Annotated in this window: 112 protein-coding genes, 2 pseudogenes and 4 CRISPR repeat arrays (1 of these 118 cut by a window edge); of the genes and pseudogenes, 52 read left to right on the forward strand and 62 right to left on the reverse strand. The window is 68.3% G+C overall.

The window, feature by feature from the left end; genetic code table 11:
• The first annotated feature begins 64 nt into the window (after positions 1-64).
• Positions 65-886, forward strand: coding sequence for a hypothetical protein (locus tag ACGFN2_RS26785; RefSeq protein WP_393364674.1), 822 nt, complete (start codon positions 65-67; stop codon positions 884-886).
• 62 nt (positions 887-948) lie between these two features.
• Here the strand turns inward: ACGFN2_RS26785 and ACGFN2_RS26790 are convergent, their stop codons facing one another.
• The 3 genes from ACGFN2_RS26790 to ACGFN2_RS26800 form a co-directional block, all read right to left on the reverse strand.
• Positions 949-1,173, reverse strand: a complete 225-nt coding sequence (locus ACGFN2_RS26790) for a hypothetical protein (RefSeq protein ID WP_393364677.1) — start codon at positions 1,171-1,173, stop codon at positions 949-951.
• 2 nt (positions 1,174-1,175) lie between these two features.
• Positions 1,176-1,526, reverse strand: coding sequence for a hypothetical protein (locus tag ACGFN2_RS26795; protein WP_393364680.1), 351 nt, complete (start codon positions 1,524-1,526; stop codon positions 1,176-1,178).
• 136 nt (positions 1,527-1,662) lie between these two features.
• A complete protein-coding gene (locus ACGFN2_RS26800) occupies positions 1,663-2,703 on the reverse strand; it encodes a YaaC family protein (protein WP_393364683.1) in 1,041 nt (346 codons plus the stop codon).
• Between the two features lie 538 nt (positions 2,704-3,241).
• On the opposite strand from ACGFN2_RS26800, the gene ACGFN2_RS26805 reads away from it, so the two are divergent.
• The gene (locus tag ACGFN2_RS26805; RefSeq protein WP_393364686.1) at positions 3,242-3,475 is read left to right on the forward strand and encodes a hypothetical protein; all 234 of its coding nucleotides are present in this window, start codon (positions 3,242-3,244) and stop codon (positions 3,473-3,475) included.
• 73 nt (positions 3,476-3,548) lie between these two features.
• On the opposite strand, the gene ACGFN2_RS26810 is transcribed toward ACGFN2_RS26805, so the two are convergent.
• The 4 genes from ACGFN2_RS26810 to ACGFN2_RS26825 all read right to left on the reverse strand — a co-directional run bounded on the left by ACGFN2_RS26810 (position 3,549) and on the right by ACGFN2_RS26825 (position 7,169).
• The gene (locus tag ACGFN2_RS26810; protein ID WP_393364689.1) at positions 3,549-3,758 is read right to left on the reverse strand and encodes a LexA family protein; all 210 of its coding nucleotides are present in this window, start codon (positions 3,756-3,758) and stop codon (positions 3,549-3,551) included.
• On the reverse strand, positions 3,755-4,000 hold the full coding sequence (locus tag ACGFN2_RS26815) for a hypothetical protein (protein ID WP_393364692.1): 246 nt from the start codon (positions 3,998-4,000) through the stop codon (positions 3,755-3,757). The genes ACGFN2_RS26810 and ACGFN2_RS26815 overlap by 4 nt, the downstream gene beginning before the upstream one ends.
• Positions 4,001-4,093: 93 nt before the next feature.
• Entirely contained in the window at positions 4,094-5,605 is a 1,512-nt protein-coding gene (locus tag ACGFN2_RS26820) for a hypothetical protein (RefSeq protein ID WP_393364695.1), read from the reverse strand.
• A gap of 94 nt (positions 5,606-5,699) precedes the next feature.
• Entirely contained in the window at positions 5,700-7,169 is a 1,470-nt protein-coding gene (locus ACGFN2_RS26825; protein WP_393364698.1) for a replication-relaxation family protein, read from the reverse strand.
• A 416-nt stretch (positions 7,170-7,585) separates the two neighbouring features.
• Between ACGFN2_RS26825 and ACGFN2_RS26830 the strand changes: the two genes are divergently transcribed.
• Entirely contained in the window at positions 7,586-8,020 is a 435-nt protein-coding gene (locus ACGFN2_RS26830; protein ID WP_393364701.1) for a hypothetical protein, read from the forward strand.
• A 193-nt stretch (positions 8,021-8,213) separates the two neighbouring features.
• On the opposite strand, the gene mobF is transcribed toward ACGFN2_RS26830, so the two are convergent.
• The gene (gene mobF / locus ACGFN2_RS26835) at positions 8,214-10,109 is read right to left on the reverse strand and encodes a MobF family relaxase (protein WP_393364704.1); all 1,896 of its coding nucleotides are present in this window, start codon (positions 10,107-10,109) and stop codon (positions 8,214-8,216) included.
• Between the two features lie 283 nt (positions 10,110-10,392).
• On the opposite strand from mobF, the gene ACGFN2_RS26840 reads away from it, so the two are divergent.
• A complete protein-coding gene (locus tag ACGFN2_RS26840; RefSeq protein ID WP_393364707.1) occupies positions 10,393-10,686 on the forward strand; it encodes a hypothetical protein in 294 nt (97 codons plus the stop codon).
• A gap of 97 nt (positions 10,687-10,783) precedes the next feature.
• On the opposite strand, the gene ACGFN2_RS26845 is transcribed toward ACGFN2_RS26840, so the two are convergent.
• From ACGFN2_RS26845 to ACGFN2_RS26860, 4 genes are all read right to left on the reverse strand, one after another.
• Positions 10,784-11,599 carry a hypothetical protein gene (locus tag ACGFN2_RS26845; RefSeq protein ID WP_393364710.1) on the reverse strand — a complete coding sequence of 272 codons (816 nt, stop codon included), beginning with the start codon at positions 11,597-11,599 and terminating at the stop codon, positions 10,784-10,786.
• The gene (locus tag ACGFN2_RS26850) at positions 11,596-12,495 is read right to left on the reverse strand and encodes a sigma-70 family RNA polymerase sigma factor (protein WP_393365085.1); all 900 of its coding nucleotides are present in this window, start codon (positions 12,493-12,495) and stop codon (positions 11,596-11,598) included. The genes ACGFN2_RS26845 and ACGFN2_RS26850 overlap by 4 nt, the downstream gene beginning before the upstream one ends.
• 2 nt (positions 12,496-12,497) lie before the next feature.
• The gene (locus ACGFN2_RS26855) at positions 12,498-12,722 is read right to left on the reverse strand and encodes a hypothetical protein (protein WP_393364713.1); all 225 of its coding nucleotides are present in this window, start codon (positions 12,720-12,722) and stop codon (positions 12,498-12,500) included.
• Positions 12,723-13,204: 482 nt separating this feature from the next.
• On the reverse strand, positions 13,205-13,570 hold the full coding sequence (locus ACGFN2_RS26860) for an HNH endonuclease family protein (protein ID WP_393364716.1): 366 nt from the start codon (positions 13,568-13,570) through the stop codon (positions 13,205-13,207).
• A 3-nt stretch (positions 13,571-13,573) separates the two neighbouring features.
• On the opposite strand from ACGFN2_RS26860, the gene ACGFN2_RS26865 reads away from it, so the two are divergent.
• Positions 13,574-13,933, forward strand: a complete 360-nt coding sequence (locus tag ACGFN2_RS26865; protein ID WP_393364719.1) for a hypothetical protein — start codon at positions 13,574-13,576, stop codon at positions 13,931-13,933.
• A 509-nt stretch (positions 13,934-14,442) separates the two neighbouring features.
• Here ACGFN2_RS26865 and ACGFN2_RS26870 read toward each other — a convergent pair.
• On the reverse strand, positions 14,443-14,850 hold the full coding sequence (locus ACGFN2_RS26870) for a DUF6924 domain-containing protein (protein ID WP_393364722.1): 408 nt from the start codon (positions 14,848-14,850) through the stop codon (positions 14,443-14,445).
• An 81-nt stretch (positions 14,851-14,931) separates the two neighbouring features.
• Positions 14,932-15,915, reverse strand: coding sequence for a NucA/NucB deoxyribonuclease domain-containing protein (locus ACGFN2_RS26875; RefSeq protein WP_393364725.1), 984 nt, complete (start codon positions 15,913-15,915; stop codon positions 14,932-14,934).
• A 493-nt stretch (positions 15,916-16,408) separates the two neighbouring features.
• Here ACGFN2_RS26875 and ACGFN2_RS26880 point away from each other — a divergent pair, with 493 nt between their 5' ends.
• On the forward strand, positions 16,409-16,786 hold the full coding sequence (locus ACGFN2_RS26880; RefSeq protein ID WP_393364728.1) for a hypothetical protein: 378 nt from the start codon (positions 16,409-16,411) through the stop codon (positions 16,784-16,786).
• Positions 16,787-17,388: 602 nt separating this feature from the next.
• On the opposite strand, the gene ACGFN2_RS26885 is transcribed toward ACGFN2_RS26880, so the two are convergent.
• From ACGFN2_RS26885 to ACGFN2_RS26895, 3 genes are all read right to left on the reverse strand, one after another.
• Complete coding sequence (locus ACGFN2_RS26885; protein WP_393364731.1) at positions 17,389-17,745, reverse strand: hypothetical protein; 357 nt, start codon at positions 17,743-17,745, stop codon at positions 17,389-17,391.
• Between the two features lie 74 nt (positions 17,746-17,819).
• On the reverse strand, positions 17,820-18,218 hold the full coding sequence (locus ACGFN2_RS26890; RefSeq protein WP_393364734.1) for a hypothetical protein: 399 nt from the start codon (positions 18,216-18,218) through the stop codon (positions 17,820-17,822).
• Positions 18,219-19,328: 1,110 nt separating this feature from the next.
• On the reverse strand, positions 19,329-20,039 hold the full coding sequence (locus tag ACGFN2_RS26895) for an HNH endonuclease family protein (protein WP_393364737.1): 711 nt from the start codon (positions 20,037-20,039) through the stop codon (positions 19,329-19,331).
• Positions 20,040-20,198: 159 nt separating this feature from the next.
• Here ACGFN2_RS26895 and ACGFN2_RS26900 point away from each other — a divergent pair, with 159 nt between their 5' ends.
• Positions 20,199-20,432 carry a DUF6207 family protein gene (locus ACGFN2_RS26900; protein WP_393364740.1) on the forward strand — a complete coding sequence of 78 codons (234 nt, stop codon included), beginning with the start codon at positions 20,199-20,201 and terminating at the stop codon, positions 20,430-20,432.
• A gap of 149 nt (positions 20,433-20,581) precedes the next feature.
• Here the strand turns inward: ACGFN2_RS26900 and ACGFN2_RS26905 are convergent, their stop codons facing one another.
• Together ACGFN2_RS26905 and ACGFN2_RS26910 are read right to left on the reverse strand one after the other, a co-directional pair.
• On the reverse strand, positions 20,582-21,082 hold the full coding sequence (locus ACGFN2_RS26905) for a hypothetical protein (RefSeq protein ID WP_208679257.1): 501 nt from the start codon (positions 21,080-21,082) through the stop codon (positions 20,582-20,584).
• Positions 21,083-21,087: 5 nt separating this feature from the next.
• Positions 21,088-25,860 (reverse strand): DUF6531 domain-containing protein, encoded by a 4,773-nt coding sequence (locus ACGFN2_RS26910; protein WP_393364744.1) that lies wholly within the window; start codon positions 25,858-25,860, stop codon positions 21,088-21,090.
• Between the two features lie 490 nt (positions 25,861-26,350).
• Between ACGFN2_RS26910 and ACGFN2_RS26915 the strand changes: the two genes are divergently transcribed.
• Positions 26,351-26,617 carry a DUF6207 family protein gene (locus tag ACGFN2_RS26915; RefSeq protein WP_393364747.1) on the forward strand — a complete coding sequence of 89 codons (267 nt, stop codon included), beginning with the start codon at positions 26,351-26,353 and terminating at the stop codon, positions 26,615-26,617.
• On the opposite strand, the gene ACGFN2_RS26920 is transcribed toward ACGFN2_RS26915, so the two are convergent.
• A complete protein-coding gene (locus ACGFN2_RS26920) occupies positions 26,604-27,023 on the reverse strand; it encodes a hypothetical protein (RefSeq protein ID WP_393364750.1) in 420 nt (139 codons plus the stop codon). The two genes, ACGFN2_RS26915 and ACGFN2_RS26920, sit on opposite strands and share 14 nt — an antisense overlap.
• Positions 27,024-27,221: 198 nt before the next feature.
• On the opposite strand from ACGFN2_RS26920, the gene ACGFN2_RS26925 reads away from it, so the two are divergent.
• The gene (locus tag ACGFN2_RS26925) at positions 27,222-27,968 is read left to right on the forward strand and encodes a DUF6461 domain-containing protein (protein ID WP_393364753.1); all 747 of its coding nucleotides are present in this window, start codon (positions 27,222-27,224) and stop codon (positions 27,966-27,968) included.
• 52 nt (positions 27,969-28,020) lie between these two features.
• Here ACGFN2_RS26925 and ACGFN2_RS26930 read toward each other — a convergent pair whose 3' ends face one another.
• Positions 28,021-29,241, reverse strand: a complete 1,221-nt coding sequence (locus tag ACGFN2_RS26930) for a hypothetical protein (protein ID WP_393364756.1) — start codon at positions 29,239-29,241, stop codon at positions 28,021-28,023.
• A gap of 378 nt (positions 29,242-29,619) precedes the next feature.
• On the opposite strand from ACGFN2_RS26930, the pseudogene ACGFN2_RS26935 reads away from it, so the two are divergent.
• From ACGFN2_RS26935 to ACGFN2_RS26945, 3 genes and pseudogenes are all read left to right on the forward strand, one after another.
• Positions 29,620-29,762, forward strand: a pseudogene (locus ACGFN2_RS26935) (HNH endonuclease); the annotation flags it as partial.
• Between the two features lie 407 nt (positions 29,763-30,169).
• The gene (locus ACGFN2_RS26940) at positions 30,170-30,760 is read left to right on the forward strand and encodes an RNA polymerase sigma factor (RefSeq protein ID WP_393364759.1); all 591 of its coding nucleotides are present in this window, start codon (positions 30,170-30,172) and stop codon (positions 30,758-30,760) included.
• The gene (locus tag ACGFN2_RS26945; protein WP_393364762.1) at positions 30,742-32,415 is read left to right on the forward strand and encodes an IclR family transcriptional regulator C-terminal domain-containing protein; all 1,674 of its coding nucleotides are present in this window, start codon (positions 30,742-30,744) and stop codon (positions 32,413-32,415) included. The genes ACGFN2_RS26940 and ACGFN2_RS26945 overlap by 19 nt, the downstream gene beginning before the upstream one ends.
• A gap of 354 nt (positions 32,416-32,769) precedes the next feature.
• Here the strand turns inward: ACGFN2_RS26945 and ACGFN2_RS26950 are convergent, their stop codons facing one another.
• The 3 genes from ACGFN2_RS26950 to ACGFN2_RS26960 all read right to left on the reverse strand — a co-directional run bounded on the left by ACGFN2_RS26950 (position 32,770) and on the right by ACGFN2_RS26960 (position 35,857).
• A complete protein-coding gene (locus ACGFN2_RS26950) occupies positions 32,770-33,387 on the reverse strand; it encodes a TOPRIM nucleotidyl transferase/hydrolase domain-containing protein (RefSeq protein ID WP_393364765.1) in 618 nt (205 codons plus the stop codon).
• A gap of 158 nt (positions 33,388-33,545) precedes the next feature.
• Positions 33,546-34,643, reverse strand: coding sequence for a ParB/RepB/Spo0J family partition protein (locus ACGFN2_RS26955; protein ID WP_393364768.1), 1,098 nt, complete (start codon positions 34,641-34,643; stop codon positions 33,546-33,548).
• Entirely contained in the window at positions 34,640-35,857 is a 1,218-nt protein-coding gene (locus tag ACGFN2_RS26960; protein ID WP_393364771.1) for a ParA family protein, read from the reverse strand. The genes ACGFN2_RS26955 and ACGFN2_RS26960 overlap by 4 nt, the downstream gene beginning before the upstream one ends.
• A 904-nt stretch (positions 35,858-36,761) precedes the next feature.
• Here ACGFN2_RS26960 and ACGFN2_RS26965 point away from each other — a divergent pair.
• The 3 genes from ACGFN2_RS26965 (at position 36,762) to ACGFN2_RS26975 (ending at position 39,334) form a co-directional block, all read left to right on the forward strand.
• Complete coding sequence (locus ACGFN2_RS26965) at positions 36,762-37,079, forward strand: hypothetical protein (RefSeq protein ID WP_393364774.1); 318 nt, start codon at positions 36,762-36,764, stop codon at positions 37,077-37,079.
• Positions 37,080-37,082: 3 nt separating this feature from the next.
• On the forward strand, positions 37,083-38,723 hold the full coding sequence (locus tag ACGFN2_RS26970; RefSeq protein ID WP_393364777.1) for an alpha/beta hydrolase: 1,641 nt from the start codon (positions 37,083-37,085) through the stop codon (positions 38,721-38,723).
• A 71-nt stretch (positions 38,724-38,794) separates the two neighbouring features.
• On the forward strand, positions 38,795-39,334 hold the full coding sequence (locus ACGFN2_RS26975; RefSeq protein WP_393364780.1) for a hypothetical protein: 540 nt from the start codon (positions 38,795-38,797) through the stop codon (positions 39,332-39,334).
• Positions 39,335-39,545: 211 nt separating this feature from the next.
• Here ACGFN2_RS26975 and ACGFN2_RS26980 read toward each other — a convergent pair whose 3' ends face one another.
• Both ACGFN2_RS26980 and ACGFN2_RS26985 read right to left on the reverse strand, forming a co-directional pair.
• Positions 39,546-39,770, reverse strand: coding sequence for a hypothetical protein (locus ACGFN2_RS26980; protein WP_393364783.1), 225 nt, complete (start codon positions 39,768-39,770; stop codon positions 39,546-39,548).
• A gap of 387 nt (positions 39,771-40,157) precedes the next feature.
• Positions 40,158-40,628 (reverse strand): hypothetical protein, encoded by a 471-nt coding sequence (locus tag ACGFN2_RS26985; RefSeq protein WP_393364786.1) that lies wholly within the window; start codon positions 40,626-40,628, stop codon positions 40,158-40,160.
• Between the two features lie 83 nt (positions 40,629-40,711).
• On the opposite strand from ACGFN2_RS26985, the gene ACGFN2_RS26990 reads away from it, so the two are divergent.
• Positions 40,712-40,957, forward strand: a complete 246-nt coding sequence (locus tag ACGFN2_RS26990; RefSeq protein WP_393364789.1) for a hypothetical protein — start codon at positions 40,712-40,714, stop codon at positions 40,955-40,957.
• Positions 40,958-41,303: 346 nt separating this feature from the next.
• Positions 41,304-41,840: a hypothetical protein gene (locus ACGFN2_RS26995; RefSeq protein WP_393364793.1), complete on the forward strand. Its 537-nt coding sequence runs from the start codon at positions 41,304-41,306 to the stop codon at positions 41,838-41,840.
• Between the two features lie 73 nt (positions 41,841-41,913).
• On the opposite strand, the gene ACGFN2_RS27000 is transcribed toward ACGFN2_RS26995, so the two are convergent.
• Positions 41,914-42,174 (reverse strand): hypothetical protein, encoded by a 261-nt coding sequence (locus tag ACGFN2_RS27000; protein ID WP_393364796.1) that lies wholly within the window; start codon positions 42,172-42,174, stop codon positions 41,914-41,916.
• A 128-nt stretch (positions 42,175-42,302) separates the two neighbouring features.
• Complete coding sequence (locus ACGFN2_RS27005; protein ID WP_393364799.1) at positions 42,303-42,650, reverse strand: hypothetical protein; 348 nt, start codon at positions 42,648-42,650, stop codon at positions 42,303-42,305.
• A 72-nt stretch (positions 42,651-42,722) separates the two neighbouring features.
• Between ACGFN2_RS27005 and ACGFN2_RS27010 the strand changes: the two genes are divergently transcribed.
• On the forward strand, positions 42,723-42,854 hold the full coding sequence (locus ACGFN2_RS27010; protein WP_393364802.1) for a hypothetical protein: 132 nt from the start codon (positions 42,723-42,725) through the stop codon (positions 42,852-42,854).
• Positions 42,855-42,960: 106 nt separating this feature from the next.
• Here the strand turns inward: ACGFN2_RS27010 and ACGFN2_RS27015 are convergent, their stop codons facing one another.
• A complete protein-coding gene (locus ACGFN2_RS27015) occupies positions 42,961-43,530 on the reverse strand; it encodes an AAA family ATPase (RefSeq protein WP_393364805.1) in 570 nt (189 codons plus the stop codon).
• 202 nt (positions 43,531-43,732) lie between these two features.
• On the reverse strand, positions 43,733-44,140 hold the full coding sequence (locus ACGFN2_RS27020; RefSeq protein ID WP_393364808.1) for a hypothetical protein: 408 nt from the start codon (positions 44,138-44,140) through the stop codon (positions 43,733-43,735).
• A gap of 310 nt (positions 44,141-44,450) precedes the next feature.
• On the opposite strand from ACGFN2_RS27020, the gene ACGFN2_RS27025 reads away from it, so the two are divergent.
• Positions 44,451-45,032 (forward strand): hypothetical protein, encoded by a 582-nt coding sequence (locus ACGFN2_RS27025; RefSeq protein WP_393364811.1) that lies wholly within the window; start codon positions 44,451-44,453, stop codon positions 45,030-45,032.
• 319 nt (positions 45,033-45,351) lie between these two features.
• Here ACGFN2_RS27025 and ACGFN2_RS27030 read toward each other — a convergent pair whose 3' ends face one another.
• From ACGFN2_RS27030 to ACGFN2_RS27105, 16 genes are all read right to left on the reverse strand, one after another.
• Positions 45,352-45,549 (reverse strand): hypothetical protein, encoded by a 198-nt coding sequence (locus ACGFN2_RS27030; protein WP_393365087.1) that lies wholly within the window; start codon positions 45,547-45,549, stop codon positions 45,352-45,354.
• A gap of 139 nt (positions 45,550-45,688) precedes the next feature.
• Positions 45,689-46,870 (reverse strand): hypothetical protein, encoded by a 1,182-nt coding sequence (locus ACGFN2_RS27035; protein ID WP_393364814.1) that lies wholly within the window; start codon positions 46,868-46,870, stop codon positions 45,689-45,691.
• Position 46,871: 1 nt separating this feature from the next.
• Positions 46,872-47,285 carry a hypothetical protein gene (locus ACGFN2_RS27040; RefSeq protein WP_393364817.1) on the reverse strand — a complete coding sequence of 138 codons (414 nt, stop codon included), beginning with the start codon at positions 47,283-47,285 and terminating at the stop codon, positions 46,872-46,874.
• A gap of 17 nt (positions 47,286-47,302) precedes the next feature.
• On the reverse strand, positions 47,303-48,388 hold the full coding sequence (locus ACGFN2_RS27045) for a hypothetical protein (protein ID WP_393364820.1): 1,086 nt from the start codon (positions 48,386-48,388) through the stop codon (positions 47,303-47,305).
• Complete coding sequence (locus ACGFN2_RS27050) at positions 48,385-48,615, reverse strand: hypothetical protein (RefSeq protein ID WP_393364823.1); 231 nt, start codon at positions 48,613-48,615, stop codon at positions 48,385-48,387. Before ACGFN2_RS27050 ends, ACGFN2_RS27045 begins: the two co-directional genes overlap by 4 nt.
• A 186-nt stretch (positions 48,616-48,801) precedes the next feature.
• Entirely contained in the window at positions 48,802-49,089 is a 288-nt protein-coding gene (locus ACGFN2_RS27055; RefSeq protein ID WP_393364826.1) for a hypothetical protein, read from the reverse strand.
• A 75-nt stretch (positions 49,090-49,164) separates the two neighbouring features.
• On the reverse strand, positions 49,165-49,422 hold the full coding sequence (locus tag ACGFN2_RS27060) for a hypothetical protein (protein ID WP_393364829.1): 258 nt from the start codon (positions 49,420-49,422) through the stop codon (positions 49,165-49,167).
• Positions 49,410-49,610 carry a hypothetical protein gene (locus ACGFN2_RS27065; protein WP_393364832.1) on the reverse strand — a complete coding sequence of 67 codons (201 nt, stop codon included), beginning with the start codon at positions 49,608-49,610 and terminating at the stop codon, positions 49,410-49,412. Before ACGFN2_RS27065 ends, ACGFN2_RS27060 begins: the two co-directional genes overlap by 13 nt.
• Positions 49,610-49,759, reverse strand: a complete 150-nt coding sequence (locus ACGFN2_RS27070) for a hypothetical protein (protein WP_393364835.1) — start codon at positions 49,757-49,759, stop codon at positions 49,610-49,612. Before ACGFN2_RS27070 ends, ACGFN2_RS27065 begins: the two co-directional genes overlap by 1 nt.
• 257 nt (positions 49,760-50,016) lie before the next feature.
• On the reverse strand, positions 50,017-52,773 hold the full coding sequence (locus tag ACGFN2_RS27075; RefSeq protein WP_393364838.1) for a hypothetical protein: 2,757 nt from the start codon (positions 52,771-52,773) through the stop codon (positions 50,017-50,019).
• 124 nt (positions 52,774-52,897) lie between these two features.
• Positions 52,898-53,275 carry a hypothetical protein gene (locus ACGFN2_RS27080; RefSeq protein WP_393364841.1) on the reverse strand — a complete coding sequence of 126 codons (378 nt, stop codon included), beginning with the start codon at positions 53,273-53,275 and terminating at the stop codon, positions 52,898-52,900.
• 110 nt (positions 53,276-53,385) lie between these two features.
• Entirely contained in the window at positions 53,386-53,940 is a 555-nt protein-coding gene (locus tag ACGFN2_RS27085; protein ID WP_393364844.1) for a hypothetical protein, read from the reverse strand.
• Between the two features lie 379 nt (positions 53,941-54,319).
• Entirely contained in the window at positions 54,320-54,451 is a 132-nt protein-coding gene (locus ACGFN2_RS27090) for a hypothetical protein (protein WP_393364847.1), read from the reverse strand.
• Positions 54,451-54,690, reverse strand: a complete 240-nt coding sequence (locus ACGFN2_RS27095; protein ID WP_393364850.1) for a hypothetical protein — start codon at positions 54,688-54,690, stop codon at positions 54,451-54,453. Before ACGFN2_RS27095 ends, ACGFN2_RS27090 begins: the two co-directional genes overlap by 1 nt.
• Positions 54,691-54,816: 126 nt before the next feature.
• Positions 54,817-55,506 (reverse strand): hypothetical protein, encoded by a 690-nt coding sequence (locus ACGFN2_RS27100; protein ID WP_393364853.1) that lies wholly within the window; start codon positions 55,504-55,506, stop codon positions 54,817-54,819.
• A gap of 271 nt (positions 55,507-55,777) precedes the next feature.
• On the reverse strand, positions 55,778-56,173 hold the full coding sequence (locus ACGFN2_RS27105) for a hypothetical protein (protein WP_393364856.1): 396 nt from the start codon (positions 56,171-56,173) through the stop codon (positions 55,778-55,780).
• A gap of 232 nt (positions 56,174-56,405) precedes the next feature.
• Between ACGFN2_RS27105 and ACGFN2_RS27110 the strand changes: the two genes are divergently transcribed.
• The 3 genes from ACGFN2_RS27110 (at position 56,406) to ACGFN2_RS27120 (ending at position 60,580) form a co-directional block, all read left to right on the forward strand.
• Positions 56,406-57,164: a GntR family transcriptional regulator gene (locus tag ACGFN2_RS27110; RefSeq protein ID WP_393364859.1), complete on the forward strand. Its 759-nt coding sequence runs from the start codon at positions 56,406-56,408 to the stop codon at positions 57,162-57,164.
• Positions 57,161-57,868, forward strand: coding sequence for an AAA family ATPase (locus tag ACGFN2_RS27115; RefSeq protein WP_393364862.1), 708 nt, complete (start codon positions 57,161-57,163; stop codon positions 57,866-57,868). The genes ACGFN2_RS27110 and ACGFN2_RS27115 overlap by 4 nt, the downstream gene beginning before the upstream one ends.
• A 984-nt stretch (positions 57,869-58,852) precedes the next feature.
• Complete coding sequence (locus tag ACGFN2_RS27120; RefSeq protein ID WP_393364865.1) at positions 58,853-60,580, forward strand: hypothetical protein; 1,728 nt, start codon at positions 58,853-58,855, stop codon at positions 60,578-60,580.
• Positions 60,581-60,993: 413 nt separating this feature from the next.
• A CRISPR array of direct repeats spans positions 60,994-61,754; the repeat unit is 29 nt; unit sequence CGGTTCACCTCCGCTCGCGCGGAGAGGAC.
• Positions 61,755-63,008: 1,254 nt separating this feature from the next.
• On the opposite strand, the gene ACGFN2_RS27125 is transcribed toward ACGFN2_RS27120, so the two are convergent.
• Together ACGFN2_RS27125 and ACGFN2_RS27130 are read right to left on the reverse strand one after the other, a co-directional pair.
• On the reverse strand, positions 63,009-63,365 hold the full coding sequence (locus tag ACGFN2_RS27125; RefSeq protein ID WP_393364868.1) for an ASCH domain-containing protein: 357 nt from the start codon (positions 63,363-63,365) through the stop codon (positions 63,009-63,011).
• A gap of 9 nt (positions 63,366-63,374) precedes the next feature.
• Positions 63,375-64,952, reverse strand: a complete 1,578-nt coding sequence (locus ACGFN2_RS27130; RefSeq protein WP_393364871.1) for a tetratricopeptide repeat protein — start codon at positions 64,950-64,952, stop codon at positions 63,375-63,377.
• A gap of 332 nt (positions 64,953-65,284) precedes the next feature.
• Here ACGFN2_RS27130 and ACGFN2_RS27135 point away from each other — a divergent pair, with 332 nt between their 5' ends.
• The 8 genes from ACGFN2_RS27135 to ACGFN2_RS27170 all read left to right on the forward strand — a co-directional run bounded on the left by ACGFN2_RS27135 (position 65,285) and on the right by ACGFN2_RS27170 (position 74,911).
• Positions 65,285-66,121 carry an aspartyl/asparaginyl beta-hydroxylase domain-containing protein gene (locus ACGFN2_RS27135; RefSeq protein ID WP_393364874.1) on the forward strand — a complete coding sequence of 279 codons (837 nt, stop codon included), beginning with the start codon at positions 65,285-65,287 and terminating at the stop codon, positions 66,119-66,121.
• Between the two features lie 46 nt (positions 66,122-66,167).
• Positions 66,168-67,064, forward strand: coding sequence for a hypothetical protein (locus ACGFN2_RS27140; protein ID WP_393364877.1), 897 nt, complete (start codon positions 66,168-66,170; stop codon positions 67,062-67,064).
• Between the two features lie 47 nt (positions 67,065-67,111).
• A complete protein-coding gene (locus tag ACGFN2_RS27145) occupies positions 67,112-67,660 on the forward strand; it encodes an LOG family protein (protein ID WP_393365089.1) in 549 nt (182 codons plus the stop codon).
• Positions 67,657-68,199, forward strand: coding sequence for an orotate phosphoribosyltransferase (locus tag ACGFN2_RS27150; RefSeq protein ID WP_393364880.1), 543 nt, complete (start codon positions 67,657-67,659; stop codon positions 68,197-68,199). The genes ACGFN2_RS27145 and ACGFN2_RS27150 overlap by 4 nt, the downstream gene beginning before the upstream one ends.
• Positions 68,196-68,873 (forward strand): HAD family hydrolase, encoded by a 678-nt coding sequence (locus ACGFN2_RS27155; protein WP_393364882.1) that lies wholly within the window; start codon positions 68,196-68,198, stop codon positions 68,871-68,873. Before ACGFN2_RS27150 ends, ACGFN2_RS27155 begins: the two co-directional genes overlap by 4 nt.
• Positions 68,874-69,108: 235 nt before the next feature.
• On the forward strand, positions 69,109-71,766 hold the full coding sequence (gene alaS / locus ACGFN2_RS27160; RefSeq protein WP_393364885.1) for an alanine--tRNA ligase: 2,658 nt from the start codon (positions 69,109-69,111) through the stop codon (positions 71,764-71,766).
• Positions 71,767-71,897: 131 nt separating this feature from the next.
• Positions 71,898-72,776: a CRISPR direct-repeat array (repeat unit 28 nt; unit sequence GGTTCACCTCCGCCTTCGCGGAGAAGCC).
• Positions 72,777-73,602: 826 nt separating this feature from the next.
• Positions 73,603-73,956 (forward strand): hypothetical protein, encoded by a 354-nt coding sequence (locus tag ACGFN2_RS27165; protein WP_393364887.1) that lies wholly within the window; start codon positions 73,603-73,605, stop codon positions 73,954-73,956.
• A gap of 373 nt (positions 73,957-74,329) precedes the next feature.
• Positions 74,330-74,911 carry a hypothetical protein gene (locus ACGFN2_RS27170; protein WP_393364890.1) on the forward strand — a complete coding sequence of 194 codons (582 nt, stop codon included), beginning with the start codon at positions 74,330-74,332 and terminating at the stop codon, positions 74,909-74,911.
• A gap of 100 nt (positions 74,912-75,011) precedes the next feature.
• Here ACGFN2_RS27170 and ACGFN2_RS27175 read toward each other — a convergent pair whose 3' ends face one another.
• The 3 genes and pseudogenes from ACGFN2_RS27175 to ACGFN2_RS27185 all read right to left on the reverse strand — a co-directional run bounded on the left by ACGFN2_RS27175 (position 75,012) and on the right by ACGFN2_RS27185 (position 77,403).
• Positions 75,012-75,305: a hypothetical protein gene (locus ACGFN2_RS27175; protein ID WP_393364892.1), complete on the reverse strand. Its 294-nt coding sequence runs from the start codon at positions 75,303-75,305 to the stop codon at positions 75,012-75,014.
• A 74-nt stretch (positions 75,306-75,379) separates the two neighbouring features.
• A pseudogene (locus tag ACGFN2_RS27180) lies at positions 75,380-76,258 on the reverse strand (IS5 family transposase).
• A gap of 53 nt (positions 76,259-76,311) precedes the next feature.
• Positions 76,312-77,403 (reverse strand): IS630 family transposase, encoded by a 1,092-nt coding sequence (locus ACGFN2_RS27185; protein ID WP_393364895.1) that lies wholly within the window; start codon positions 77,401-77,403, stop codon positions 76,312-76,314.
• Positions 77,404-77,826: 423 nt separating this feature from the next.
• Between ACGFN2_RS27185 and ACGFN2_RS27190 the strand changes: the two genes are divergently transcribed.
• Entirely contained in the window at positions 77,827-77,949 is a 123-nt protein-coding gene (locus ACGFN2_RS27190; protein ID WP_393364898.1) for a hypothetical protein, read from the forward strand.
• Positions 77,950-78,259: 310 nt separating this feature from the next.
• Here ACGFN2_RS27190 and ACGFN2_RS27195 read toward each other — a convergent pair whose 3' ends face one another.
• Positions 78,260-78,544: a hypothetical protein gene (locus ACGFN2_RS27195; RefSeq protein ID WP_393364901.1), complete on the reverse strand. Its 285-nt coding sequence runs from the start codon at positions 78,542-78,544 to the stop codon at positions 78,260-78,262.
• A gap of 509 nt (positions 78,545-79,053) precedes the next feature.
• Positions 79,054-79,389: a CRISPR direct-repeat array (repeat unit 29 nt; unit sequence CGGCTCACCTCCGCCTTCGCGGAGAGCAC).
• 161 nt (positions 79,390-79,550) lie between these two features.
• Here ACGFN2_RS27195 and cas3 point away from each other — a divergent pair.
• From cas3 to ACGFN2_RS27240, 9 genes are all read left to right on the forward strand, one after another.
• The gene (cas3, locus tag ACGFN2_RS27200; protein ID WP_393364904.1) at positions 79,551-82,358 is read left to right on the forward strand and encodes a CRISPR-associated helicase Cas3'; all 2,808 of its coding nucleotides are present in this window, start codon (positions 79,551-79,553) and stop codon (positions 82,356-82,358) included.
• Between the two features lie 222 nt (positions 82,359-82,580).
• Complete coding sequence (gene casA, locus ACGFN2_RS27205) at positions 82,581-84,125, forward strand: type I-E CRISPR-associated protein Cse1/CasA (protein ID WP_393364907.1); 1,545 nt, start codon at positions 82,581-82,583, stop codon at positions 84,123-84,125.
• On the forward strand, positions 84,122-84,919 hold the full coding sequence (gene casB, locus ACGFN2_RS27210) for a type I-E CRISPR-associated protein Cse2/CasB (protein WP_393364910.1): 798 nt from the start codon (positions 84,122-84,124) through the stop codon (positions 84,917-84,919). The genes casA and casB overlap by 4 nt, the downstream gene beginning before the upstream one ends.
• A 47-nt stretch (positions 84,920-84,966) precedes the next feature.
• Positions 84,967-86,136 (forward strand): type I-E CRISPR-associated protein Cas7/Cse4/CasC, encoded by a 1,170-nt coding sequence (gene cas7e, locus ACGFN2_RS27215; protein ID WP_393364913.1) that lies wholly within the window; start codon positions 84,967-84,969, stop codon positions 86,134-86,136.
• Positions 86,133-86,954 carry a type I-E CRISPR-associated protein Cas5/CasD gene (gene cas5e / locus ACGFN2_RS27220; protein ID WP_393364916.1) on the forward strand — a complete coding sequence of 274 codons (822 nt, stop codon included), beginning with the start codon at positions 86,133-86,135 and terminating at the stop codon, positions 86,952-86,954. Before cas7e ends, cas5e begins: the two co-directional genes overlap by 4 nt.
• Positions 86,951-87,610, forward strand: coding sequence for a type I-E CRISPR-associated protein Cas6/Cse3/CasE (gene cas6e / locus ACGFN2_RS27225; RefSeq protein ID WP_393364919.1), 660 nt, complete (start codon positions 86,951-86,953; stop codon positions 87,608-87,610). The genes cas5e and cas6e overlap by 4 nt, the downstream gene beginning before the upstream one ends.
• 47 nt (positions 87,611-87,657) lie before the next feature.
• Positions 87,658-88,602 (forward strand): type I-E CRISPR-associated endonuclease Cas1e, encoded by a 945-nt coding sequence (cas1e, locus tag ACGFN2_RS27230; RefSeq protein ID WP_393365091.1) that lies wholly within the window; start codon positions 87,658-87,660, stop codon positions 88,600-88,602.
• Between the two features lie 3 nt (positions 88,603-88,605).
• Positions 88,606-88,935: a type I-E CRISPR-associated endoribonuclease Cas2e gene (gene cas2e, locus ACGFN2_RS27235; RefSeq protein ID WP_393364922.1), complete on the forward strand. Its 330-nt coding sequence runs from the start codon at positions 88,606-88,608 to the stop codon at positions 88,933-88,935.
• 18 nt (positions 88,936-88,953) lie between these two features.
• Positions 88,954-89,227: direct repeats of the CRISPR family, unit length 28 nt; unit sequence GTGTTCTCCGCGAGAGCGGAGGTGAGCC.
• A gap of 9 nt (positions 89,228-89,236) precedes the next feature.
• A complete protein-coding gene (locus tag ACGFN2_RS27240; RefSeq protein WP_393364925.1) occupies positions 89,237-89,677 on the forward strand; it encodes a hypothetical protein in 441 nt (146 codons plus the stop codon).
• Between the two features lie 187 nt (positions 89,678-89,864).
• Here ACGFN2_RS27240 and ACGFN2_RS27245 read toward each other — a convergent pair whose 3' ends face one another.
• From ACGFN2_RS27245 to ACGFN2_RS27260, 4 genes are all read right to left on the reverse strand, one after another.
• Positions 89,865-90,620, reverse strand: coding sequence for a hypothetical protein (locus ACGFN2_RS27245; RefSeq protein ID WP_393364928.1), 756 nt, complete (start codon positions 90,618-90,620; stop codon positions 89,865-89,867).
• 81 nt (positions 90,621-90,701) lie between these two features.
• Complete coding sequence (locus tag ACGFN2_RS27250) at positions 90,702-91,022, reverse strand: hypothetical protein (RefSeq protein ID WP_393364931.1); 321 nt, start codon at positions 91,020-91,022, stop codon at positions 90,702-90,704.
• Positions 91,023-91,026: 4 nt separating this feature from the next.
• Positions 91,027-91,215, reverse strand: a complete 189-nt coding sequence (locus ACGFN2_RS27255) for a hypothetical protein (RefSeq protein WP_393364934.1) — start codon at positions 91,213-91,215, stop codon at positions 91,027-91,029.
• The gene (locus tag ACGFN2_RS27260) at positions 91,215-91,637 is read right to left on the reverse strand and encodes a hypothetical protein (protein ID WP_393364937.1); all 423 of its coding nucleotides are present in this window, start codon (positions 91,635-91,637) and stop codon (positions 91,215-91,217) included. Before ACGFN2_RS27260 ends, ACGFN2_RS27255 begins: the two co-directional genes overlap by 1 nt.
• Positions 91,638-91,912: 275 nt before the next feature.
• Between ACGFN2_RS27260 and ACGFN2_RS27265 the strand changes: the two genes are divergently transcribed.
• Together ACGFN2_RS27265 and ACGFN2_RS27270 are read left to right on the forward strand one after the other, a co-directional pair.
• Positions 91,913-92,101 (forward strand): hypothetical protein, encoded by a 189-nt coding sequence (locus tag ACGFN2_RS27265; protein WP_393364940.1) that lies wholly within the window; start codon positions 91,913-91,915, stop codon positions 92,099-92,101.
• Positions 92,102-93,011: 910 nt separating this feature from the next.
• The gene (locus ACGFN2_RS27270) at positions 93,012-93,830 is read left to right on the forward strand and encodes a hypothetical protein (protein WP_393364943.1); all 819 of its coding nucleotides are present in this window, start codon (positions 93,012-93,014) and stop codon (positions 93,828-93,830) included.
• A gap of 796 nt (positions 93,831-94,626) precedes the next feature.
• On the opposite strand, the gene ACGFN2_RS27275 is transcribed toward ACGFN2_RS27270, so the two are convergent.
• Positions 94,627-94,899: a hypothetical protein gene (locus tag ACGFN2_RS27275; protein ID WP_393364946.1), complete on the reverse strand. Its 273-nt coding sequence runs from the start codon at positions 94,897-94,899 to the stop codon at positions 94,627-94,629.
• 334 nt (positions 94,900-95,233) lie between these two features.
• Here ACGFN2_RS27275 and ACGFN2_RS27280 point away from each other — a divergent pair, with 334 nt between their 5' ends.
• Positions 95,234-95,788: a hypothetical protein gene (locus ACGFN2_RS27280; RefSeq protein WP_393364949.1), complete on the forward strand. Its 555-nt coding sequence runs from the start codon at positions 95,234-95,236 to the stop codon at positions 95,786-95,788.
• A gap of 14 nt (positions 95,789-95,802) precedes the next feature.
• Positions 95,803-96,498 carry a recombinase family protein gene (locus tag ACGFN2_RS27285; protein WP_393364952.1) on the forward strand — a complete coding sequence of 232 codons (696 nt, stop codon included), beginning with the start codon at positions 95,803-95,805 and terminating at the stop codon, positions 96,496-96,498.
• Positions 96,499-96,658: 160 nt separating this feature from the next.
• On the opposite strand, the gene ACGFN2_RS27290 is transcribed toward ACGFN2_RS27285, so the two are convergent.
• The gene (locus ACGFN2_RS27290) at positions 96,659-97,105 is read right to left on the reverse strand and encodes a hypothetical protein (RefSeq protein WP_393364955.1); all 447 of its coding nucleotides are present in this window, start codon (positions 97,103-97,105) and stop codon (positions 96,659-96,661) included.
• 852 nt (positions 97,106-97,957) lie between these two features.
• On the opposite strand from ACGFN2_RS27290, the gene ACGFN2_RS27295 reads away from it, so the two are divergent.
• From ACGFN2_RS27295 to ACGFN2_RS27305, 3 genes are all read left to right on the forward strand, one after another.
• A complete protein-coding gene (locus tag ACGFN2_RS27295) occupies positions 97,958-99,307 on the forward strand; it encodes a pentapeptide repeat-containing protein (RefSeq protein WP_393364958.1) in 1,350 nt (449 codons plus the stop codon).
• Positions 99,308-100,012: 705 nt separating this feature from the next.
• A complete protein-coding gene (locus ACGFN2_RS27300) occupies positions 100,013-100,261 on the forward strand; it encodes a hypothetical protein (protein WP_393364961.1) in 249 nt (82 codons plus the stop codon).
• A gap of 197 nt (positions 100,262-100,458) precedes the next feature.
• Complete coding sequence (locus tag ACGFN2_RS27305) at positions 100,459-101,241, forward strand: hypothetical protein (protein ID WP_393364964.1); 783 nt, start codon at positions 100,459-100,461, stop codon at positions 101,239-101,241.
• A 1,066-nt stretch (positions 101,242-102,307) separates the two neighbouring features.
• On the opposite strand, the gene ACGFN2_RS27310 is transcribed toward ACGFN2_RS27305, so the two are convergent.
• The 4 genes from ACGFN2_RS27310 to ACGFN2_RS27325 all read right to left on the reverse strand — a co-directional run bounded on the left by ACGFN2_RS27310 (position 102,308) and on the right by ACGFN2_RS27325 (position 104,506).
• Complete coding sequence (locus ACGFN2_RS27310; protein WP_393364967.1) at positions 102,308-102,604, reverse strand: hypothetical protein; 297 nt, start codon at positions 102,602-102,604, stop codon at positions 102,308-102,310.
• A 396-nt stretch (positions 102,605-103,000) separates the two neighbouring features.
• The gene (locus ACGFN2_RS27315; protein WP_393364970.1) at positions 103,001-103,789 is read right to left on the reverse strand and encodes a hypothetical protein; all 789 of its coding nucleotides are present in this window, start codon (positions 103,787-103,789) and stop codon (positions 103,001-103,003) included.
• Positions 103,770-104,306, reverse strand: coding sequence for an RNA polymerase sigma factor (locus ACGFN2_RS27320; protein WP_393364974.1), 537 nt, complete (start codon positions 104,304-104,306; stop codon positions 103,770-103,772). The genes ACGFN2_RS27315 and ACGFN2_RS27320 overlap by 20 nt, the downstream gene beginning before the upstream one ends.
• Before the next feature lie 35 nt (positions 104,307-104,341).
• Positions 104,342-104,506 (reverse strand): hypothetical protein, encoded by a 165-nt coding sequence (locus ACGFN2_RS27325; RefSeq protein WP_393364977.1) that lies wholly within the window; start codon positions 104,504-104,506, stop codon positions 104,342-104,344.
• Between the two features lie 687 nt (positions 104,507-105,193).
• Between ACGFN2_RS27325 and ACGFN2_RS27330 the strand changes: the two genes are divergently transcribed.
• The 5 genes from ACGFN2_RS27330 to ACGFN2_RS27350 all read left to right on the forward strand — a co-directional run.
• The gene (locus ACGFN2_RS27330; protein ID WP_393364980.1) at positions 105,194-105,454 is read left to right on the forward strand and encodes a hypothetical protein; all 261 of its coding nucleotides are present in this window, start codon (positions 105,194-105,196) and stop codon (positions 105,452-105,454) included.
• Between the two features lie 250 nt (positions 105,455-105,704).
• Complete coding sequence (locus ACGFN2_RS27335; protein WP_393364983.1) at positions 105,705-106,085, forward strand: hypothetical protein; 381 nt, start codon at positions 105,705-105,707, stop codon at positions 106,083-106,085.
• A gap of 986 nt (positions 106,086-107,071) precedes the next feature.
• The gene (locus ACGFN2_RS27340) at positions 107,072-108,589 is read left to right on the forward strand and encodes a toxin glutamine deamidase domain-containing protein (protein WP_393365093.1); all 1,518 of its coding nucleotides are present in this window, start codon (positions 107,072-107,074) and stop codon (positions 108,587-108,589) included.
• The gene (locus ACGFN2_RS27345; RefSeq protein WP_393364986.1) at positions 108,586-108,852 is read left to right on the forward strand and encodes a YrhB domain-containing protein; all 267 of its coding nucleotides are present in this window, start codon (positions 108,586-108,588) and stop codon (positions 108,850-108,852) included. The genes ACGFN2_RS27340 and ACGFN2_RS27345 overlap by 4 nt, the downstream gene beginning before the upstream one ends.
• Positions 108,853-109,325: 473 nt before the next feature.
• Positions 109,326-109,966, forward strand: partial view of a hypothetical protein gene (locus ACGFN2_RS27350; RefSeq protein ID WP_393364989.1) — the 5' portion only. It continues 397 nt past the right edge of the window; 641 of the gene's 1,038 nt are visible here — the first part of the coding sequence; it begins with the start codon at positions 109,326-109,328; the stop codon falls past the right edge of the window.

A 109,966-nucleotide genomic window follows, 5' to 3' on the forward strand; every position in this document is an offset into this window, starting at 1 on the left:
CGGCGCCCGTACGCGATCCGGACTGGATCGCCCACCGCACCTGGCCAGACAAGGGAGGCACCACGTGAGCACCGAGCAGCACGACGCCGACGCGTACGGCGAGGAGCTGGCCCGCATCAGCCACCACCAGCACGAGGCCACGGCGGCGCGGTTCACCGTCTTCCAGGCCCTGGCAGCCGCCGGGATCGGACACGAGCAGGCCGACGACATCGTGGCGAAGTTGGAGGCCGGAGCGGTGGCCGGCGCTCACACCTGGATCTCCGAGAGCAGCCCGCCGCACAAGTCCGAGCCGCGGTTCGAGGACGGCTGGTTCGCCGGGGTCCGCGACGTCGCCAGCTACCTGCTGCGCATTGCCGACACATCCGCCAAGGCGGGGCGCGGGCGCGCCGCCTCCAGCGCCATGCTGGTCACCCACCTCCAAGAGCCGGCCTCCCTTGCCCCGGAGGCGATGGCGGACGAACCGGCCCCGGGCCCGGCCTCGGTGCCGCCGCTGGAGGCGAAGGACGTCCTGGCGGCGGCGGAATGCTTCTCGTGGGCCGTGGCCGCGCCGGGGACGCGCCACTGGCCGGACGGGTCGGACTTCCTGGACGTCGCGCTGAGCGCGGTGGGCGACGAGGAACGCGCGGGGTACATCGAGCGCCTGGAGGCGTTCGTGGAGGAGCACCGCGACCGCCTGGAGGAGCTGCTGCGGGCGTACGGGCCGGGCAGCAGGCCCGCCTCGCACGGCCGGTACGCGCTGGTCGGTCAGCCCGAGACCCTGGTCATCCTGGAGCGGATGGAGACCGCGCCGTTCCTCCTGCGCGGCCGGTGGGAGAAGGAGCTGGAGACCGTCTTCCTGGACGACCTCGAGTTCGCGTGGGGGCCGCGCATCCGACTCAGCCGGTGAGCAGCCGGGAACGAGCAGCGGGGCCGGACAGGGTGATCCTGTCCGGCCCCGCTGTCGTCGGGTCAGCCGAAGTCGAGCGTGTCCTGGGCGAAGTCGGCCGGGGCCGGGGTGGGCGGGGGCGCCGGCGGTCCGTCCGGGCGGGCGGCCTCCCAGCGTTCGGCCAGCTCGTCCTTCCAGCCCTTCGGCGGGGGCCACGGCACGCCCCAGGCGGCGAGCTGGTCGCGCTTCCACCCGCCGGCGGGCGTGCGGGCGGCTTCGACCTCTTCGGGCGAGGGCAGGTCGGTCATGGTCAGCGGCCGCCCATGAGGAACAGTGACGACGCCGGGTTGGCGAGGCTCTTGCCCAGCTGCTCGCTGTCGGCCGCGACCGTCCGCAGTTCCGCGGCGGTCGTGGCCACCTCGGTCTTCGGGTCGCCCTGCTCGACCGTGACCTTGTCGCTCTTGGCCAGGAACTCCAGGACGTCGGCGGTCTGCTCGAATGCCTGCGGGAGGCGCTCGACCAACGACTTCAGCGCCTGGGTGGCCTCGGACAGCGCGGGCGCGGACAGGTCCTTCGCGTCGTCCAGCACCACGCGGTTGAACTCTTCGATCAGGTCTCGGGCCTGACGCGCCAACTTCGCTGGTTCGGTCTTCGCCGCCATGCGCTGCTCCTCGCCGCTGGAATGAAGCTCTCAGTGTCGCAGAGCGAGAACGACAGCACGCCCGCGTTGCCGGGCTTCATCGTGAACCTGGCGCGCCGCGGGTTCTCGCCCAGGGCTTCGGGATGGGTGGCTTCGCTCAGGTGCTCACCTCGGTGATGGTGTCCGCGATCAGGACGGGCAGGTGATTGATGGCGCGTTCCAGGAGCCGTTCGATCGGGACCGCGTGCTGGCTGTTGTCGACGCTGATGAGCGTGCCCCATTCTGCGGGTTGGTACCGGGCGAGCATGGACAGCGCGTACAGGACCGCCCACCAGGCCATCAGCGGGTGCAGCTCTCGCTTCATCGGCGGGTGGACAGGCAGGAAGTACCGGCCTCCGGCATAGCTGCGGGTCATGGCCCGCAGGTACTCCATCCGTTCGGCTCCGGTGGCCAGTCCGTCGAATCCTGTCCCCGCCCCCTGGGGCATCTGCCAGTTGATCGTCATTTCGCCCCAGCCGTGGATGTGGCGAGTGAATTCCGGGGGCGCCTTGGGCCCGGCGCCGGTGGTCACGTAGCTCTCGTGTCGAGCGACGGCCGGATACGAGGTCAGGAAGTCGGCCAGCGCCTCACGGGTGCCAGCGTCGATGACCCGGTCGGGGATGTTGCACACGTTGGCGGTCAGGAGGGAGTGCTCGTGCATGCCGACGCTGGCCTCATCGACGTACAGCGGGGTGAGCCGGTCCCTGGTGGTGAGCGGGTATCGGAGGTTCGGGGGCAGCAGGTCCCACACGTCTTCCAGGCGCAGCGGGTCCGTCTCCCATACCGGTGAGTCGAGTACCTCACTGACCTTAACGAAGCTGCCCTGGGTTCCGGGCGGATCGGTGCGTATCTCGATGTCAGGGAAGGACAGATGGAACCCCGTGGTCTTGATTCCGTGGGAGTCGAGGCGCCAGTCCTCGCCCTTGAGGGACCAGGCGGCGGCCGCGATGGCGCGGCCGGCCTGGCTGAGGCCGTAGAAGACCGGGACCGGGCGCGTGGCCGGGCCCACGACGGCGGCGGCCTGGAACAGCTGCTGAGCCTGCTCCAGGGCTGCCGAGTACGTCTTGCGGCGGGAGCCGGTGCTGGCTCTGGCCGGTGGAGCCGAGCGGCTGGCCCGCAGCCGCTCCCACGCCTGATCGGTGCCGAGATCGCTGTCCATGCCCAGGGACGCTACCCGGCTCCGAACAGCCCCCGCGGGGGATTTCTCCACTGCCGCATGGCCAGACGAAGTCGAGCTTGGTGCCTGTCTGGTGAAACATCCGCCTTCCTCAGACCCGTAACTCGCGCACATGCAAGGGGGCTCGGACCACACAGTCCGAGCCCTACGGCAAGTTCTCGCGAATCTGCGCGCGTGGTGCTGTCCGGTGTCTGCTGCGCAGCTCAAGGGGTGTGGTGGGGCATTTTCGCGAGGACGCGACACAAGCCCCTGCCTTGGCCGAGAGTCACGCCGTCCGAACGCGATCCACTGAATCGAGGAACTGCTGATGTGCCGTCACAACCGGACAGGGGCAATGCCGAAGCCATTTGCCGCTAGCGTGATAGAGCCACCCCGGCACGGGCTTACGGGCCCGAACGAGGGACGTGCTCCGGCCGAGCGCCGAGCCGATAGCCGACCGCGCGGCGACCACCCCCCGCGGACGACAGCTGCCGAGCTGTCCGCCACCGCAGAGTTCACGCACGCGCTGAAAGGCACTCGTATGTCCTCCACCACCGATCCCACGCCCCCGCCCGCACAGCCCCCCAGCCGCCGGCACCGGCTGATACGACGCCTCCGTACCTTCACGGCCTGGGCGCCGCGCGTCCTTCCGTTCCTCTTGATCGTTGCCGGCCTGACCATCGGCCTGTCAGGACCGACCGCCTTGGGCGCAGCCCTCATCGGAGCAGGGGCCATGAGCGGCAGTATCCAGATCACCGTCTACATCCGCCGGTGAGGGACTGAACAGCTCGGGGCCCGGTTCGCCGAACACAACCGGGCCCCGAGCCGCGACTGCGGCCGCTGGCCTGTCATCGCATCTGGTACGAGCGGCTGCGGTGCGGGGCGTGGGTGACGATCCCACGGTGTTCCAGGGCCTGCAGGTGGTAGGCGACCGTCGAGGTGGACAGGGCGACCGCGTCGGCGAGCTCCCGTATCGAGGGCGGGTAGCCGACGTCGTCGGTCAGCTCCCGCAGGGCCCGAGCGATCCGGCGCTGGCTCTCGGTGAGGTAGGCGGTCATCGCCGGGCCTCTGCGGGGTCCGGTTCCCAGGTCTGCTGCTTGAGCGCCATCCGGGCCGCCGGCGCCCGGCCTGGGACGGTCGCCCAGTACGGGTGCGTGGCGATCCGTACAGACAGGCGCTGCAGGGTGCGGCGCAGGACGGTGGTCTGGGAGGGGTTCTCCTCCTGGGCGAGCTGGCGGTAGGCGGTGTACCAGGCGCGCTGGGCCTGCAGGAGGTCGTCGGGGAAGTCGTAGGTGGACATCACCCACAGATTGCATCACATGTTCGAATTGCGGCGCAGCACACGCACGCGTGAACCTCGCCTGCCGTGGAAGCCGGGCAACGGTGCTCCCCATCACTTCCGACTTTGCCCACGTACAACATCGAGAAGGTCTGTCGGTGCAAGCCTGGACCCGTACAGCAGAACAACCGTAACCAGGCTGATGACACCAACGACTTGCGTGGCGGCCGCGTCCGATAGGCCGAGGACGGGCACCCCCACTGCCGCACCAATGACGACCGCACCGAGGACGACCAGACGCAGCCATTCTCGGTTGGCCGCCCGGGGCGCGTCGGTCAGGTCTTCAGGGTCCAACAGCGCAAGGACCCGGCCCTGCGCATAGCGCTCGGCGATCTTCGCCAGCATGCGGGCCATTTCGTCAAGCACCTGCCCTGTGTCCGGGGCCGTGTCCTGCCGTGCCTCTACCGCTCGGAGTGCGCCAACGACCTGTTCAGCATGCTCCTTGTACTGGGCTCGCTGCACGCCACGAATCGCCGCATGCCGGGTGCGCCACGCTGACCACACAATCTGTTCCACGTCGGCCAGATGCACCCGTGGAGCGTCCGTCAAATGGCCGCTGTTCACCGATCTCCGGTAGTGCTGACGAGCGGCTCCCACACGGGCCAGGCAGTTCACCAGAACCACGACTGGCCGGTTCCTCCGATTTGTCCCTACCTTCAGGCTCAACAGCGTCCGTATCAGGGTGAACCGTGGGGAGGGGGCAAGGTAGAGCGGCCCACCGGCATGTACCGGAGACACGGGGAGAAAGCGCAGGATTCCCGCAAAGGCCACCCGCAGTGCCAGCAGCGCCACCCCTGCCGCCGCAATCCACATTGCTGCGGTAACCGCTTCCACCGGCCGACTCCATGGATCAGCAAGCGCCGCTAGATAGGGAGCCGCCTTGTCCGCGACCGCCTCTCCAAGCTTCCGGAACGCCACGACCAAAGAAAGGAGGGGGTCCAGACCATCGTGCCGGTGGGCTCTGTCCTGGACCGACCCAAAGAGATGTCCGCCAGGGCCGCCCGGCCCGGCCGGTGCACCGCTCCTCTCCCACAGGCCCACCGTCGCCTTCATCAGTACGGCCATGATCGCGGCGAGGTTGATCGTCACAAGCAGAAAGACGAACGCCTTGACGATGTAGGTGGCGGCCTCAAACGGCATTGAGGAGTACCAGCCCTGTACTGAGGCCCGCACCGCACGCGAGTGGGGGAAGATCCGGTTGCCGTCCTGGCCAAACGGACGACGGGCCCACGCCAGGTGCCGTGAAGCCCGCCGCTTACTCCACTGCACGTAGCGGGCCACGATCTGGCGCACCACCCGGCCATAGACCCACCTTGCCGTAATTTCACACCGCTTTGCGAGCCATTTCAACAAGCCCAGCAGCAGGACTAGGGGGTACACCACCACGTTCAAGAGAAGGTCATAGAGGCGCAGCAGTGGGGATATGAGGACTGACCTCAGGCGTAATCGGTCACTGGGGTCGAGCTTTTCAACAATGCGCTGTCCTGTGGTGAGCAGCAAACGCCAGAGAAGCAGGGCAGCCATGACTCGGATCGGGACGGGCGTGTCCGACAGTGCTTCGAGCATTCAGCAAGTCTCACCGAAGTGTCCGACGCGCGAGGCGCGTTGATTCAAATTTCCGTTGCGCGCAACTCCGGACCTAGCTGGCCTCCCGCTCTGGCTACCTTCGGCAGGGGTAGCGCTCGTCGCCGTTCACCAGGCGGCGGAACACCCGGCCGAAACGGCCAGTGGGCTCGGCCATCTGGATACGGCACCCCGCGCAGTGCACTCCGTCAGCCGGCGGTGCTTCTTCTTCTCGCGGGTCGTACTCGAAGGGGCTGCTCTCCAGCGGCCCGTCGCACTCCTGGCACACCGGGTCGGGCTCCCTGGCGGCCTCGGCGGCGGCTTCCTGCGCCGCCCACCGATCCCTCTCCTCCTGGCGCTCGCGCTCGCGCCGCTGCTCCTCCTGCTCGCGCTGCTCCTTGCGGAGCTGGTCGCGCCGACGCTGGCGGCGCTTGAAGGCGCGCTCGTCGTCGGGGTTGTCCAGGGCGTCGGCGAGGGTCTGCCAGGTGGGGTGGCCGAAGCGGAACCAGACCGTGCCCAGCGGCCCGTGCTCGCGCAGCCGGTCCAGGGTGGTGACCAGGATCGGCACGGCACCGGTGTAGTCGGTGTAGCCGTCGCGTTCATCCGAGCCGTAGCTGGCGGCGAACGCGCAGTACCGACCGGCCCAGTACTCCTCGGACAGGCGCATGGCGTTGTTGATCCGGTTGTTCATCACGGCCGGACCGACCTGCTTGGTGAACACGATCGCCAGCGGCGGATATCCCTCCCGCCCCAGCGGGCCGTACAAGGTCTCCCACATCGGCACCAGCGCCCCCGCCTGCGCGCGGGAGTTCGGTGAGGGGCTGGGCGGCTTGACGGTGCGGCGGAAGAACTCGCGATAGCGGCTGGCCTTGTGGGCCAGGGCGACGGGGCTTTCGGTGCCGTTGTCGACCTCCACGAACATCACCGGCAGCCCGGCCTCGGGGGCGGTGAGGACCGCGTCGGCGCGGGGGCTGTTCTTGCCGGGGGTGGTGAGCGTGCCGGAGACCGGGAGCACCACCTCCGTCGCCCAGGAGCTGATCTGCCCGAGCCCCTGCGGGCGTTCCTGGGCGACCACGGGGATGGTGCCGGTGCCGTTGCCCGCTGGGGCGCTGGAGGGGGTGGTGGTGGCGGGCTGTGGCTGTTTGCGGGGTACGGGGCGGGTCGGCTCGGGCGGGGTCTGGAGGAACGCGGCGAGGGTGTCGGTGACCTTCACCGCGTGCTTCGCCCCCGAACGGGCGGCGCCGCGGGCGGTGCCGCCCATCTCCCGCACCGGCCGGTCCAGCACTGCAGCTGCGGCCTCCAGCCCGGGGCCGGTCAGGTTCCACAGCTTCTCGGAGACCAGGTTGCCGTTGGCGTTGGTGCGGCTGGCCGAGCCGAGCGACTCCACCAGGCCGTCTCGCCCGAGGTCGAGGCAGCCGTTGCGGACGGTCTGCGCGCTGGCTGTACCCGGGCACATCAGCTGCCTGATCTGCTCGGCGGTCGCCACCTTCACCACACCCAGCGCGGCAAGCACCATCTGCCGCGTCTTCGCCGTCGACCCGTACGGCCAGCGCTTCGTCCCGCCCACTGCCCCACCTCTCCCCCGCACCGGCCACATCCGGTACGTCCGCTCGGCCATGCGGCCACGAGCCCCGGCCCGAACCCGACGCCCACCCCCAACTCACTAACACCAACCACTGACAAGAAGGAGAGGAAGGAGGGTTGTCGAGGTGCCGCGCAGCCCTTGACCATGGGCTCTGACCTGCATTTTTATCCCCGCGCACCGGAGAGGACGGCGTAGGGGGGTTGATAGGGGAAACCGTAGGACGCACAGCAGGAGGCATGCCGAGCGCCCTTTCATCACCAGGGCTTACCGCCGGGCATGCCCGGCGGTAAGCAGTGCGGGTTCGCCAGCTGCCGCTTCCTCTGTCCACAGGCCGACGGCTGGAGTCTGCCGGGACGTCACCGTGATCGGCACGGCGACCTGAACATCGGAGTTGCCCCATGTCTCTTCTCGTCCCTTACCTGCCCCCACGGCTGGTGCAGCTGGGCTTCGACTATGTGCTGGCGGTAGAGGCCGGAGACGACGTGCAAGCGGCACAGCTCGGGTCGGAGGTCCAGCAGTTGCCGGGCCTGCTGCCGGCCATCGCGAAACTGATCGTCTTCCCTGTGACCGGCCTGTCCGATGACACCGATCCTTGTGCCGACTCCTTCGCCCTGGACGAGGTCGGCGTCCTCTACGTCATGGCGATACGCGGGTGGGCCACACATGCCCCCGCCGCCGCTGCACCGGGGATCGCCATGACGATCGCGCACTTCGTCGGCCAGATCCTCGCCGATGCACCGACAGACGTCCTCCAGGCTCTGCAGGCGCTACGCGATGAGGAAGTGGAGCGGGCCCGTGCGGTGGCGGCCTCCGTGGTGGCTCTGCACCGGTAGCCGCACCGGATGCATATCCGGGGTGCACCCGCCTTTTCCCCTTGACATGGGCCCTGGTCAAGGGGAAAAGCCGGGTGCGCACCGGGTGGATGCGCGGCATCGTCCCCGTCGATGCCGTCCACTCCCACACGATGTCGTGCAATTCCGGCCGGTGGACTCCACTCGGTGGGTGGATGCCAGCCATCGGGTGCATTCAGTGGCCAGCCTCCCGACCACGGTGCGCTCCGGGCTGCTGCGGGCGGTGCGCCTGCTGGTCGTCCTGGCGCACCGGGTGCGCTCCCTCGGCGTCGTCTGGTTCGGCGTGGCGGTCCGTGCGGGCGTGGGAGTCGACGGCTGCCTTGGTGATCGCGTCCTGGAGGAGGCGCAGGCGCTCGGCTGTGAGGTCGAGGGCCTCCACGTCGGTACGGGATTTCCTCAAGGCCCGCAGTGCCGTCAGGTCGACCGCCTCCTGGGGGTCGGCCTGCGGCTCCTGGTCGCCGTGCTCGGGTTCGGCGGCCGCGGGCGCGAGCAGTTGCTCGGGCATCGCCGCCTGCTGGTGCGCGACGACGTCGTAGGCCCGGCCCCGGGCGGCGACGGTGGGGCGTAGCTTCTCGCGGACCGCCGCGCCGGCGAGGACGGCCCGCTCGTAGCGCGGCGGGACGCGGGGTATCTCCCACTCCCCCGGCTCCAGGGCTGGATCGGCGGCGGGCGGGCGGCGGCCGGGTAGGTCGGCCAGGGACCAGCGGGCGGTGTAGAGGCGGTAGGCGGGCATCCGGCCGCGCAGCGTCTTCGGCTCGCTGATGTCGACGCAGTACGTGGCGAGCGCGGTGTCCACGATCTGCTCGTCCAGGTCCGGCTCGCGGCGGCGGCCGCGCAGGACGAGAGCGAGGTGACGGCGGGCTTCGGCGAGCAGGTGCCGGCGGTGGAAGCGGCCGCCGCCGTTCATCACGAACACCGTCGCGGCGACGTCGACGGCCGCCAGGCCGACGTCGACCACGGCGGCGACCCGGGCCCGGATCGCCGCCGCTGCGGCGCGGGCGTGCTCGAGGAGGGAGTTGATGACGTCGGCGGCGACCCCGGAGGTGAGGATCGCGCTCGCCTTCCACCACGCGCGCAGCTGCGCGAGGGGCCGGGCCTTGTGCTTCGGCGGGCGCGTCTTCTTCGCGGCGATCCGGTTCAGCTTGGCGCGGGCCCGCTCGGAGACCGCGGGCAGGAACCGCGGCTCACCGTCGTCGTCGGTGGCGGTGACGTACTCGCGCTCCAGCTCCGTCAGGCAGGCGGCGATCTGCTCGCTGCGCCGGGCGGTCCAGCCGATCAGCTCGTGCGGGACCCCGGCGACCTCCATCACCGGCCGGCGCCCGGCCGTGACGGTGCGCGGTTCGGAGGCCAGGCCCAGCGCCTCACATGCCTCCGCCATCACGAGTTCGTTGTAGAGCGTCGATGCAGCGACTGCGTTCTCGTACAGGGCCTCTGTGTGTACCGAGCCCCACGTGCCGTCCGGGCGGTGGGCTTTGACCGACAGCAGGAGGTGGTCGTGCAGCAGCGGCATCCCGGAGCGGGCCTCGTAGTGGCGGAAACGGGCGGCGACCAGGCCGTGCAAGGGGCGGGTGCGGTAGACGCCGCCGGCGCCGAAGCGGATGACGGCGGCGTCGTCTTCGATCCAGGCGAGCACGGTGGTGATGGCGCGCTCGTGGGCGCCCTCGATCGCCTTCCGTGTCTCCTCGTCCCCGAGGGCCCAGAGCAGGTTGAGGGTGGGCTGTGGGCGGAAGACCAGATCGACCCCGGTGACCTTCACCTGCCGCCCAAGGGCCCCGGCCCGGCGCGCGGCCGCGGGCATCTCGTCGGCCGCCAGCCGTTCGGCCTCGATCCGGTCGGCGTGCGGGTGCCGGCCCTCGCCGAAGAGGCTGCGCAGCTGTGCCTCGGTGACTTCGCCGTCGGCCGTCAGGCCGACGGCGGACAGGCCCCGGCCCATCCAGCGTCCTGCCGGGACACCGGCTTCTTCCTGGGCCTTGCGCAGCGGCTTGCGGGCCGGACGGCGGCTGTCGCCGACGACGACCTGGCGCAGGTAGTACCGGTACATCTGCCCCCGAGTGATCAACGCGATATCCATCACGCAGCCCACACCACACCGGTCTGAGCTGCACGAAAAGGGCGATCAGCGGCGCCTCCCGACAGGCGGGAGCAGGGGCCGAACCTTCTTACCGGGCGCCCGTCAGACGGGAAACGACCTCGGTCGGCCGGCCAGTGTCATCGCTCTCCAGCATCCACAACCACCACCACAGACACCCACCACCACACCACCACCGCCCACCGAAGAGCACCACCGCCTCCCCGAACTCCTTCAGCCCCCGGCAACCGCCGGGGGCTCCGTCGTGCTGCCGAAGGAGACCACCGTGCCCACCTTCGAGACACTCCCCCGCTTCACCACCGACCTCCAGCGCCTCACCCCCGAACAACGCCACGCCTTCCGCGTGGCCGTCACCGCTTTCGTCGACGACCTCCGCACGGGCGGCCCGTTCCGCGCCGGCCTCCGTATCAAGGGCGTTCGGCGCGCGTCCGGCATCTTCGAGCTCACCTGGGAGGGGAACGGGCGAGCCACGTGGCAGTACGGCCCGGAGATAGTTCGCGGCGAGCAGCACATCGTCTGGCGTCGCATCGGCACGCATTCGATCCTCACCGGCCCCTGACACACGGGTTCTTTGGCCCCCCGTTGCCCGCGGGCGCCCCGCACCGTACGGGGTGCCCGCGGGCCCGGCGAACAAGCGCCCCGAGGGGCGTTGGAGCTCAGCGTGTCGCCGTTTCGCCCATCTGCCAGTTGCATCCTTCCGTGCTCAGGTCACAAGCGGCGTCACGTCGCTCGGGGGGTGCTGGTTTCGCCCGAGCAGGGAGTCGGCTGGGGACGTCGGGCCGGTTGGCGGCCGCGTTGAGCAGGGTGCGGATTCTGCGGGCGAAGTTGGGTCCGGGCATGGGCAGTTCCATGTCGGGTTCGCGGAGGTACCCGACGGCGACGGCGGTGGGCATGTAGTCCATGAGTTCGGTGACCGCGGCGGTGCGGGGGCGTTGGGTGTGCTTGGAGAGGTGGCGCAGGACGCGCAGGATCGTGGTGGTGGAGGCGCTCGTGATGGGGGCGCTGGTGAAGTGGTCGGGGGTATCGGTTTGGGGTGGGGGCTGGACGTCGTCGGTCTGGTGGTGCCACCACTGGGCGGTGTCGTCTTCGCCGAGGGAGAGGTGGTGGAGGTAGAGGCAGTAGGCCGCGGCGGCTTGGCCGGCGCCGGCGGCGTACTGCCACCAGAAGCGGGCGCCGCCGTCGGTGTTGGTCAGCTGCAGGACGCAGGCGAGGATCAGCGCGCTGCGGGGTTCGGGCACCTGGTCGGTGACGAAGCCGGTGATGGCGGTGGCAGGGGTGTGCGTGACGAGGGTCTCGCACAGTGCGCGAAGGTCTTCGGCTGCGGCGTTGGGCATGGCGTCTGGCGTGGCCGATGCGGCGTCGAGGACGGTGTCCGGGTCGTCGTCGGGGTCGCAGTGCGCGACGACGTCGCGTGGTACGACGCGGTCAGGTACCAGCAGCGCCCGGGAAAGGATCTCTTGCAGAGGTGTCATGGGGTGGGTCCTCCGGTCTCGGGCGGTAGGCAGATGGCGCGCTCCAGGTAGCGGACGGCGTGGCGTTCGTCGGACAGTACGGCGGCGAGGGGGACGCCGAGGAGGGCGGAGGCGTGAGCGGGCGCGATGCCGCACAGGTGAAGCAGCACCATGACGTCGAGCTGGGCGTCGGGCAGTTTGCTGATGGCCTTGAACAGCTCCAGGCTCTCTGCCACTTGGCTCATGCGTTCGGTCTCGGAGGTTCGGCTCCGCAGGGCGACGGTGTCGAACACCGCGGGGCCGAGCTCGGGTCGGCCGTCCATGTGCGGTGTCTTGGACATGACGGTGGCGCGCAGGATGTTCCAGGCGTAGCGGCGGATGTCGGGGCTGGCGAGTGCGGCGTTCCAGTACAGCCAGAGGATGTCGAAGGTGCTGGCCACGGCGGCGTCGCGCGGGTCGTCGAAGAGGAAGACCTGGGCGTAGCGGCGGTAGTCCGTCTCCACCATCTGGCGAAGGGCGCCGTGCTCCAGGGGCGGCTTGCGGTTCGCGGTGGCCAGGGTGGTTTTCTCGGTGGAGCGGTCGATCCACTCGCGGGTCTTTTGGGCGTCGAGGGCTGCCTGTCGCCAGAGGCGGTACAGGGGCCAAGTGGGCATGCTCAGCTCGGTGGAGAGTCGGTAGATGACTTCCCACCGCGGGTACAGTCCCACGCCGCGCAGCAACTCGGAGAGTTTGGACTTGGCCAGCAGGACCCGGTCGCTGAGATGGCTGAGGGTTCGTCCGCTGGCGAAATAGCTTTCACGCATCGGACCCAGCCAGGCCCGGTGCGAGCTGCCCGCGCAGTCCGCGATCGGGCCGAGCTTGCGGCCGGGGCGTGCCTGCGCCGGCCCGGGGGCCGGCGCAGGTGACTCGAAGGGCATCGTCACGGGGCGGCGTCCTCCTTGTCGGATACCCCCACCGTGCCCTGCCCTGAAGTCGGCGCGTTCCGCGAGCGGGTCGTGCGAACGATCTGCTGCACGGTCAGCGCCAGAGCCGGGGCGAGCCAGGCGACGAAGGACACGTGGCCCATCGCCGCCATCACCACGCTCCACGCGAACACCACCGCGGTGACCAGCACCACCGTGGTCACTATCTTCCTGAGGTCCATCACATTCCTTGAGGTCGGCCGCGGCCATCCGGAGAACCGCGCGTCAGTGCGTCCTCAACAGGCGGGTGCCGAGCCGCCGTTGAAAGGGACCTCAGCATTCACGACACCCGCCAGTAACACCACGTGATCAAGAAATCACGGAACATTGCGGGTCGTGGAGTGTTCAGCGAACGCCATGAGATGACCGTTCCGGCGCACGAAAACGGCAGCCTGGCAGCGCTCCGGGTGGAAGTTCCCGATTTTCCTTGCAATCCCCCCGGCTACCCCCGTCAATGGATGCAGGACACCTTGGTGTCGGCCTTCCATCCGGAAGAGGCCCGCCCCGTGCCGAGTACGAAGGGGCAAGCCTGGCCGTTCCCGCCTGGCCGCTGTAGGAGGCCAGGCGGGAGCGGACGCGTCCCGAAGGACGCGATGAACGTAACTCAGGGCACTGACAACGCACCGGCGACGCCCAACCGCCGCGGCCCGCCCCTCCCGTACGGCTACGGTGCCAGCGTGAACGTCACCGTCACGTCCGCGCAGCCTGCGGCGACCGAGCGCAGGGCTTTGACCTCGGCGCGGTCGGCGCTCAGTTTCCAGCGGAGTTTCGCGGCGATCCAGTCGGTGGCGTAGGTGCAGGTGGCGTCTCTCGCCGGCGGCATCCACTCAGCCAGGTCTTTGTCGCCCTTGGTCCGATTGGGCCCCAGGCTGACCGCGACGAGACTGCGCTCCGCGCCCAGGTCGTTGGCGTACTGCTCACGGCGCTCCTGCGTCCACTTCGAGGCGCCGGAGTCCCACGCTTCGGCGAAGGGAACGATGTGGTCGATGTCGAGTGCCGGACCGTGACCGGTGACCGCATGGAAGGGCAACGTGTGCAGGAAGCCGTGCGCCGGCACGTCCGCAACAGCGCGTTCACGGAGGCAGAGAAGGTCATCTCGTTCGTGCTGTCCAATCCGCAGGTGCAGCAGGTGAGGGCACGGATCGAGGCGACAGAGACGCAGATTGGCAGGGAGTTGTGCGCCCGCCTCCAGCCGTTCCATGACCGCTACGAGCAGGCCGTACGCGACGGCGACGCGGCCCGGCTCACCCGGATCTGCCCGGGCAAACACGGTCGCTGGGGACTCATCTGCGTCCTGGACGAGGGTCACGAGACCTCGATGGAGGAACTGCACTGGGGCAACGACAGCGAGGGCCGGCCGATCGCGTGGGTGGGCAGCGCGCCCGACGACTGAGGACACCCTGCTGGACGACTTCGGGCTCGCGGGGGGAACCGCGCATCTGCCTCAGCCGGTGGGCAGCCGGGAACGAACAGCGGGGCCGAGCAGGGTGATCCTGTCAGGGCCCCGCTGTCATGGGCCAGCCGAAGTCGAGCGTCTCCTGTGCGAAGTCGGCCGGGGCCGAGCTGGGCGGGGGGCGACGGTGTGCCGTCCTGGCGTGCGCCCTGGAAGCGCTCGGTCAGCTCGTCCTTCCACCCCTTGGGCGGGGCCACGGGACACCCCAGACGGCGGGCTGGTCACGCTTCCAGCCGCCGGCGGGCGTCCGGGCGGCTTCGACCTCTTCGGGCGAGGGCAAGTCGGGCATGTCTAGCGACCGCCCACGAGGAACAGGGCCGAGGCGGGTTGGCGAGGCTCTTGGCCAGCTGCTCGCTGTCAGCCGCAGCGTTCCGCTGCTCTTCCTCGGCGGCAATGGTCTCGCGACGATCAGCTTCCAGAGCTGTTCTTGCAGCCTTCGCAAGATCAAGTTAGCTGCGACGGAAGGTTCCGTCGTCGTCGACGCCTTCGGCGTACCCGGAGAAGTCGGAGTGGGCGATGAAGAGGGTGGATGCCATTGTGGGGATCTGCTTGGGGATGATGCGGAAGGCGCGCCCTTCGTCGTCCTCGTCCAGGGAAACGGCGAGGAGCGGATGTTCCGGGTGGGTCAGGGTCATGCTGTCGGCGACAAAGAAGCAGTCCGGGCGTTTGTCCGGGGCGCTCGGCATAGCGGCGATCAGCTCGTCGACGCCGGCGCTGTCGCAGGCGGCATCTTCGTAGACCTCGATGGGGGTCGTGTCGTCCTTGGTGAGCACGGCCACGAGCGCGCGCCAGGCATCGGGGTGCTGAAAGTCGGTGAGGATGACGGGAATCTGCTGATCAACGTCGAGTTCGATCACGGGCATCCTTCGCCAGAGGTCTGCCGAGTGGCCGCCCCCTCCTGTAGGAAGGGGCGGCCGTCAGCTCAGATGCCTGAAACGCTACTTGATGATCGAGTAGAACGGGTCACCTGGAAGGATGCGGTTGGAGTCGTAGTACTTCTGGAGCTGCTTGCCGCCGTCCTGGTTGTGGGAGCGGGGGATCATCTTGCGGCTCTGGTTCGTGCCGATGATGCCGCCACCCTCCTTGGTGGAGGCGTAGGGGTACTCGTCGCACTCGTAGCCCTTGGGCCGCGGAAGGTGGGACGGGCAGGTCTTCTTGCGGTTTTTCTTGCCCTGCGCGGACGTGGTGCGGTGCAGCGGCTTTGCGTAGCCGGGCTTGCCCTGGAGGGTGCGCTCGGCGGTGTAGACGTGCTTGGCCATCGCGCCCCATTTGGGGTTAGCGCGGCTGATGGAGAAGTTCGTGACGATGCTTGAGTAGACGCAGCCGCGCTTGAGGCGGATGGACCGGTCGTTGTCGCAGCGCACGGTGCGCATGGCCGGGGCCGTGTCGATAGCCGGGGTGAAGCCGGGCGCGGTAGAGGTGACGATCAGGACCGGCTTGTGGTTGTCGGTGTGCTTACCGAAGCTGGAGATGGTGAACCTGAAGCGGGTGGTGTGTCCGCCAGAGACCCGCTTGGTCTGTGAGGCGGAGGGCTTGCAGGAGCGTGCACCCTTGCCGCAGGCGACCTTGACGTTCGTGGTGATGCCGCCCTTGGCGGCGCCGGTCGCCTTCTTGATGGTCACGCTGAAGGAGCGCTTCCACTGGTTGGACCGCGCGTTCAGCTTCTCCGACATGCTGTAGTTGCCGGTCATGAGTCCTACGAGCTTCTTGTTTCGGTAGAAGCCGATCTGCAGCGGGCCCTTCACCTGGCCGTAGGTGCGGGTGTACTTGGTGCTGCCCATGGCAGCGGGCCCGGCGGCGACCTTCACCTCCGCGGCGGCGACGGAATCGGCGGCCGGGGCCGCGGCAGTGAGACCGGAGACTATGAGAGCCGTGCTGGTGACCGCGAGGATGCCGGTTCGTAAGCGGGCTTTGAAGCGCACAGATTTTCCCCGTTCTTCTTGGTGTAGCGAGGAAGGCTCGTGAACGAAAGCGAGACGAAGCTACGCCTGGCCTCACTCCACACCGCGGCCTTCACACCCGAACGGCGAAATAGCATGTGTGAGTGCCCAATTCCCGTCACCCGCAGCAGAACCCACTATCCACACTCGAACAGAAATACACCCGGAATACCTGCGGGAAGGAACATCGCCTCATCCAGTCGAACACGTTGAAGACCGCGCGCCGGTTCACTGTTCCCAGGCTGGTGTCGGACCGACTGTACGCAGCGCTGCCCGGTCCCTGCGACACTACGGCCCACCATCACTGAACACCGACAACGAGGCTGGGCCCGGCGCCCGTTGAGGGCCCGGGGCCCGGTCGTGGTGAGCCAGCAGGCGGTCGCGTCGGTGTTTGCCGTGGGTGGAGTAGCGGAGGCAGGCGGACAGCGATGCAATCGGTCGGACCGAGAGCCACCCGCACGTCGCTTCCGGGCTTTTGGCGGCCGCCAGCCTTGGCCTCCTCGGCACGCTGGGCATAACAGGCACGCAGGTTCACGACTGGCTGAACCGAGATCAGGGCCTGCGCGGTGCAGCCGTGCCGGTAACCCTTCTCCTCCTCGGTGGCGTCGTCGCATGGTCGTTCTTCCTGCCCCACCGGACAGAGCGGCAACTGATGTCCGATGTCCCCGCCCTCTCCGCCGCCGGAATCGTCTGCTACGGCATCCACTGGGGCATGATCCCCACCGTCCACCCACAGACCACGGCATGGTGGATCTGGCACACGGCACTCGTGACGCTGCTGTGCTTGTCCCTGATCGCACTTCCCGCAGCGCTCGCTGGCCTGTTCAACCGTGGCGCGGAGATGCCTACGTGAGCCCCTCAGATGAGCCTGGGCTTCCTGGACGCCGACGCCCCAGGCGAGGCCCCCGGCGTTGCTGCGGGGCCCGGGCCGTTCATAGCCGGGTATGTGCGGCGGTCCCGTGGGGGAAGCCGGCTCAACTTGAGGCCGGGCCGGTCAGTTGAGGTCGGTAGCGCCGGTGGCGCCGCGCGGTCGGTTACGCGCCCACTTCTTGAGGTCGCCGACGCGGTAGAGGAATTCGGCACCGTCCGGTCCAGGAGCACAAGCTGAAGCACTTGCGGGAGCAGATCGGCCAGCTCAAGCAGCGCACCGGAGCCGGCCGCGGATCGACGAAGCCCCGTGTGCTGCACCACAGCGACAGGCACCACCGTCCCGGGCTCGCGATCGAGCCGCTGCTGATAACCGAGCATTGGCTTGGTCACGGCCCGGTTCGCTGCCCTGCCACTCGATCACCTTCCGGTCATTCAGTGCGATGACGCTGTCTTCGATGCCCATCCGTCGCAACGTGGTTCGGGATCGTCTGGCAGATGGCCGTCGTGTCGTGCCCAGTATGGCGAGAGAGGCCCCGCCGAGCGGGGCCTCTCGATGGAGCCGGTTGGGCTCCGGGTCACTCCCAGCTACTTGCACTCCGCCAGGTAGTGGTCGAAGGCATGATCCTTCGCCTTCCGTGCGATGCCGTCGGCGTACGCGTCCTTGTGCAGGACACCAGCCGCAAGCCGGGTGTCGTTCTTGACGTACTTCGTATTCGCACACGCCGCCACGACGATCCAGTCGGCATGCGTCCCTTGGTCGTGCCCGGTGCCATATCTGGCCTTGGCACCGGTGACCGGCTTCGACAAGTCGTAGGACACCATCGTGGAGGCCGGTGGCAGATTGCGCTCCACCTGATCGACGGTCTGGCCGACGAGCGACTCAACCGGCACCTGCTCGGGCTTCGCCGGCTCATCGTGCGTGCCGCATCCGCTCAACATCATCGCGGCCACAGCAGCGACTGCGATCACGGCACGCCCGGACGGTGCACTGTTCATACCTCGGCTACCGAAGCGGATCATTTGACCTTGCAACTAACCTTTGCAGGCGCGGGGTTGAAGGCGTGCTTCCACCCACTCGTGCCGGCTTTGTAGTCAATGGGAGTGGTGATGTGCTTCTCGATCTTGTACGTGTACCGGGTACCGATCGGGTAGGCAACGAGCGAGTGCCCCTTCTTCACCGGGGAACTGCAGATCACCGATACCGACTGCGTTTTGGCATCACTGATGTTCAAGCTGGCGGCGACACCGCCGCGGTCCAGACCGAAGCCGGCATCGATGGTGCGCGTCGCCGCTGCCGTCTTGTTGATCATGCAGGTCATGCCCTTTGTTTGCGCCGTGCAGCGCGCAATTTCGTTGTTCCGGTTCGTGTAGTTCCCCTTGTGCGACTTCTTGATGACCTTGCTGTATTTGCCCACTGCGGACTTGGTCGATGCGTCTGCCCCTGATGCCGACGAGGCGGACCGCGCGCCACCGACACTCGCGTGAGCGGCGGTTGCCCCCACGGTGACGGACAGAGCGAGTACGACTCCGGCTATATGCGTGGCGGAGCTCAAGCGCATGCGTTTCCCCCATAGATGATCATTAGTCACCAAGATCGTACTCTCTTGACCGGCGTGCTTTCCCTCGTGGTACGCAGTCTGGGACGACAAGAACAAGCAGCTCAGGGCCCGGTTAAGGAGCTGGAGACCAAGCAGGCGCACACCTGGAAGCGGACGACGCAGTGCCGAGCAACAGACACTGCTGACACTCTGACGTGACCTTCACGCTGATCGCTGCGTGCTGCTGGCGCACAGGCTCGGCCTGATGCGGGATCAGCACAGTTGGCGGCGTTGCCCTGAGTTGACAAGGGCGGCAGGCTGGGCGGACGTCTCGGTGCGCGGATGGCCGATCGAGCAGGGAGCCGTGCAACCTGGGTGAGGCGTCGCTCTGTTCCCGATCCGTCGGAGTGAACGCTGCAGAGAGGCACCGGCGCGGCTCCGCAGCCGGTCGCCGCACACCATGCCAGGGCATCGTGCGCGGGGCCAGGACGCGGCAGAGCCAGTCAGAGCGTGGGCTCCAGGTCGGCTGAGGGACCCGTCCGGCACGGGCCTACGGGCCCGAACGAGGGACGTGCTCCGGCCGAGCGCCGAGTAAACAGCCGACCGCGCGGCCCCCCGGACGACAGCCACCGAGCTGTCCGAATCCGCAGAACATACCTCCGCGCCGGAAGGCACATATATGTCCCTCAGCGCCCGTACCACTCCCCCGCCCGCGCAGCCCCCCAGCCGCCGGGGCCAACTGATACGACGCCTCCGCGTGTTCAAAGCCCGCATCCGAGCTGCCACATGGCGCAACGTGTGTCGGCTGGGGGTCCAGCTCAGCAACGGCGCCGTGTACACCACCGGCGCGTTCCTCGTTGTCGGCCTTGCCACGTACGTTGCTGGGCTGCCCCTCCGCGACATTATCGACATCCTCAAGCCGTGAGCGGTGGCAACATCCGCAGCACAGAGATGTCCTCGCCTTGGGGTACCTGGAGTCGCAGCGTTCTACGGTGCCGGCGTGAACGTCACCGTCGCGTCCCTGCACCCCGTGGCGACCGTGCGCAACGCCTTGACCTCGGCACGGTCAGCAGTCAGCTGCCACCGCAGCTTCGCTGCCACCCAGTCGGTGGCGTAGGTGCAGGTGGCGTCTTTCGCCGGCGGCATCCACTCGGCCGGGTCCTTGTCGCCCTTGGTCCGGTTGGGCCCCAGGCTGACCGCGACGAGACTGCGCTCCGCGCCCAGGTCGTTGGCGTACTGCTCGCGGCGCTCCGGCGTCCACTTCGAGGCGCCGGAGTCCCACGCTTCGGCGAGGGGCACGACGTGGTCGATGTCGAGTTTGCGGGCGTCGGTGACGGTCTTGTCGTCGTAGTACGAGCGCCAGCTGCCGCCGGTCAGCTTGCAGTTCTTGCCCTGCCGTGGCTTCTTCACCGCTTCGGCCAGGAGGACTTCCTTACGGGTGTCGCAGCCGTCGTGGTCCGCGTCGGTCCACAGCCGGAACTTGTCGCGCTCGTAACCGGCCCGGGCCTCGCGGGACACGTTCAGTCGCCCTATCGCGTCCGTGAGACGAAGGCTGCCGTTCTTGCCGCCGGAGGGCGAGGAGCTCGGGTCCGCCGACGCCGGCTTCGCGTCCTCGTGGGAAACACCGGGAGTGCACGCGACCGCGGACAGGACCAACAACGGGCACACCAGAGCAGTCAAGCGACGCACGGAAAACATAGGGCTCCCAGGTGAGATGAGTACGTCAGCTTCATGGGTCTACCCAAAGGCGCCTTCGCGTCACGGCCGCACTCCGGTGGTGCTTCTCTCTGAGCCACATCCGGGTGACTTCCGCAGTCGAGGCGAACTCTCGGAGCGGCGAGGACCGTCTGTGTAGTCATGAAGATCTCTGAAGAGCACCTGAGCGAGCCGGGCCTGGTCGTCATCGACATCACCGCGGTAGACGAAGCAACCGCCACCGAGGCTGCGACCTCGCTCGGCGGGATCTGGCTCTCCAGCGGACCCTCCTCACCCTGGCGCACGCCGGGCCGGGCCGGCGTCACCGTCCGCGCCTACGCTGACCTGCGCCGAACTCCCCTGACCACCGGCGGTCTCGACCCCACCAGCGGCTGAAACTACTCGCTGCGCCTACCGAGCCGTCACACGAAACCGGCGCCGGCATGTTTCATCTCGCGGTGCGGCTTCCCACTATCCGAGTGCAGATCTACCGGCGCAGGAATGATCGATGGCGCCCGTGGCCTCGGGGTTTCGCAGGTGTGAGCTCAGCTGGTTCTGTCGAGTTTGTAGTCGTAGTAGTCGGTCGGTCCGGTGAGGACGGCCTGGAAGTAGAGCGGTTCGCCGTCTGTGTCGAGCGGTACCTCGTGTCCGGCTGTGCGGGTGAAGCCGAGCGAGAGGCGGGGCACCACCCAGTAGCTGGGCTCGTCGTGCAGGAAGGTGAAACCCATGTCTTCGATCTGCCGGATCAGCTGGAGGGCCGGGGTGCGGAAGACGTCGATGCCACGGAAGCGGACCGTGATCTCCTCAGGGCCGGGGCGAGGGATCCACAGTTCGGCGTACTCGAGGGTTTTGGCGTCTTCCATGACGAAGTTGATCTCGAACTGGGGGTGCAGAGTGAGGATCCGCATGGGGTGGAAGAAGTCCGGGGCGTCCTCGTCCCGGACTTTGATCTCGCCCAGTTCCGCGGCTGCCGCTTTGACGGCTTCGGCAGGCATGCCCAGGGGAAAGCCTGTGATGCCGTTCGGCGGGTCCAGTTCGATTTCCATGGTCGTCATTGTAGGAGGCAGGTCCTGATCTTCCAGCCGTTGTCTGCCAGGTACTTTTGGAACTTGCGGTTGTGCGGCAGGGAGTCGACCATCTCTTTGATGGCTGCGTCGTACTTGGTGCCGTGCTTCCTTCGGATCTCGTCGATGTCCTTCTTCATTGCCTCATCGAACTTGCCCTGCCTGATAAGGGCCTCTTGGTCCCTTCGCCACTTGTCGTTGATCTTGCCGGATCCGGTGCTGATGAAGTCGCGGTGATCGTCGTACTCCATGCGGATGGCGGGCCCGGTGGACTCCTTGAGGTCGGTGGGGAGTCCGAGGTTGAGGTAGCAGTCCTTGGCCGGGAGATGGTTGATCTCGTAGCGGGTGTTGTCGCTTCCGTCGGTCCAGTTGGCGGGCTGAAGCTTGCCGTACCAGCCCCCCATCCCCGAGGGCTGCTTTGCCAGACCGAGGGGGTCGATCCAGTACAGGGGGTTGGGAACGTAGGCATGCGGGTTGGGGCCGGCCTGCACGCCGAGAGGGTCGGTGCTCAGGTAGCGCCCGGTGGCCGGGTCGTAGTAGCGGTAGAGGTTGTACTCGAGGCCCGTCTCGTCATCGTGGTACTGCCCGGGCCTGCCCAGGGGGCACGCCCGGGGGGCACCGCGCCCCGCTCCCCATAGGTCTTCCTCAGCGGTCCATACGATGCGCCCGTCCGTGGTGACCAGTTCGCTGGGAGTGTCGGCGAGGTCGGTGACGATGGCGAAGAAGCGCTCATCGACGTCGCTGTGGGCGTTGTCCGCGTCCGTGGCCCATGTGCGCTCGGTTTGCGAAAGGGGCTTCCACGAGCCAGGTTCCCAATCCCAGGTGACCGTGCGGCGATTTCCGTCGTCGTCTGTGCTGAACTGTTCGATCAGCTTTGCGCCTTCCCAGGTGAAGGCGACGGTCTCGACGGCGATGGTCTGGCCGTCGCGCTGTGCGAGACGGCGCTTGGCTATTCGACGGCCCAGCGGGTCGTAGTCGTAGACCCATGAGCCGCGGCTGGGGGTGTCGACCCTGACCAGCCGGTCCTCTGGGCCCCACCAGTAGCGCCATTCCCGGCGTTTCCCGGACAGGGTGCGCACCAGCATGCGCACCAGGCGGCCCTGGTCGTCGTAGTCGTAGGAGGTGCGTCCCGCAGTGCGCAGCAGCGATCCGGTGTAGGCGCGTTCGCCGGCGGTCGTGGCGTCGGGCTCGCGGGTGTCGTGTGCCTGTGTGATGTTGCCGAGGGCGTCGTAGGCGTAGGTCTCGGTCCAGTTGTCGGCCGTGACGCGGGTGATGCGGCCTGCGGGGGTCAGCTCGAATTGGCGGCGGCCGCGGCGGCGGTCGGTGACCGTACTGGGCAGGCCGTCGGTGCGGTAGGCGTAGGTGCGTTCCTGGATGCTGGTGTAGGCCTGATCGGCGGATTGCGTGGTGTGGTCGAAGGCCCAGAGGGACTGGGCACTCAGACGGTGGCAGGCGTCCCAGGTCTGGGTGAGGGCTGCGCCGTTGCCGAGGAAGCGGGTGGTTTCCTGTCCGGCGGGGTCGTAGGCGAAGGCCAGGGAGCCGAGGGTGCCAGCGAGGTGGGTGGGCTGGTTGTTGGCGTCGTAGGACCAGTTTGAGGTGATGCCGGTGGGGGTGGTGCGGCTGGTGCGGCGGCCGAGCTGGTCGTAGGTGTAGGTGGTGGAGCGTCCGTTGACGGTCTCGGTCAGGACGCGGCCGAGTTTGTCGTAGTCGTAGTGCAGGGCTATGCCGTGGCTTGCGATCTGCTTGAGCAGGCCGCGTGTGTCGTAGCTGAGGGTGGTTGTCGAGCCGTCGGGGTTGCGGCGCTCGACGAGCTGGCCGAGGACGTCGTAGGCGAAGGTGGTGGTGCGGTCGGCTGTGTCGGTGGTTTCCAGGAGTTGGTCGGCGCCGTCGAGGCGGTAGGTGAGGCCGTTGCCGTTGAAGTCTGATTCGCCGACGAGGTGTCCGGCTTTGTCGTAACGGTAGTTCCAGGTGGCGCCGTTGGTGCTGACCGAGAGGAGCCGTTGCTCAGTGTCGTAGGTGAAGTGCTGTTCTTCGCCGTCGGGAAGGGTGCGCCCCGTTAGCCGGCTGAAGGGGCCGATGGTGAAGCGGGTGAGCGCTCCGGCTTGGTCGCGCTGCTCGGTGACGTTGCCTTCGGGGTCGTAGGTCCAGATCTCGGTGGTGCCGTCGGGGTGGTGGCGTTCGGTGATCTCGCCTTCGGTGCGCCGTGTGAGGCGGGTGGTGGCTCCGAGTGGGTCGGTGAAGGCAATGGTGCGGCCGAAGGCGTCGTAGGTGAGGCGGGCGGTGTTGCCCAAGGCATCGGTGACGGCGGTGATCAGACCTGCGGTGTTGGTTTCGAGGTGCCGCCTCTGGCCGAGGGCGTCGGTGACCGTTGTCAGGCGGCCCTGGGGGTCGTACTGGCGGTGCGTGCGGGCGCCGGTGGCGTCGGTGGTGGTGAGCAGGTTGCCGTTGCGGTCGTAGGTGAAAGTGGCGACCTGCTCGCCGTCCTGTCGGATGGCTGAGACCTGGCGGAGTTCGGTGTAGTCGAGTTCGACAGTGCCGCCGGCGGGGTCGGTGATGCGGACCGGATCGCCGTGCTTGTTGAGGTCGAAACCGGTGGTCCGGTTGATCTCGTCGGTACGGGAGACGATGCGGCCCAGGGCGTCGTAGCCGGTGTAGGTGGTGTGGCCGAGCGGGTCGACGGTTGTGGTGACGCGGTGCTGGTCGTCGTAGTGGTATTCGGTGGGGTGGCCGAGGCTGTCGGTGACGGTGGTTATTCGGTGGGTGGGGTCGTAGTGGAACTGGGCGGAGAGTTCCCCGTTCTCCCCTATGCCGCGGATGACCCGGCCGCTCTCGTCGTAGACGTAGGTGTAGGTCTGGCCGTTGCGGTCGGTCCAGGCGGTGATGCGGTCGGCGTCGTCGTATTCGTACTCGTAGGGCAGGCCGGAGGAGTTCACGATTCCGGCCAGGCGGCCGTCTGGGTAGTACTCGTAGCCGACGATTGTGATGCCAGGGTTGGTTCCTGTGCTGTTGAGGAGCCGCAGACCCTCGATGCGCAGGCCGTCCGAGGTGGGGATGGTGTCGACGGCGATCCGGTAGCCGCCGCTGTGACGCACCTCTGTCGGCGCCCCCGTCTCGTTGCGGACGAAGGTGATGCAGTGGCCGTTGCGGTCGGTGATCTCGGTGATCGCGCGGGTGGTGCGCTCCAGGCCGGCCACTGTTCCCGAGGCGGCGAAGTGGCGGGTCCAGCCGCGGTCGGGGTCCTCGATACGGACGGTGTCGGTGTGCCGGTCCCAGGTGAGCGGCCAGCGTGCACCTGTCTCGGGGTGGACTTGTTCGCCGGTGTGGGTGGGCAGCGGGTAGTGCAGGATCTGTGCGTCGTCGCCGGCGTAGTGGATGCCTTTGGTGTCGATCTCGATGCGCTGGTCGATGGTGGAGGACCAGCCCGGACCGTGCAGGCGGCCTGCCGTGTAGGCGGATGCGTAGGCGCGGCGTAGGACCAGGGGCAGCAGTCCGGGGAGCTCCAGGTCTCGGGCGTTGGTGATCATCTGGCCGGAGACCACATCGACCGGGTCGCCGGCGGTGTGGCAGCCGATGTTGCCGTTCGAGGGCTGGCCGCTCTTGCTCGGTTCCGCGAGGGACGGATTCCCCTTGCCCGGTCGGCCAGGGCCCTTGCCCGCAGAGTTGAGGGAGGTGTGGGGGGCCTTCGGGTCGGACTTGCCGCCCTTGCCGAGACCGGCGAAGTGATCAGATAGCGCGCGGTCATTGTCGTGATGGTTCTTGGCCATCTGTTTGACGCCGCGGGTCATGTTGTCGTCGAGGTGTTTGGCGGTCTTCTTCACGCCGTCCTCGATGCCGTCGATGACCTTGTCGAGCATCGCGTTCGCCGCATCCGCAATGGCGTCCTTGCCACGGGTGCGGCCGTGGTGGCTCCTGGCCCGGCCGATCTTCCCGCCAGCCTTGTTGCGGAACGTGCCGCCGGCGCTCTGCAATCCGGTTACTGCACGATCGTGCTCGTCCGGGTCGAAGTTGAACCCGCCTGCGGCGCCGGCTCCTCCCTCGCCACCACTACGACCGCCGGCGCTGAGGAGTTCCATCGGGTTCCCGGCAGCCGATTTCGCAGCGTCCTTGGCGCTCTGCACGCCCTGGTTGAAGCCTTCCTTGCCTGCGTTGGCCGTCCGGTTCAGGTCCACGCCGTCCTGGACACCCAGTGCATTAGCGCCAAGTTGGACTACGAGGTCACCGACCATCGCCCCCAGGGCTTCCTCGACAGGCGTCAGCGCGATACTGATGACCTGTTCGGCGACCTGCTGACAGACCTCTTTGAACAGCCGCTTCACGATCACGCGAGTGGCCTGGGTCGCAGCCAGCGCGCCGACCTCGGACAGCCCAAGGGTGAAGGGCGCTGCCGCCTGAGCGGCAATCACCTCGGCAGCGAGAATGCCCAGTTGGACCAGCGCCCCGGCCTTGGCACCCTCGATGAGCACCGCGACGCCGTCCAACGCCGTGGCCGCCATACGGCCGCACTCACCCAGATTCTTAAGATGCGTGCCGTTGATCTTGCTCCAGTGAGCGTTGAGCGCCTCCACGGCCAGCGAACCGCCCGCCGAGCCCACCAGGCCCTGGACAGCCTGATGCGCCTCGTTCGCGCCTTCGTCAATGTCATCGGCGAACTCCCGCATGGCCGTCGCCATCTCGCGGTAGTCGTCCTCGTCGACGTTGGGCCAGGAGACCCCGATGAGGTCGAGAACCTCGTCTGCCCACCCAGGCAGCACAACACCCATGAAAACATCCCCCGTACCGATGATCAGGTGATCACACGCTCTCACCTGGGCAGATGGTTCCTCAAGGCGGAATCAAGTCGGCCGTTCCTCTCTTCACGGTGCCGTGAGCCTTCGTCCCTCGCCCGGCCGCTCTGGCCAGTGCGTCGTTCCGCCGTCACAGGTACGCGAGCGAGCAGTGGTGCGGCCTTGGCAAGGTCGCCCAGGTCTACGTCTGCTCCTGGATTTCGCAGATGTGTCAGGAGCGCACACGACCGCGGACGCCGTCAGCGCAGCTGGCGCCAGGTCGCCTCGACCACGGTTTCCGTACTCATGTCGTCGATCATGGGGAGCAGTCCGTACCTGAGCAACCCTCGGTGGTCAGCGCGAGTGTCTTCATGAATGCGCCTGCGCGTCACCGTCAATCTCCGGTGGTGATTCTCTCTGAGCCACGTCCGGGTGACTTCCGCCGTCGCGGCGAACCCTCCGGTCGGCGAGGGCCGTCTGTGTGGTCATGAAGATCTCTGAAGAGCACCTGAGCGAGCCGGGCCTGGTCGTCATCGACATCACCGCGGTCGACGAAGCAACCGCCGCCGAAGCCGCAGCGGCACTCGGCGGGCTATGGCTCTCCAGCGGCCCCTCCTCCCCCTGGCACACCCCCGGCCAGGCCGGCGTCACCGTCCGCGCCTACGCCGACCTGCGCCGCGCGCCCCTGTCCGGCGGCAGTGTTGCCCCGGCACTTGCTGATCCCCGCTGTCAGCAGTCCCTCAGGGGCGGGTAGCTACCGCGTCGGCTCCGGCTGCACGCAGCTTTCGGGCGAGGTACTCCACCTCGGGCAGCGTTCCTGAGTACGCGCCTGTCAGCACCTGGTCCGCGACAGCCTTGGCCTCCGTCAGACCGACTCCGAGCTCGGCGCGCAGCACCCGCATGACGATGACACGCGCCGCCGAGGGCGCCGTCACGTGCAATGTGGTCGGCCCGTTGTCGGCGAGCAGCCGGTCCCGCAACCGGGCGGGTAGGTCCTGGCCGCAGGCGGCCGTCGCCTGCCCGCAGGCCGGGCACACGGACTCCACGTCCCACCGCAACGAGCCGCCGACGAGGCCGTGGACACCCCAGCACTCCAGCTGTGCCCCGCAGTCCGCGCACGGAGCGCTGTACCTGACGCTTTCGACGACCAGTTCTTCCATGCCCACCTCTCAACCGCATGAGGCTATGTGCTGAGCGGCCTGGGTGGTGCGGAGATGTGGGTGCTGCGGGGTGACCTGCCACTCCCCCGAGCTGGCCATCACCGCGTTCGCGGCGCGCTGAGGGTGACGGTTAGTCATTGGCCAAAGCACGCGTAATCCATACGATTGGGCGCATCTTCAGACATGACGAGGAGTGGCATGACCGACAGCACACCGCTGGGCTGGATCGGCGACACATATGAGGTGCACTGTCTGGTGCTCGCGCAGCAGGTAACTGGCCGCGAACTCTTGATGCGGCTGGGCGGCGTTCCTGCTGAGATGTTCCTTCCGCAGGATGAGGATGAGGCGAACGAGTTCCTGTGGGCGGGCATGGAGGACTACTGGTCCTGGGGCGTCGCGCGGGTCGGGGAGGCGGGTTCCTGGGCCTTCTCGCTGGAGCCGGCCAGTATCTGGGCAAGCAACTCGGCGCGGCTGGCGCAGGCATCGCGGGGTACCGAGGCGATGTGCTGCTTCACGGTGGATGGCGTGGAGTTCGTCGAGTACTGGCGAGACGGTGTCCTCGTCACAGGGGTCGACACCGCGGCGCCATATGAGCGGGCCCGCAAGGGCGGTGCTGATCCGGATTTCCTGGTGGGGCAGATGGAGCGTGTTGGCCTCCTTGGCGCGGGCGGCCCCGCTCACCATCCCGGCCTGGCTCTGCTCCATGAAGTAACGGGCGTGGTCTTGGACCTGGAACGGACGACGCTCACGTTGACGGGCAAGCTGCCGGCTGAGGGACTCGGCCCAGAGAAGACCGCGGCAGAACACAACGCGTCCGAAGCCGCTCCGTCGACTGGTGCAGGTGGCGTGGGTGGCGCTGTGGGCGGGCCGGTGGGTGAGCCTTGTGTACCGCGGGCGGCCGGAACGGCAAAGACCTCTGGAGGGCGCGGGCTGGGCGGCTCGTAGCCTCCGGGCCGGCCGTCGGCCCGGGTGGCCGGGCCGACGGCTTCGTGCGTGGTTACACGCCGACGGCGAGCCAGAACTTCTCGTCGTTCAGGACGCGTTGGTTTTGGTAGAAGAGGGACAGCGATCCCCCGACGGAGCCGTTCTCCTTGTTGGGGACGTGGCCGATGGTGCAGCGCCGTCCAGTCGCGTCGTTCACGTAGGTGACTGTCCATCGCCCGCCGGCGGGTGTGTCGGGGCGGATCTGTGCGCAGTCCTTGCCGCTGAGGTTGAGCTGTGCCCCACTCTGGTTGGTCGCGGCGAAGGGGAACTCATCGCAGCTGTCTTCGGGGACGGTCGGGTCCGCCGTCCACGCCGAGTCGCACACCTTGCCGCGGTTGGCCTTGATGACCGCCTCGTCCATCTCGCGCGTGAGCGGGCTGCCCTTGCCCTCCCAGCCCCAGTGGTCGGTGAGGGTCTGCATCGACCAGGCGACGTTGACCTGTCCGCGGTTTTGCAGGGGAAGCATCAGCGTGGGGGTGAAGGAAGGGAAGACACAGCCGGTGCTTGAGCCACTGGCGATCTTGTCGCAGCGGATCGTCATCTTGCCCGGCGGCTGGAACGTAGCCGGGGACAACAGGATCTGACCGGCGCCGGTAATGGTCACCGTGGTCTTGGCCTGGAACCCCTGAGTGTTCTGCCCGGCCTTCCACTTGTGGGTGGTACCCCCGTAGAGGGTCTTGCCGACTGCGATGGCCTGCGCGCCGCTCCAGCCGCTGCTTGCACCGCAGGCGGAGCCGCTGCTGCACTCGGTCTTCCACGCCGCGCGCAGCCCCTTGGCCGCGCCCCAGGCTGAATCCAGCTTGAGGGAGTCGTCCGTCTTCCAGGACCCGCTCTTGGCCTGGAGTGTGATCTCCTGCTTGGCGGTGAAAGTGGCTCCGCCGATCTTCTTCTTTGTGCGGGTGTCGACCACGTCATAGGTGAGGCGAGCTGATCCGCAGGCATCAAGGCGGGTGAAGTACCACTGGCCCATGGCGACGCTGCATTTCGGCGCAGCGCTGAGGGGGGCTTCTTCCGGCGCGTCGTCCGAGGCAGCCGCACCGTTCGGCAGGCTGGGCTCTGACGTGGCTTCGGAGGGCGCCAGCTGGTCGAGGCAGGTGACGGTTTCGATGCCTTGTGCAGCGTAGCCCTCCAGCATCGGCTGCAGGCTGTCGCAGGTGTGCTCAGCGTCGAGCTGCACGGGCCCGGCGGATTGCGGCTGAGGCTTCTCTCCTGCAGGGCCGACCGTCTGCGTCACCTCCTCACCGGCCCGGGGAGCCGACGCTGTTGCGGAGACCGGGGTCAGCACGGCACCGGCTAACGCCAGTGTCACGCTCGCCGCGGCCAGGGTTATACGTCTTCGAGTGTGCACAGATATCCTCTCAAATAAGGCATACGAATCTATTCGTTACCTACAACTCCATAACGGCGTATGCCGGTTGGGCAGGACACTGTGCCCCGGAACATGAAATTCCGTCAAAAGAGATTTAAAGCCCCATAGAGATCAAGCCACGCCAGCATCCCCGCCTCACGCCCCCGCTTCCTGGTGACGGCCAACGCGCAGTTGCCAGGCGTGGGCGCAGCCCTCGTTCCAGCAGCCGTCCAGGTGGCCAAAACCTGGGACTGACGCCTCGAGTGGAGTGCTGCCCGTCGTCAGACATACGCCAACGACCTCGGCGCCGAATACTCCCCGTCCGCCGTCACCGCAAGAGCAACCGCTCCAAGGCCGACCAGGACCCCGCCCAGTGGATGCCGCGGACCGCCGACGCTGGTAGTCGGTAACGCCCTTCATCAGCGATCACCTCTTCAAAGCGGTCGGTCACTTCTGTTCATTTGTGATCTCTGAGGGAGAACTGGGGCTTGGGGAGCGTCAAGGGGGCGAGGACGCACGCGCGTCCTGTTCAAGCAGATGGAGATCGACTCAAGATGACGGCCTTCGAGTGGACCGGGCTCGCCTCGGTCGTGGTGAACGGAGCGGTTCCCGTAGTGGCCGCGCTGCTCCCTGTCGGCCTGGAGCGTCGCCGGGCGAAGCGGATCGAAGCGCGGCGCAGGGCTCTCGGTCCGTCCTGCGTGTACTCGCCTGGTGGTCGGACGGTAGTGGTGGAAGTCGCCGGTGCGAACCGTGTGGAAGTCACCGTTCATGCAGGTTCCGCCGTCGGCGGTCCGTCCTCCAGGGAGCGGGCTCAGTGGTAGGACGTGAAGCTCGTACCGACCAGGTCGGGGCCGCGGTCAGCGGCGTAGGTAAGGAGTTGCTGGACCACTACGTCACGTACATGACGAGGATGCCTCTGGTCCTGCATCGGCGCTCGGACAAGAAGCTGTCGCTGGAGGCATGCAAGGACATCGCCCAGGAGGCGTTCCTCAACGTCGCACGGCGGCTCCAGTCCGGTGAGCTGGACGAGGGGGTCAACATCGCGGCGTACCTCACAACAGCCGCGAAGAACCTCGCCAGTTCCCGGATGCGCGCGAAGCGTCGTCTGGAGCTGGCCGACGAGGTTCTGGAGCCCCTGCCGGAGCTGGCCGACGAGAAGTCTGGCGACGACGCGCTCGAGGAACTGGTCTGGCCAGCGATCGAGGCGATGTCGGTGAGCGCACGGAAGCAGGTCGTGCGCTTGCAGAGCCAGGGGCTCAGCGACATCGAGATCGCAGCAGCGCTCGGCATACCCGCGGGCCGGGTCCACCGGGAGCGGCACAAGGCGGTGGTCGAACTGCGCCGGGCGCTAGGAGAGTTCATCCGAGACCGGCACCGGAACAAGACATGGAAGAAGGACAGGTGACGGGTGTGGGCCGCTTCGACGAGGGCAGTGGCAGCCGCCAGGAGCGGGTGCTGCCGGCGGAGCTGGTGCAGCTCATGGGGATGCTGGTCGGGCCGCCTGACTTCTGGTACCGCCCCGACGGGGACTTCGGCCAGCTGGCCAACACCGTGCAGCGGGATGCTGCGGCACGGACGAGAGCGAACTCGCTGTACCGGCTCGGGTCGCGCGCACTGGATCGTCATGAGCTTCAGGACGCCGCGGACTGGCTGGGAGAGGCGGCCTCCTGCGGGCATCCCGGAGCGCTGTTCCGGCTCGCTGTGGTGGCCATGCGCGCCGGCGAGGACTGGAAGGGCGAGGCCACGTTCCTGATCGCCGAAGCCGCGCGCCTCGGGCACGGCGACGCGGCGCGGTTGCTGAAGGCGCTCGCGCATCGCCGTCCCGAGCCGCAGTCGACCGAGCCCACGGTCGAGGATGTCGAGTTCTTCGACGAGGCCCGCGAGCTGCTCGGCATCCGCGAGGAGATGTTGCTGCCTGCCGATGCTTCGCCGGCGGCGCAGCGGGAAGCCGGCCGCGGCTCGCGTATCGCCAGGTCCGGGGCGCGGGCTGAGCAGCCGCCGCTGTTTCTGGTCCCTGCTCCCCCGCTGCCGAAGCGCTTCCTACCTGACCAGGGCGGGGCTGCCGTGGCTGCATCGGACGGGGGTGCCTGCTCCGCGCCGCCTCCCCCACGGGCCGACGTGCCTGCCCTTCAGGTACCTGACCTTGACGTAGGCGGACATCCTGCTGCGATCTCCGCGGCGTTCCGTGGAGGGATCACCGGTGGGGAGCCGTGGTGGTCTGCGAACGCGCTGCGGCCGGCGGTCCTCAACGACATGGCGCGCAGCCGCCCGGCCCCCGCCCCCTCGCCGGACCGGTGGCAGACGGCGCAGCGAGCCCGGGATCTGATCCACCTCATCAGCAGCTCTGGGGGGATCGACACCCGGACGTTGGCCCAGCGCGGGAAGTTGTCGATGAACATGACGGTCAGGCTGCTGGACTGGCTGCGTGAACAGCGTCTGGTCGACAGCGTCGGGGGGGCTCATCGTCCCGGCCCGATCATGCAGCTGACCATGGGCACCGATCCCGGGCTGCTGCAGAGGACGCTCGCTGAACTGCGTGACGAGCTGGATGCGGCCGTCTATCTCAGCAGCTACAGCGACGGTGAGATCCGCATCCATGAGGCCGCCCACAGCTGCACCGCTCCCCCGGTCAAGGAATGGGCGCCGTTCAGCGACACCGGACACGCGAGCGCCGTGGGGAAGAGCCTCCTGGCGCAACTCGACTTCGATTCGCGCATGGATCATCTGACCCGTTATCCATCGGTGCAGCTCACGGATCGGACGATCACCAATCCGCGTCGCCTTGTGAAGGTGCTCGACGGACACGGCCCGCATGCCGCGCAGTTCGACCTTCTCGAGTACTCCAGGACCGAGGTCTGCGTCGCCTATTCGCTGGGACTGCCCGGGCGGGCATCGAGCATCGCCTTGTCCCTGCCGGCACATCAGCACGGGCGGTTGATCACTGCCGCGCGGTCTCTCAGCATGCGCGCGACGGGGATCTTGCTGGCGCACCTCATCGCCGATGATCAAAGCTGCCATCTGCCGCTGTCAGACGGGGTTCCGCGGCGTGCGCTGCCCTAAATTCGGAGTCTCACCGGGACGCCGCCCTGCACCAGTGGCACACGGACGTCCTGCGGGGCTGTCAGCCTGCCGCCGCCGGTTCGCCTGGTCGTGTGGGGCGGCGCGGCGGGCGCACTGCCAGTCAGAGGACAGCCGTGGGGCCGCGGTGATAACGCCGTTATCACTCTGCACCGGTACACCGGCAAGACCGAAGGTGATAACGGCGTTATCACCGGCCATCCCAGGGCCTTCGCTGCGTGGCAGCTACCAGCCCTCCTGCCTGTTCTCATCCAATCGAGGCGCTCACTCACCGACCCCAGTGGCCTTTGTGTCAGTGGTGGGTCTTGCGTGGTTGTACGTAACCCGCTCACGCCCTCATAGCCGCGCGAGGAGGCCGTCGAGCGGGGCCGGTGTCCGAGCCGGTGCGAGGGCGTCGACAAGGAGACGGCCGTAGCGGATCTTGCGCCCCTTCTTAGTCCCGAGGAAGCGGCGCACCTGCTGATGCTGGGGCCGGCCGTGTTGTGCGGGCTGGCGTTGGAAGGTCTGCCAGGCGCGGAAGTCGCCCTCGGCGCGGAGGATCTCCTCGACTCTTTCCGTACCCAGCGCGCGGATGAGTTCGTCCTCCAGATCCGCAGCGCATACGTAGATGTCGTGGAGAGGTGCCTTTGCCCGCGTCAGGCCGCGCTCGTAGAAGCGCTGTTCGCCCTCGTCGCACAGTCCTGTCAGGCGCAGTCCAAGGCCGGGCGGCCCGAGGGTGGCGGCATAGCGGCCGACATTCATCGCCCCGCCCATGGGCACGAGCCACACTCCCTCGGCGGCCAAGTCCCGACCATGCTGAGTGGCCAGCGCCTCGACGGCTGCGAGATCACTCAGTCCTTCCAGGAGCACCGCGGTCCGCACCCCCAGGCTGTCCGCCAGAGCACGCGCCGGCCCTCCGGGGCCGCCCGCGGCCCAGCTCGTGACTGCCTCCTGAAACGCTCTCGCGTCCGTCATGGGGCGAGTCTGCCCGTCCGTCGGTGGCACGGCACGGGATTATTCGACGGCCTGGGGTGACAACGGTTGTCAGGCCCCGCCACGACGTGGGCCTCAGCAGCTCGTTGCTGCTGAGGCCCACACCTTCATCCGTCATGGCGGGCTGGCCGCCTGGCGGTCTATCGCGCTACGGGGTACTGCTCCCCCAGCAGTTCAAGAAGGCGGCGAATCTCTTCCTCCGGCATCAGGCGTGCCGCGGCGGCAGCAACGGACTGTGCGTCTCGCCAGTTGATTGCCTCGCTTTCAGAGGGCTCGTCCGCGACCCCGCCCTCTGCTGCCGCACGGCGTGCTGCCGGCACGGGGACGGCGTCGCTCTCCCCCAGTGATTCGGTGATAACGGCGTTATCACCTGTCGTCCCTGCAGCACCCACGTGATCGTCGGTGGCTGGGGTGATAACGCCGTTATCACCCTGTGCCGGTACGGCCGCCGGGGCAGAGTCCTTGCCGACTGCATCACCAGCCCGTCCAGGAGCCGAAGCCGTACGGCGGCCGGCTGCCTTGCTCGCCGCGGTTTCACGGCGCTCGTTGGCCTTTTCCCTCTGAGCGGCGGGGTCCAGGCCGGCCAGGCCCCGGACGTGCTCCACCTTCCGGGCACCAGATTCGAGATCAGCTTGCAGAGCAGGGTCCAGCTTCAGGAGTGACAGGCGCTGTGAGATGAATGCCTGTGTCACACCCAGCCGCTGGGATGCCTTTCGCTGTGACCCGTAGTGCTTGACCAGCTTCTCCAGCGCCGCGGCCTCCTCGAGATCGGAGAGGTTCTCCCGCTGGAGGTTGGCGACGAAGGCGGCTTCCAGGAGCTTGTCGTCGGTGGCGACGAAGTCGTCGTTGACGGTGTACTTGATGCTCTCGAAGCCGGCTTCGTGGGCCGCCGCGTGTCGGCGGTGCCCGTCGACGACCACATATTCCGCGCCCGGCTCCAGATCCTTCGCACGGTCGGGGCGTGTCCGGAGGTAGGCGTCCACCGTTGCGACGGTGATGGCCTGCACCAGGCCGATTTCCCTGAGGGTCGCAACCAGGTCAGAGACATTGCCGACCTTCTCACGGGGGTTGTCAGGGTTCTCGCTGATGAGCTTCAGCGGAAGCTCCGGGCGCGTGGCTTCTCCGGTCCCTTCGGTGGGTGCCTCGGTGGCGGCGGCGATCGCCTGGCGGCGTGCGCTGACCTGAGAGGCGTGGGAGAACGATGAAGAGACCGCGAGCCGGTCACGTGCGCGGGTCATGCGATCTCCCTCGCCAGGGCCCGCATGTTGGCGGCCTGCTCGCTGGTGGGGGAGTAGGACAGCAGCGGCTGCTTCATGCGTACTGCTTCGCGCTGCTCTCGGCGGTCAGGGATCACGCCGACGACGCGTGGGTCCTTTATGGCCTTCCATTGCTCGAGGGAGGAGGTGGCGATGTATCCGCGGCGGCCGTCATAAAGGTTGACGATGATGCCGAGGTAGTCGAGTTCGAGCTTCATGTCGGCGCGCAGGTCCTCGATTTGGGTGACGAGGAGGTCGTAGGCGTCGGCGGAGCTGTCTTCTGCCTGGACGACGATGCCGACGCCGGACTTTCCGACGGCTTCGTCGTCGCGGCGGCGGCCGTAGTAGACGGCGGCGTCCATGCTCATGCCGAGGCTGGGCGGGCAGTCAACGATGACGACGTCGTAGTCGCTCTCGACGGATTCGAGGGCGCGCTCCAGGGCGGCTTCGCGCATGCGGACGCGGGAGAGCCGCACGTCGAGCAGGAAGGCGTCGGCGCAGGCGGGCAGGAGGTGCAGGCGGCCGCCGAAGCGGTCGTCGTCGACGGTGACGATCAGTTCGCTGAGTTCGCCCTTGGCCTCGCCGGCCATGTGGTTGGCCAGGCTGTCGCCCTCGATCGGCAGGGGAGCGTGGCCGAGTTGCTTGGTGAGGTGCCCTTGGGGGTCGAAGTCGACCAGGAGGACGCGCAGTCCCATGCCGGTGAGGTCTTCCCGTTCAGCGTCGACGCCGGTGTCGGTCATCTGGCGTGCGACGCGGACCGGGCAGAGCTGGTTGGAATCTTCAGCGAAGGCCTCACCGATACCGGCGGCGATGGCTGTCTTTCCCACACCGCCCTTCTGGTTGCAGATGATCTTGCGTTGGACGACCGCGGGGCGGGCGATGGTGGGGGAGGGGTTGGTGTCCAGCCACAGGTACACCGCCTGCGCCAGACCCTGGGTGATGGAGACCCCACGGCTTTTCACGTCAACGCGGAACTGGTCCCACTGGCCTTCCGGAAGCCACGTTGAGAAGGACTCGGCACCGCTGGTGTCCACGGCCGGAGGGTTGGCCCCGAGCCCACGCCAGGTGGCAATGCCCTCGGCGACCGCGTCTTGGATGTCGATGCCGAGCTGCGCCGTGCGGACCTTCAGGTCTTGCCGGAGCGCGGCAGTCAGTTTGGATACGACCTTTTCACGGCCGCCTTGAGGTGACGTCATAGAGAGAACCTTACTAACGCCGTAGATCAATATCTGCACCCAGGCGTTAGTGTCTCCAAATTATGCCCGGACGGACCGCAACAACAGCCACCAAAAACATCTGAAGCGCCCAATCTCCACGCCCTACCCACGGCATCAAGCCCTACCGCAACTCCCCACATGCCGGGGGTCGCCCTGCCTGACAGCTGTGGGAAGCAACGCAAGCTGACCGGTGATAACGCCGTTATCACCGCAGACATCGAGGAAACCTGATCTGCCCAACGTCCGTGGAGCTCCGGTGCGGTGTCTCAGTGAAGCTAGCCCAGCAGTTGCCACCATGCGGCTGCATCGAGCACGGGAGCGGAAGGGAGTCGCTTGGGCAGCGAACCCCACCCCTGCATCGCCCGCGCCAGGTGAACCCCTTTGGGGTGCGGCTTCGGCCATGAGTCACCGCGCCCATCGCACCTTGCTGCGGAAGCTGGCCGAGCAGGAGCAACCGACTTCGAAGTCGGCTTCAGTACAGGGAGCTTGGCTGAGGCCGACGACAAGCATCGCGGACGCATCCGGACCAAAGCTGCTGTCCTGGCCACGTCCACCGCCGTCCGTGCCACTGGGGGATACGACGGTGCTGCCGATACGGTGCCTTTACCGAGGTAGTCCACCGACCCGCCCCTGGACATGGATGCAGCCCTCGCAGGGCACTGCCGCTCAGGGCGCCGAAGCACCAGCCGCGCTCTGACAGCACGTCCACGGCAGGACGACCGCTCCTGCGCGTCAAGCGCCAACGCCGTCAGCAGCTTCGCGCCGTTCGACGCGCTGATCTGCGGGTTTTCAGCCGAAGTCGCCGATCTGCGCAACCAGCTCACGCGACTCGATGTCATGATCACGCAAATATCTATCCGCTCAGCAGGGGGAATGCAGGACTATGTCCAACGGCAGCATCTCGGTGACACCCGCGGAACTGCGGAGGGCGGGAGCCGCCGCCGACGCCGTAAGCCAGGATCTCCAGGACCCCATCGCCACCGCCAAACGCGACATCGAAGAGGCCGGCACCGCGTTGAAGACCTGGCACATCGGCCCGGACATGCAACGGGTCGCCCACGACTGGGGCATGGCACTTGATGAGTTACGCCAACGGATCGGCGGCGGCCACCCCGACAGCGCGGCATCCCGCCTGCGGCGCACCGCGGACGGCCACCAGTTCAACGAAGATGCCACCGCTCAGTCGTTCCAGGTGCGGTGACCCGTGCCCGAACACTTCAAGGAACTGCTCAAGCAGGACTTCTCCGATCTCGAAGCCGCCATCAAGTCCTGGCAGAAGCTGGCCAGGGCCTTGGAAGACGCCCAGGGCCAGCACCGGCACAAGGTCACCGGCCCGCTGCACGCCAGCGAGTGGCAGGGCGTCGACTCCCGCTACGCCTTCATGAAGATGGAGGCGAGCGAAACCCAGCTGGGCACCGCGCAGTCCGACGTCACCTCCATCGCCACAGTCCTGGACACCGTCCACGGCGAAATGAAGGACGCCCAGGATTTCCTGCGTCAGAGTGTGCGAACAGCCGAGGCCGACGGATTCAACGTCGACGACCGCGGCAACGTGAAGGACGGCAGGCCAGCAGCGTGCCCCACCGACAACGCCGACGAAGAAGCGCAGGAAGAGCATGCCGTGCGCGTCGCCGTGATGGCCGGCTACAAGAACGACATCCAGGCCGCCCTGGACCAAGCCAGCACCGCCGACTGGAAGGGCATGCAACTCCTCCAGAAGATCGACGCCTTCACCCTCGACAAGGACTACGGCGCCCAGGCGGCAAAGGATGGCGCCCGCCAAGTCGCAGACTTCGCCCACCTCGACGAGGACTCCATACCTTCCAAGAAGAGCCCGAAAGAGAACGCCAAATGGTGGTCGGGACTCTCAGAGCAGGAGCGGCAGGAGTACATCGACGCCTACCCCGACAAGATCGGCTGGCTCGACGGCATCCCCAGTACCGACCGTGACGAAGCCAACCGCAAGGCAGTCGACCTCTCCATGGCGAACTACGACATGAAGAAGCAAAACGGCGAGTTAGGCACCCACGACCAACGACAGTACGAGGGCTTACAGAAGCTGCAAACCGCGCTCGACAAGGCCGACGGCAGCCCCGACAGCAGCAAGCAGCTCTACGTACTGGGGATTGACACCAAAGGCGACGGACGGGCTCTCGTCTCACAGGGAAACCCCGACACCGCCCGCAACGTGGCCGTACAGGTACCGGGAACCGACAACGACCTCGTGAACCTGGACGAGCAAATAGACCGAGTGGGCCGTCTGCAGGAGGCAGCGCAAGCCAAGGGCGGCGCGAATACAGCAGTGGTGTCCTGGCTCGGATACGACGCCCCGGAAGTCGACGGCAGTATGGCCACCACCGGACGCGCCGAACCCGCAGGGGACGACCTGAGGAACTTCACACACGGCCTGCGCGAGTCACACCAGGGCGAGCGCACCCACATGACCGTGCTCGGACACAGCTACGGATCAACCGTGGTGGGCGTCGGCGCCTCTCACGGCGGGGGCCTCGACGCCGACGACGTGGTCGTGGTCGGCAGCCCGGGAATGGCAGTCGACCACGCCAAGGACCTGAACATGGACCCCGACCACGTCTGGGCCGGCTGGGCGCCGGACGACATCGTCTCCACCGCCGCCTCGGACCAGACCCTGGGTGAGAACCCCGCAGACAAGGAATTCGGAGGCAAGGTCTTCGACGTGGACACCTCAGGGCACGGCGGCTACTGGGACAACGGCAGCGACAGCCTCCGCAATCAGGGACGTATCATCGCAGGCAGGCGCCCAAGCGAAGGGGACTACCACATGCACCCCGCACCCACTCCACCCGAGACGGGGCCGAAGTGGTGACCGGCCGCATCCGGCGCCCCGGCCGAATCACCGCGCTCACTATCGCCGCCCTGCTCGCATCTGGAGGATGCATGACCGACTCCGGGAAGAACGATCCCCTGCCCGTCAAGAGCAAGGACGGCGCCGAACACTCAGTCCGCGCACTGATCGACCAACTGGCCAGCCAGTACGGCCTACGGGTAGACGACAAGACGGTGCGAAAAGAGTTCCGCGACTGCTTCGGCAAAAACCACGAGCACGCCAACGACGGTCGCTTCGACCTGACCTACTCCGTACGGTCCCGCCTGCCAGGAGACCAACACGGCAAAGCCCTTCGCGCCATGCGCAAGAAGCTCGAAGCTGAGGGCTACAAGATCAGCGGCTACCGCCAGGACTCCTCGGATGCCCTCATGGACGCAAAGGGCGGCAAAGACAACTTCTTCGTGTCCGTGGAAAGCTACGTACCCGCCACCGACCTCGTCTTCTCGGTGAACACCCCCTGCTTCCTGCCCCCCGGCGTGAAGCAGGAACAGGTATCGGCTCCCGCCCCCACCACCACCCCGGTGGCCCCCTTGCCCGTGGGCGAGCCGGCAGTCTCGGCCAACCGCTTCCCCGACAACCCCTTCGGCTAACCGCACCCGGGAGCCGACTCCACTGACGTCAGCAGCCAAAGGATCGATCCCGGCGAACGCCAACGCCCAGGCGTACCGGAGACACCGGAAGAGGTGATAACGGCGTTATCACCGCAGTCCGACAGCCGCTCCTCGCCAGTGGGAACGCCCCAGAAACGTAAGAAGGCCTGGCCTCACCACATGATCACGGTGAGGCCAGGCCTTTGTGCGTTCAGGTCAGGGTGGTGGCAATGAGCCGCAGTGCAGGTGCGCCAGGTTGGCCCAGCAGCAGCGCCGACAGCAGCACTCGCAGTTCGGTGACAACCAGGAACATCGGCTCGATCGGCGTACGAGGCAGGTGTAGGTAGCCGGTGACGCGAAGCTGGTCGCCCAGGGCAAGGTCAAACAGGATGGCGGCCGCCATCACCAGGTCGGCGACGCTGCACGGCAGCACCATTCGTCCGTGTCGTCGTGGGTGGGGGAGACGGCGAGGCGGAACCGGGCGGTCGCTCGGGTGCCGGGGATGGTTGGCTCATCCCGTCGAGCACCAGAGGCTCGGTGAGCGTCATGCTGTCGCCTTCAGGGCTGCTGCGAGGGACGGGTGCTGCGTGCCATGGTTCCTCCGTGTCGGTCAGGACGTCCAGGTGCCGATGGGGCGGCGGTACTTGTAGCGACGCGGATCGCGACGTGCGCGAGGCCCTGGGCGAAGGTGGAGAGCGGGTGGGCGTCGTCGGCGACGGGCTGGGACCAAACGAGGCCGGCAGCGAAGTGGAAGATGCTCGCGGCCAGCTCCTTGGCGTCGGCACGACCGGACGGCCAGGACGCTGGCAGTGGTTGCCCTCAGTCAGCGGTTATTGGGGCTCAGCAGCGTGGCGGCCGCGGCGATGAAGGCGACGGATGCTTGCTTGGCCGCATGCCGTCGTGCGTCCAGCTCGGCCCGGTCGGTGGCCTTGCGCAGCGCGTACGTGGCATCTGCGACCTGCTGGGCGTGGCCGGCCAGCTCAGGGATCAAGACCTGAAGGCGGATGTGGGGCGCGGTGATTGCCGCCCGGGTGTCGTGGGACCTCGTCTGGGCCTCCAGCTGATGCTCGGTGCCTGCCTCGGCTAGGGCCAGACGCTCCCGATGGAACATCGCCGAGCGGTGCGCGTCCAGGGCGGCCGCGAAGTCAGTGACGGCACCGAGCTGGTCCTGGCGGTGACTGTCGGCGCGCTCCTCGGCGCGGGCGGTGCGTGCCGAACGGTGCTGGAGGAGTCCGGCGGTCAGGGCACCGGCGAGGGTACCGAGTACAGCAACGATCGAAGGCCATATGGACATTAGGTGTTGGGTCCTCTCAGGTAGTCGGTTTCGGTGGTGAAATCGGTGGACAGCGAGGTACGCGGCGATGGCGCCGTCGGTGGGTGGGTTACGCCTGCGGCGCTCCGGACCTACCTTGGCGGTCTGCGACAGTCCTGGGGCCTGAGGGGCTCACCCGCTCACAAGCCAGCTGCCAGTCCCTGCTGGGCGGCCTGGCCGACCTCAACGAACGCAACACCTGGCTGACCTGGCGCATCACCCAGCTCGAACGACGGCTGTCCGAAACCCGCGGCCAGGACGCCTGGCGTGCCTCCGGGCTCGGTGCGCCCGGCGACATCGACGTCCTGTAACAGCAGGTGGCTCAACTTGAACTGCAAGTCGCCGACCTCAACCCTCAGTTCGCCGAACGCGACGAAGACCTGGAAGCTGCCGGGCCACCAACCGCGGGTGTATGACCAGCTCAACAGCGCCTCTCGCCGCCCCCGTTGCCCTGGAACCCAGTTATAACCGCCTAGGGCTGCTCGGTCGATCGCGGCTTTCGCTTTGGGGTGCGGGCGAGGCTCGTCTCAGCGAAGCCTGACCACCACCTTGCAGTCAGGCCGCACCGGTGTCGGATGGCTTGGCTACGGTTGCCGGATGCACGGATCGAAAGCGTCAGCCGGCATGCCCGCCTACCCCGGCGCATTGTTGCCTCTCTTGGCTACCGACGAGCGAGTCGTCGGCTTCTTTGCCGGGATCGCGGACCTCGACGCGACGAATCCCGCCGATCACGTGCTGGAGGACGGGGTCCGGCTCGCCTCCGGGGCCCGGCTGGAGCAGTTCGCACGGGCGGGCTCAGGGGACGCGTTCTGCTTCGTTGGTGAGGGCGGTGAGGAACGCCCCGTCGTCTACGTCAGCCTTGACGGTGAGGCTGGACCGCTTGCGGTCGGACTGCCGGAGTTGGTGCGGCTGTGTCTGGTGGCACCGTGGTGGCGGGATGCTCCCGGACGGACAGCCAGAGAACTTCAGGCGGTCGCCGGCGAGTACCGGCAGGACGTGCCCGACCTCGACCGGCGACGCGACCTTGCGGCCCGGGCGCTCGGTCTCGATCCGGCTGGACTGCCGTCCGAAGCGGCTGCTCTGGCCCGGCTCGCAGAGCTCTCCCGAGGACCAGTCGCCGCGGCCTGCCTCGTAGTCGGGTACGAGGGCGATCCGCTCGACCCCCTGTTCGGCGCCGCCCCCGACCAACCCTGACTGGCCAGGCCGGTTCAGTCGTCCACTGCCCGGACCGCAACCAGCGGGCCGGCGGCGAGCAGTCAAAGTTCAGTCACAGCAACGTGATCAACAGGGCGGAAACCAGCAGCGCGGTCTGGCCGGACCAGGACATCTGCAGCGGCAGGACGACCCAGACCAGCGCCAGCATCACCGCCATCACCAGGTGCAGTCGGTACTGGGCGACGTGCCGCAGGCACGCATCCCAGCACCGCCGCGGGCTCGCGCCATCGGCGATCTTTGCCGCCGACGGCGCCGCCTTTCCCTCGCCCTGGCGGTCCGATGACGTGGTCCGCGAGGTTGTGGCCGACAGCAAACACGGCCCACACCACGCCGAACGTCGCCAGGATGGCGATCTGATCGATGGAGGGCATCAGCGACCACCCACAGCAAAAAGCGGCCCCCGCCGCCCGGATGTCCGGGCGGCGGGGGCCGCTTCATATCTCAGGTGCGGTTGGTGACGAGTCGGAGTGCAGGCAGGGCGGCCTCATCCAGCAACAGCGCGGATTCCAGCACGTGCAGCTCCCTGACAACCAGGAACATCCGATCAGTCGGGGTCCGCGGCAAGTGCAGGTAGCCGGTGACGCGGAGCTGGTCGCCCGGGGCCAGGTCGTGAAGCACGGCGCGTGCCATCTCTGGGTCCGTGACGCTGCACGGTAAGACCACGTCGTCCATGGCTTCGTGTGTGGGGGAGAGGGTGAGGCGGAACCGTGCGGTCGATCCGATGGCGTCGCCGGGAATGGTCGGCTCATCCAGGAACCCGTCGAGCACCAGAAGGTCAGCGAACATCATGAGGAGACCTCCGGTGCGAGGTGGGGAAGTTGGAGAAGGACTTGTCCATGTACCACCTCTGCCCGGGCTGGGGTGGCCGACGGTCTCGCCGATGTGGTCGGCGAGGTTGACGGTCGGGATGGTCTCGCGCCCGGCTGGCGGGCGTACTCGGCGAGCGCCCTGCTGGTGGGCGGGACCGTGCCGTCCGGCCGGATCGCGATGTAGTGAACGCGGGGCCGGGTGTTGCGTGCCATGGTTCCTCCGTGTCGGACTGACGGGGCACCGTGCCGCACCGTCCCGGCCGGCCGGGACGGTGCGGCACGGTGCCTGGTCAGGCAGCGCCAGTGGTGAGGTCCGAGGCCAGGTACACCTCCTTGAAACCCTCCACCCGCAGCTGGTCAGTGGAGGGCAGCAGCTGGTGGTGCTCACGCACGATGTGCACGGACACCATGCGGTCGCGGCCGGCGTTCTGCGCCTCCACCGTGGCAAGCGGCACGTCGAAGAGCACCGCGACGGTGGGGCGCTGCCAGTAGCGGGCGCGGGCGATGAGCCCGGCCCTGACGTGGGCGTGGATGTTGGTGGAGTCCACCAGGACGGGCAGGCCGCGGGCCAGCCGGGCGTCCAGGAGCAGGTTCTGGATCTCGACGGCGACCGGTGTGGCCGACTGGTCGATTTCGGAGTCGGTGGCCAGGCGCCTGTAGGAGTCGAGGGACACGCGCCAGCTGTCGGGGTAGCGGGCGGCGAAGGTCGACTTTCCGCAGCCCGGCGGCCCGATCAGGGCGCACAACGCGTCGGCGGGGAGGTTCAGCTGGTTCATCAGGCTCCGTTCGGTGGTGAAGCGGAGGGCCTTGGCCGGGTGGCCGAGGCCGGTGGTGTGTCGAGGCCGAGAGGACTTGGCCACCGCACTGCCCCGACCTTCCCGGCCGCGGCGGAACGGGCAGCCCGCCAGGCGCCAGGGCCTGGAGCTGGATCTGCGTGAGGAGGCTGGCTTCCTCGTCGCGATCACCGGCGGTGGCCTACGCGGCGAGGAGGCCGGCGACGATGCAGGCGGCCCAGAGCTGGCGCATGGATTCAGGTACCCGGGGCAGCGGTGGTGCGGTCGCTTATGCGCCAGGCCCCGGCCTGCTGGCGCCCGACCGTCCGGCGCGGCAGCGAAGGGCCTGCCATGTCGTTGCGCCAGTTGTGGCGATGAAGGCAGCTGCGTTCTCCCATGCGTGGTGCCAGGACGCGTCGAGGTGGAAGGCGCCGTTCATGCCGTGGTCGGCGAGCTTGAAGAACCGGTGCTTGTGGCTCTTGCGCGCCAAGGTCTCCAGTATCGGCAGGTTCGGATATTCGACTGCGTGGAATAGCGTGCGGGAGATCACCGCGGGACAGCCAGACGACGCAGGGGCGGTGCCTGGTTCTGGCATCAATAGACTCCTCTCGTCAGCGCTCACGTTCGGGTGCTGCAGCCGAAAGCAGGGGGATGTGGTGTCGACGGTCGACGTGCAGAGGGTCTGGACGCCGTCCATAGCGGAACTCTGGGCGGGACGACGCCCTCTGTGGTGGACCGTTGGCCCGACGGGGGAGCTGGCTGTTCTGCTCGTCCATCGGCAGTGCCTACGCCGAAGCCGTTACGTGAAGGGTTGGGTGGGCTGGGGCCCGCAGGTCCCATTCGATGCGCTGCTCGTGATTCGCCAGGCTGACGGTTCGCTTCAACGGCGACCGATCAAGGACGTCCCGGTCAGGCCGAGCCACATCGCTCTTCTCCCGGAGGCCCGACTTCTCATCGCAGGCGGTCGAGCGAGTAAGGAGGAGTCGGGAGCATGGAGCCCGAACGCCGTGGTGTTCTCGTTGGAAAGTGGTGGCCAAGAGGCCACCTTCTGCATCGGCGACGACATCCCTGCTCTGGTGACCGATCGCGGGGGATCGATCTGGACGGCTTACGGAGACGAAGGCATCTACGGAGGGCATCCGGAGTCTGCAGCCGGTCTTGCCGGCTGGAGTGCCGATGGTCGGGCAACCTGGGCTCCGGAAGGTCGCCTTCCTGACGTGCCTTTGGAGGGATGCACCGCTGCCACCGAGGGGGACCGGGTCTGGCTGGTCTGGTATTCCGGCAGTCGGCGGGGAGGCACGTTCTTGACGCGGATCACCCCGTCGACCGGTGAGGTGACCAGTTGGCCCAGCCCCGTACGTGACCCGGACGGGTTCGCCGTGCGCGGCCATCGAGCGGTCCTGACCAAGCGCTTTCACAACCAGCGGTCAACCGAAGTGGTGCGAGCCGAGCTGGATGGTGATACCTGGGGTGTGACCGAGCGGCGCAAGATTCGAGTGCCCGGACGGGTGGTCATGCGCTGCGGTCAGGGTCGCGACGGTCTTCTATGGCTTCGCGCTGGCGACACGTGGCTTCGCATCGAAGCCTGATAGCGGCCGCGGCCGCGACCGCTGCCCTCCTCGCGCACGATGTGCGGGGCCCACGCGGTCGCGTCCGGTGTGGTCCCCATCCCTGGAGATGGGCTTCGCGGCGATCGTGTGGATCTGTTCCGCGGTCAGGTCCCCGACGTCCTGGTCGTACTTTCCTCACCAGGTCGTCGGGGCCCGGTCGTTCGTCACGGGCTGGCGGATCAGGCGGCGCAGAAGCTGGCTTCCCGCTGCGCGCCAGCCTTCGTCAATGGATTCCGCTTACCGGTCCGACTGTCGTTGGGGCGCGGTTGGATTCCCTCGGGTTAGGTGTGGTGCTGGGTCACCCGAGGAAGCGCATGGCCCAGGACAGGAGGGCCAGGACCACGAGACCGATCAGCACCTGGCGGCCAGTGATCTCTCGTACGCCTTTGCCGGGGGAGTCGCCCCCGTGTCGTGCGGCGTTGTGCGCTTCGAGCGCGGCGCCTGGCCCTTCCGGGCCGTGCGGGTACGCGCACTGGCACACCTCACACCAGAACATCGGGGACAAGGGGGTCCGCTCCCTTCTTCGGTCGGCCGCCGGTCGGCCGGCGCACGCCCCGGACCGGGGTCCGGGGCGTCTGCTGGTGGACCGGTAGGCCGCCTACCGGGGCGGTAGGCGGCGGGTAGGTCAACGGTAGTTATGCCTGGTCAGAAGCTTGGTAGGTCGGTAGTAGGCGGATTAGGTTGGACCCTTGGGTGGGCAGGGGAGTGAAGGACTGGGGAAGGTCCTCGCAGTGCACACCGGGGCGGTTACGGGTGGCCCCGTCCTTATCGGATGCGGGGGCCTTGACCCCATCCCGGATGGTGATCTGGTGGCCCTCCAGGAGGGCCCGCACATCGGCCATGCTGGGGCCTGCTGCCCCCTCCTTCTGGAGGCTCACCCAGAGCTCTCGGAGGTGTACTGCGGTGCCGCTTCCGGTGGGCTTCTTGATGCTTTCGCGCACCCAGTCGTAGACCCGGATTCGCTCCCGTTCGGCTTGCTCCTCAGGGGAGAGAACCGCCACTTCCCCACCGTCCGGCTCGACTTCCACTTTCCCGCTCCCCTGATCCTCTTCGTGATCTTCGGGGGATTCCGCTTCTGCGGCTTCCCCGTCCGCTCCACCGTGATGATCTTCGCCGTGGTGATCTTCTTCGTGATCGTCCGAGGCGCCGACGATTCCCCCGACGATCCAGGCGAGCACCACGAAGACGATCACCACGACGCCGGTCCCCCGTGCCGTGTCCAGGGGGTGGTCAGCCACCCACGACGCCGTGTCTGACACCAGGTCGACCACCGCGGGGATCATTGTCTTCGTCACGAACATGACGCCCATGCCGGCGATCAGGACACTGGCCACGATCACGTTGCCGGTCTCGGCCTTCTTCGCTGCCCCCTTCTTCTTCGCCGTCGGCTTCCGGCCGCGCTCCTTCGCCGGGGCCTTCGTCTTCGCGTCGTCGCCAGTGTCCCCCGCGGCGGCCGGGGCCGGGACAGCTTTTGCGCCCTTCGTCTTCCGAGCCGCGCCCATGGCGAACACCCAGCCGCGCCGGGTCAGGGTCCAGATGCCGCGGAAGATGACCACGGTTCCTGTCTTCACGTTGGCCAGGCCGGCGCGGTTGAAGACGGAGTACGCGCCCAGCTCGGGCCCGGTCATGAACCGCGGGCGCGGACCGGCGTTGGGCTCGGCGTCCTCGAGGACTTGGCCCCACCACGCCCGAAGGCGTGACGGCTGAGCCGCCACGCCTTCGTCGTCCACCAGGTCGTCGACCGCCACCAGCTCGACGACGCCCGCCAGGCCCTCGTCGTCCTCGCCCGGGTCCGGCTTGATCAAGTTCACGGCCATGTCAGCCCACCACCGTTCCGGAGATGTTGCTGATCATGTGCGTAAGCGTCGCGAACAGTCCCCCGGCCGCCGTGTACAGGGAAGGGAGCATGAGCGACACGACCCCGTTGCGGAGCTTGGACGGTTTGAGCCCGTACACGAGCAGGGACACCACGAGGGCGACGGCGCCCGCGCCGAAGTTGGCGCCGTTGCCGAAGCTGTTCTGGATCGCCTCGGACAGGCCGCCGCTCATGTCGTCAAGGAACGCGAAGGTCTCGCCGGCCTGGGCGTACAACTGGCCCGTCGCGAAGCCGGTGAGGATCACGCCTTCGTGACTCAGCTTGACCTTCCAGGCGCCCCGGGCGCCCAGGATCAGGAGGGCCGTCATCACGACCGCGCCGCCAGTGAAGCCGATGACCCCGAATACCTGATTCACGTCTCTTCTCTGCCTTCTCAGTTGGTGCCGTACAGGAGGAACGCCACGGTGGCCGTGGCGGCGGGAACGTGGGCGGCCCAAACAACGCCCTTCCAGGGCCACGTGCCGCCGTAGTGGCCGACCCAGCCGCGGACGAAGCGGTAAGCGATCTGGCACCCCAGCGCCACGCCGCCACCGACGACCCGCGAGGGGTCGGCCATGGTCAGGGCGGTGATCAGGGCAAGAGAGCTGACGAAGACGACGCCGCCGCCCTTGGTCCCGGTGGCCAGGCCCAGGACGCCGGCGCCCAGGGCGCACCCGGTCACAGGGATGGCGTACTGGGCGGAGTGAGCCATGAGGTCGGTAAGCCGGTCGTCCCAGCCCAGGCCCCAGCCCATGGCGTACGCGGTGCCGGCAAAGAGGACCTGACGGCCGCGGGGGTTGTTGACCAGGCCGCCGTCCTTCAGCCTGCTGCCGACCGGGCCGGCGTTCTTGACCGCGGCCGTGAACTGGCCGCCGGTCTTCCCGGTCGGCGCTGCGGCCTCGTCGCCGTCGCCGTCCTCGTCGCTGTCGCCGTCTGCCTCGTCGTCCTGGACGTCGGCGGCGAACTTCTTCTTCAACGACCACCACTTCTTCGCGGGGGCCTGGTCGTCGTCCTCGTCGGCCTGGTCGTCGGCCTGGTCGACGTCGTCCTTGTCTCTGGGGGCGTCCGGCGCGTGGCTGGGCTTCGGCGGCGTGGCCACCGGAGCGGGCGTTGCGGCTGCGGCCGGGATGTTCCCGGTGAAGGTGTCGACGTCCGCGGCGTCATCCCGGTAGACGTCGTTCCACCAGTCCTTCGCCGGCGCGGCCGGGACCGGGGCGGGCGCGGCGGCCGGTGCGATGTCGGTGTCCGGGTCGGCCACGTCCAGGGCCCGGTCGACGTCGGGCATGGTCGCCGCGGCCTCGGGCTCAGGGGCCGGCTCGGCGGCCGGGGCCGGGGCCGGGATCGTCGGCGCGGTCGACGTCGCCAGGACCTCGTCCAGATCCGCCAGGAAGTCGTCGACACCACGGGCCGGGGCCGCAGGCTCGGGCGCCGGTGCCTCGTCGATTGTGAGGGATTCGGCTTCGGCCTGATCGGTGCTCATGCCGCCCGCACCCCCCACCGCGCGTTCGCGTGGGGCATGGCGGTGCGCGTCATGCTCTCGTCCGAGCCCGGCTCCGTGAGGGTGCTGCCCTGAGTCGCCGTCAGGGCGGGGCGCCGGGGCGCACAGCCGAAGGCGGTGGGGAGCTGGTCCCCGACGATCTGGCGGACGTCAATGGGCGCGTGGTCCGGGTTGTTGGGGCGGGAGGAGGCAAGGGGGTGCCGCAGCATGGGGTATCGCTCCATGGTCTGGGGGCGTTCTGAACGTATGGGCGGTGACAGGGCGTGGCCAGCGGCGGAACTCTGTCCCTCGCTCCCCCGGGGCACCTGGGGGAGGGGATGACCTGCCTACCGCCACCGACTACCAGCTACCGGCGGCCTACTGGCTGCGCGGAGCGAGCCGATCAAGGCGGGACCTCAGTCATGACGCGCCTTTTGAGCGGCGCTGTGGGCGCGGCCGTCGATCGCGACCTGCAGGCGGGCCTGCGTGTGGCGCTCGTCGTCGTCGGGCCGGGCAGGGGACGGGAGGATCGGCTCGGCCGGCTCGAAGGCGAACGGCAGCCGCGTGGGCTGCGCGGGGACAGCCGGCCGGAGCGAGGCGGGGTGGCCGGGCAGCAGGGTCCGGGTGGCCGGTGCGGTGGCGGCGGCGAGACGGCGCAGGTGCCGCAGGCGGCGGGGACGGCGGATCAGCAGGCAGGCAAACAAGGCGTTCTCCAATGCAGATAGAGGCGGGCCCGCACCCAGAGAGAGGTGCGGGCCCGCAGCAACGTCGGCGGGTAGTCAGGTGGCGCGTTTGCGGTACGGCATGGCGACGCGGAACCCGCAGGTGGCGGCGAGGGCGCAGCCCTGACAGACCTCCGCGGCCTCGAGGCGGACCTTGAGCGGTGCGCGGGCGCTGGAGGCCCGGTCGAACAGGGCTGCCTTGGGCTTGCAGGCGGCGGTGCCGGCGCTGGTTGGCTGCACGGTAGCCACAGCCTTGAGGGTGCGGCGGTCGCGCCGTGCGGCCTCGGTCTTGAGGTCCTTGTTCACCGTCGCCACCAGCTTCCGTGGTCCTGGCGGGCACGCTCAGCGTCCTCCCACGCCTGGCCCTGGCGGTCAGCAGCGGCCGCGCTGCGGTGGTGGCCCTGGCGGCGCTTGCGGGCGGCCCGCTCGGAGGCCGACTCGTGCTCGCTGTAGGTCGTGGAGGCCATCTGCTTGTCGTTGCCGACGATGCCGAAGAACGCCATCAGCTGCCCCCGTTCTTCGTCGGCTTCGGGGTGGCGGGGACCGGCTTGGGCTCGGTCTTGAAGTGGCCGCCGCGGGACGCCTGGTAGGTCGTCTCAAAGCGGGGGTCGGGGCGGCTTCCGGGCGTGATGGGGATGGGGCGCAGTGCCATGCTGGGTCAGCTCCTTGAATGGGAGAGACCGTGCGGCGGCCGGGCCCTGGAAAGCGGGCCGCCGCACGGTGGGTGAAGAGCCGTGCGCCCGGTCAGGCCCTGGAAAGCGGACCGGGCGCACGGTGGCCGTCTGGCGGCCGTGGCCGGCCCCACACCCGCACACGGGATGCGGTTGGGGCCGACACCGGTCGGCAGGAGTGGTGTCTGCGAATTTCGACGAGGAGTTTCTCGTCCGGCCTGACGCCACCGGATGGTGATCAGGTCAGGTACTTGTCCGCGTCCTCGGGCCGCAGCAGGCCGGTCTGGGAGAGCAGCCGGATCGCGCGGGGCTGGTTGACGGAGAGCTCCGTCCGGACGCGGCTGATGTTGACGAAGCCGTCCCTCTCGCGCGGCAGAGCCTGTACGAGCGGGAGCAGTTCAGCGTCCGTACGGGCGGGCGTGGTCGTACCGGTACGGGTGGCGGTGGCCATCGCGGTGGTACGCGAGCGGGCCTGGGCCGTACTGGTACGCCCGCTCGGTACACCGTCCAGAGGAGCCGTACGGGCGGTGGCCGTACTGGTACGTGCCCCGCCCTCGTACGCGGCAGCGCTGGTACGGCCAGAGTGCCCTGTACTAGTACGCGCGGCCCCGTTCAGGGTGGCCTGTACGCCGCTTGTACGGTCGCTGTACGTGCCGGTCAGGCCCGCATTCGCCTCCGCCGGGGCGGTGTCGTGCGCGGTGCCTGGTACAGGCTCTGTACGAGCAGTGGCGGTGACTGTCCGAGCGGGCGGCGTACTAGCTGACGGACCGTACGAGTCCGTACCGGACGGGGTGGTACGGGCGTGCTGCGTACCGGCCGGGCCATCCTGTCGGGCAGCTGTACTGGTACGTCCGTCCGTCCCGGTCGTGGTGTCCGTACCACCACCGTGTCCACCGTGTCCGTCCGTACCGGCGTCGTGCATGAGCGTGTGGACGCGCCAGACGACGACCACGAAGATCAGCACGACGAACGTTGTCAGAGGCCACGGTGCCGGTTGTCCCTCGGGCACGAGGTGCGCCTGCTCCGACAGGTGGAAGACCACGTTGGCCGACGCCATCAGCGCGAGCGCGTACGGGATGTCCTGCTTGGCCCGGAACGCGGTGACGCAGTAGACGTCGATGGAGACCGGCAGGAGCGGGGCGACGTACTTGTTGATGCCGACCATGTGGGCCAGCCCGTGCTCGCCGGAGGCGGCGAGGCCGATGCCGGCGGCCAGCGCGATCCACGGGGCCATCGCCCACGCCTTGCTGCTGAGCTTGTGGTGCCAGCCGCGCCAGCGGGAGTTGGCCCGCTTGGCCTCCCGGGCCTCCTCCAGCATCCGGCGGGCCCTGGCCTCGTCGGCCAGGGCCCGTTCGGTGATGCCGCGCGCCTTCTTCTCCGCGTCCGAGGTGATGCGGTCGGCCTCCTTCTGAGCGGCCTCCCGCAGTTCCTGGGCGACGGTCTTGGCCTCGTCCCGCAGCCGCTCACGCTGCGTCTCGCAGGCCGCCTTGAGCGTGCTGAGTTCGTCGGCGAGGGCCTTGCGCTTGCCAGCCGCCTCCGCGTCGAACTCGTCGGTGAGCTTGCGCAGCCGCTCGCTCAGAGCTGCCCTGGCCTGGTCCACCTCGGTGTGCGCGGCCGCGGTGTGGCTGTCGGCCTCGCGGCGCCGGTCGTCGGCGGCCGCGACCGCATCCGCGTACAGCTTCTCGGCCTCCGCACGCCGGGCGTCGTACTGACCGGCCGAGGTCTGGGCGAGCTCGGCGAACCGCTTACGGGCCTGCTCCAGTTCGCGGCGGGCGGCGGTGACCAGCTCGTCGGCCTGCTCCTGCGCCCGGCCAAGGAGGGCACCGGCCTGCTGGCGCCGCTCCTCGACCAACTCGCTGACCTCGGCAAGGTCGGCCTCCGCCAAGCGGCGCAGCTCGGCGACGGCCTTGCCCGCCGCGTCGCGGTCGGTGGCAGCCAGCTCGGTGAGGTCAGCGGCCTGCACGCGGGCCTCGGCCACCAGGTCTTCGGCACGGTCGCGAGCCGTGTCCAGCACCCGACGGGCCTCGACCGTGGCCTGCTCCGTCAGCTCCGCCGCCCGCGTCCGCGCCTCGGCCACCAATGCCTCGGCCTGGCGGGTGGCATTGCCCTCGATCGCCTCGCCAGCCCGGTCGGCGCGGTTGCGGTAGCGGGCCGCGGCCGCGCGGGCCGCGGTGACGGCGGACTTCGCCTCCCGGCGCGCCTCCTCGCGGATCAGCTGCCCATCGCGGTCGGCGGCTTCAGCGGCCTGGCGCAGACGGCAGCCGGCTTCCTCCGCCACCTCCACCAGGACCTGCCGGGCCTGCGCCCTGGCGTCCCGGCGCAGGTGCCGGGCCTGGGTGCGGGCCCGGCAGGTCAGCTCCTGCGCCTGGGCCCGGGCGTCGGCGAGGAGTTGCTCGCCGTGATCCGTGGCGCGCTGCGTGGCCGCTGCAGCGGCGCGGTCGGCACGGTTACGGTGCCAGGCCGCGGCCGCGCGGGCCGAGGTGGTGGTGTCCTTCGCCTGCCGGCGTGCCTCATCGTGGATCGCCTGGGCGTCGCGGACGGCTTCGGCTCGCGTGGCAGCAGCGTCGATGGTGGCGTCGCGCCGGGCGGCCTCGCGGGCGAGGTCACAGTCGTCGGCGGCCCGGTCCCGGACATCGGCAGCGTTCTCGAACGCGGCGTCGTGCAGGGTGGCGGCGGTCTCGTGTGCCAGGTCCACGAGGTCGGCGGCCCGGTCGTGGGCATCCGCGTCACGCTCAACAGCCGTACCGATGAGGGAGGCCGCGGTCTGCCGGGCGCTGTCGATGAGGTCGGCGGTGCGGTCGCGGGTGTCCGCGGCCTGCGCGTCGGCCTCCGGCCACGCAACGGGCACCACCGGCTTCTGTGGGGCAGCCGGAGCGGACGGGCGCCGCGCCGGCGCCGTTGCCGTCCTCTTTGCGGCGGCGGTCGTCTTCTTCGCCGCGTTCTTGTTCTTGGTGGGCGGCTTGTTCTTGGTGCGGGTCGCGGTGCGCGCGGGCATGCCTTTCCTCTTTTCGTGCAGCGGATGGACGGCTGTCCGGCTCCCCATGACTCGGCCCCTCCCGCCGGGTGGTGGGAGGGGCCGAGCAGGCAACCGTCAGACGCGGTGCGGGTTGGGTGGTCGGTCAGTCGCGCTGGGCGGGCAGCTTGCTGCGGTCCTGCGCGAGGTGCCGGCGCAGCCAGGCGACGGCGGCCGGGCTCATCGCCCCGGCGTCCGGCTCGGCGAGCGGCGCGGTGTCGATGTCGGCCATCGCGTCGGCCGACGGGAGCAGCCGCATGTAGTCGGGGTCGACCCCGCCGACGTGACGGTTGGCGCTCAGCTCGACCAGGTCACAGAAGACCTTTCCGGTACCGGCGTGCCGCCAGACCCGTTCCACCCGGCCGACGAACGTGTGGCCGGGCTGCCCCAGCCAGAACCGGCGGGCGTCGCGGTAGAGGACGAAGTCATCCTGCGTGTAGGTGGTCTGCGGCCGGGTGGCCCTTCCCTGGAGCTGCTGGCTCATGTGATCTCCTCGTGTCGGTGGACCGGCCTCAGGCCGGTGGAGTCCGGGCTGTCCGGCTCCCCGCCGCCCTGCCCGTCAGTGACGGGCAGGGGAGGCAGCCGCCAGGCCGGCTACTCGTCAGCCGCCGGGTCGTAGTGGTCGGCGATGGTCAGCGGGGTGATGACGTAGCCGGTGGGCTCCGGAGCACCGCCCCGCCCGAACAGATGCGCCTCGACCGGGCTGAGCGGGTCGTCCAGGTCATCCGCGAGCCAGACCGGCAACGCGCCGGGCTCGTCACGAACGAGCAGGTCGGTGACGTGCGCGCGGGCCGCCTCGGGGGTGCTGTAGTGGCCCAGCGGCAGGGCCCCGTGGGAGGGGCGGTAGACGGTGACCTCCGGGAGCGCGACGGTCGTGTCGTCCCTCTCCCAGGCGGTGCAGTGGGTCTGCACGCCCTGGGCGTCCTGGATGGTGATCGCCCAGCCCGCGTCCCAGCCGATCGCCGCGAGGGCGTCCGGGCCGTAGTGGATGCCGGCGACGCGGTAGACCGTGTCCCAGTACGCGGTGTGGTAGATCCCGCCGATGACGCGCGGGCCGACCTCGGCGGCGAAGACCTGGCGGGCCTCATCAGCAGACAGGCGGGCCTGCACGGCCCCCTTCGGCTTCGGCGGGGTGTTGGGGTGTTCCATGGCGATGTCCCTGTGACGGTGAGGTTCTGGGGTGAAGGTCACGGACCCAGTGGCCGGCCTCCCACGCGCCCGCCGCCGCCGAACTTGCGGCGGCGAGCAGCGTGAGAGCCAGCGGGTGAGCAAGTCCGTGACGCGTAAGGGCCCGCGCCGCCAACTGCTGGCCGGCGCGGGCACGACGTATCGGGTGGTCGGGCACGGGCTCCTGCCGGGTGGTGAAGTGCGGCCGGCAGCGCGGTGGCCTCAGCCGCTCAAGACGGCTGGCCTTCCGCGCCGCCCGCAGCTGGTACCGGCTACAGCGAGCCGCCGGGCTCTCGACGAGGCAGCAGCGGCAGCTGGTCGGTGGCGTCCGGTGCCCGTTCGTGCTGAGGCTCGGGCTCGCTCACCGGCTACCGCCCTGGAGCTGTGCCGCACGAGCCTTCGCAGCCTCGGCGGCCGCGGCGGCCTGCCGGGCCTGCTCGACGCGCTGCTGGGCGAGGGCGTCCGCTGCCTGCTGGTCGGCAATCTCGCTCATCAGGCCACACCCCGCATCCCGGGACGGCCGGCCGCACGGGCGTCGCCCTCGGCCACCAGGCGCAGCAACAGAGCATTCAGGCGCTGCTCCGCGCCGGCCATCTGGGCGCGGCGGGCCTTCCAGGCGTCGAGACGCCGGACGGCGTCCTCGGCCTCGTAGCCGCGGCTGTCGTCGTCGCGCTCGATGTCGTCGATGACACCCCCGGTCGGGGCGGTGATCACGCATGCGATGCTGGTCATTCAGGGCCTCCCACTTAGGTCCTGGTACTGACAGCCCCCGGTCGCACCCGGGGGCTGTCGCCGTTGACTGCCGTACGAGCAGCCACGGCCGCCACCACCGTGTGGTGGCGACTGTGGTGGCTCGTCTCAGGCAGACCGCATCAACGGGCCGCTGCGCAGGTGGTTCTGGGCGATGCCGGTCATACGCGCGGTGAGCCGGCGGCCGACCTTGCAGGGCTCGCCGTTCGTGCACGGGGTGCAGGTGGCGCGGTGGTCCCGGAGAGCGGTGCGCAGCTGGCCGTAGATCGGGGCCGCGGGGGCGGCGGCGATCTGGGTAGTGCGACGGATCTGCTGCCGCAGCTCGACCACGCGGGCGCAGCGGCCGACCTTGCAACGGGTGCAGTCACTCTGCTGGTGCTCGGCGAGCTGCTCGCGCAAGGGCCGCGTGGCGGCGGGCATCTGGGCGGCTGCGGGCGCGACCTGCGGGCGGGGCTTGCGGATCGGACGGGCGGTGCGGCGTCCGGCCGCCGTGGTCTCGGCGGCGAGCAGCTGCTCGCCCCACTCCTCGGGGGTGATGTCGATGTCGATGCGCTGCGCGCTGCCGGAGCAGCGGCGGCCGGTCGACGGCTTGTGCGGTGCGGTGTCGTCGCGGTAGCGACGGAGGCCGTCCTTCGGCACTGCGACGCCGTCGCGGTGCGGCATGATCATCGACCTTGTGAGGCGGTGCCAGGTCCGGCAGTCGGGGCAGACCGCCATGCGGGGTTCGTTCTCACGGAGATTGAGGTGCTCGGGCCGCATCTGGCTGGCCAGGATCGGGGCACGTCCGTTGTGACGCATCTTCTGTCTCCCTTGCTGTTGCGTTCTCCGCCGGCCACGAGCTGGACGAGGTCCTGCTCCTGGTCGACGGGCAGCGCAACGGCTGCGGGTGGCTCACCTGGCTGTGCTCCGGGGGACCGCGTCGAACTCGTCACCCCGGCCGCGCGTGGAAGCGGCGGTCAGCCAGACATATGGAGTTGAGGGGAGTGGACCTTGGGTCCGGCTCCCTCATCCGGCACCGCCGCGGGGCAGTTCCGGGTGGGGGAGCCGGGTCCGTGAGGACCCAGCAGAGCTAGGCCACAAGCGGCAGGGCCTCAGTTGCCTGCGGCGCGATGCGCAACTGCGCGGCGTAGGGGAGGAGCACATCGACCAGACGCTCGCGCACGCGGGCGGTGATGGTCGGGTCCGCCGCGACGATGTCCAGCGCCGCATCCCGGCGTGCCCCGAACGCCGCGACGACCTCGGCGCGAGCCTTGGTCTTGCCCGTCGTCACCGCGGCTGCGGCATCCCATCTGGCCAGCTCGTCCGTAGTCACCAGCCCGTACATCTCCAGCGGCGTGCCGAACGCGATGTCCAGGTCGACGTCGAAATCGGGGAGCGGCACCTCGATCGTCTCCAGGAGCGCGAGCGTCTCGGCGTCGAACACTTCGGTGGCGAGGCCAGCGGCCGGGCGGCGGGTGAGGTTCATGGGTGGTGCTCCTTTCGGAGTGGATCTCTGAGGAGGTCCCGATGACGGCAGACAGAGCTGCCACAAGCGGCGCTCACGCAAAGCCACCGAGATGGCAACTGCTGCAGTGGTGCGATTACGCGGCACTCCCGGAGGATTGCCGCCATCCACATACTTCAGGTTGCCTCAGGTACCCTGAGGTGTCAAGCGGTATAGTGAGGCAACCAGACGAAGAAAAGGAGGCGAGGCCGACATGCCCGGGCCACCCCGCGCCGACAACCGGCCGCCATACGCGCGCATCGCGGGTCACTACCGCGACCTCATCAGCTCCGGAGTTCTCTCGCCGGGCGACCTACTACCGAGCATCAAGAACCTCGCCACCGAGTGGCAGGTCTCCACCGCCACAGCTGACCGGGCCATGAAACTGCTGCGGGAAGAGAAGCTGGTCAAGGGCATTCCGGGCGTCGGCACCGAGGTAATGGCGGGCCTAGTCTCGCTCTCTACTGGATCAGAGCGTCACGAGCGCAGCAAAAAGACCCAGTCATCGTGGGGCGACGGTGAAAAGTCCTCCGGCCACACCGCTGGAATCGTCGCCGCTCCCGAAGACATCGCGACCGTGCTTGGCATCGCCCCTGGTGACGACGCAATCCGCCGGAGCCGTATCTACCGGGACACTCACGGCATTGTCTGCCACTCGACGTCCTGGATTCCTGCCGAATTCGACCGTGTACTACCGGGGTTGGCAAGAAGCGAGCGCCTCAAGGGCGGGCTGTCGCTGGACCTGATTGCCCAGGCCACAGGGCGACAGGTCGTACAACGCGTGGACGAAGAGACTGCCCGCATCGCCACCGCACACGATCTTGAGCTCCTGGAACTGGGGGCCGATACAGTCGCGGCGATCCTGGTCCTGACCGCGCGGTTTCTGGACGCCGATGGCCAACTGCTGGAGTACGGCGTGGACCTGGGGGCTCCTGGCCGCACACGGCGCACGACGTCGGAGGTGATGCGGTGACAGGGCTCGACGCTGTTCACCTGGATGACAGTCTCGTCAGCTGCCTCGAAGCCCGCCTCGGCGAGCTCCTTCGAGCTGAGCGCACCGACACTCTGCCCCTGAAGGGAAGATTCGAGATCAGCCGCATCTCCGCAGCTCTGGCTGGCCGACCGGGCCCCGCGCCCCGCGCGGTCCTCATGACTGGAATGCCGGGCGCGGGCAAGACGACCCTCGCCCGCACGCTTGAGCAGGCCGGCTTCCGCCGTCTCTGCCCGGATGAGGAAATGTTCCGCCGCTACGGCCACTACGGGCGCGACTTCCCCCGCGGCCAGTTCCGCGTCCGGGAGGCGCCCGTCCTCAAGGACATCGCCCTCGAGCTCCAGGAGCTCCTGCTGACCGGTCACGACACCGTGGTAGACCACGGTTTCTGGACACCGGAGGAACGTACCCAGTGGGCAGCTTCCGTTACAGAAGCTGGCGGCAGGCCCGTGCTGATCTACCTGCCCGTGCCGCATGAGGTGCGCTGGGACCGAATCAGGGAGCGCAACGCCCAGGCACTGATAGACCCAAACTCAATCGAATTCAGCGAAGAGGATCTGCTGCGCTTCGCAGGCCGCTTTCACCCGCCGACCGCTGCCGAGCCGCACATCGTGTACAACGGCCACCCGGATAGCGTGCTGGCCGAACTTCAGCGCGCGCTTCCTTCCAGCGGCGATTCGCGTTGACAGCCCCGCAAGGGGTTTGTGTGCGGCCCGACCTGATGTATCGGTGGCGGCCTGCGAAGCCTCTTCCGACACATCGTGCGCTCGTGGTCTTGTGTGGCGCCGAGACGAGTAGGGTGGCCCCTGACTTGATCCATAACAGTAGAAGCCCCCAAGGACCTGGCAGGGTCCACGGGGGCTCTCGGACGGGTAACCCGTCCCGGCGACGCACCTGGTTAGGAGGTGATCGCGGAATGCAGAGTACCCGGAATTCCGGAACTCCACCGCGCGCTACGCCGTTTGCACATCATGATCGATTCGTTCTGGCGCTATTTGCGCATGCTGACGCCAGCCTCCGCAGTTGGGGGGTTGGGATGACCTAGGTCATCGGCCGGGCGCCTGGAGTGGACTAGCCACCCTCTGCGGCGCCGTCGGCCCGTCTCGCTCAGTCCGGTTGCACCCGGGCCCTGAGCTCCGGCTCTTCGAGCCGTTTGTTCTCTCACAGTTCCACCACCCTCCCCACCGCCAAGTGGGGACACGGCGGCCCCTAGCCAGGGCCGCCAGGGCCTCTAGCCAAGGCCCACCAACCGGCTGCGGGCCCCCGCCAAGGGGCTCTCAGCAAGACCGCGCACACCAGAGGAAGTGATCCCCAGCCCGAGGCATAAGCCCGGTTCGTTCCCGCAGGGCGGGAGCGGCATGGTCCATTTTTTGATTGGTAGGTCCCGTCATAGTGCACGATGCAGGGCTGGGTTGTCAGCCCGAGTGTGTCCGGTTGGCCGGTATTAGCCCCTTTCGTTCGATCGAAAACACTCCCGGTCGGTATGTTTTTGCGCCACGCGTGGCCGGATCCGCGCGTGGGTTCCTTCCTGCTGAGTCCCACCAGACGGGACCGACCGCCGGTGAGGGGCTCTCTCAGGTCCCTTCTCAGCGCCTGGACTCTTGGTACTTCTCGTCAGCCGTTCTCCAGCTGGGCGCCCTGGCCGCGCCCGCCTCTGTGGGGGTGGGCCGATGACGGGCACGGAGGTGCCGGTGCGCCGGCAGCGGGTTCGGGTGCCGATGCGGCTGGTGTCGTCGTCGGCGCCCGACGTCGCGCTGGCGGTCTACGTGAAGGTGAAGGCGTTGGCGGCGCGGCCGGAGGGGTGTCAGGCGCGGGCGGAGACGATCGCGTCGTACCTGGGCCTGTCGACGGCATCGGTGGAGCGGGGCCTGCAGGCCCTGTCGCATCCAGCGGAGGACGGCGTGGTCGAGCTGCGCTCGCAGCGGCGGACGCTTCCGGGTGGGCGGGGTACGTCGGCGGTGCGCACGGTGCGGCCGATGCCCCGGGGGGAGACGTTCGTGTGGCTGCCAGTGGCAGCCGCGGAAGACCTCACCCCCCGGCAGCTGACGGCGTACGCGGTCATCGCGTACGCGGAGCAGATGGGCATCGCGCTGACCGAGGCCGAGCTGGCCGGTCACCTGCTGCACCACTCGGGCCAGAAGGCCGGCCAGCCCCTCACCGCAGCGGCGGCCGGTGAGGTCGTCGACGGCCTGGAGGCCGCCCGGTGGGTGACAGTGCAGCGGCGTGCGGGCGCCCGGGGCCGCCACCGGTTCGTCGCCCATGACATCGCCCCGACGCATGCTGACGAGGTCGACGAGCAGCCGGCCGCGGACGCATCGCCGAGCGCCCAGGAGTGCTCGCAGGAGCCTGTGGACGGCGCTGCGCAGGGCTCGGGCAGTCCGTTGGTTGGTGAGGGATCGGGTGCGCTGGTTGGTGAGGGGTCCCTCGCGAATAGGGAATCACCTAGGACTGACTCACCTGATGACGAGCGTCCGTTGTTCTCATCCGCCGTAGGCGAAGTACCTGTAGTAGATGCTGGAGAGGACCCAGCTGATGCGGATGCGCGTACGAACGCCGCGGGTGGTCTCGCGCTGCGCGCGGATGAGAACGACCAGCCCGCCCCCTCTAAGCCCAACGACGAAAAGCGCCGCAGCCGCGGGGCACGGTCGGCGTACACCGGTCCGCAGTTGTCTATGAGCCCGCAGATCTTCGCGGTGCTGGAGCCGGTCCACTGGCTGCTGGCCCGGGTGAACAGTCCGTTCGTGGAGCGGAAGATCGCCCGTGAGGTCGGTCGTCAGTTGGAGGGCGGGATGGACGCTGAGCGCCTGCAGCACCGGCTGACCACTCGGTTTGCCGGAACCTCACCGTCGGAGATCCGTGACCCGGGCCGGTGGCTGCTTGGGGTGGCGCTGCCGCGCTGGGGCTGCGGGCACCTGGACTGCGAGACCAGCGTGCTGTGGTCCAGCGGCCGCCCCTGCCCGGTCTGCGAGGACATCGTCGCCGACCGTCGCGCCGAGCGGGAGCGTGTACGGCGTGAGCAGGGGCTGGCCGCCGGCCTGTGCCCGGTCCACGGCAGCAGGCCAGGTTCGTCCGGCGCGTGCGGCGAGTGCGGGCCCGACCGAGCGGTGGCCGGTGTTCCAGCGCAGCGCAAGGTGGAGGGTCTGCCGCGCGGCTCCTGCAGCGAGTGCGGCTGCCGGATCTTCCAGATCGGCCCCGCCCTCACGGACGGCCTGTGCAAGCCCTGCCGAACCGAGGCAGTGGCGACAGCGGAGCAGCCCGCACCCGTCGAAGCGGTGGAAGGGCCGACCTGCTCCGCTGTTGGTGGCGTGCCCTGCGGTCGTGACGCATTGCCGAACCGCAGAGTTTGTGCCCGGCACCTGGCGCAGGAGTTTGCCTTGGCCGGGGCGAAGGCGTCCTGATGCACGAGATCGCCACGAGCATTCTCCGATGTGGCGGTCAGGCGCCAGCCGTGGTTCCGGGCAGGTGCCGGGGCATCAGGCACGCCGCACCGGCCTGAATCTACCGGGGCCGCACCTCGGTGAAACAGGCCGCGCGCATCGTGCGCGGTTCACCTCCGCCTGCGCGGAGACCACAGCGCGGTACGCCAAGGGATTCCGAGAAGCTGCGGCTCACCTCCGCCTGCGCGGAGAAGCCGCCACGTACAGGTTCCGGCGGTCCATCAGGACCGGCTCATCTCCGCCTGCGCGGAGAAGCCTTCGCGACCTGCGGCGTTAGGAACGCTTTGCCAATTCGTGATTCAAGGAACGCCGGTCATGCACCCGCCTGAACCTACCGGGCCGCACGGCCTCTCCCAGGCACTGACCGGCCCACGACCACTCACTCCGCCTGTGCGGAGAGGACGCAATCGCCCGGTGCAGCAGCTCGCCAGTGTGCGACTCACCTCCGCTCCCGCGGAGAGGACCGAAGGCCGCCCTTCGGGACATGATCAGGGGCCGGTTCACCTCCGCTCGCGCGGAGAGGACACCCGGTGTCACGCCGGGTCAGAACGGTGGGGCGGTTCACCTCCGCTCGCGCGGAGAGAACAGCGTGTGGGACGGATCGAACGTGATGGGGTTCGGTTCACCTCCGCTCGCGCGGAGAGGACGTACGCCCCGGCACAGGTCGCGCTCACCGGCAGGGTTCACCTCCGCTCGCGCGGAGAGGACGGCTCGGCGATGAACCCGGCTCCCCAACACACCGGTTCACCTCCGCTCGCGCGGAGAGGACTTAGTTGTCGCTGCAGCCCTGGTTCGGGTTGCCGGTTCACCTCCGCTCGCGCGGAGAGGACGAAAGCCCCACGGCGTAGAGGTCCATGCGCTCCGGTTCACCTCCGCTCGCGCGGAGAGGACCGGTAGGTGATCTCCTCCACCCACTCCGACGCCGGTTCACCTCCGCTCGCGCGGAGAGGACGACCAGCAGCGACGTGAGCTGCTCACCACCCTCGGTTCACCTCCGCTCGCGCGGAGAGGACTTGTACACGGTGTTCACGATGAACGAAATGGGCGGTTCACCTCCGCTCGCGCGGAGAGGACGGGTTCACCATGTGGCAGAGCATCGTTGCCGTCGGTTCACCTCCGCTCGCGCGGAGAGGACCCTTCGCGACCTGCGGCGTTAGGGGCGCTTTGCCACTTCGTGATTCAAGGATCGCCGGTCATGCACCCGCCTGAACCTACCCTCCTCGGGGCCCCGGCCGCGGTCCTCAGCGGCGCGCCGTGGACGCCCACAGCGTCCCGTCCCGTGTCACCGTGCCGGACATAGCGGTGCCGGCTGCCGCAGCCGAGCGGTGTGGGACACGCACCAGCCCCTGACCGCCCGCCACCCGGTACTGGCCAGACAAGACCGACTGGGTGGAGGGCCACGCCCCGTCGTGGACGTCCCGGGCCATCCGGTGATCTCGCACCGGCGACGGTGCATTCCCCGTGATGGACGGGCCGGGCGGCTGCTCCGCGCCCACGTCGTGCCGCGGGGTGTCCGTCATGCCTGTATTTCTGTGGTCTCGATCGTGGCGGGAAGGGTCCGGCGCCGAGAGACGAGCCAGATGAGCTTGAGGAACCCATGTGTCCCCCGTGGTTGCTGACGTCGCTTCGGGCATCCGTCACCTGGTACGGCGGGCGGCCGGGCTGGTCGATCCGCGCTGAGGCAGTTGGCCAGGGAGTCCCGGGCTGTTCGGGGTCGATGTAGCCGCTGAACTCCTCGTAGTCCGCTCCGCTGCTCCAGGGCAGCGCGGGACTGTGCAGCTCTGCGCCGTACACGGTGATCGCCGGGCCGTCCGTGAAGGTCACTGTGGCCGGCGGACACGTCGCCGGGGCACGCGCGGGGAGTTCGCCGAAGTCGCGCAGCCACTGCTCGGCGGCCGCGCGGGGGAACCTGGGGCTCGCGTCTGTGCCGCCTGTGGCATCGAGTCCGCCGTGGCGGCGGCGCCAGATGACGACTGCCACGGGATCGGCTCCGGCGATGTGAGCGATCTGGTCGAGATTCACCTCGTCCTCGTCGGGGTGTGGCAGGGGAAGCATCCTTTCTGTTCGTCAGGGAGTTGGATGGCGCTCAGGCCCTGGTATGGGCCGGGGCCTGCGGGCTATCCGGTACGTGAAAGAGCTACCCGGCCGAAGGGTGCTGCACGTGGTCTCCGGCGTTCCGGGGCCGAGGGGCATGGGTGCGGCGGTGAGGACACAGCGTCCGGTCTTCGTTTCGGCGAAAGGCGCGAGTGGTGCGGGGATGCAGCGCGAGCCAGCTGCCGAGTTCACCCAGTCATCCCTGCATCTGATCAGTGCAGGCGCTGGGCCTCAGCCCCGGTGTTCTGCCTCGTTCCACGGAAGTGCCTAGCCGAGCAGGCTGGTCGTTGCGTTCTCAGGTGCGTGAGAGGCGGAGATGGATGGCGAAGACGCCGAGGGCTTCCTTTTCGGGCGGGTAGATGTCGCGGCAGGTGGCCAGCAACTGGTCGCGGGTCATGCCGGGTTCGCCGATGGCAGTGTTGTCCTCTGAGGTGAGCATCGCCTCGAAGGACGTGTACTCGCTGAGGTCGGTGATGCGGGTGAGGAGGGAGTGATCGCCGGAGTTGAACCGGAGGCTGTCTCCTGCGGCCATTTTGCGGATCTTGGCGTAGCCGACGCGGATCTCGATGGTCTTGGACCCGGTGGCGATCAGATCGAAGTAGGGCTGGCGGATGTTGAGCGAGTGCTCGGCCGACGGTGGCGGAGTGGTCATCGCGTTCTCCTATTTCCGGGGCGGGGGCGAGTGCAGGGCCGGGCGGGCGACGGTCGCCGCGGTGAGCCGTTCGCGCAGGCCCTCGACGGCGGCCTGCCGGGGGTAGCGGCGGGTGAGGAATGAGGTGAGGTCGCCGGCCCGGCCCAGGACGGAGCCGACGACGCGCGCCGAGTCCAGGGCCTGGTGGCCCAGCGCGACGGCGTCGTCGGGGGCGCCGAGCTGGGCATGGGCGAGGGCCAGGTCGATGCGGGCGATGGCTTCCCGGCTCGGGGAACGGGACGCCTCGGGGGCCGATTCGTAGGTGCTCAGCGCGTGCTCGGCGTGCTGACGGGCCTGTTCGGCCTGGCCTAGCCAGATGAAGGAGGTCGCCGGGTACGAGGTGAGGGCGTAGTCGGCCAGCGGCAGTACGTCCATGCCGAAGCGGCGAGGGGAGCGGGGCGGCAGGAGCCGGTGTGCGTCCTGGGCGGTCTGGAAGGCGGTGGTGAAGCCGTTCGCGTCGCCGTCGGCTGCGGCAGCGCGCGCGGCCTGGGCGTGCAGCCGTACGGTCAGCGGATGTCCGGTTGGTGCTTCGGCGAGGCCCTTGAGGGCTGCGTTGCGGGCCTTTTCGGGCCGTTGTTCGTACAGGTTGATGGAGGCGGCGGCGTCCATCGCCCATGCGCAGAGCTGGCCGTGTCCGGCTTGCTGGCCGTGGACGAACGCGTCGGTGGCGAAGGCCAGACCGGTGCGGGCGTCGCCGAGGTCGTGGGCGAGCCAGGCTAAGAGCTCGGACAGCCAGCCGGCGAACGCCATCAGCTCGCGCTCCTGGCGGTGGGTGCGCTTGGCCTGCAGCAGGGCGTCGACCTTGCGCCGGTAGCCCATCACCGCGTCGAAGACGGCCTTGGGCGGCTTGAGCGAGTAGGCATGGTTGAACTCGGTGACCGCGAGGTCGAGGTGGTCGAGGGTTCCTGAGCCGAGCGAGGTCGCCTCCGCCTGCCGGGTGAACTCCATGGCCTCGGCGGCGGCCTGTTCCAGGATCTGTGCGGCGGCAGCCGGGGCGGCCATGGCCAGTCCGGCGAGCTTCACCGCGTCGCGACGCTTCGTTGCCTCCACCTCCGTGAAGGTCTGCGGGCCCGCACCCGCTCGGGTCGTTTCCCCTTCGGGAAGTGTTCCATCCGAGCTGTGTCCGTTCCAAAGCGGACCGGTCCCGTCCGCAGGAGGAGCGGGGGAGTAGTCGCGGGCAAAGCCCAACTCGACGGGATGGGTGGTGAACAGACGGCACAGCAGGTCTTGGTACTCGGGGCTGGGCAGGACGCCGGCCTCCCAGTCCTTCCACGAACGCTCCGTCATCCCGATCTTGTTCAGGCCTTCGTCCTCGACGAGGTGGTGGGCGGCGGCGACGGCCTGGGCAACGGTCCATCCCATTGCCAGGCGGCGGCACTTGAGTCGGCGGTGACCACAGTGGGCCTCGATCTCGGTGGTGATCACCGCGACGAGGGCCGCCGGGGCCGGGTCGGGTGCGCCGGCTTTGCCCAGGGCCCTCTCTCGCAGGGACCGTCCGCAGGCGACGTCGTGCACTGTTCTTGACCGGTTGGTCGACTGGCTGCTCACGGGTGCCTCCCCCAGTGCACGGCCTCAGCGCCGGATGCGCCACCCATGCTGCCGAACTCTGCCTGCGCCCGCAGGCAGTCAAACCCCCGAGCCAGGGCGAGATGGCCGCCCGCGGAGGGCGGTGCGGCCGCCCGCGGAGGGCGGCCACTTCTCACTACCTGCGACAACGCTGGCGGATCACCCTGGTGATGGCGCCGTTTCCGGACGACGAACCCTGGCCTCCACGGCTCTGTATCGGTGAGCTCACGGGCATCCAGCCGGACGCGTCGCGTCGTCCACCCCCGTCCATATGTCCTGGGCCCGGCCCGGGACGAGAGACCGAGAGGGACACCATGGAAGAAGCACAGCCGGCCCCGGCCTTGTCCGGGCAGATCGCCCAGCTTGAGCGGCTGGACGGCTCGCTGATCGAGCGGATGCGGCACGAGGCCCTGACGGCCCCGGCGCCGTGGAAGGCCGAGTACGGCCAGTTCCAGTCCGGCGGCTGGTGGACCACCTCGCTCATGAACGCCTCCGGCGACGCCGCGGACGTGAGGATCGGCGACTGCACCGCCGGCCCCACCGCTCTGCTCCAGCACATGCCTGCCACCGCCGGTCTGCTGGACGAACTGGGCTTGTCCTACATGTGGGTGCGGTTGGCCCGCCTGGAGGCGAATGCCTTCCTGTGGGAGCACCGCGACTACGACGAACTGGACCAGGTCGAGCGCCACCGGCTGCACATCCCTCTGCACACCAACTCCTCTGCGTTCCTGGTCACCGGCGGCACCAAGGTCCATATGGCCGGCGGCCGGATCTGGCGTCTGACACCGACCTACGCGCACGGGGTCTGCAACCTGCTCGGCCCCGACCGGATCCACCTGATCGCCGACGTCTACGCCGACGACGCCTTCACCCGCCTGGCCAGGCACGCAGATGCCCCCGCGGCCGCCGAGGCGCTACCGCAGGCGAGCGAAGCGGAACTCGCCGAACGTCTCGCCGCGGCCCACCGCCTGGCCGATCTCGGCTACATCGACGCGGCCGAAGGACTGCTGCTGCGCCTGTTCTACTCCTTCGCCCTGCCCGAGGGCACCGTCTACGACCTGATCTCCCAGATGCACACAGCGCTCGGCGACACAGAGACAAGCAACCGCTGGGCGGCTGCGAAGTCCCAGCTCCTCGCCCTCGTCTCGTGAGGCCACTCGCCCTGTCCGCACCGCCTTCACCCTGGAAGGAACGCACATGACCACCGCCATGTCCCTGGCCCCGGCCGAACTGCACCTGAGCGAACTCACCGAAGCCAACCGGCCTGCCCAGCTGCCGCTGCTCACCCGCATCGCCGAACTGCTCACCGCCTCCACGGCGGTCACCCACCTGCTGGTGCGCGGCTCGCTCGCCTCCGGCACCGCCGACCGCCTCTCGGACGTCGACTTCGTCGCCGGCGTCCACGACAGTCACCTGCCCGCCTTCGCCGCGGCGCTCGATGACCTGATGACGGTCGGGGGAGGCGCTCTGTTGCCCGGCTGGCGCGACACCATCGTCGCGGACCTGGGCGGCATCGGCTTCGTCTTCCTCGTCCAACACGAGGGCAGGCTCCACCAGGTCGACCTCTACCTCGCGCCCGCTTCCCAGATCACCACCCTCCGGCGGAAGGTCGCCGGCAAGGTGCTGCTGGACCGGCCGCCGGCCGAGATCACCACCGCGCAGATCGAACGCGCCCGCGCGCATGTCGCCGACCTGCTGCGCCGGCCGAGGTCGTGCACCGAGCTGCTGATCGAGCACCTGGTGCTCGCGGTGCTGCTGCACAAGCGCATCCGGCGCAGCCAGCGGTTCGTCGCCTACAGCGAATGGCACATGCTGCACACGGCAACCAAGGACCTCATCAAGGTTGCCCTCGCGCCGGCCTCGCGGTTTTGGGGCTGGTACCAGCTGTGCGAAGAGATCGCGCTGACCCCGATCGGCCGGGCCTGCCTGGCCGACCTGCAGGCCGCGATCACCTCCCCGGCCGTCCCCGACGCCGCCGACGTCGAGGCCGCCTTGGACCGGGTGCTCGCACTGACCGAGCGGGCCTGCCCGAACGCCCTGGACGGTCTCACGGACGCGATCACCGCCTACCGCACCTACCTGGAGCTGGCGTGAAGCCCCACAGCCGCCATCGTGCAGCCGGTGGCCGGGGCAGGACGGCGGTGTTCTTCGGCGGGGTCATCCCCGCTTGTGCAGACGAGGAACGCCTCGCCGAGGAAGTCGGGATGGCTCTGGCCAGCGCGGGTTGGACGCTTGTACACGGCGGCTACAACGGGCTGATGGAGGCAGTGGCTCGCGGGGCAGCATCCAAGGGCAGCAGCGTCACGGCGGTCACCCTCGCCGACAAGCACCAGGAGTGGGGCAACTTCAACCCGCACGTCACCGACGAGGTGCATCTGCCCGACCTGGGCGCCCGCCTCAACCACTACCTTCAGACCGCGGACCTGGTGGTCGCGATGGGCGGAGGGGTCGGCACGCTGCACGAACTGACCGCTGCCCTCTACTACGCGGGCACCATCCGACCCGTCCCGGTCTGGATCACCGGCCCCACCGCGCTCGAGCTGCTGGCCTTCCTGCGCCGTGAAAAGTGGCTGTTCGAGACGCCGACCCGGTCGCTGGGATTCCTCAGCCTCATCGCGTCCGCGGCTGCGTTCGCCGCTCACCTGCAAGACCTGACCAGCAACAGCGACCGGACGGAGGCCGGCGCATGACCGAGACCACCCCAGGTGACCTGACGGCCCGGCTCGCTGCCACCGCCTGCGTGACTGACGCCTTCACCCTGACCGACGGGCAGGTGCTCGGCTCGTACTTCGACGAGTACAAACTGGCCGCCGACCCCCGCCTGCTGCACGACGTCGCCGCCGCCATGGCCGCCCTGGTCCCGCAGGACGCCGAAGTGCTGGCCGGGCTCGAACTGGGCGGGGTACCGCTGGCCATCGCCTTGTCGGCGGCCACCGGTCTGCCGGCCGCGTTCCTGCGCCGCCGGCCCAAGCGCTACGGCTCCCGGCGGCAGATCGAGGGCGCCCGCACCCGGGGCCAACGGGTCGTCCTGATCGACGACGTGGTCCGCTCCGGCGAGCAGCTGCTGGCGATGACCCGGGCCCTGCGGGGCGCCGGGGCACAGGTCGCCGGTGCGCTGTGCGTGCTGGAACGTCCGCTCGGAGGGCGGCTGCTGCTGGGCGAGCACGGCATCCGGCTGCATCCGCTGCTGGGCGAGGCCGACCTGCCCAGCACCGGGGCGGCGTCATGACGGGGGCGGTGCTGTTCGATCTGGACGGCGTGCTGCTGGACAGCAGTGCCGCGATGCTGGCCACGCTGGCCGGGGTAGCTACCGCCGCCCTGGGGCGCCGGGTAACCGTCGACGAACTGCCGGCCGGCGCTCTGACGGCTCCCCGGGTCGAGGTGCTGGCCGGCCTCGGAGTCGGCGAGCCGGATGCGCTCTGCGGGACCTGGTGGGACCCGGCGCTGGCCACCGCCGCCGGAACCACCCTGTTCCCCGGAGCCCTGCAGGGGCTGAAGGCGATCAAGGAAGCGGGGATGGCGACCGGCCTGGTCACACTGCAGAGCCGGAATCGGCTGCCCTGGCTGCTGGAGCCGGCCGTCCTGGCGCTGCTGGACGTCACCGTCTGCCGCGAGGACGCGGAGCCCAAGCCGGCCCCGGACGGGCTCCTGCTCGCCCTGGGCAAGCTCGGCATCGACCCCGCCGGGGCGGTGTTCCTCGGCGATACCACCGGCGACATCGCGGCCGCCCGCACGGCCGGGGTCACCCCGCTGGGGGCAGCCTGGGGCTACGCCGCACCCGCTGCCCTGTCCGCTGCCGGAGCCACAGCAGTCCTGGACGATGCGGCTCTGATCGGGCCCGGCCTGCTGGACTTCGCCACCTGTCCGGCAGCAGCACTGTCAGCGACAGCGCACAAACAGTAAGCGATCTTGACATCCCACCCGCTACAGTCGGTGGTGCAGCGGCCTCGGGTTCGGTCTCGGGGACTGCTGCACCACCTGTGAGCAACGGATCAGGAGTCAAGGTGTACCCCCTGGGGGCGCGAGCTATCTGCGTCGAGCTGGAGAACTGAGAACCCTCTCAGTCCCTGTTCTCGGCCCGGCTCGGCGTGTGATCTCCCACCACCTTCCACGACTCCTTTCGTGAGGCCATGCCGCCATGCGTTCGACGCAGATCCGCAGGACGTTCACCGACTTCTTCACCTCCCGCGGCCACCACCAGGTGCCCTCCAGCCCGCTGGTCCCCGACGACCCCACCCTGCTGCTGGCCAACGCCGGGATGAACCAGTTCAAGCCCTACTTCCTGGGCGAGACCACCCCGCCCTTCCCCCGCGCCACCAGCATCCAAAAGTGCGCCCGGACCTCGGACATCGACAACGTCGGCCGTACCAACCGGCACGCGACGTTCTTCGAGATGATGGGCAACTTCTCTTTCGGCGACTACTTCAAGGAAGACGCCATCGCCTTCGCCTGGGAGCTGCTCACCGAGGGCTACGGGCTGGAGAAGGAGAAGCTCTGGATCACCGTCTTCGAGGGCGACGACGAAGCTGAGCACCTCTGGCGCCGCATCGGTGTCCCCGCTTCCCGCATTCAGCGGTTGGGGATGGAGGACAACTACTGGTCCATGGGCGTCCCCGGCCCCTGCGGCCCGTGCTCAGAGGTCAACTACGACCGCGGGGCCGCCTTCGGCAAGGAAGGCGGCCCCGCCATCGACGGCGAGCGCTACGTCGAGGTCTGGAACCTGGTCTTCATGCAGTTCCAGCGCGGCGAGGGCGACAAGAAGGGCAACTTCCCCGTCCTCGGTGAGCTCGCCCGCAAGGGCGTCGACACCGGCCTCGGCCTGGACCGGCTCGCCGCGATCCTCCAGGATGCGCAGAACGTGTGCACCACCGACCTGCTGCTGCCCACCTTCCACACCGTCCAGGACCTCGCCGGCCGTGAGGCCCCCAGCGACGGCGAGGAGAAGGTGTCCTTCCAGGTCGTCACCGAACATGCCCGCTCCATCGCCTTCCTCGTCGCCGACGGTGTCCTGCCCGCCAAGGACGGCCGTGGCTACATCCTGCGCCGCCTGATGCGCCGCGCCGTCCGCCACGCGCGTCTGCTCGGCATCGACAGCCCCGTCCTGCCGGCCGCGACGGCCAGCGTGATCAGCAACCTCGGCAGCGTCTGGCCGGAGCTGACCGCCCAGGCCACGCTGATCGAGCAGGTCGTCACCGCGGAGGAGGAGTCCTTCACCCGCACCCTCACCCAGGGCACCCGGCTCCTTGACGCCGCGATCCACCGCACTCAGGGAATCGGCTCGGCCGCTCTGCCGGGCGAGACGGCTTTCGAGCTCGCCGACACCTACGGTTTCCCCCTGGAGCTCACCGTCGAGGCCGCCCGCGACGCGGGCCTGACGGTCGACGAGGACCGCTTCGCGACGCTGCTGGACGAGCAGAAGAAGCGCGCCAAGGCCGGCGGCAAAGCCAAAACCACCGAGGCCCTCAAGAAGAGGGACACCTACCGCGAGCTGGCCGCCGCCCTGCCCCCTGCGGAGTTCCTCGGCTACGAGCACCTGATCACCGAAGCCACAGTCACCGGCCTCATCGCCGACGGCGCCGTCGCGACCACGGCTCAGGCCGGCGCCGAGGTCGAGCTGGTGCTGGACCGCTCGCCGTTCTACGCCGAAGCCGGCGGACAGATCGGCGACACCGGAACCCTGACCCTTAGCAACGGGGCACGCCTGCAGATCACCGACACCCGATACGGCCTGGAAGGCTTCCGCATCCACAACGCCCGCGTCCTCGAAGGGGAACTGCAAACCGGCACCAGTGGCGAGGCCGTCGTGGACGCCGAACGCCGGGCGGGCCTGATGCGGTCGCACTCGGCCACCCACATCCTGCACGCCGTCGTCATGGCCACCCTCGGCGACCACGCCCGCCAGCAGGGCTCCCTGGTCGAACCCGACCGGCTCCGCTTCGACTTCGCCCACTTCACCGCCCTCGCCCCCGACCAGCTGAGCCAAATCGAGCAGGCCGTCAACAGCCACGTCCTCGATGACCCCGCCGTACACGCCTGGCACGCCGACCGCGCCGAGGCCGAAGCCGCCGGAGCCATCGCCCTGTTCGGAGAGAAGTACGGCGAGCGGGTCCGTATCGTCGACATCGGAGACTTCTCCCGAGAACTCTGCGGCGGCACCCACGTTGCCCACGGCTCCCAGGTCGGCGCCTTCCGCCTGCTGACCGAGTCGTCGATTGGCTCCAACCTCCGCCGTGTCGAGGCCCTCACCGGCCACAGCACCCTCACGCACCTCGACACCGAGCGCCGCCTCCTACGCGAGCTGTCCACACTCCTCGGAACCCGCCCACAGGACGCGCCCCACGCCCTGCGCAAGCGCCTGGAGGCTCTCGCCGACGCCCAGACGCAACTGACACGGCAGCGGGCCGCCGAACTGCGCTCCCGGGCCGATCAGCTCGCCCATGCCTCTGCCGCGGCCGGGACGGGACGCATCCTCGTCCAGAAAGTCACCGGCGTCACGCCAGACGAGCTGCGTCAGCTGACCTCCGAGACCCTCGCCCACCTGCCCGCCGGCCCCTCGATCGTCGTCCTAGCCCTGGAGCACGGCGGCAAGGCCCTGCTCGCCTCGGCCGTCTCCCCCGATCTCCTCGACCGCGGCATCCAGGCCGCCCAGGTCATCACCCGCGCCGCGAAGGCCGTCGGAGGCGGAGGCGGAGGGACAGGAGCCCTCGCCAGCGCCGGCGGCCGCCGCCCCGAACACCTCGACCAAGCCCTCACCGCCGCCGGACAGGACGCCGCCGGCCTCCTTAGCAACCGATAACGACACACCAGGCGGCCCGCCCGGCCGAACCAGCTGGGCGGGCTCGCTCGGGACAGCACACCTGCGACCAGGGACCATGATCGGCCGTTCGGTTCACCTCCGCTCGCGCGGAGACCACACAGGGTCCGCGCTGGCCATCCCCCGCTCGCGCGGAGAGCACAACGCGGGCTTGATCCCCACGATCCACAGCCACGGCTCACCTCCGCTCCCGCGGAGAGCACCCCGTGGGCCTCGTCGACCAGCGCCGCGAGTTCGGCTCACCTCCGCCTCCGCGGAGAAGACGGCTGTCTGACCTGTACGCCGTCAGGCTCGGTCGGTTCACCTCCGCCTTCGCGGAGAGGACACGGCATTGCCGTACTGGCGGACCCGCTCCCGCGGTTCACCTCCGCTCGCGCGGAGAGGACGCCGCTATCCGCTCGTACGGTGTTCCGGACTCCGGTTCACCTCCGCTCGCGCGGAGAGGTCCTCGGTGTCGTCTTCGTGCTGCTGCTGGTCGTCGGTTCACCTCCGCCCGCGCGGAGTGGACCGTACTGCGCTAACACCCCCGCCCCGCATCCGCGGTTCACCTCCGCCTTCGCGGAGAAGCCCGGCCCCTCTGCTGCTGGATCGGTTTGCCGACCGGTTCACCTCCGCCTTCGCGGAGAAGCCGTCGAGCCGCTGCAGCCACGGGGCGTTGCCGGAGGTTCACCTCCGCCTTCGCGGAGAAGCCTCCGCGACCTGACCCTCCAGCAGGGAATCGACCGGTTCACCTCCGCCTTCGCGGAGAAGCCCTACCGCGCAGGGAGGCCGACCGCCTGATCACCGGTTCACCTCCGCCTTCGCGGAGAAGCCCGCCGGGCGCCTCGGGCGGGGATTCCTGTGCCAGGTTCACCTCCGCCTTCGCGGAGAAGCCGCCGTGCACGTGCCGCAGGCGGCCGCCGTGCTCGGTTCACCTCCGCCTTCGCGGAGAAGCCGAGGTAGGCGCGGCGCTCGTCGGCCGGGCCGTCGGTTCACCTCCGCCTTCGCGGAGAAGCCCCTTCGCGACCTGCGGCGTTAGGAACGCTTTGCCAATTCGTGTTCAAGGATCGCCGGTCATGCACCCACCTGAATCTACCGGGGTAGCACGGCCTCTCGCAGGCACTGACCGGCCCACGACCACTCACTCCGCCTGTGCGGAGAGGACGCAATCGCCCGGTGCAGCAGCTCGCCAGTGTGCGGCTCACCTCCGCCTGCGCGGAGAGGACCTCCGAAAGGGCACAGACATGTTCACTGGCGCAGGTTCACCTCCGCCTGCGCGGAGACCACTGGCACCGCGAACGGCGGCCGGTGGCCCGCCCCGGCTCACCTCCGCCTGCGCGGAGACCACGTCCACATAGACGCTCAGAGGCCGGCGCCCGTCGGCTCACCTCCGCCTGCGCGGAGACCACCTTCGCCACCTGCGGTGTTAGGAGCGCTTTGCCAATTCGTGATTCAAGGAACGCCGGTCATGCACCCGCCTGAACCTACCGGGGCCGCACGGCCTCCCGCAGGCACTAACCGGCCCACGACCGCTCACCTCCGCCTGCGCGGAGGCAGCTGATCGACCACGCCCGCGGTCTTCTCACTCAGCGGTTCACCTCCGAACTTCCCCGCCGGCGCAGGTGGCAGACCTCCTGCCGACCATTGGTCACGCTGATCGCGACCATCCCCGTGGGTGTGTCTGGCTGCTCCGCGGCCGGCGCATTTGTGGACGACCACACCCATCGCGCACCGGCGCCTGAGACGCTGCCCGCGTCCTGCCCGGCGGGCCGCTCGAACCTGCCAACTTGAGTACTTGTACTGATACGACGTGGCCAAATGGCGGTGTTTGATGCCCCCATGGACGACATCACCCAAGCGCAAGCACCTGCAGCCTTACCGGATCGTAGAGTCCGGCGCGTCGCGGGCTGGTTATTGGCGCTGCTGGTGCCGACGCTGATTGTGGTTACCCTCGGCACACTGTCGCTACCGGGCCCCACACGGTGCCTCTTCTACGGCGGATGCCACGGGGGAGAGGCAGCGCCGTGGACTGCCTGCTTCTTCCTGATTTCGGCGGTCGCCGGTATCGCCACTCTTTCCTGGCCCAAGGGCTCCCCACGCAGGTGGGTTTGCCCCCTACTGGTAAAAGTGCAGGTGGGGGCCCTGGTGATCATGGCAGTCTCCGCATTCGCCATGATGGGAGGCTTCGGCTGACGGACCGACACCACAGCCCACACCAAGGACTCAGCCACACCAAGCCAGGCGACAACCGCTCTGCCGCGCAACCCCGGAGGACACGACCACCAACTACCAAGTCGCGGCGGTCCCGTACATAGCCACAACTTGCCTGACTTGCCTCAAGTGTTCGTGCGGCGTTGAGCTGCAGGACCAGTAGACCACCCTCGATAGCCAGCGCGGTCCTGTCCCGGATACATCCGGCCTGGCATGGCTTCTCACGAGCAGTCGTTTGCCGCAACACCCCACATTCAGCGCATATGAACAGCTAACCTGTCGGCACGAACGCGGTTGGGGGGCGGCAGTGGCAGGGGTAGAAATCTTGGCGGCGGTTGCAGCTCAGGCTGCGAGTGTGGCGGCCCGGGATGCCTGGAGGAGACTTCAGGCCACGAAGCAGGCCCAGGCAGCAACTCCCGTGCCAGAAGCCGATACGAAGGCAGGTCCGGAGAGAGCAGGAGAGGACTCCGGGCAGACAGTTCCCCTCCCGCTTCCGGTGGAAGTGCCGACGGCACGGCAGGACCCACTCTCTGACGTCCTGGAGACGTACTACAACAAGGTAGGTCGAAGAGCTGACGTCAGCTTCTTCGCAGCGATCATTGCCGCAATTCTGGGTTACGTGATCATCGCTGCCGGGATCGCGGTCGGCGTCTATCGCTCGGACGACATGGCGTTGGCTGTCGTCATGACCGCCGCCGGCGCCTTTTCGCAGGTGCTGTCGTTCTTCTTCTTCCGGAATCGGGCGGAAGAGAGACGCATGATGCTCCGAGTACTGGCCGACTTGCGTGACGACGCAGAGAAGAGTGTCCGAGCGGCACGGTCACTGGCGCTCATCGAGCAGGTACAGCAGCCGCTCCTCCGGGACAACTTGACGGCGGCCGTTGCTCTGGAGCTGAGCGGCGCTTCTGCGGACCTGAAGGATATTCAGACTGCATGAACCTCTTCAGCGACGGAAGCGCCCCCGACTCCCCGCACTGAGGAACAGCAGCAGATTGACAGCCCCCAGGTTCATGGGCGCCTAGGCACTGTCCGGCGGATCATGCTTCGGGGTCGAGGGGCCGGAGGTCGTAGAGGTAGGAGCGGTCGTTCTTGAAGCTGCGCCAGACGGTGGCCGGGGGTTCGGGTTCGTCAGCGTGGCTGTTGAGTGGATGGGCGGTGACGAGGCCGTCAGTGATCTCGCAGTGCCAGCCGTCGGTGGGCGACCAGACACACCACACGTTCCCGTCCGTTCGGCGGTAGGCGGGGCGGCCGTTGTGCTCGCCGTCGCATTCGAAGTGGTAGCGGAGCCCGTCGATGTGGCGCACGAAGGTGAAGGATGAAATTGCCGTCATGCCTTCGGCACTGTATGGGACGAACCCTGCTGGCGGCTGAGGAGTTCTGGGCGTAACCAGGCGCGGGGCGCATCTCACGGGCGGAGCCAGAGCCGGATTGCGACGACTGTAACGGTGCCGTGGAAGACGTAGGCCCTCTTGTCGTAGCGGGTGGCGACGGCTCGGGAGTTCTTGAGCTGGTTGATCGCCCGCTCGACTTCGTTGCGACGCTTGTAGATCTCGCTGTCGAAGCCGGTGGGCCGGCCGCCCTTGCTTCCGCGTCTTGTGCGGTTGGCCCGCTGGTCCTTCAGTTCGGGGATGGTGTGCTTGATCTGGCGTCTTCGCAGGTAGCGGCGGTTGCGGCGTGAGCTGTATGCCTTGTCGCCGCCGAGATGGTCCGGCCGGGTGCGCGCCGTCCGCCCTGCGGTCGGGGAACGGCGATGCGTTCGAGGGCCTCGATCATCTGAGGCGCGTCGCCCCACTGGCCGGGCGTGACCAGGAAGGCCATGGGTCGGCATCCCCCTCACCGGCGAGGTGGATCTTGCAGGTCAGACCGCCCCGGGTCCGTCCGAGCCCTTCGTCGGGGCGGTGGTGCCGGGGCGTTCTCCTTTTTTCGGGATGCGTGGCTTCTTCTTTCGGGCCCCGGTCGCGTGCTGATGAGCACGGCAGGACGTCGAATCGACGCTGGCCATGCTCCAGTCGATCCGGCCCGCGAGGTCGGCGTCCGCCTGGACGGCACGCAGAATTTGGTCCCACGTGCCGTCCGCCGACCAATGCCGGTGCCGCTCGTAGACGGTCTTCCAGCTGCCAAAACGCTCCGGAAGGTCCCGCCACGGTATGCCCGTTCGCACCCGGAACAAGATCCCGTTGATCACCCTGCGGTGGTCGCTCCACCGGCCGCCACGCTGTCCCGACGCCGGCAAGTGCGGCTCCAACCGGCCCCACTCGGCATTCGTCAGATCACCCCGCCCCATGCCGGGAACAACGAGCCAGCAGTCCGACAGGCACATGATCTGCCGGACAGTGCCTAGTGACCTGAGTCAGAGATTCGGTGGCAGTAGGCCGCGACTTTGTCGAGGATCTCGTCGGCGGTCTTGGTCCAGATGAATGGTCTGGGGTGGTTGTTCCAGTCGGCGAGCCAGGCCCGGATGTCGCGTTCGAGGGCTTGGACGGAGCGGTGGACTCCTCGCTTGAGCTTCTTCTGTGTGAGTTCGGCGAACCACCGCTCCACGAGATTCAGCCACGACGCGCTGGTCGGCGTGAAGTGCAGGTGGAACCGCGGATGGGCCAGCAGCCACCGCTTGATGTCGGGCGTCTTGTGGGTCGCGTAGTTGTCCAGGATCAGGTGGACCTCTAGACCCTCGGGAACCTCACGATGGAGCTTGGTCAGGAACTTCTTGAACTCCGCTGCCCGGTGGCGGCGGTGCAGGGAGCCGATGACCTTGCCGGTGGCGACTTCGAGGGCGGCGAAGAGAGTGGTCGTGCCGGCCCGGACGTAGTCGTGGCTGCGGCGTTCGGGAACACCGGGCATCATCGGCAGGACCGGCTGGGACCGGTCCAGGGCCTGGATCTGCGACTTCTCGTCCACGCAGAGAACCAGGGCCTTCTCGGGCGGATCGAGGTAGAGCCCGACGACGTCGCGGACCTTGTCGATGAACAGCGGATCGGTGGACAGCTTGAACGTCTCAGAGCGGTGCGGTGCCAGCGCGAAGGCCCGCCAGATCCGCGAGACCGTCGACTGCGACATCCCCGTCGCCGCCGCCATCGACCTGGTCGACCAGTGGGTCGCGTTCTTCGGTGTCTCCTCAAGCGTCTTGACGATCACACGCTCGACATCGGCGTCGGTGACACTCCGCGGGACGCCCGGACGCGGGTCGTCACCCAGGCCGTCCACACCCCGCTCGAGGAAACGACGCCGCCAGGTGCGGACCGTGTCCGGAGCGATCCCCAGCCGACGGGACACCTCCATGATCGAGTGCCCATCGGCGCACTCCAGCACGATCCGCGACCGCTGGGCCAGAGCCTGAGCCGTCGTCCGACGACGCACCCACCCCTCAAGCACAGCCCGTTGGGCATCGATCACCGACAACGGCGGAATCTTCGGACCCGGACGACTCATACCCAACCAACGACGAATCTCCGACTCAGGTCACTAGGTGTACTCGGTCATGACTTTGGTGACAGTCCGCTGATCGGGGGCTGGCGGTGGTGACGGGGACGGCTTCGCAGAGAGGACGCGAAGCGGGGCCGGCGGGTGAGCCTCGTCGAGGGTTTACCTCCGCCTTCGCGGAGAAGCCGCTCGCCCCAGACCTTCGCCCCCTACCGGTAGCGGTTCACCTCCGCCTGCGCGGAGACCACCGGTAGTGGAAGACGCAGAGGTAGTACCCCCCGGCTCACCTCCGCTCGCGCGGAGAGGACAGAACTTCATAGGTGGCGGACACGGCCCACTCCGGTTCACCTCCGCTCGCGGGGAGAGGACCCCGCCGGGGAACAGACCGCTGTAGGTGGGCTCGGTTCACCTCCGCCTGCGCGGAGAAGCCCCATGAAGGTGACGTTGGAACTCGCGGACAACCGGTTCATCTCCGCCTGCGCGGAGAACCTCACGCACCAGCACGCCGGTCTCGACCAGCCGCGGTTCACCTCCGCTCCCGCGGAGAACACGTGAGCCATTCCGTGTCGTAGCCCGAGGCAGCCAGCTCACCTCCGCCTGAGCAGAGGTGAACCGCCGTCGTGATCCGCCAGTTCTACGACTCGGTGGTCTTTCTCCGCGGGTGCGGGGAGCACGCGGCGAGCTTCTCACCGATGTCGTTGCTGGTTGGGCCTGCTGAGCCCAGCCGCCGCTTACACAAAGGAGCCCCACGCCAACTGTGCGGACCTCGTCCCCACCACCGTCGGCGGCGACGAACACGGAGCCTTCGTGGACAGCGATCCTCCGATTAGCCCTGGGGGCGAGCCGCGCTACGTAGTCAGCTTCCTCACTGCTCGGTGGCGCGGTCACTGATCTTCTTAAACTGTGCCTGGTAGATGGCTGTGGTCATGAGCGGGTGGCTCCGCCATTCGGCATCGATCTCCGACGCGAGGAGGTAGCCGGTCCGCCGGCGGGGGTCAGCGTGCAGATTCTCGCGCTTCACCTTGCGGTGGCGTCCGTCTGCCAGGTCGGTCATCTGCACGTAGGGGGCGTTGTGCTGGTAGGAGTCGATGCGGTACCGGTGGCCGGACCTGTCGCAGGCGACATACTCCTGGCCGGGCTCAATGCTCATGGTCGTGCTCCTCACTGCTCGGCGGTGCTGTTGACGACTTCGTCAGCGGCGGCTTGAGGCAGCTGTGCGTACATGGCCGCCGTGGTGACGGTGAGTTCAGGATTCTGGTGGTGTCTGGTGGCTCCGGGGGCGCCCCGGGGCCAAAGCTGGCAAGACGCTTCCGGCGCAGGGGAGGTCAGGTCCCCCGGGTCAGGGCGGCTTGATCCGCCTCGCGGCACGGACGGCACCGAAGACGACTGCCGAACCCCCGGGACGGTTGCACCGCAGAGAGACTCGCCCAGGCTTTCTCGCCGAACTACCTCCTGGCAACGCGCGGGACGGAACAGGCGCTGAGCGTCCCGTTCCGGCAGAGCGCCCGCTTGCCCACCTTAGAGATCGCCCACTCCCACATGCCATTCGCCGCTGAGCAGCAGCTAGAGGGTGAGCCTGATCTGCTGGCATGGACGGGGCGCCCCTCCGCCTGCGCAGAGAGCAGGAGGTAAAGGCCATCCCCGCATCCGCGGCCATGCGGGGCCGTCCCCGCTCGCGCGGAGACCACCGTCAGCCTCCTCACTGTGAGGGGGCTGGCCCACGGTTCACCTCCGCTCGCGCGGAGAGGACACGGGCACGGGCACGGGAGCATCTTCATCCCGCGGCTCACCTCCGCCTTCGCGGAGAGCACCCGGTCCAGGTATCCGCCCGGACCGGTGGAAGCGGCTCACCTCCGCCTTCGCGGAGAGCACGCGCCGAGCCGGTTCATGGCCGCCTGGATGGCCGGCTCACCTCCGCCTTCGCGGAGAGCACCGCACGCTGCTGGTGGGGAGGCGGCCGTGACCCGGCTCACCTCCGCCTTCGCGGAGAGCACCCTTCGCCACCTGCGGCGTTAGAGGCAGTTTGCGTTTTGTTGACTCAAGGAGCGGGGGTTGTGCACGTGCGTGAATCTACCGCTGTGGATCGCTGTGTGGGGGCGTTGTCAGTGGCTGCTGGTATGCCTGTTGGTGTCGCAGCGTCGTGATGGGGGTGGGCTATGTCGGAGCTGGCGGTCGATGAGCGGTTGTGGGGTAAGGAGCGGGGGCTACCCCGCCGGTATCCGTTGATCTGTCATCTTCTGGACACTGCGGCTGTTGCCGGTGTGCTGTGGGACCGGGTTCTGACGGATGCCGCGCGAGCGCGTCTGGCTGGTGCGTTGGGGTTGAGCGAGGAGCAGGTTCGGCGCCTGGTGAGTGTGTGGGCCGGCTTGCATGACGTCGGAAAGATCATTCCGGCATTTCAGGTCATGGCGCGGGAGGCCTATGCCGACCTCGTGAGCGACGTCGGGTACACGCATGCGGCGGGAGCCGAGAAGCAGAGGTTCGACCACGACAAGGCCACGCAGTGGGCGCTGAGTTCGTTGTTCGAAGGGTGGGGCTATCCGGGGTCGCGGCCGGTTCGGCGGTCTGCTCATCATCAGGTGGCGCAGTTGCTCGGTGGGCACCACGGTTGTGTGCATCGTGCTCTGCAAAGCCGTGAAGGTTACGTGCCGGAGCTCGGGGGGCCTGGCTGGGAGGCTCAGCGGGTGGCACATGCGGAGGCGGTGCGCCGGCTGGTGGGTGCCGGCCCGGAGGATGTGGTGCGAGGGCCGTTGCCGGCGCAGGTTGCGGTGGTGGTGCTGGGGCTCGTGGTGGTGGCGGACTGGCTGGCGAGCCAGGAGGCGGTGATCACGCCGCGGATTCCGGTTGAAGGTTGGGTTGCGGATGATGCGGGGCTTGCGGCGCATTGGTCGAAGGCCGTGGCTGTGGCCGGCGGGTGGGTGGCCGAGGCGGGGCTGGGGGTGGCTGAGTGGCCTGCGAAGGCCTTCGATGAGCAGTTCTCGTTCGCGGGCGCCAACGCGTTGCAGGAGTCGGTTGCTGAGGGGTTGCCGGGGCTTGTGGAGGGCCCGGGGTTGTTATTGGTGACGGCGCCTACGGGGGAGGGGAAGACGGAGGCGGCGTTGCACGCGGCGTCGGTGATGGGTCGGGCCTCGGGGGCTTCGGGGTTGTTTTTTGCGTTGCCGACGATGGCGACGGCGGATGCGATGCATGGCCGGGTGGCGGAGTTCGCGGAGCTGAATGTCGCGGGTGATCGTGCGTTGACGTTGCTGCACAGCATGGCGTGGCTGAGTGAGGCGTATGCGGAGCGTGGGGGCGGGGAGGGTGCGGGGGATTTGGTGAGTGATGTGGGGTCGGCGTTGGCCGCGGGGCGGTGGTTGCGGGGGGCTAAGCGGGGGCTGTTGGCTCCGTTGGCGACGGGGACGATTGATCAGGCGTTGGCCGGTGTGTTGCCGGTTCACTACAACGTGCTGCGGTTGCTGGGGTTGTCGAACAAGGTCCTGGTGGTGGATGAGGCGCATGCCTACGGGCCGTGGATGCACAGTCTTTTGGTGCGGTTGCTGGAGTGGCTGGGGGCGTGTGGTGCTCCGGTGGTGTTGTTGTCTGCGACGTTGTCGGGGCGTTCGGCGTCGTCGTTGGTGGACGCGTATCGGCGGGGCTGTGGTTTCGGTGAGCCGTCTGAGGTGGCGCCGGTGTATCCGGGGTGGCTGTATGTCAGTGGGCGCAGTGGGGAGGTCTCCGCGCCGTGTGCGGTGAGCAGTGGGCGTGCCCGGGATATCGAGGTGCGGGCGGTTTCGGTGTCGAGGGACGCGCCGGCGGGTTCTGAGGCTGGTCGTGGGGCGGCGGTGGTGGGGGAGTTGCGGCCGTTGGTGGAGCGGGGTGGGTGTGCGCTGGTGTGCTGTACCACGGTCGCCGAGGCGCAGGAGACGTATCGGCTGTTGAGGCGGGAGTTTCCGCAGTTGGCGGCGGCTGAGGATGGGTTGTTGCTGTTGCATTCGCGGTTTCCGGCTGCGCGGCGGTTGGAGATCACGGAGGTGTGTGAGCGGGCGTTCGGAAAGCCTGGGGTGGAGCGGCGTCGGCGGCCGCCGGTGTCGGTGCTGGTGGCGACGCAGGTGGTGGAGCAGTCGCTGGATTTGGACTTCGACGTCGTGATCAGTGATCTCGCTCCGCTGGCTCAGTTGTTGCAGCGGGCAGGGCGGTGTATGCGGCATGACCGGTCGGGGCTGGCGCCCGAGGACGGTGGCCGGGCGGGCTGGGTGGGGGTGACTCCTCGGCTGACGGTGCTGGAGCCGGTGGATGCGCAGGGGAAGGTGCGGGCGCCGGAGCGGTGGGGTGCGGTGTATCCGGAGGCGTTGCTGAGGCGCACGAGTGGTCTGCTGCGCCAGCGTGAGGGGGAGCCGATCGCGGTGCCGGGGGATGTGCAAGGGCTTGTTGATGCCGTGTATGCGGAGGACTTCTGTGACCGGCTGGAGGATTCCGCTGAGCGTGATCTGCAGGAGCGGCTGGATGCCGAGCATCTGGGTGCGGTGATGGCGGAGGAGGCGTTGGCGGCTTCGACGATGGTCAATCCTCCGATGAAGATGGTCGATCTCGCGGAGTTGAGCCGGGAGGGTGCGCTGCTTGATGAGGCGCTGCTGACGACGCGTCTGGGGGCGGATTCGGAGCGGGCGGTGTGTGTGTTTGTTCAGGACGGGGGTGCTGTGACGCTTGATCCTGAGGGGGCCTGGCCGGTTCCGGGTTGGGGGCGTGGCGGGCGGGTTTCGGTGGCGCAGGCGCGTGAGGTGATGCGGCAGACGGTGCCGGTGCCCGGGGGGTGGGTGCGGGGGCGGGGTGTGGCGCAGGAGGTGCCGGTGTCGTGGGGGCGGCTGGCTGCGCTGAGGGAGTTGTGCGTGTTGCCGATGCGTCGGTCCGGGGGCGGTGCGTGGGCGTGCATGGTCGGAGAGCGGTCAATTTCGTTCACTTCTGAGGGTCTTCAGGTATCTCGGTAGCGCTAGACACCTCCGTCAGTCTTCTATTCAGATTGTCCACTCGGTGCGCCCGGGAGTACCGAGTGGACGCCGAGGCCCGGCCCGACGGCCTTGACCGCCTACCCCCGCTCTCGCGGGGAGTCGACCTGCGGTGGCGTCGCGACGCCTCCATCACGCGGGTCACCCCCGTTTTCCACGGGGATCTGGTCCGAAGCTTACTGAAGCTCTCAGCAGAGAGGTGTCATGTCCACAGACCTCTATGATCTGCTCACGGAGCGGGCCTTTCCCGTCCGGTGGGTGGATTCGGTGCCCGCGGGCGACCGGCCGGAGGCCGTTTCGCTGCGTGAGTTGTTTCTGCGAGCGCATGAGATCAGTGCGCTCGCGGTGTCGCTGCCGCCGGCGTTGTCGGGGCTGTACCGGGTGCTGTACGCGCTGACAGCCCGGATCACGGAACTGGACATCGCGGACGACTGGCACGAGGAGCGATTCGATGTCCTGGACGCGGGCGCTTTCGCAGCCGAGCGCGTCGATGCCTACTTCGCGGCTTTCCCTGATCGCTTCCGGCTCTATCACCCGGTGCACCCCTTCCTGCAGGATTCTCGGCTGACGTCGCAGTGCGACAAGAGCGCCGGGATCAACAAGCTCGTCACGACCCGGCCCTCCGGCTCGAACCACGCGTGGTTCGAGCACACCGCGGATGCCCGCCCGGTGGCTCTCGCCTCGGCGCAGGCGCTGGAGCATCTGCTGGTGTGGCGGTACTACGGGCCCTCCGGGCGCTGCTCCGCCCGGTCCGTCGGCGGTACGAAGGAAGCGAACTGCGTGGCGGGTCCACTGCGCACGGCGCTGTCGTACCACCCGCTGGGTGACACATTGTTCGAGACGCTGCTGGCCGGCCTGCCAGAGCCCGACCGCGCCCGCCGCTACGTCCGTGAGGGCGACCCCTGTCCGTGGGAGCGCAGCGAGCCGACGGACCCGCTGACACTCAAGGGGGTGGTGACCGGCCCGATGTCGAAGCTGGTGGGCCACAACCAGCACGCCCTTCTGCTGGTCCCCGACGCCCTGGGCGCTCACGCGGTGGATGCGTACATCACCTGGGCATACCGCGAGCGCATCGCCCGCACCGACGACTTCCTGATCTGGCAGACGAGCCAGGCCGGCAACCGCTATGCCCGCTACGCGGACTGCCGGCGCGGTCTGTGGCGGGACCTGGACGCGCTGCTGCTGAGCGATCCGCCCGGCGTGGAAAGCCGCCGGCCAGAAGCGTTCCCCACCGCCGTCGATCTGTTCGAACAGGGCACATTTCGGATTCAGGCCCTGGGTATCGACCAGGAGGGCCAGGCAAAAGACACCCAGGTCGTCTCCTCGACCACGCCGCCGGTGCTGCATCTGATGGAGGAACGCGACAAGGAACGGGCCCGGATGGTCGGGCAGTTGCGGCTGGTAGGGGAGCGCTACGGACAGCGTCTGGAACGCGCGGCCAAGCAGGCCTGGGCTCAGTTCGCCAACACCAAGGTCCAGGACTGCGCATGGTCGGCGGCCGCGGCGGCCCGGTACTGGCCCGAGGCGGAGACGGAGTTCTGGAAGCGCCTGGACGAAGGCCGCTTCGACGGCGCAGCCCGCGCCTTTCGTGCCCGGGCGGAGCGCATCTACGACCACATCACCGAAGCGGCCGCCGGCACGGCGCGCGGCGCGCGGGCCCGGGAGTCCGCGCGCATCGAGCTGTACGGCGGGCGTGGGAAGAAGAAAGCCGCCGGCGCCCAGCGCCCGTCCGTGGGAGAGGACCGATGACCACTCCAACCACCTCCGGTGAACGGCAGCAGCCTGGAAACGACGAGCCGCCGGGGACTGCCGGCGCCTCCTCGTGGCTGGTCGAAGCCCGGCAATTCGTCGCCGCGGTCACCCGCGTGGCGGCCAAGGATGCCGGTGCGCGGGCAGCGCTGCGCAGTGGCGTTGGCAAGGGCCTGGACGACGTGCCGCGGATGCACCGCATCGTGGCTCCGCTCTTGCCCGGCGCCGTGCTGCGGGACACCGAGGGGCAACGCGCGTTCTACACCGTCGCTGCGCTGATCGCCGCATATCACCGGCACGGTGCCCTCGGCCCCGACGAGCAGCCCGGCCAGGGGGAGAACGACTCGGCCCGCCCGGCCGCGGCTGCCGTAGACGCAGACCCCGCAGCCGAACCCGGGATTCCCGAGCAGCGGGCGGCCCGGCGGGCGCAGGCCGAGCGGCAGCGTAGCGAGCGGTTCGGGGACAGCCTGGGGCAGTCCTACGCGGCCGCGGTGGCCCGGGGTGGCCGGCAAGGCATCCGTGAGAGCGCCGCCGAGACACGCCTGAACCTGCTGTGCAAACAGAGCACCTCCGGACTGCACCGTCATCTTCCCTCTGCCGTACGTCAGTTGTGCGACCGCAGCACAGCACCGGACTGGGCTCGGCTCCTGGTCGACCTGCGCACCTGGCCGCAGCAGCGCAGGCGCGTGGCTCGCTGGTGGTTGCAGGACTACTACCGCGCCCGCCAAGCAGCCGACCTCGCCGGAGCCCTGACGGCCGACGACGCCTCAACACCGGCCGGCCCCGCTTCCTGACCACCCGACCTGGCCTCGCGCTACCGACACCCCGCAAGGAGACAGACATGTCCAGCATCGCTTCGCAGCCCGCCCTCGCCGGCCGATTCATCGACTTCCACGTGTTGCAGAGCGTGCCCTACGCCAACCTCAACAGGGACGACACCAACTCCGTCAAAACGGTCCAATACGGCGACCGGGAACGTACCCGGGTCAGCAGCCAGTGCTGGAAGCGAGCCGTGCGCCGCTACTTCCAGCGCAGCATCGGTGAGAAGGCGTTGCGCACCCGCAGGATCGGTGAAGCGGTCGAAGCCGCGTTGCGCGACGAGCGCGGCTGGCCGGCGGACCTTGCCCGGCGGGCGGGACAGCACATCGCCACGGGCAGCAGCATCAAGGCCGATCCGCCCTCGGAGGAAGAGCCGGCCTGGAGCACCAACGCCATGGTCTACGTGCCCGCGTCCGCGGTCACGGAACTCGCCGACCTCGCCGAGACCCACCGGGTCGACCTCGAGGGTGCGAAGGACATGAAGAAGGGCGTCAAGAGTGTCCTGGCACAGGCCGACATCGACGCGGTGCTGCGCCGCCGCAACGGGATCATCAACCTGTTCGGCCGCATGCTGGCAGAGGTCGACGGTGCCGGCGTCGACGGCGCCGTGCAGCTCGCACACGCCCTGACCACCCACGGCACGGACGTGGAAGTCGACTACTTCGCTGCCGTGGACGACATCACAGAAGCCTGGCGGGACACAACCGGCAGCGCCCACATGGGCAGCGGCGAGTTCAGCGCCGGGGTGTTCTACCGCTACGCCACGCTCGACCTGGCGGACCTGCTGCGCAACATCGGCGGTGACGTAGAGGCTGCCCGCACCCTGGCAACCTCGTTCGGTGAGGCGTTTGTGCTGTCGCTGCCCGAGGCGAAGAAGACCTCCACCGCGCCGCACACCATCCCGGACCTGGTGCACATCAGCGTTCGCGCCGACCGTCCGCTGTCGTATGCCGCGGCCTTCGAAAGGCCCGTCAGCGCCGATCGCGCCGGCGGATTCGCCCAGCCCTCACGGCATGCGCTGGCCCACTACGCGCAGGCAGCCGGCCGGCTGCTGGGACCGCGCGGTCTGATCCAGGCGGGCTGGGCCAGCTTGGAGGACAAGGACCTGGCAGGGCTCGGGGCCCGGATCGACTCGTTCGACGAACTGATCACCGGCTCCGTCACCGCCGCCCTGACCGAGGCCACAGCGTGAACGCCCCCGGCACCGCGGCACCCGGACTCCTCCTGCATCTGGCCGGCCCCCTGCAGTCGTGGGGCACCCGCAGCCACTACAACGAACGGGACACCGCCCCGCACCCCACCCGCTCCGGCATCATCGGCCTGCTCGGCGCCTGCCTGGGACGCACCCGCGACGAAAGCATCGAGGACCTAACCCGCTTGTCGCTGACCACCCGCACGGACCGGCCCGGCGTCCTGCTGCGGGACCTCCACACCGTCGGCGGTGGGCTGCCCGCGAAAGCGACCGTCACCACCGCGGAAGGAAAGAAACGGCCCCCCTCACAAGGCACCCTGCTCTCCCACCGCTCCTACCTCGCCGACGCCGCCTTCACCGTCTGCCTCACCGGAGACCTCGACACGCTACGCACCTGCGAGCAAGCGCTGCGCACCCCGCGCTGGCCGCCCTACCTCGGACGGCGCTCATGCCCGCCGGCAGGCCCCCTCCTGCTCGGGCTCCTGCCCGACCCTCTGCATCACCTCGTGCACCTGCCACTGGCCCGGTCACGACCCCGCGGCGACGCCCGTGTCGACTTCCACTCCGACAGCCCACTCGACCAACTGCCCACACCCCGGCCACCCGAGGAACACACGCCAAACCCAGAGCAGCAGGGCGCGGTTGCCGTGAGCGAACTCAACGACGACCCGCACGGCGGCCGAGCCTTCCGGGCACGTGCCCTCTACCGGCGCACCCTGCCCCAGCCCGCCGACCAATGCGCGGGCCTGGGCACCGACTACCTCACGGCACTGACCCGCTACCTCGACGCCCTGCCCAGTGAAGGAGCTGCACAATGACGGCTCTGTGGCTCACCCGCATCCAGCCCGACCTCCGCCACCGCGACGCACGCCGCGACCTGTCCAACGCCGTCGCCCTGCACCACCGCATCATGACGCTCTTCCCCGACGACCTCGGCGCCCAGGCCCGCCGCCAGGCCGGCGCGCTCTTCCGCGCCGAAGACACCGGCCTGAACCCCGTCCTACTCCTACAAAGCCGCCTACGCCCCGACCTCGACAAGCTCCCCCCGGGCTACGCGAGCGCAGCCACCAAAGACCTGACCCCCATGCTCGACGCGCTGCGCCCCGGCCTGAGCATCCGATACCGCATCACCGCCAGCGCCGTACGCAAACCCGGCCACACCACCCGCGCCACCACCGGCGCCCCCGCCGTCATACCGCTGACCGGAGCCGACGCAGACCACTGGTGGCAACGCCAGGCCGAAGAAAACAGCGGACTGCACCTGAGCAGCGCCCACTCAACCCCCCTCGACACCGCCCGCGGCCAACGAGCCCACGACAAACGCCTCATCACCCACGCCCGCACCAGATTCGACGGCACCGCACACATCAAAGACACAGACCTGCTGCGCCAACGCATTCTCGACGGCATCGGCCGCGGCAAGGCCTACGGCTGCGGTCTGCTCACCCTCGCCCCCGCACGGCAAGTCCCGTGAACGCCCACAGCGCCGCCCGCCGAAAACTCGCTGCCCCCACCATGGCGATGCTGCCCCGCACAGCCGACTCCCTCTCGTTCCTCTACCTCGACATCGTCCGCGTCCAGCAAGACGACACCGGTGTCTGCGCGGTGGTCACCACCGAACAGCGCGGAGCCGAAGTGGTCTACCTGCCCACCGCGGCCCTCAGTTGCGTTCTACTCGGCCCTGGCACCAGCATCACTGCCCGCGCGATGGCCACCCTGGCACGTCACGGGACCACCGTCGTCACCACCGGCGCCGGCGGCGTCCGCACCTACAGCGCCGCCACCCCCGGTTCCCTAAACACCCGATGGCTCGAGAGACAGGCACGTGCCTGGGCGGACGACGACGAACGCCTCGCTGTGGCCCGGCGTATGTACGAGCACCGCTTCGGCTCCGGCACCGTGCCCCGGGAAACCTCCCTGGAACGCCTGCGTGGTCTGGAGGGACAGCGGATGAAAGCCCTGTACAAACTCCTGTCCCAGCAACACCGCATCGGCCGGTTCAAACGCGTCTACGACCCTTTGTCCTGGGACCAGCAAGACCCCGTCAACCTCGCTCTGTCCGCCGCCAACACATGTCTCTACGGCATCGTCCACGCGGCGATCACCTCAATGGGCTGTTCACCAGGACTCGGCTTCGTACACAGCGGAAAACAGCAGTCATTCGTCTACGACATCGCAGACCTCTACAAAGCAGAACTCACCATCCCGCTCGCCTTCACCCTCCACGACACACCCCGCCCGGAGCAGGCGGCCCGCCGCCGCTTCCGCGAGGGCCTACGCCTGTTCCGGCTGATGCCCCGCATCGTTTCCGACATCCAGCGGCTCCTTGAACCCGACTCCTCCGCGCCAGAGCCAGAGGACATGGAGGACGAAGTGGTGGACCTGTGGGACCCGGTATCGGGAGCCGTGCCCGGCGGCGTCAACTACGCCGGCGCGCTCGAAGAACCCGGCGCGGCAGGACGGTGACCCGTGCCATCGATGATCGCCCTGTCCGTCACAGCCGTCCCCGACCATTTGCGAGGCGCACTGACACGTTGGCTACTGGAAGTCACACCTGAGCTCTACGTCGGAACGGTGTCAGCAAAGGTCAGAGACGAACTCTGGGCAGCCGTGACCGACTGCGCAGGGGACGGTCTCTCGGTGATGGTCTATCCGACCGACAACGAACAAGGCTTCAGCATGCGGATCTATGGACACCGCCGCCGACAACTACGTGACTTCGACGGGCTCACGCTGGTCGCCTTCAACTCGCCGCCCACAACGGGAATGCCAGATCACGGAATCGCAAAGCCGCTCTGAACATGCAGGTCGCAAAGGGTGTTCTCCGCGAGAGCGGAGGTGAGCCGTCGTTTTGCTGTTCCTTCGCCAGGCGGCAATTGTGTTCTCCGCGAGAGCGGAGGTGAGCCAGCGGGCCGGAGCCAGCGAGGCCCTCGCCCAGTTGTGTTCTCCGCGAGAGCGGAGGTGAGCCGCGGCGCAACGCTGACGCTGCCGCCGCCCGACAGTGTTCTCCGCGAGAGCGGAGGTGAGCCGGTGCTCGTGCCGCTGCGCACCAAGCTCAACCGGTGTTCTCCGCGAGAGCGGAGGTGAGCCGGACTGCGAGGTGTGTGCCGAGATCGTCCAGGACAAGGCCACTGCCCGACGGCGTGCCCAGCGCATCGAGCAGGGCCTGTGCCCCGACCACAGCACCCGTCCAAGCCTGGCTGGACGCTGCGCCGACTGCGTGCTGGACGACGCGATCCGCAACCCGGGCCCGGTCCCAGGGCCGCGTGAGCCGGAGGGTCCGCCGCGCGGGTCCTGCGGGGACTGCGGCGCCCGGATCATCGTCGTCAGCCGCGCCCTCGAGGACGGCCTGTGCAAGCTCTGCCGCGAGGAAGCCGCTGCACTGGGCGCCGCCGTCGTGTCCACGCCCACCGCCGCACCGGCCGGGCAGGAGAGCTGCTCAGGCCAGGACGGAACCGTGCCGTGCGGCCGCAAGCCCCTGCCGTCCCGCAGCGTCTGTGGTGTCCACCGCGTCCAGGAGCTGGCCGGGGAGGTGGCGTGATGACCGAGAACCTGCAGCTCAGTGGCGTCGAGGGACAGGGACCCCGGTTCACGGCGGCCCGGCCCTGTAGGGCCCCACGCCCGGAGACGGCGCAAGCCCCCGCGGCGAGCGGCGAGTGCGTACTACCAATAACGCCTGGAGTCGGTGTGCGGCAGGGCCCCGGCCGAAGCCGCCGGGGACGGTGGGATCACTCGTTCAGCATCGCCTCGAACCGGATGCGCACGACTCTGCCCGCCCTGAGCGACACCTGGTGAGCGAAGTCGTCCTTCCAGGTGCGCTGACCGAACCACGGCATCGTGTCGAATACGTCATATGCCTGTGTGTCTGGGCACAGGAGGATGGCCGCAACGGCGGTCTCGGTCTGGCCTTCATTCACAAAGACCAGCTCGGTACGGGCGATGGCTTCCCGGACGACCGGGGGGAGGCTCAGGGGGTGATCGCCGTACTGGTCGCCCAGCTCGGCCCACAGGTCGGTGAGGGCCTGCTCCACGGGATCGGGCCGACGGGGATGGTCGGCTTGTTCCGCGGCCTCCCACAGGCGGCGCACTGTGCGGTCGATGCTGTCCAGCTCGGTGCCCGACATGCCGCCGCGTGCCCGATAAGCCAGCTGCAGGGCAACGCGCACCGCGGGGTCCTGTCTGGTGCGCTGGCCGTTGAAGACCTTCGTGACGGTGGTGGGAGACAGGAGTAAGTCGGTTGCGAGGGCCCGGGCACTGAGCTGGCCGGGTACGCGGGCGTCGAGGTCATGGATGTAGCGGGTCAGGTCTCGGCGGGGCCCGGGGGGTAGATCGGGCATCCGGCGGCGAGTCATGGTCGGTTGCTCCAGGGCGTGTTGGGCGCGGGCGGCGAGGGCGCTGCGCAGGCGGGTGCGGGCAGCGCGGGCAGCCCACAGCACGGCAGCGACCAGAACGCCCGCGAAGACGTTCAGCGCGAGGTCGGTCACGGGTACACGCTGGCGCCGGCCGGGTGCCGAATGGACGGAAGTGGACAGGCGGTTGGTCGGAGTGTGGGAGCCCCGGGCCGCTCAGCGCATCACGTTGATCGGCGGCAGGGTGTCCGGCAGCGCTGCGCCACTGATGCACGACAGTTCGTCCATGACGGGCAGCAGGTCCGCGAGTCGGCCGGCCGGGTCCTCCTGCCAGCCGTCGACAACGTCTTGGAGCGCGGCCGCGGGCTCGGGATGCTGCTGTGCGAGAACCGGACCGTGCTCCGACAGCTGACGAAGTGCGTCGTCGACGTCCCTCTCGGCACCCGCAACGGTGGGGATCGCACCGTACGTCTGCGCGGCCGCCAAGGCGTGAAGGGCTACGTACAGGTGCCAGGCGGCGGTCTGCGTGTCAGTCATCTGCCTATAGTCCTCGCCTGCGGCGCAGAGGCCACCGCTGCCGGGGAAGCGCCGGAGGCTCCAGGGCCGGGCGCAGCGCTTCGTGGAACTGCTTAAGGGCCCGGGTGATCCGGCCCTCGTCCGCGTAGGTCTCGCAGACCGCCATGAACACCTCGTCCGCGGCCGCCGCGAGTCCCGGCTCCTGGCGCTTCATCAGCGGCGCGATCGCCGTCCCCAGTCGGCCAAGGGGGCTGCCAGCGCCGCCGCCGATGCTGCGCTGCGTTCATCCCACCGACCGATCACAGTGTGCACGGCCTGGCTGGCCGCCATCGCGGCCGGAATCCCCCGCTGCGGGGACCCGTGGTAGGCCGCGCTTCCCCCGACCAGCGCCCGGATGATGAGTGTCCCCTTCGCGCTCCATCCGGCATACAGATGGTCATGGGTGTTGCCCGCGACCTTCACCGCCAACACCGCCGCTACGAACTCGTCGGCCTGCGCTTCGAGCGCGGCCCGATCCGCAGCGGCTTCCTTGCGGGCCTCCGTCCGTGGGGTGCGTCGGTCGTTCTCCCACGCTCCGAGGAACAGGAGCACCACGGCGCCGACCGCGCCGGGCAGTGCGTCGAGAAGTGCATTCATGTGCACCGGGACACCGCCACCGGCCTGCGAGGTTCCAGCCGGTGGCACTCGTGCATGCGTTCAATTGCCGTCCTGGTCGACATCCGACCACCGGGCGGGCCACCGGCTGGTGGTGGAGGAAAGCCGGCGGCCGGTGGCCTCTCCACCAGGCCGGGCCGGGGGAGGCCCACCGCGCGTACCGAAGCGTCGCCGGAAGTAGACGGTGCAGGGAGAGCGGAGCCTCCGGGCGGGTGGAGCTGGCGGCCGGCGGTGCACGGGTACCCGGGGTACCCGGTGTGATCATCGATCTCCCGCGGGAGACGGCTGGCCCCTCGTGCACCACAAACGAGGGCCAGGTCCTTGCCGACCAGATGCAGGACGTACCGCTGGTCGACCGCATGTGGTTCAGCAAGCAGTGCGGCGCCTTCACCTGTGGTTGCGATCAGGACTCGCTGGCGGGCGATCCTGCGATTCCAGGGCCATGACCTCCTCGGCCTCACCCCAAAACGACGCGTCGTGCGCGTCCCCAAGAAGCTCTACCGACTGACCTGTTGAGACCGGCGCAGACAGGGTTCCGCGGCCTGGCCTCCCTCGCCTGGGAGAAGAGACGCGACACCGTACCCTCGCCGACCAGGGCGGCCGGGTCCGTCACACTCTCGCTCACCACGCAGGCCAGCGCGGGTTGGACCTGCTAGGTCTAACAGGGCCAACCCGGCTCCCGTGCCCGCTGCAGTTGACCGGGCACGCCCGCGCGGTGGTTACCGATATCCAGCGGTGCATAGCCCGCTCGCCCCTCCGCCCTGCGGGAGCCGGGGCTGCACGTCAGCTCGTGGTACGTGGAGAACGGCTCGTCGGAGCGGGACGGTGGGATCGAGGCGGCACAGGTCTGGGCCAGGGGGTGCAAAGCCTGAAGGCCCGGGAAACTCCCGGGCCTTCAGGACGAACCTCTGCAGGGGAGGGGCCGAGGGGCACAACCTCGGCGGGTCCCTCTCCATCCGGTACTCGAAGCCGATTCTCAGCGGACGACGAGTTGATGCGGATTACGTGGACTGCAGTGGTTCTTCGACAGATGCGGTGTATGCGCTGAACTCGGGGGACACAACCCATTTCTGACGCACTTTCCGATCCGTCTGTTCTTGACTGTAGCGGGTGAGGGCCGCTCTGCGCCAACCCTCTACACGCTTGCGGCCATTGAACCCCCCACCTTTGTGCCCTCCAGGGGGCGTTCCTGCCCGGTGTGGGGGGTACCCTTGTGCCGGGTGTAGGGACCCTCTGTACCCGGCACTAAGTAACTTAAGGATTACTATTCTCTACTGCAGAGATACGGCAGGTGACCTGGTGCAAGCGGAAAAGTCTCTGACGACCCCCCGGCCGACGGCGCCGTCGAACAATGCCTTGAAGGCCGCGGAGGGCGCCGGGCGGTACGGACGCAAGAAGGCCCAGCTGCGCTACAGCTTCGTCGAGCGGGCCACCCCCGACGATCCGCCGCCGCCCCTGGCGCAGATGCTGCGCGGGGGACGCGGCGGTCATGTACGGCTGAAGCTCTACCTCAGCTACCTCTGGATGCAGCGCGACGACGTCGCCCAGGGCCTCACGTTCACCGCACGTGCCTGGGCCACCCTGCTCGACCTCCCGGACCCGTCCAAGGCCGGCGCACGGCGGATCAGCGACGCCCAGAGCTGGCTGACCGAGCACCGCTTCATCACGGTCGAAGCCCAGCCGGGACGCCCCAATCAGGTGGTGGTGCTCAACGAGACCGGCAGCGGCGACCCCTATATCGCCCCCGGTGCCGCGGCCAAGAAGGAAGTCGCCACCAACCTGTCGGGCGCGGTCCTCAACCGATACGTGCAGATCCCTAGGACGTTCTGGCTCAACGGACACCTCACCCTGTTGTCCGGGGCCGGTCTCGCGATGTTCCTCGTCCTCCTGTGCCGGCGGGGGCCGGCAGACGACGACACCGCCTTGTGGTTCAGCCCCAAGGACGCGCAGAACAGGTACGACCTGAGCGAGGACACACGCGGAAAGGGTCTGCGAGAGCTCGCGAACGCCGGGCTTGTGACAACCAAGCGCCGCGCCATCAACCCCACCGATTTCGAGGTCGTCCACATGCGCAACGTCCACTACCTCAAGCTCGGCAGGCTGGACGAGACCGCCGGCTTCACCCTGAAACGACGCGTCGTGCGTGTCCCCAAGAAGCGCCCCGCTACCGACTGACCCGGCCAGGCCGGCGCAGACGGAGTTCCCCGGCCTGGTCTCCCTGCTGTGGCCCCGCCAGGGTGTTTTCCGTACTAAGTGAACGACCGTTCCGGGCCGCCTCCACTCCGACACGCGGTAGGCGTATATACGCCTACCGACACCACATCTAGTGGTCAGTGCGACTCGTTGCCCAGAAGTTGTGGTGCCTGGCCCCCCAGGCGGGTGTCAACACCGGTAATATTGTGTCTGCTTCACTAACTTCTCCTCGAACTGCGCTGCCCATAGGCGCAGTTCACGTGCCTCCGATGCCTGATGAGCGGGCGCCGGCCGGAGAGAAAGTGAGGTCGTGCTATGAGCGTCCCCTTGGACAAGCGCGGCAGGAAGTGGACCGGTCCTGAGAAGTGGCAGGTCTTCCTGGCGGCGGCAGGTCTATTGGTGACGATCTACACGCTGGTGAGGTAGCTCCTCAGCTCTGCTGAGTGCTCACCCCGAACAGGTCGGACCACGGCCGGAGCGCTGAACATGCAGCGAGCCCGGTCGGGAGCAAGACGACCGGGCTCGGTAGCTAACCGCAGGAGGCTCGCGGTCTCTGGCTGGCACCAGAGCCCCGGGCCTCTTTGCATGCTCTGACCTAGCGGCCTGCACGCGATGCTTCTTAAGACCTGACAGCCCGACAGGGCGACGTCATATCTTAAGTGTCACGGGCAGCTTACCCTGATTCGACGAGAAAAATACAACACACTTGCATCACGCCGAATCCCGCTGACCTGCAGTTATTGACGCCACTGGTGTTCTGTCGGGGTACGCCCCTCTCTCACAGAACACCGATCATGGCGTTCTCCTCCCAGCCCTCGGCGTCCTCGAAGTAGCGCTCCGTCACCCCGCTGTTGGGTACCCATCCGCCCTGCTTGGCGATGACCTGGCGGTCGTTGCTGGCACGCCGGGATTCCTCGGCGGCGCCGCCGAGGAATCCCGGCGTGCCGGACCGGGAACTCGGCCCGGGCAGTGAGCCGGGTGGCGATGTCGCCGACGGCTTCGGGGGACAGGCCAGTGCCCATGACGGTGTGCCAGCGCGGGTGCAGGGCACGGAAGGCGAAGCCGTCCGGGTTGCTCAGGCCGGCGGCCTCGGTCCAGGTCCGCCAGACGCGGACCCGGCAGGTGGAGGGCCGGGAGCCGAACAGCACCTTCACCTTGCGGGGGCTGATCTTCTAGCCACGGACATCGACCTCAGGCTGTGCTTGGCCTCAACGACGTCGCGCAGCCGCAGGCGGCTGCCGTCGCCTTCGGTGACTCCGGTCTCGCACTGGCTGCACTGCGGCAGGTATGCCTTCTGGGGACGCCGGATTCATTGCCCCTGAGCGGTTCGTCTCGATCCTGTGACAGCCGCTCCCCTGCGGGCCGCGGCCGCCGAGGATGCCGCCATGAACATCATCACGCTGGCCGCCGCACACGTCGGGGACGTCGGCAAGAAGGTCGGCTTCGACATGTCCGACGGCTGGGGCGCGGTCATCGCCGCGGTCGCGACCGGCGTCTTCGGGCTCGTCGTCGGGATACTGGCCTATAAGGCGGGCCGGCGGCAGGTGAAGGACCAGGCTGCGGCGGACCACAGGGCGTGGCGGCGCCAGAACCGGTTCGACGCGTACCGGCGGCTGATCGCCTCCGTTGACGCGTTCGAGGAGGAGATGGACCGGTGGATCCGGGTGACGACGCGGGACCGGCAGGCGTTGGGTAAGGCGCTGGAGGTGGTGGCGGCTGCGGAGGCTGGGGTGCGTCTCGCGGGGCCGGAGTCGATGCGTGGCCCGGCGAAGACGGTGTTCGGGGCTGCGGGTGCGGTGTATCGGCATGCCCGGCAGCCGATTGCGACGATGATGCCGACGCCACCGCGGTTGTGGACGGATATGTCGCGGGCGTTGGTTGATGCGCAGAACGCGTTCGTGGAGTCCGCGGCGGCGTTGCTAGACGACGCTGAGGCGTAGGGCCTGCCGGGGCAATGAGCACCGGGTGCCGGTCAGGTCCCCCTGTCCAGGAACCTGACGACGACCTCCTGGCGGCTCTTCCTGCGACTGCGGCCGGCGCCCGGGTCGGGTACGCCCGTGTCTCCACCAAAGGCCAGCTGCTCGACCGGCAGATCGCTGCCCTGGAGAATGCCGGGTGCGCCCGAATCTTCGCGGACAAGAAGTCAGGCCGAACTGCGGAGCGCCAAGAGCTATGGGCCGCGCTCGACTATCTGCGCCCCGGAGACACGCTTGTCGTCCCGGCGCTGGACCGGCTCGGCCGCTCCATCCAGGACCTCATCGCCATCGTCAGCGGGCTCCGGAAACGAGGCATCGGATTCCAGAGCCTCCACGAGGCGCTCGACACCACGACACCCGGTGGGCGCCTCGTCTTCCACGTCTTCGCCGCGCTCGCGGAGTTCATCCGGGAGCTGATCGTGCAGGGCACACACGAGGGCCTGGACGCGGCCCGCGCCCGCGGAGAGCGCATTGGGCGCCCGCCAGCGATGACGGAGGAACAGATCCGGCATGCGCGTGACCTGCTGACTCGCCCAGACAACACCGTCACCTCGATCGCGAAGCTGCTCGGCGTCTCCCGGACCACTCTGTACAAGTACGTGCCAGAGTTGGCCGCCGGGCGGGACTCCCTCATCGCCGGCGACAAGCCTGCACTGCCCGGGCCCCGGTCCTGACCTGCACCACTTATAGGAGCGGGCCCCTCAAAATGAGGGTCCGTTCGTCGCTTCTGGGGCGTGCCAGCCGGTAGGAACTGGAGCATGACGCTGCTTCGGTGGTGCGTGGTTATGGCAGGCACCACCGAAGCGTGTCGTGGTGACGTGCGCGCTCCTCCCCTCATGCACGGTTCCGCTCGCCGCAGCGGGCCCGATAGGCGGCCTGGCGACACCGGTTCGAGCAGTACTTCCGTGGACGACCCCGGTAATTCACGTAGGGGCTGTGCAGGTGATCAGGTTGATAGCGACTGGCGCACTGGGCGCACACGGGTGCGAACCGTTCCATGTCCCAGTGCCGGATCAAGGTACGCAGCTCGGAGTCGACGACCACCTCGCCGTCGCTGTACTCGCGTAACCCTTGAGACCGTGAAGGGTGTCGAAGCGCTGAGAGCGACTGGTGCAGCAGACGGTACGCAGCAAAGGTGGTGATCCCGAGCTGCTGCCCGATCACCTGCGGAGTACTTCCGTAGAGCACATAAGCCAGGACCGCCATCGCATTATGCGCCTTCATTGTCTTCAACGTCTCGGCGAAGACGTTGGTCCACTCCGGCTGCGGGCGCCCGGTCACCGTGCCTCGCCTCGCTCCGGGAGGCGTCCTGCAGGTTCGCTGCGCAGCAAGACAACCGCGGCCGTTGCAGAGGCATCTGGTTCCGGGCGGGAAGCCTCAGGCAGCGCCGGCGGCGGGGCCGGCTTACCCCAGGGAAGCAGCCCGCACAGAGCCGAGATGACATGGCTGAGTCCCAGCAGGACATGGGGTAGCTCCGCCTGTTCGGCCCTGCGGAGCACGACACAGGCAATACCAGCTACCAGCGCCACCACGGCAAGCAGCACAAGGGCACAGAGCGCAGCCAGCCAGACCGGCACACCGAACGCAGCTCCGGGCACAACGGGAGCGGACAGAGGGAGCAAGGACGACCTCCGAGGCAATAGAAAAGGCCCCCGCGAGTGCTCCGGGGGCCTTGGTGGGCGTGGCGAATAAAAAAGGCCCCCGCTTCTCTTAGGAGAGAAGGAGAGCCAAAAGCTATGCGGGCACACTGGTGGCGCCTGGGAAGGAGTCTCTCACCTCGCACGGAGTTCGTCAACTCCAAGAAAACTACAGGTCGTTGGGCCTAGCGGGGCCGTTCTGCGACCAGCATGGAATTTCGTAACGCACGCGCACATCACAGCACTCGGGACCGCCGCGGCCGTGGTCGTCACGCTGCCGATGCTCGCGTTCCTCACGTTCGCGGCGAGTGTCGGTAAGGCGCTCGTCCTCGCACCTGTTGTCCGCCAGCAAGCGGATGGAGATATTCCGGGTCCCGGATATGGGGAGCTTATCCGGAATCCAGACGACGGTACCGCGCGCTCGCCGTCAGGCGGGGCGTGGCGACTGCAACCGGCGAGGGGCGGTAACGGGTCATGACCGGGTATGGGAGTACCTATGTTCTGGCGTCGGATGCAACGGCGCGGCCTGGACCTCTGGTGGGTCAGCACCGTGCTCGTCCTGACCTTCACTGTTGTTGTGGCCGCCAACGCCTTCTACACCGGGTGGGATCTGCTCGACGTGGTGATGCTCTCGTTCGGGGTGGTCGCCTGGGTCGGCGCCGTGGTGGTTCAGGCCTTCGCCGAGCGACGGAGGATGCTTCGCCACGTGGGCCTGTGGCAGATGCTGAGGCCGCGGCGCGGCCTGAGACTGTGGCCGGTCGGCACCGTGCTCGTCCTGACTTTCACGGTTGCTGTGCTTGTGGCCGCCACTGCCTTCTACACCGGGTGGGACCTGCTCGGCGCACGCGGGCTGAAGCCGGAACACCGCATCGACGCCAAGACACTGTTCGAACTGGTGAAGCTCTCGTTCGGGGTGGTCGCCGGGGCCGGCGCCTTGGTCGCCCTGGTCGTCGCCTACCGACGCCAGCGCGTGGACGAGGACGGTGCCCTGCGGGAGGCCACCCGCCTCCACACCGAACGCTTCACCACGGCCGTCTCCCAGCTCGGTGACGACTCCGCCGCGGTCCGCCTCGGCGGCGTGCACGCTCTGGCCGGCCTCGCCGACGACGCCCCCACCCCCGACCTGCGCCAGACCTGCATCGACGTCCTGTGCGCCTACGTACGTCTGCCCTACACCGCCGAGGCCGACCTGCCGGCGAGCGACGTCGGGGCCCGGCACACCTACTTGGCCGTGCGGGAAGTCCGGAACACCATCATCCGCCTCGTCCGCGACCATCTCCGTCTGCCGCCCGAGCACCCCCACGCCTGGCAGGGCCACGACCTCGACTTCACCGGCGTCACCTTCGACGGCGCAGACTTCTCAGGGGCGACGTTCGCCGGCGGCAAGGTCAACTTCTCAGGGGCGACGTTCGCCAGCGGCGAGGTCAACTTCGAAGAGGCTGCGTTCTCCAGCGGCACAGTCACCTTCGACAGGGCGACGTTCGCCGGCGCCATCGTCAGCTTCGACAGGGCGACGTTCTCCAGCGCGGTCAACTTCGACAGCGCGAGGTTCTCCAGCGGCTGGGTGTCCTTCGGCCGAGCGGCGTTCTTCGACGGCTTGGTCGAGTTCGTGGAGGCTGCGTTCTCCAGCGGCACAGTCACCTTCGACAGGGCGACGTTCTCCAGCGCGGTCAACTTCGACAGGGGGGTGACGTACTCCGGCGCGGTCAACTTCGACAGGTCGACGTTCTCCGGCGGCACAGTCGACTTCACTAACGCCACCGGTCCAATACCGTCTGGCCTGGATCCATGGAGCGGGCAGCCCATGCCGACAGGCGTAGTTCTGCCTCCAGCCTGGACTAGCTGACGCGGTTACCGGCATCCCTGGGTTCGGGATGTTCGTCGTCGGTAAGAAGGACTGGGCTACCGGCGCTCGAACGAAACGCGGTCTCAGCTGATACGGGGCCGGAGGGTGTATGGCGCCTCGTGCTGGAGCATCCGTCGCACGGCCTCTGGATGCCATCGATTGCTGCGGCGGGGCGGGATCTGCTCCGCTTGAAGTCGGCGACAGACTCACGGAGTGATGCGCCCGCCGCCCGTAGCTCCCGAACTCGGGCGAGACCGACCTGCTCGGCGGACTGCTCAACAAGTTCTCCGGCAACGGCCTGCCACCCGTAGGGCGGGGCACCATAACTGTGACACTGACAGCCGGTCAGGGTCCGTTGTAGAGCCTGGCTGTGGGGTGCTTTTCCGGCCTACAAAACAGGAGGCGCGGCCCGTGCCGTTCCGGACTCCGAGGCCCTTCGCTCCCTGTATCCTGGGCGATCACGATCTGTGTGCATGATTGCCACTTCTCCGGCCACGATGCGAGCGTCAGGCCCCGGGCTTAAAAAAAAGCCCACGGAGATGACGCAGAGCGACAGGGTGCATCCACACTGTGTAACTTTACTTGGCCGTTTCCCCGTAGGGCGCCCCCCGCCGAGTTGGGGCCTGCCGCCGGATCTTGCATCGAAGGCGAACGTGCCCCCTGGAGTCAAAGGGCCCGCCCCAGTTGAACCTGCACATCGCTCCCGTGAACGGACTGATCGTCGGCATTGGCTGTGTCGTCGGCTACCTCGTGTTCCGCCGCACCGCTGTCAATGCGCAACGGCAACCAGGCGATCTTCCAGCCGCCATCGCTGCGGCAGCCTCCACCATCGTCGTCCTGGCTTTCCTCTTCGGTCTCGGTGACGGCAAGGCCTCCAAGCCGGAGGAGACCCGGCCGGTGCCGACCCCGACAGTGCAGAACACCACGGCCGCCGAACAGGGGCTCCGTCCCTAACCTGCACTGCTTATAGAAACGGCCCCTCATCTGAGGGGCCGTTCATCGCCGCAGCTGACACTGACAGCCGGTCAGAATCAGCCATAAAGCCCGGATACGTGAGGTTATCCGGGATAAAGATCCCGCCCGACAATCCGTCAGGGTGAACCTGACGAAACACCTGCAAGCGATCAGCTGTCAGGGCTAGCCTGACAGGTATGACGACGGACACCCCGGCCCCCGCCGACACCGCACCGCGACACCTTTCCCCCCGCGACGAAGCCCGTGTTGCCCTCTCCCGCGCGACCTGGCGCCTGCGCCACGACGCGCACGACCGCATCGCCGTCGACCCCGATGTCCCCGCTGGGGACCTCCTGCGCCAGGCGCTCGAACTGGAACGGCTGACGCAGCTCGTGGTGGAGAAGGCCGTTGTCGCCGAACGCGAACGCGGCACCACCTGGGAGCAGCTCGCGCGTGCGGCCGGCACCACACGGCAGTCCGCTCACGAACGCTGGTCCGGCCATGTGCAGGTCTGGGCCAGCTTGGGCCGCGTCGTCCAGCCAGACCGGCCGACCGCGGAGATCGTGGACTTCCTGGACGAGGCGTACGCCGAGCTCACGCCCGCCCGCACCGATGCGGTCTCCGCTGGCCTGGACGCCACCCGCCACCCGGGCTCGGCCTCCTACGAGGACGCCCAGCGCACCCGCGGCCAGCAGCTGCACGTCCGCCGAGAGGAGCTGGCACGCGACACCCGGCGCAACAACGACGAATACACGCGCCTGAAGGACGCAACCGACCAGAACGGTTGGCTGCGGCTGGCAGCCAACCGGACTGCCGGAGCAGACCTGCACGAAGCCGCCGTCGGGGTTTACGAGGAACTGATCGGCGCTGAGCCGTCCCTCGCTGACGAACACCGCGCCTCCGCCGAGCAGCACCGCAAGTACACCGCGAACGCTCGCGATTACGCCGCACTTGCCCTGAAGCAGGCCGGGGAGCTGTAGCACCAGCCACCGCACAGCACGCGCGCGAAGGGGCCGGAAGGATCGTCCGGCCCCTTCGCCGTCTACGGACGGGGAGCCGAACGTGCTGGTCGTCGCCGGGGTGCGCGGCTTGCACTCGAACCCAAGCGCCGCCGGGGTTGTTTCGGACCAGAGTGCGGGGCAACCGTCCGTTCCCAGGGCTGCTGCCTGGCGGGTGGGAGGACGGGCAGCGGCACCTCGATGCGTGACCCAGTTCGATGCCAGTGTGGTGCGGGCAGCCAGATGCGCAGCGGGCTGGTGAGGGTGCACGCCGGGACGAGCGACACCTGTTGCCCCCCTGGATGGTGCTCCAAATCCCGCTGCCGCAGGTGCCACCGCACGCTGGCACGCGACCACGCGTGATGAAGAACGAGGCTCCATGTCTTTCCCCCACCCGAGGGGAAAGAGCTGACTGGCCTCTGGGGTTGGCGCAACTGTCGCACCTGCACTCGACGGGTCAGTTGGCGTTCCAGAAACTCTGCCACCTTTGGGTTCGCAACACGTGGCTCGGGCAGCTCCGGCCACGTGGTCGAGTAGTCCCGCCACCGGTACCACTGCTTCGTTTGGCCGGTGCTCGGCCGGGGGAGTGCCCCGAGCTCGGTCGCGGCACGCTTGCGTTCGCGGTGCGCGGCCACCCGGCAGCGGTCTGAGCAGTACAGGCGGGTGCGGCCGGTCGCGGCCTGGGTGAAGGGGTGCGCAGTGCAGCCCTTACGTGCGCACCGATGGATCGGGAGTTCCTCGGCCTCCTTCCGCACCTCAGGTGAATGCCGCGGCCCGTGCCGGTCGCGGAGCTCCTGCAGGAGCTGCCCCGCACGTTCGGAGTCACGCAGCCGCCGCAGCAAGTACGAGAGGAGAACCGTCAGTTCCACCTCGCAGAGGCCATGCAGGCGTGCCAGCTGAGAGAGGGGGACTCCGCCCACGGCGGCGAGCAGCACTTCTCTCTCTGCGGGCTTGAGCAGTCGACGTAGCTCGCGGCCGAGCACATCCTCCCCGGCATACCGGCCCACCGGGTCCAGGTCGGGTCCGTAACCGGGCCTGCGCTTTTGCCTCATTCCCCCGCTCCTTCCGCGCCCGCCCCGGCATCTCCGGCCGCACCACCGTCGACCGGGGAGAGCCCGCCGGGGGCCCCCGGCAGCACACGACGCACCCACACCTTCAGCGAATCGAGCAGATCCGCAAGGGTCCTGCCACTGGTCTCCAGCATCCCCGGGACGTCCTCCGGCCGGGCGCGGTCCATTGCCTGCTCGGCGATGCGCCGGTGGCTCACGATGGCCAGGCAGCACACACCAGCGACGGCCAGGACCAGCACGGCCAGCAGCACCAACAGCAGCACGGGATTCGACACGTCCAACTCCTCCGTCCAGAAACACCGATGGCCCCCGACACCAGCGGTGTCGGGGGCCATCAGGGCATAAAAAAACCCCGCGGGTAGCGGGGCGACGGTCAGACACAAGGGTGCCGACCGCTGCTCACCATAGCGCTCGGGCCCTTCCTCCACCCCAACTCCTTCCCACAGTGCACGTTTCCGCAGGTCAGAGGGATTTCGCCGTCGTCCATAAAGGCCGTACGTGAGCAACCAGTTTCGTTACAGGAGGAACTGCGACCACGAGCAGACGCGGTGTGCCCGCACGCCTCGTGTGTCCGCGCCGATCGAAGGCCCGGGAGTCTTCCCGGGCCTTCAGTATTGCCGCAGCCTCAGCTCCCGGTGGTCGGCGGGAGAACCGCGGCCCTGCGCGAGCGGTCAGGTGTGGGCTGTCAGTTCCTCGATGCGTTCGGCGAAGCCTGCGGTCGGCAGCGGAAGCTCAACGTCATCGACGTATTCGATGGCTGTCGGCACGTAGCTGACCACGGCGGCGGCGGCCTGGGGAAGGACCATGTGTTTCCAGGTGACCGTTGCGGTGGGCGGGCTGTCCTCCAGTCCGATGGCCATCCTGGTCCAAGTGGATGAGGACCAGGGGATGCCCTCCCACCCTGGGCCCGCGGGCTCGGGAATCTCCGGAGCGGCCTCCCCGATGTCGGCCATCATCTGGGTGCGCCACCAGTCGGCTTCGTGGGTCTCCCCCAAGGAGAGATGGTGCAGGTAGAGGCAGCAGGCTGCGGACATCTCGCCTGCGCCGGCGGCGAACTGCCACCAGAAGCGGGCACTGTCGTCGCGCGCGGCCAGCTGCAGGACACAGCCGAGGATGACGGCCCCGTCGGGGTCGAGGATGCGGTGTCCGACGAACGTGGCCATCTGGTGGAGCGCGTCGGCCTGGCCGACCAGACTCCGGCACAGGGCGCGCAGGGCGCCGGCTGCGTCGTTGCGCAGCTTCTCCTCCGGCTGCCAGGCCCCACAGCCGGGGCTGGGTGCCCGTACGGTCTGGGCGCGGGCCGGCTTCATTGCATCGTCGAAGGACAAGGCGCCGTGCAGCAGCCGGTCGGCGACGCGGGCGGCGACGCGCCGCTCGGCTGCCTCGATGTCCTCAGTGCTGTACGTGCTGTCCTCCAGTCGCGCCTTGGCCAGGGCCCTTTCAATCGGTGAGGGGTCCATCGTGGCTCCTTTCATCCGCATCCAGGCCAAGGACCTGCTTCAGGCGCCGTCTGGCGTAGCGGGCGGTCGAGCGGACCCCGGCGACCGTGATGCCCATGACGTCGGCGATCTCCGCGGTGTCGTAGCCAAGGCAGTAGCGCAGCACGATCACGTCGAACTGCCGCTCGGGGAGCTGGGAAATCGCCTGATAAATGCTCAGGGACTCCTCCAGCTCCCCGATCGGGTCCACCGCCTGGTGCAGAGTCCGGGTCTCGAAGGTGGCGAAGTCCACGACGGAGGGGCGTCGGCCGCGGGCCCTGGCGACATCGATCGTGCGGTTCTTGACCACTTTCCAGGCGTACGCCTCCGGCACCGGCTGGCGCAGCACATGAATCCAGTCGATCGCCAGCTGCTCGAAGGCACGGTCGACGGCTTCCTCGGCATCGGCTCGCGAGCCCAGATGGATCTCCGCCCAGCGCACATAGCAGGCGCGGTAGAGCTGATGGAAGGCTCGGAAGTCGGCTGGCAACTTCGGCAAAACTGCGCGCCTCGGGGGGTCCGGGGCTTTCTCGGTCACCGCCCTCCCTCCCGCTTATTGCCACGACGGGCCTGGGCAAGTTCGGCGTTCCCCAGCCGCACGCCGGCCGCAGCCATTCGCCGCAGCAGCATCCGCACATCTGCGCCGAACACCCGGGCCACCACTGCGGCCGTAGCCCAGTCACCGATGAAGTGATTCATCACGGACCTTCAGGTCCCCTCCGCTGTCAGGTACGGCGCCCTACCCGCTCAGCGCCGGAGGGCGGTTGGCCCTCTGCCCGTGAAAGCGTCCGCGGCTGCGCGAACGTGCATCGGATGACCTCAAAATCTTACTCACCGCTACCGACTGGTTACTTATGTGCGAACGGGCGTCGAGAGATCGTGGGCGTCCTGGTCTGCAGTCGCCACTCAGGCCTGGCCAGGGCCCGAGAGCGGGTGACCGCGGCCCCGCGAAGAACGCTGGTCGCAAGGGTTGTGCCGCTAACCCTTCACCGGCTAAGAGCGCGCGTATCAAGGGGACTTGCGCACCTAGGGCGGCCGTGGGGTATGGCCGGCGGCCGTATCAGCGCGGGCGGGTCGATTCAAGCGCTCGCGAATATCCGCTTCATAGCGGCATCGCGCGGCTCATTCAAGAGGCGCCGCCGCAAAGTCGCAGGTCAGAACACGTGAATGGGCGCGGTGGTTGGTACAGGGGGATGGGGCATCGCAGCGGCGGCCGCAAATTCGCGAGAACTCGAATCCGCTCCCTGTGCGGTGCAGTCTCCTCCGTGTCCGGGGGCGCCACCGGACATCAGTCACGGGACTTGCGCGGCTAACTCCCCGTCGGTCCAAGGTCCGTTCATCCCATTCACCGCGTGCTGACGCATGCACCAGAAGCGAAGGTTTGTCATGTCCACCACGAATGGCCACCCCGATGACTCGCAGTCGCACGGGACGCAGCCGGCCGAGCCGCCCACGCCGGACCCTGCTCCCGCGGAGCGTCCCCGCGCCCGGGACGCCCTCGGCTGGACCGCGCTCGGGCTGTCCGTGGTGCTCTGCACCACCGGCGTGGCCCTCACCCTGACCGGCCACGACGAGGCGGGTGTCGCCCTCATCGGCGCCGGCTCCCTGGGAGGAGGCATCCAGATCAACATCCCCGCCCGGAAGTGAAGTAGGGCTGCGGTCGCGGGCCTCTGCCGCCAGTTCACCCCGTCGGCGGCGGGGACCCGCGACCTGGACAGACGGAGGGCGGATCTACCTGCGTTCCGCCGGGCAGCGGAAGGGCACGGCGGAGTCCCCGGAGCCAGCTCCAACGCCTCTGAGGGTTCCGCCGTGGGCGCTTCGGGTCAGCACGGGTCTTCGGATCGGGTAGGGCGGTCCGGGGCGTTTCCCTGTATGTGACTCCAAGCTCAAGGAGCCGGTGCACGTCCCCGTTGAGATCGAGTTCATCATCTTCATCAGCGAGCCGGACGCGACGTATCTCGCCGAGAAGACGCAGGCAGCTGGTCACCAAGCTCGACAACCAGATCAAGATGCACGCCGGCAGCAAGTTCCGAACTTACGTCTTGGTTCCACTGGCCAGGCTCGAACGACGACGATTTCGACACTGGTCCGTGTCGTCGCTGGCGAGGGAAAACGCGTCGGGTCCGACAACCTCAACCGCGTCGTCGCCGATCTGGCCAAGCTCCTCAAGCAGATCTGGCAGGGCAAGTTTCCGAACTTCTTGGCCCGTGGGGAGTCCGGTAAATCGATCGCTGGCCTGCGGCTTTCTGAAGCGCCGCACCCACTGTCGGTGGAGTAGGCACAATGCCTCCTGCCCTGGGAGGAGTTGGACAAGCAGGCGTCACGATTGTCAGGGCCCAGACGTACGCTCGCTCCATCGCAGACGCCCTTCGAAAGGCGAAGGGAGACCCATGCGCGGTCCTTGCTTGGCGGCTGGCCGTGCCTCAGGTCTCCCTACGTCTCGTCGTCGGGTTCGCCTCACATCTGGAGAAGGGAAGGAACCGTTGACTGAGCCCGATGGTACCCCACCGGTCCGACAGCCCCTCGGTACCGCTGTTCGATGGGGTATAGCCGGCATCGTCGGTCTGTGTGTACCTGCCATCACCGTGCTCGCCCTGACCGGCCATGCCGAACAGGCCACCGCCATCGGAGCTATTGGCAGTGCCGCAGTCACTGCCTATGCGACAGTCCGAACACGGTGATCATTGCTGCTCGTCGCAGGTCCTGGTCCGGCAGTTCAGGCGGCTGATGTCGGCTTCTGCTTCTGGCGGACTTCCGTCAGGCACGCGATGCACAGCGGGTTCCCCCGGCCCCGTACCTGTGACAGGGCTGTTGGCAGCGTGCGCACCGCCCGACTTGGTCAGACGGGCAGACCAGGGGGGCGGGGCGGGGGGTAGACGGGGTGGTCATGGCGGAATCCTCTCTTCGGCACTGTGCAATCTCGGCGAGCCCCGCCGCATTCCCCGTCGCCGTCCTCACCCGCGTCCAGCTCTACTGACGGCGGTCAAGGAGGACGGAAGTAGTCGATCCGGCCGGGCTCGCCAAGCCGCAGCATCTTGCCAGGACCGCGAAGCCAACGTGGTTGAAGGCCTCAGGCCACATGAGCCATATGTATGATTATGTGTCACATGTGGTTCGGGGGGCATCTTTTGTGCTGGATCGTGCATCCGTAGCGCTTCCGACGAGCGTCGTCCGTGGGCTGCCCCCTGACCTACTCCATTACCTCATTTCTGCACTGGCTAAGGAATTATGCAATTCCGTTGGAAAACCCGACTTGTGGCGTTCATGGTGACGCTATCCATCTTTTTCGCTGGGGGAGTGGGCGCAGCTGTCGCCGCCGAACCGCAACAAGTCGACTCGGCAATAGATAAATGTTTTTCGTTACCCCTGAAAGAGAGACTTTCGTGCCTCAAGAAATCACTTCACGACAACAAGGTTGTTGCGGGCCTTGGCCTCATCGTTCTCTTCATCGCTGAGCACGAGTGGCACGCAGAGTCCAAGGGTCGCTTTCCTGAGTTGTACAAGAAATCTCAGGATCTGAAGAAACTCGCCCAAGAAGTCACTTCGCACAAGGTGAAGGCGGAAGATTTTCAGGACCCGAAAGTCGGAGCTGAGGCTTTCGCAACCCAAAAGAGGTTGATGGAGGACCTCGAAAAGGAATTTGATCTATTCTATCGGCCCGCGCTGAAGTCGGCGCAGCTCGTAAAAGCCATGAGTGAGCTCGCAACACTGCTAAACCCTGTCATGGAATCTGCCTCGAAGATTCTGGACGACAAGGAACTGTGGTCGACGTTTGATAAAATAAATTCTGGTCTCGGCGAGATGGATGAAGCCCTCACGGGCCTGAATGCCGATGTGGCTCTGATGAACCAGGGCATGGACCAGATGAACGAGGGAGTGGATCAGATCAACCACGCCCTTGATGGAATGAACAAGGCCATTGATGAAGCCAATCGGGCTATGGACGAGACCAATCGCGCCGTGTCCGGGATGAACAAGGCTCTCGATGACTTGAACAAGAGGCTTGAGAGCGGTGCGCTTTCAGAGGATGGCAGCCCCTTCAAGGACCTGGACCTGTCTGACGCCGGCGACTGGATCTTCGGGGGGGCCAAGGCGCAGGAAGACAAGGCAAAGCAGGCCATCATCTCCGCAATCATGAACCTCCTTCCCGGCGTGGGGGACGCGAAGGGGATCGCTGAGCTCCTCACAGGGACGGACTCAGTAACCGGAGAGAAGCTCTCCTCTGCCGATCGAGCCCTCGGTGCAGTTATCTTCCTGCGTTGGGTCAAGGCGGGTAGGACGGTCATCAAGGCCGAAGACCTCTCCAGGGCCGTCAAGAACGAAAAATCGTTCAACAGGATCGGAAACATCCGATGGGGGGAAGGCGGCGGCGGTAAAACCGTACTCGGGGACTCTTACAAGACGCCCGTTACCGAAGATCTGCGGAGAATCGTCAACCCCGGCAAGGGCGGCACCAATTGTCGCGCATGCGTACTGGGTGTTGAGAAAACCCTGGATGGTACGCCAGCCTCTGCTCTTCCCGATCTGAGTCGTGGAAGCCTCCAATCACTAGAGAGGTACTTTCCGGGAAAGAAGTTCAGGGATAGGTCGTTGTCCAATATCGTCAAGGACATCGAAGCGGCAGGCGACGGTTCGCGGGGCATTGTTTACGGGTCAGATCCACGTGGTGGCCACGTTTTTAATGTAATTAACCGCGGCGGGGATGTAGTATTCTTGGATGGGCAGAGCGGCCACGCAGCCCCCGCGGTGTACAAAAGCTACAAGTTCATGAGGACAAAATGACGCTCAGCCGATCCGAAGCTTTGAAGGCGGCAGAGGAGCTGCTTGTAAGCGAAACAGGTCCCTACGATCCACCCCTCAAAATCGACTACGAGCTCGTGATGGAAAAGGGCGAACTTCTCATCGTCCCGTACAACTCCGAGGAATACCTGGAGAGCCGAGACTCGCATGTCATGCTGCTTGACTGCTGGCCCATCCTCGTGGACCTCGCCACAGGACACGCCCGCATGGGAAAACTCGAGGAAATAGAGTTGTGGCGCGACTAGGCCACCTCTCCTCATAGTGGCCAATCAGCCAGGCACCCGCCTGGTCACCAACGCCACGTCATGTAATGCACAGCCCCGTCGCGCATCGCGCGACGGGGCTGCTGTTTTCGGTCTTCAGGTGCCTTCTGCGGGTGCCGGTTCGTCGCGGCCAGTCCGGCAAACTGCGGTGCAGCGCGACGACCAGCCCGTCACCTTCGAGACAACCAGCACGTGCAGGATGCCGACTACCCGTCTGTGAAGCCCATCTGGGCTGACGATCCCCGGCTCGGCTGGCGCTGAAGGTCGACTGGATCGTCGGCGTCACCCCCCAGGGCGACACCGTCCGTTACCTCGCCGTCGCGCTGTCCAGGCGGCTGGGCCGTCTGCTCGCGTCGGCCGACCTCGGATTAGCTGAGCCTGAGGAGGATGACAGCATCGGGCTGGCCCTCGGGGCCGACCCGATCGACGCCCTGCTGCCGATGTGGAGGTTCGAGTTGGACCGGCGACGTTTCCTCACATCCTCCGCGTACTCGGTGGCCGCCGCTGCCCTGCCTCTGACCTACGTGGAAGAGATCGCTGACCGCACAGCTGCGGCCCGGTCCGGCCACGTCGTCGGCATGGCCGAGGTCGCCGCCGTGCGCGACATGGTGCGCGTCTTCTCCGAGATGGACGAACGCCACGGCGGTCAACACGGCCGCAGCGCGCTCGTGCAGTACCTTCGCGACGACTTTGCCCCTCTGTGCCGGGGGCGCTTCCGCACCGGGGAAATCCGCCAGCACATGCTCTCCGCCGCCTCCCGCGGCGTGCACCTACTGGGCTGGAAGTCCTACGACGCAGGCCAGCAGGGGCTCGCGCAGCGCTACTACCTTCAGTCCTACGCACTCGCCGTCGAATCCGACGTCACCGGGCACGACGGGTTCGTGATGCGCACGATGGCCATGCAAGGGCTCAAGCTGCACCGCCCCGAACACTGCCTCGGCCTGGCACAGACAGGACTGAACCGCGCCAAGGGCAAAGTCGACGCCCAGACTGAATCTCTCTTCCGCGTCGTTCACGCCCACACCCTGGCCAAGTCCGGACAGCGCACGGCCGCCCTCGCCGAAGCCGAGCGGGCGAGCACCCTGCTGACCGGCGG

The organism is Streptomyces sp. NPDC048612, assembly GCF_043199295.1.
Lineage (GTDB): Bacteria > Actinomycetota > Actinomycetes > Streptomycetales > Streptomycetaceae > Streptomyces.

What these genes read in the sequence shown, in the direction of transcription:
- ACGFN2_RS27005 (WP_393364799.1), bottom strand. Translation starts at nt 42,650, where the DNA reads ATGATGTTCGCTGACCTTCTGGTGCTCGACGGGTTCCTGGATGAGCCG.
- ACGFN2_RS27330 (WP_393364980.1), top strand. Translation starts at nt 105,194, where the DNA reads ATGTCCACCACGAATGGCCACCCCGATGACTCGCAGTCGCACGGGACG.
- cas3 (WP_393364904.1), top strand. Translation starts at nt 79,551, where the DNA reads ATGTCGGAGCTGGCGGTCGATGAGCGGTTGTGGGGTAAGGAGCGGGGG.
- ACGFN2_RS26965 (WP_393364774.1), top strand. Translation starts at nt 36,762, where the DNA reads ATGTCCAACGGCAGCATCTCGGTGACACCCGCGGAACTGCGGAGGGCG.
- ACGFN2_RS27285 (WP_393364952.1), top strand. Translation starts at nt 95,803, where the DNA reads ATGAGCACCGGGTGCCGGTCAGGTCCCCCTGTCCAGGAACCTGACGAC.
- ACGFN2_RS27100 (WP_393364853.1), bottom strand. Translation starts at nt 55,506, where the DNA reads ATGCGTCACAACGGACGTGCCCCGATCCTGGCCAGCCAGATGCGGCCC.
- ACGFN2_RS27325 (WP_393364977.1), bottom strand. Translation starts at nt 104,506, where the DNA reads ATGAATCACTTCATCGGTGACTGGGCTACGGCCGCAGTGGTGGCCCGG.
- ACGFN2_RS27085 (WP_393364844.1), bottom strand. Translation starts at nt 53,940, where the DNA reads ATGGAACACCCCAACACCCCGCCGAAGCCGAAGGGGGCCGTGCAGGCC.
- ACGFN2_RS27255 (WP_393364934.1), bottom strand. Translation starts at nt 91,215, where the DNA reads ATGAAGCGCCAGGAGCCGGGACTCGCGGCGGCCGCGGACGAGGTGTTC.
- ACGFN2_RS26790 (WP_393364677.1), bottom strand. Translation starts at nt 1,173, where the DNA reads ATGACCGACCTGCCCTCGCCCGAAGAGGTCGAAGCCGCCCGCACGCCC.
- ACGFN2_RS27250 (WP_393364931.1), bottom strand. Translation starts at nt 91,022, where the DNA reads ATGACTGACACGCAGACCGCCGCCTGGCACCTGTACGTAGCCCTTCAC.
- alaS (WP_393364885.1), top strand. Translation starts at nt 69,109, where the DNA reads ATGCGTTCGACGCAGATCCGCAGGACGTTCACCGACTTCTTCACCTCC.
- ACGFN2_RS26955 (WP_393364768.1), bottom strand. Translation starts at nt 34,643, where the DNA reads ATGACCCGCGCACGTGACCGGCTCGCGGTCTCTTCATCGTTCTCCCAC.
- ACGFN2_RS26895 (WP_393364737.1), bottom strand. Translation starts at nt 20,039, where the DNA reads ATGTTTTCCGTGCGTCGCTTGACTGCTCTGGTGTGCCCGTTGTTGGTC.
- ACGFN2_RS27020 (WP_393364808.1), bottom strand. Translation starts at nt 44,140, where the DNA reads ATGGACGGCGTCCAGACCCTCTGCACGTCGACCGTCGACACCACATCC.
- ACGFN2_RS27185 (WP_393364895.1), bottom strand. Translation starts at nt 77,403, where the DNA reads ATGAGTCGTCCGGGTCCGAAGATTCCGCCGTTGTCGGTGATCGATGCC.
- ACGFN2_RS27140 (WP_393364877.1), top strand. Translation starts at nt 66,168, where the DNA reads ATGACCACCGCCATGTCCCTGGCCCCGGCCGAACTGCACCTGAGCGAA.
- ACGFN2_RS27150 (WP_393364880.1), top strand. Translation starts at nt 67,657, where the DNA reads ATGACCGAGACCACCCCAGGTGACCTGACGGCCCGGCTCGCTGCCACC.
- ACGFN2_RS27155 (WP_393364882.1), top strand. Translation starts at nt 68,196, where the DNA reads ATGACGGGGGCGGTGCTGTTCGATCTGGACGGCGTGCTGCTGGACAGC.
- ACGFN2_RS27315 (WP_393364970.1), bottom strand. Translation starts at nt 103,789, where the DNA reads ATGGACCCCTCACCGATTGAAAGGGCCCTGGCCAAGGCGCGACTGGAG.
- ACGFN2_RS26980 (WP_393364783.1), bottom strand. Translation starts at nt 39,770, where the DNA reads ATGGTGCTGCCGTGCAGCGTCGCCGACCTGGTGATGGCGGCCGCCATC.
- ACGFN2_RS26905 (WP_208679257.1), bottom strand. Translation starts at nt 21,082, where the DNA reads ATGGAAATCGAACTGGACCCGCCGAACGGCATCACAGGCTTTCCCCTG.
- ACGFN2_RS27030 (WP_393365087.1), bottom strand. Translation starts at nt 45,549, where the DNA reads ATGTTCTGGTGTGAGGTGTGCCAGTGCGCGTACCCGCACGGCCCGGAA.
- ACGFN2_RS26795 (WP_393364680.1), bottom strand. Translation starts at nt 1,526, where the DNA reads ATGGCGGCGAAGACCGAACCAGCGAAGTTGGCGCGTCAGGCCCGAGAC.
- casB (WP_393364910.1), top strand. Translation starts at nt 84,122, where the DNA reads ATGACCACTCCAACCACCTCCGGTGAACGGCAGCAGCCTGGAAACGAC.
- mobF (WP_393364704.1), bottom strand. Translation starts at nt 10,109, where the DNA reads ATGGATATCGCGTTGATCACTCGGGGGCAGATGTACCGGTACTACCTG.
- ACGFN2_RS27035 (WP_393364814.1), bottom strand. Translation starts at nt 46,870, where the DNA reads ATGGCCGTGAACTTGATCAAGCCGGACCCGGGCGAGGACGACGAGGGC.
- ACGFN2_RS26950 (WP_393364765.1), bottom strand. Translation starts at nt 33,387, where the DNA reads ATGACGGACGCGAGAGCGTTTCAGGAGGCAGTCACGAGCTGGGCCGCG.
- cas6e (WP_393364919.1), top strand. Translation starts at nt 86,951, where the DNA reads ATGACGGCTCTGTGGCTCACCCGCATCCAGCCCGACCTCCGCCACCGC.
- ACGFN2_RS26830 (WP_393364701.1), top strand. Translation starts at nt 7,586, where the DNA reads ATGTCTCTTCTCGTCCCTTACCTGCCCCCACGGCTGGTGCAGCTGGGC.
- ACGFN2_RS27165 (WP_393364887.1), top strand. Translation starts at nt 73,603, where the DNA reads ATGGACGACATCACCCAAGCGCAAGCACCTGCAGCCTTACCGGATCGT.
- cas7e (WP_393364913.1), top strand. Translation starts at nt 84,967, where the DNA reads ATGTCCAGCATCGCTTCGCAGCCCGCCCTCGCCGGCCGATTCATCGAC.
- ACGFN2_RS27065 (WP_393364832.1), bottom strand. Translation starts at nt 49,610, where the DNA reads ATGGCGTTCTTCGGCATCGTCGGCAACGACAAGCAGATGGCCTCCACG.
- ACGFN2_RS27135 (WP_393364874.1), top strand. Translation starts at nt 65,285, where the DNA reads ATGGAAGAAGCACAGCCGGCCCCGGCCTTGTCCGGGCAGATCGCCCAG.
- ACGFN2_RS26960 (WP_393364771.1), bottom strand. Translation starts at nt 35,857, where the DNA reads ATGACGTCACCTCAAGGCGGCCGTGAAAAGGTCGTATCCAAACTGACT.
- ACGFN2_RS26985 (WP_393364786.1), bottom strand. Translation starts at nt 40,628, where the DNA reads ATGTCCATATGGCCTTCGATCGTTGCTGTACTCGGTACCCTCGCCGGT.
- ACGFN2_RS26910 (WP_393364744.1), bottom strand. Translation starts at nt 25,860, where the DNA reads ATGGGTGTTGTGCTGCCTGGGTGGGCAGACGAGGTTCTCGACCTCATC.
- ACGFN2_RS27280 (WP_393364949.1), top strand. Translation starts at nt 95,234, where the DNA reads ATGAACATCATCACGCTGGCCGCCGCACACGTCGGGGACGTCGGCAAG.
- ACGFN2_RS26885 (WP_393364731.1), bottom strand. Translation starts at nt 17,745, where the DNA reads ATGATGTTGAGCGGATGCGGCACGCACGATGAGCCGGCGAAGCCCGAG.
- ACGFN2_RS27090 (WP_393364847.1), bottom strand. Translation starts at nt 54,451, where the DNA reads ATGAGCGAGATTGCCGACCAGCAGGCAGCGGACGCCCTCGCCCAGCAG.
- ACGFN2_RS27080 (WP_393364841.1), bottom strand. Translation starts at nt 53,275, where the DNA reads ATGAGCCAGCAGCTCCAGGGAAGGGCCACCCGGCCGCAGACCACCTAC.
- ACGFN2_RS27070 (WP_393364835.1), bottom strand. Translation starts at nt 49,759, where the DNA reads ATGGCACTGCGCCCCATCCCCATCACGCCCGGAAGCCGCCCCGACCCC.
- ACGFN2_RS26800 (WP_393364683.1), bottom strand. Translation starts at nt 2,703, where the DNA reads ATGGACAGCGATCTCGGCACCGATCAGGCGTGGGAGCGGCTGCGGGCC.
- ACGFN2_RS27190 (WP_393364898.1), top strand. Translation starts at nt 77,827, where the DNA reads ATGAAGGTGACGTTGGAACTCGCGGACAACCGGTTCATCTCCGCCTGC.
- ACGFN2_RS27195 (WP_393364901.1), bottom strand. Translation starts at nt 78,544, where the DNA reads ATGAGCATTGAGCCCGGCCAGGAGTATGTCGCCTGCGACAGGTCCGGC.
- ACGFN2_RS27110 (WP_393364859.1), top strand. Translation starts at nt 56,406, where the DNA reads ATGCCCGGGCCACCCCGCGCCGACAACCGGCCGCCATACGCGCGCATC.
- ACGFN2_RS26820 (WP_393364695.1), bottom strand. Translation starts at nt 5,605, where the DNA reads ATGCTCGAAGCACTGTCGGACACGCCCGTCCCGATCCGAGTCATGGCT.
- ACGFN2_RS26925 (WP_393364753.1), top strand. Translation starts at nt 27,222, where the DNA reads ATGACCGACAGCACACCGCTGGGCTGGATCGGCGACACATATGAGGTG.
- ACGFN2_RS27175 (WP_393364892.1), bottom strand. Translation starts at nt 75,305, where the DNA reads ATGACGGCAATTTCATCCTTCACCTTCGTGCGCCACATCGACGGGCTC.
- ACGFN2_RS26920 (WP_393364750.1), bottom strand. Translation starts at nt 27,023, where the DNA reads ATGGAAGAACTGGTCGTCGAAAGCGTCAGGTACAGCGCTCCGTGCGCG.
- ACGFN2_RS27050 (WP_393364823.1), bottom strand. Translation starts at nt 48,615, where the DNA reads ATGCTGCGGCACCCCCTTGCCTCCTCCCGCCCCAACAACCCGGACCAC.
- ACGFN2_RS27125 (WP_393364868.1), bottom strand. Translation starts at nt 63,365, where the DNA reads ATGACCACTCCGCCACCGTCGGCCGAGCACTCGCTCAACATCCGCCAG.
- ACGFN2_RS27120 (WP_393364865.1), top strand. Translation starts at nt 58,853, where the DNA reads ATGACGGGCACGGAGGTGCCGGTGCGCCGGCAGCGGGTTCGGGTGCCG.
- ACGFN2_RS27105 (WP_393364856.1), bottom strand. Translation starts at nt 56,173, where the DNA reads ATGAACCTCACCCGCCGCCCGGCCGCTGGCCTCGCCACCGAAGTGTTC.
- ACGFN2_RS27295 (WP_393364958.1), top strand. Translation starts at nt 97,958, where the DNA reads ATGTTCTGGCGTCGGATGCAACGGCGCGGCCTGGACCTCTGGTGGGTC.
- ACGFN2_RS26945 (WP_393364762.1), top strand. Translation starts at nt 30,742, where the DNA reads ATGGAAGAAGGACAGGTGACGGGTGTGGGCCGCTTCGACGAGGGCAGT.
- ACGFN2_RS26975 (WP_393364780.1), top strand. Translation starts at nt 38,795, where the DNA reads ATGACCGACTCCGGGAAGAACGATCCCCTGCCCGTCAAGAGCAAGGAC.
- ACGFN2_RS26810 (WP_393364689.1), bottom strand. Translation starts at nt 3,758, where the DNA reads ATGACCGCCTACCTCACCGAGAGCCAGCGCCGGATCGCTCGGGCCCTG.
- cas1e (WP_393365091.1), top strand. Translation starts at nt 87,658, where the DNA reads ATGCTGCCCCGCACAGCCGACTCCCTCTCGTTCCTCTACCTCGACATC.
- ACGFN2_RS27095 (WP_393364850.1), bottom strand. Translation starts at nt 54,690, where the DNA reads ATGACCAGCATCGCATGCGTGATCACCGCCCCGACCGGGGGTGTCATC.
- ACGFN2_RS27075 (WP_393364838.1), bottom strand. Translation starts at nt 52,773, where the DNA reads ATGCCCGCGCGCACCGCGACCCGCACCAAGAACAAGCCGCCCACCAAG.
- ACGFN2_RS26855 (WP_393364713.1), bottom strand. Translation starts at nt 12,722, where the DNA reads ATGGACCTCAGGAAGATAGTGACCACGGTGGTGCTGGTCACCGCGGTG.
- ACGFN2_RS27260 (WP_393364937.1), bottom strand. Translation starts at nt 91,637, where the DNA reads ATGAATGCACTTCTCGACGCACTGCCCGGCGCGGTCGGCGCCGTGGTG.
- ACGFN2_RS26900 (WP_393364740.1), top strand. Translation starts at nt 20,199, where the DNA reads ATGAAGATCTCTGAAGAGCACCTGAGCGAGCCGGGCCTGGTCGTCATC.
- ACGFN2_RS26815 (WP_393364692.1), bottom strand. Translation starts at nt 4,000, where the DNA reads ATGTCCACCTACGACTTCCCCGACGACCTCCTGCAGGCCCAGCGCGCC.
- ACGFN2_RS26915 (WP_393364747.1), top strand. Translation starts at nt 26,351, where the DNA reads ATGAAGATCTCTGAAGAGCACCTGAGCGAGCCGGGCCTGGTCGTCATC.
- ACGFN2_RS27345 (WP_393364986.1), top strand. Translation starts at nt 108,586, where the DNA reads ATGACGCTCAGCCGATCCGAAGCTTTGAAGGCGGCAGAGGAGCTGCTT.
- ACGFN2_RS27340 (WP_393365093.1), top strand. Translation starts at nt 107,072, where the DNA reads ATGGTGACGCTATCCATCTTTTTCGCTGGGGGAGTGGGCGCAGCTGTC.
- casA (WP_393364907.1), top strand. Translation starts at nt 82,581, where the DNA reads ATGTCCACAGACCTCTATGATCTGCTCACGGAGCGGGCCTTTCCCGTC.
- ACGFN2_RS26850 (WP_393365085.1), bottom strand. Translation starts at nt 12,495, where the DNA reads ATGCCCTTCGAGTCACCTGCGCCGGCCCCCGGGCCGGCGCAGGCACGC.
- ACGFN2_RS26805 (WP_393364686.1), top strand. Translation starts at nt 3,242, where the DNA reads ATGTCCTCCACCACCGATCCCACGCCCCCGCCCGCACAGCCCCCCAGC.
- ACGFN2_RS26845 (WP_393364710.1), bottom strand. Translation starts at nt 11,599, where the DNA reads ATGACACCTCTGCAAGAGATCCTTTCCCGGGCGCTGCTGGTACCTGAC.
- ACGFN2_RS27045 (WP_393364820.1), bottom strand. Translation starts at nt 48,388, where the DNA reads ATGAGCACCGATCAGGCCGAAGCCGAATCCCTCACAATCGACGAGGCA.
- ACGFN2_RS27305 (WP_393364964.1), top strand. Translation starts at nt 100,459, where the DNA reads ATGACGACGGACACCCCGGCCCCCGCCGACACCGCACCGCGACACCTT.